The 115094-nt window shown below is 71.7% G+C and carries 101 protein-coding genes, 2 tRNA genes and 1 riboswitch (2 of these 104 only partly in view); of the genes, 44 read left to right on the forward strand and 59 right to left on the reverse strand.

Translation table 11 applies throughout. From position 1 onward, the window contains the following. The 3 genes from K377_RS25710 to K377_RS25720 all read left to right on the forward strand — a co-directional run. Positions 1-95: the 3' portion of a transcriptional regulator gene (locus tag K377_RS25710; protein WP_111665888.1), read on the forward strand. 679 nt of this gene lie to the left of the window's left edge; only the last 95 of its 774 coding nucleotides appear in the window; the start codon falls outside the window, past its left edge; its stop codon occupies positions 93-95. 65 nt (positions 96-160) lie between these two features. Further along, on the forward strand, positions 161-697 hold the full coding sequence (locus K377_RS25715; RefSeq protein ID WP_111665889.1) for a roadblock/LC7 domain-containing protein: 537 nt from the start codon (positions 161-163) through the stop codon (positions 695-697). A gap of 61 nt (positions 698-758) precedes the next feature. Continuing rightward, on the forward strand, positions 759-1133 hold the full coding sequence (locus tag K377_RS25720) for a hypothetical protein (RefSeq protein ID WP_111665890.1): 375 nt from the start codon (positions 759-761) through the stop codon (positions 1131-1133). Positions 1134-1163: 30 nt separating this feature from the next. Here K377_RS25720 and K377_RS25725 read toward each other — a convergent pair whose 3' ends face one another. Both K377_RS25725 and K377_RS25730 read right to left on the reverse strand, forming a co-directional pair. Then, positions 1164-1733: a hypothetical protein gene (locus tag K377_RS25725; RefSeq protein ID WP_111665891.1), complete on the reverse strand. Its 570-nt coding sequence runs from the start codon at positions 1731-1733 to the stop codon at positions 1164-1166. Positions 1734-1813: 80 nt separating this feature from the next. Then, complete coding sequence (locus tag K377_RS25730) at positions 1814-2659, reverse strand: helix-turn-helix domain-containing protein (protein WP_111665892.1); 846 nt, start codon at positions 2657-2659, stop codon at positions 1814-1816. Between the two features lie 102 nt (positions 2660-2761). Between K377_RS25730 and K377_RS25735 the strand changes: the two genes are divergently transcribed. After that, on the forward strand, positions 2762-3556 hold the full coding sequence (locus tag K377_RS25735; RefSeq protein ID WP_111665893.1) for an SDR family oxidoreductase: 795 nt from the start codon (positions 2762-2764) through the stop codon (positions 3554-3556). A gap of 5 nt (positions 3557-3561) precedes the next feature. Here the strand turns inward: K377_RS25735 and K377_RS25740 are convergent, their stop codons facing one another. From K377_RS25740 to K377_RS25765, 6 genes are all read right to left on the reverse strand, one after another. After that, positions 3562-4008, reverse strand: coding sequence for a hypothetical protein (locus K377_RS25740; RefSeq protein ID WP_111665894.1), 447 nt, complete (start codon positions 4006-4008; stop codon positions 3562-3564). A gap of 68 nt (positions 4009-4076) precedes the next feature. Next, positions 4077-5498 carry a cytosine permease gene (locus K377_RS25745; RefSeq protein ID WP_111665895.1) on the reverse strand — a complete coding sequence of 474 codons (1422 nt, stop codon included), beginning with the start codon at positions 5496-5498 and terminating at the stop codon, positions 4077-4079. A gap of 19 nt (positions 5499-5517) precedes the next feature. Further along, complete coding sequence (locus K377_RS25750) at positions 5518-6453, reverse strand: ABC transporter substrate-binding protein (protein WP_111666047.1); 936 nt, start codon at positions 6451-6453, stop codon at positions 5518-5520. A gap of 20 nt (positions 6454-6473) precedes the next feature. Continuing rightward, positions 6474-7154: an ABC transporter permease gene (locus K377_RS25755; protein ID WP_111665896.1), complete on the reverse strand. Its 681-nt coding sequence runs from the start codon at positions 7152-7154 to the stop codon at positions 6474-6476. A 5-nt stretch (positions 7155-7159) separates the two neighbouring features. Next, the gene (locus tag K377_RS25760; RefSeq protein ID WP_111665897.1) at positions 7160-7804 is read right to left on the reverse strand and encodes an ABC transporter permease; all 645 of its coding nucleotides are present in this window, start codon (positions 7802-7804) and stop codon (positions 7160-7162) included. Further along, complete coding sequence (locus K377_RS25765) at positions 7801-8931, reverse strand: ABC transporter ATP-binding protein (RefSeq protein WP_237551689.1); 1131 nt, start codon at positions 8929-8931, stop codon at positions 7801-7803. Before K377_RS25765 ends, K377_RS25760 begins: the two co-directional genes overlap by 4 nt. Positions 8932-9102: 171 nt before the next feature. On the opposite strand from K377_RS25765, the gene K377_RS25770 reads away from it, so the two are divergent. The 3 genes from K377_RS25770 to K377_RS25780 are packed head-to-tail and all read left to right on the forward strand — an operon-like array spanning position 9103 to position 12489. Continuing rightward, positions 9103-10581, forward strand: a complete 1479-nt coding sequence (locus tag K377_RS25770; RefSeq protein WP_111665898.1) for an aromatic amino acid ammonia-lyase — start codon at positions 9103-9105, stop codon at positions 10579-10581. 35 nt (positions 10582-10616) lie between these two features. Beyond that, positions 10617-11561, forward strand: a complete 945-nt coding sequence (locus tag K377_RS25775) for a hypothetical protein (RefSeq protein WP_146614758.1) — start codon at positions 10617-10619, stop codon at positions 11559-11561. Between the two features lie 55 nt (positions 11562-11616). Continuing rightward, positions 11617-12489 (forward strand): MurR/RpiR family transcriptional regulator, encoded by an 873-nt coding sequence (locus K377_RS25780; protein WP_111665900.1) that lies wholly within the window; start codon positions 11617-11619, stop codon positions 12487-12489. Positions 12490-13026: 537 nt separating this feature from the next. Here K377_RS25780 and K377_RS25785 read toward each other — a convergent pair. Next, complete coding sequence (locus K377_RS25785) at positions 13027-14418, reverse strand: cystathionine beta-synthase (RefSeq protein WP_111665901.1); 1392 nt, start codon at positions 14416-14418, stop codon at positions 13027-13029. Positions 14419-14619: 201 nt separating this feature from the next. Between K377_RS25785 and K377_RS25790 the strand changes: the two genes are divergently transcribed. The 3 genes from K377_RS25790 (at position 14620) to K377_RS25800 (ending at position 18078) form a co-directional block, all read left to right on the forward strand. Next, a complete protein-coding gene (locus K377_RS25790) occupies positions 14620-15636 on the forward strand; it encodes an SGNH/GDSL hydrolase family protein (RefSeq protein WP_111665902.1) in 1017 nt (338 codons plus the stop codon). Positions 15637-15773: 137 nt separating this feature from the next. Continuing rightward, positions 15774-16994, forward strand: a complete 1221-nt coding sequence (locus K377_RS25795) for an acetyl-CoA C-acetyltransferase (RefSeq protein ID WP_111665903.1) — start codon at positions 15774-15776, stop codon at positions 16992-16994. A 277-nt stretch (positions 16995-17271) separates the two neighbouring features. Continuing rightward, the gene (locus tag K377_RS25800; protein ID WP_111665904.1) at positions 17272-18078 is read left to right on the forward strand and encodes a hypothetical protein; all 807 of its coding nucleotides are present in this window, start codon (positions 17272-17274) and stop codon (positions 18076-18078) included. A 598-nt stretch (positions 18079-18676) separates the two neighbouring features. Here the strand turns inward: K377_RS25800 and K377_RS25810 are convergent. Then, the gene (locus K377_RS25810; RefSeq protein WP_111665906.1) at positions 18677-18991 is read right to left on the reverse strand and encodes a hypothetical protein; all 315 of its coding nucleotides are present in this window, start codon (positions 18989-18991) and stop codon (positions 18677-18679) included. 87 nt (positions 18992-19078) lie between these two features. Between K377_RS25810 and K377_RS25815 the strand changes: the two genes are divergently transcribed. Continuing rightward, positions 19079-19309 carry a DUF4287 domain-containing protein gene (locus K377_RS25815; protein ID WP_111665907.1) on the forward strand — a complete coding sequence of 77 codons (231 nt, stop codon included), beginning with the start codon at positions 19079-19081 and terminating at the stop codon, positions 19307-19309. An 81-nt stretch (positions 19310-19390) separates the two neighbouring features. Here K377_RS25815 and K377_RS25820 read toward each other — a convergent pair whose 3' ends face one another. The 3 genes from K377_RS25820 to K377_RS25830 form a co-directional block, all read right to left on the reverse strand. After that, a complete protein-coding gene (locus K377_RS25820; RefSeq protein ID WP_111665908.1) occupies positions 19391-20287 on the reverse strand; it encodes a Bax inhibitor-1/YccA family protein in 897 nt (298 codons plus the stop codon). Positions 20288-20423: 136 nt separating this feature from the next. Beyond that, complete coding sequence (locus tag K377_RS25825; RefSeq protein WP_111665909.1) at positions 20424-21599, reverse strand: 4-hydroxybenzoate 3-monooxygenase; 1176 nt, start codon at positions 21597-21599, stop codon at positions 20424-20426. A 241-nt stretch (positions 21600-21840) separates the two neighbouring features. Beyond that, positions 21841-21923: transfer RNA gene (locus K377_RS25830), tRNA-Leu, on the reverse strand. Positions 21924-22341: 418 nt separating this feature from the next. Between K377_RS25830 and K377_RS25835 the strand changes: the two genes are divergently transcribed. Both K377_RS25835 and K377_RS25840 read left to right on the forward strand, forming a co-directional pair. Then, positions 22342-23112, forward strand: coding sequence for an ABC transporter ATP-binding protein (locus K377_RS25835; protein WP_111665910.1), 771 nt, complete (start codon positions 22342-22344; stop codon positions 23110-23112). An 88-nt stretch (positions 23113-23200) separates the two neighbouring features. Further along, positions 23201-25741: an ABC transporter permease gene (locus K377_RS25840; RefSeq protein ID WP_111665911.1), complete on the forward strand. Its 2541-nt coding sequence runs from the start codon at positions 23201-23203 to the stop codon at positions 25739-25741. Between the two features lie 99 nt (positions 25742-25840). Here the strand turns inward: K377_RS25840 and K377_RS25845 are convergent, their stop codons facing one another. Both K377_RS25845 and K377_RS25850 read right to left on the reverse strand, forming a co-directional pair. Next, entirely contained in the window at positions 25841-27145 is a 1305-nt protein-coding gene (locus tag K377_RS25845) for a cyclopropane-fatty-acyl-phospholipid synthase family protein (protein WP_111666048.1), read from the reverse strand. Between the two features lie 243 nt (positions 27146-27388). Further along, on the reverse strand, positions 27389-28789 hold the full coding sequence (locus K377_RS25850; RefSeq protein WP_111665912.1) for an NAD(P)/FAD-dependent oxidoreductase: 1401 nt from the start codon (positions 28787-28789) through the stop codon (positions 27389-27391). Positions 28790-29318: 529 nt separating this feature from the next. Between K377_RS25850 and K377_RS25855 the strand changes: the two genes are divergently transcribed. After that, on the forward strand, positions 29319-29591 hold the full coding sequence (locus K377_RS25855; RefSeq protein WP_111665913.1) for a type II toxin-antitoxin system Phd/YefM family antitoxin: 273 nt from the start codon (positions 29319-29321) through the stop codon (positions 29589-29591). After that, positions 29588-29857, forward strand: a complete 270-nt coding sequence (locus K377_RS25860; RefSeq protein ID WP_111665914.1) for a type II toxin-antitoxin system RelE/ParE family toxin — start codon at positions 29588-29590, stop codon at positions 29855-29857. The genes K377_RS25855 and K377_RS25860 overlap by 4 nt, the downstream gene beginning before the upstream one ends. Before the next feature lie 44 nt (positions 29858-29901). Here the strand turns inward: K377_RS25860 and K377_RS25865 are convergent, their stop codons facing one another. From K377_RS25865 to K377_RS25890, 6 genes are all read right to left on the reverse strand, one after another. Further along, positions 29902-30846: a Ppx/GppA phosphatase family protein gene (locus K377_RS25865; RefSeq protein ID WP_111665915.1), complete on the reverse strand. Its 945-nt coding sequence runs from the start codon at positions 30844-30846 to the stop codon at positions 29902-29904. Continuing rightward, positions 30843-31376 carry a DUF501 domain-containing protein gene (locus tag K377_RS25870; protein WP_111665916.1) on the reverse strand — a complete coding sequence of 178 codons (534 nt, stop codon included), beginning with the start codon at positions 31374-31376 and terminating at the stop codon, positions 30843-30845. Before K377_RS25870 ends, K377_RS25865 begins: the two co-directional genes overlap by 4 nt. A gap of 24 nt (positions 31377-31400) precedes the next feature. Next, positions 31401-31898, reverse strand: a complete 498-nt coding sequence (locus K377_RS25875) for a septum formation initiator family protein (RefSeq protein ID WP_111665917.1) — start codon at positions 31896-31898, stop codon at positions 31401-31403. Positions 31899-32016: 118 nt separating this feature from the next. Then, positions 32017-33297, reverse strand: a complete 1281-nt coding sequence (gene eno / locus K377_RS25880) for a phosphopyruvate hydratase (RefSeq protein ID WP_026245643.1) — start codon at positions 33295-33297, stop codon at positions 32017-32019. A 283-nt stretch (positions 33298-33580) separates the two neighbouring features. After that, positions 33581-34282 (reverse strand): transglycosylase family protein, encoded by a 702-nt coding sequence (locus tag K377_RS25885; RefSeq protein WP_111665918.1) that lies wholly within the window; start codon positions 34280-34282, stop codon positions 33581-33583. A 4-nt stretch (positions 34283-34286) separates the two neighbouring features. Further along, positions 34287-34489, reverse strand: a riboswitch (cyclic di-AMP (ydaO/yuaA leader). Between the two features lie 136 nt (positions 34490-34625). Continuing rightward, on the reverse strand, positions 34626-35645 hold the full coding sequence (locus K377_RS25890) for a transglycosylase family protein (protein WP_111665919.1): 1020 nt from the start codon (positions 35643-35645) through the stop codon (positions 34626-34628). Between the two features lie 330 nt (positions 35646-35975). Here K377_RS25890 and K377_RS25895 point away from each other — a divergent pair, with 330 nt between their 5' ends. Next, on the forward strand, positions 35976-37211 hold the full coding sequence (locus tag K377_RS25895; RefSeq protein ID WP_111665920.1) for a cytochrome P450: 1236 nt from the start codon (positions 35976-35978) through the stop codon (positions 37209-37211). Here K377_RS25895 and K377_RS25900 read toward each other — a convergent pair. The 6 genes from K377_RS25900 to K377_RS25925 all read right to left on the reverse strand — a co-directional run bounded on the left by K377_RS25900 (position 37198) and on the right by K377_RS25925 (position 44432). Then, entirely contained in the window at positions 37198-38187 is a 990-nt protein-coding gene (locus K377_RS25900) for a nucleoside triphosphate pyrophosphohydrolase (RefSeq protein ID WP_111665921.1), read from the reverse strand. The genes K377_RS25895 and K377_RS25900 overlap by 14 nt on opposite strands. Positions 38188-38224: 37 nt before the next feature. Then, the gene (locus tag K377_RS25905) at positions 38225-38899 is read right to left on the reverse strand and encodes a SurA N-terminal domain-containing protein (protein WP_111665922.1); all 675 of its coding nucleotides are present in this window, start codon (positions 38897-38899) and stop codon (positions 38225-38227) included. Positions 38900-39044: 145 nt separating this feature from the next. Continuing rightward, positions 39045-39881, reverse strand: a complete 837-nt coding sequence (locus tag K377_RS25910; protein ID WP_111666049.1) for a glycoside hydrolase domain-containing protein — start codon at positions 39879-39881, stop codon at positions 39045-39047. 107 nt (positions 39882-39988) lie between these two features. Next, positions 39989-41560: a serine/threonine-protein kinase gene (locus K377_RS25915; RefSeq protein WP_181512648.1), complete on the reverse strand. Its 1572-nt coding sequence runs from the start codon at positions 41558-41560 to the stop codon at positions 39989-39991. A 5-nt stretch (positions 41561-41565) separates the two neighbouring features. After that, positions 41566-42207, reverse strand: coding sequence for a hypothetical protein (locus tag K377_RS25920; protein WP_111665923.1), 642 nt, complete (start codon positions 42205-42207; stop codon positions 41566-41568). Positions 42208-42326: 119 nt separating this feature from the next. Beyond that, entirely contained in the window at positions 42327-44432 is a 2106-nt protein-coding gene (locus tag K377_RS25925; RefSeq protein ID WP_111665924.1) for an N-6 DNA methylase, read from the reverse strand. Positions 44433-44635: 203 nt separating this feature from the next. On the opposite strand from K377_RS25925, the gene K377_RS25930 reads away from it, so the two are divergent. Next, positions 44636-45487 carry a DUF4190 domain-containing protein gene (locus tag K377_RS25930; protein WP_111665925.1) on the forward strand — a complete coding sequence of 284 codons (852 nt, stop codon included), beginning with the start codon at positions 44636-44638 and terminating at the stop codon, positions 45485-45487. A gap of 51 nt (positions 45488-45538) precedes the next feature. Here the strand turns inward: K377_RS25930 and K377_RS25935 are convergent, their stop codons facing one another. The 9 genes from K377_RS25935 to K377_RS25975 all read right to left on the reverse strand — a co-directional run bounded on the left by K377_RS25935 (position 45539) and on the right by K377_RS25975 (position 60630). Next, complete coding sequence (locus K377_RS25935) at positions 45539-46309, reverse strand: N-acetyltransferase (RefSeq protein ID WP_111665926.1); 771 nt, start codon at positions 46307-46309, stop codon at positions 45539-45541. 4 nt (positions 46310-46313) lie between these two features. Then, a complete protein-coding gene (locus K377_RS25940) occupies positions 46314-47051 on the reverse strand; it encodes an HNH endonuclease family protein (RefSeq protein WP_111665927.1) in 738 nt (245 codons plus the stop codon). Between the two features lie 136 nt (positions 47052-47187). Then, entirely contained in the window at positions 47188-50721 is a 3534-nt protein-coding gene (gene mfd, locus K377_RS25945) for a transcription-repair coupling factor (RefSeq protein ID WP_111665928.1), read from the reverse strand. Between the two features lie 132 nt (positions 50722-50853). Beyond that, complete coding sequence (locus K377_RS25950) at positions 50854-51738, reverse strand: polysaccharide lyase (RefSeq protein WP_202455411.1); 885 nt, start codon at positions 51736-51738, stop codon at positions 50854-50856. 22 nt (positions 51739-51760) lie between these two features. Then, positions 51761-53545 (reverse strand): right-handed parallel beta-helix repeat-containing protein, encoded by a 1785-nt coding sequence (locus K377_RS25955; protein WP_146614759.1) that lies wholly within the window; start codon positions 53543-53545, stop codon positions 51761-51763. A 956-nt stretch (positions 53546-54501) separates the two neighbouring features. Further along, entirely contained in the window at positions 54502-55770 is a 1269-nt protein-coding gene (locus K377_RS25960; RefSeq protein WP_111665930.1) for a glycosyltransferase, read from the reverse strand. Between the two features lie 41 nt (positions 55771-55811). Further along, positions 55812-56684 carry a 2-dehydropantoate 2-reductase N-terminal domain-containing protein gene (locus K377_RS25965; RefSeq protein ID WP_111665931.1) on the reverse strand — a complete coding sequence of 291 codons (873 nt, stop codon included), beginning with the start codon at positions 56682-56684 and terminating at the stop codon, positions 55812-55814. 578 nt (positions 56685-57262) lie between these two features. Then, on the reverse strand, positions 57263-59845 hold the full coding sequence (locus tag K377_RS25970) for an ABC transporter permease (RefSeq protein ID WP_111665932.1): 2583 nt from the start codon (positions 59843-59845) through the stop codon (positions 57263-57265). After that, on the reverse strand, positions 59842-60630 hold the full coding sequence (locus K377_RS25975) for an ABC transporter ATP-binding protein (RefSeq protein ID WP_111665933.1): 789 nt from the start codon (positions 60628-60630) through the stop codon (positions 59842-59844). Before K377_RS25975 ends, K377_RS25970 begins: the two co-directional genes overlap by 4 nt. 293 nt (positions 60631-60923) lie before the next feature. Between K377_RS25975 and K377_RS25980 the strand changes: the two genes are divergently transcribed. The 9 genes from K377_RS25980 (at position 60924) to K377_RS26025 (ending at position 70065) form a co-directional block, all read left to right on the forward strand. Beyond that, complete coding sequence (locus tag K377_RS25980; RefSeq protein ID WP_111665934.1) at positions 60924-62399, forward strand: MFS transporter; 1476 nt, start codon at positions 60924-60926, stop codon at positions 62397-62399. 357 nt (positions 62400-62756) lie between these two features. Then, positions 62757-63107 (forward strand): DUF485 domain-containing protein, encoded by a 351-nt coding sequence (locus tag K377_RS25990; protein ID WP_111665936.1) that lies wholly within the window; start codon positions 62757-62759, stop codon positions 63105-63107. Between the two features lie 29 nt (positions 63108-63136). Next, positions 63137-64741 (forward strand): cation acetate symporter, encoded by a 1605-nt coding sequence (locus K377_RS25995; protein WP_111666052.1) that lies wholly within the window; start codon positions 63137-63139, stop codon positions 64739-64741. A gap of 176 nt (positions 64742-64917) precedes the next feature. Further along, positions 64918-65577, forward strand: coding sequence for a WXG100 family type VII secretion target (locus K377_RS26000; protein WP_258395122.1), 660 nt, complete (start codon positions 64918-64920; stop codon positions 65575-65577). Beyond that, entirely contained in the window at positions 65574-66404 is an 831-nt protein-coding gene (locus tag K377_RS26005; protein ID WP_111665938.1) for a nucleic acid/nucleotide deaminase domain-containing protein, read from the forward strand. Before K377_RS26000 ends, K377_RS26005 begins: the two co-directional genes overlap by 4 nt. Positions 66405-66443: 39 nt before the next feature. Next, complete coding sequence (locus tag K377_RS26010) at positions 66444-66965, forward strand: SUKH-4 family immunity protein (RefSeq protein ID WP_237551691.1); 522 nt, start codon at positions 66444-66446, stop codon at positions 66963-66965. 14 nt (positions 66966-66979) lie between these two features. Continuing rightward, complete coding sequence (locus tag K377_RS26015) at positions 66980-67762, forward strand: nucleic acid/nucleotide deaminase domain-containing protein (RefSeq protein ID WP_111665939.1); 783 nt, start codon at positions 66980-66982, stop codon at positions 67760-67762. Continuing rightward, entirely contained in the window at positions 67759-69546 is a 1788-nt protein-coding gene (locus K377_RS26020) for a hypothetical protein (protein WP_111665940.1), read from the forward strand. The genes K377_RS26015 and K377_RS26020 overlap by 4 nt, the downstream gene beginning before the upstream one ends. Positions 69547-69624: 78 nt before the next feature. Then, positions 69625-70065 (forward strand): hypothetical protein, encoded by a 441-nt coding sequence (locus K377_RS26025; protein WP_111665941.1) that lies wholly within the window; start codon positions 69625-69627, stop codon positions 70063-70065. Positions 70066-70086: 21 nt separating this feature from the next. Here the strand turns inward: K377_RS26025 and K377_RS26030 are convergent, their stop codons facing one another. From K377_RS26030 to K377_RS26055, 6 genes are all read right to left on the reverse strand, one after another. Beyond that, positions 70087-70617 carry a CAP domain-containing protein gene (locus K377_RS26030; RefSeq protein WP_161195095.1) on the reverse strand — a complete coding sequence of 177 codons (531 nt, stop codon included), beginning with the start codon at positions 70615-70617 and terminating at the stop codon, positions 70087-70089. A gap of 77 nt (positions 70618-70694) precedes the next feature. Further along, complete coding sequence (def, locus tag K377_RS26035; protein WP_237551692.1) at positions 70695-71327, reverse strand: peptide deformylase; 633 nt, start codon at positions 71325-71327, stop codon at positions 70695-70697. Between the two features lie 59 nt (positions 71328-71386). After that, positions 71387-72325 carry a cellulose-binding protein gene (locus K377_RS26040; protein WP_237551693.1) on the reverse strand — a complete coding sequence of 313 codons (939 nt, stop codon included), beginning with the start codon at positions 72323-72325 and terminating at the stop codon, positions 71387-71389. 159 nt (positions 72326-72484) lie between these two features. Continuing rightward, positions 72485-73546, reverse strand: coding sequence for an LCP family protein (locus K377_RS26045; protein WP_237551694.1), 1062 nt, complete (start codon positions 73544-73546; stop codon positions 72485-72487). 80 nt (positions 73547-73626) lie between these two features. Next, positions 73627-76020, reverse strand: coding sequence for an SUKH-4 family immunity protein (locus K377_RS26050; RefSeq protein WP_111665943.1), 2394 nt, complete (start codon positions 76018-76020; stop codon positions 73627-73629). A gap of 7 nt (positions 76021-76027) precedes the next feature. After that, the gene (locus K377_RS26055) at positions 76028-77026 is read right to left on the reverse strand and encodes an HNH endonuclease (protein WP_111665944.1); all 999 of its coding nucleotides are present in this window, start codon (positions 77024-77026) and stop codon (positions 76028-76030) included. Positions 77027-77280: 254 nt separating this feature from the next. On the opposite strand from K377_RS26055, the gene K377_RS26060 reads away from it, so the two are divergent. Together K377_RS26060 and K377_RS26065 are read left to right on the forward strand one after the other, a co-directional pair. After that, complete coding sequence (locus tag K377_RS26060; protein ID WP_111665945.1) at positions 77281-77829, forward strand: YwqJ-related putative deaminase; 549 nt, start codon at positions 77281-77283, stop codon at positions 77827-77829. Continuing rightward, complete coding sequence (locus K377_RS26065; RefSeq protein ID WP_111665946.1) at positions 77829-78335, forward strand: SUKH-3 domain-containing protein; 507 nt, start codon at positions 77829-77831, stop codon at positions 78333-78335. The genes K377_RS26060 and K377_RS26065 overlap by 1 nt, the downstream gene beginning before the upstream one ends. A 653-nt stretch (positions 78336-78988) precedes the next feature. Here the strand turns inward: K377_RS26065 and K377_RS26075 are convergent. Next, entirely contained in the window at positions 78989-80323 is a 1335-nt protein-coding gene (locus K377_RS26075; protein ID WP_111665948.1) for a sensor histidine kinase, read from the reverse strand. A gap of 166 nt (positions 80324-80489) precedes the next feature. Between K377_RS26075 and K377_RS26080 the strand changes: the two genes are divergently transcribed. From K377_RS26080 to K377_RS26110, 7 genes are all read left to right on the forward strand, one after another. Further along, complete coding sequence (locus tag K377_RS26080; RefSeq protein ID WP_111665949.1) at positions 80490-81362, forward strand: hypothetical protein; 873 nt, start codon at positions 80490-80492, stop codon at positions 81360-81362. An 11-nt stretch (positions 81363-81373) separates the two neighbouring features. After that, positions 81374-81444: transfer RNA gene (locus K377_RS26085), tRNA-Gln, on the forward strand. A 117-nt stretch (positions 81445-81561) separates the two neighbouring features. Further along, positions 81562-83019: a bifunctional UDP-N-acetylglucosamine diphosphorylase/glucosamine-1-phosphate N-acetyltransferase GlmU gene (glmU, locus tag K377_RS26090; RefSeq protein WP_111665950.1), complete on the forward strand. Its 1458-nt coding sequence runs from the start codon at positions 81562-81564 to the stop codon at positions 83017-83019. Positions 83020-83139: 120 nt separating this feature from the next. Then, a complete protein-coding gene (locus tag K377_RS26095) occupies positions 83140-84117 on the forward strand; it encodes a ribose-phosphate diphosphokinase (protein ID WP_111665951.1) in 978 nt (325 codons plus the stop codon). Between the two features lie 175 nt (positions 84118-84292). Continuing rightward, on the forward strand, positions 84293-84886 hold the full coding sequence (locus K377_RS26100) for a 50S ribosomal protein L25/general stress protein Ctc (protein ID WP_111665952.1): 594 nt from the start codon (positions 84293-84295) through the stop codon (positions 84884-84886). Positions 84887-84970: 84 nt separating this feature from the next. Then, on the forward strand, positions 84971-85564 hold the full coding sequence (gene pth / locus K377_RS26105) for an aminoacyl-tRNA hydrolase (RefSeq protein ID WP_375605956.1): 594 nt from the start codon (positions 84971-84973) through the stop codon (positions 85562-85564). Between the two features lie 33 nt (positions 85565-85597). After that, positions 85598-86062 (forward strand): hypothetical protein, encoded by a 465-nt coding sequence (locus tag K377_RS26110; protein ID WP_111665954.1) that lies wholly within the window; start codon positions 85598-85600, stop codon positions 86060-86062. 15 nt (positions 86063-86077) lie between these two features. On the opposite strand, the gene ppc is transcribed toward K377_RS26110, so the two are convergent. Then, positions 86078-88816, reverse strand: coding sequence for a phosphoenolpyruvate carboxylase (gene ppc / locus K377_RS26115; RefSeq protein WP_111665955.1), 2739 nt, complete (start codon positions 88814-88816; stop codon positions 86078-86080). A gap of 359 nt (positions 88817-89175) precedes the next feature. Between ppc and K377_RS26120 the strand changes: the two genes are divergently transcribed. From K377_RS26120 to K377_RS26135, 4 genes are all read left to right on the forward strand, one after another. Next, complete coding sequence (locus K377_RS26120; RefSeq protein ID WP_111665956.1) at positions 89176-90174, forward strand: fatty acid desaturase; 999 nt, start codon at positions 89176-89178, stop codon at positions 90172-90174. A 12-nt stretch (positions 90175-90186) separates the two neighbouring features. Beyond that, a complete protein-coding gene (locus tag K377_RS26125) occupies positions 90187-90870 on the forward strand; it encodes a TetR/AcrR family transcriptional regulator (protein ID WP_111665957.1) in 684 nt (227 codons plus the stop codon). A gap of 143 nt (positions 90871-91013) precedes the next feature. Beyond that, entirely contained in the window at positions 91014-92417 is a 1404-nt protein-coding gene (locus K377_RS26130; protein WP_111665958.1) for a sulfatase, read from the forward strand. 32 nt (positions 92418-92449) lie between these two features. Continuing rightward, positions 92450-93385 (forward strand): formylglycine-generating enzyme family protein, encoded by a 936-nt coding sequence (locus K377_RS26135; RefSeq protein WP_111665959.1) that lies wholly within the window; start codon positions 92450-92452, stop codon positions 93383-93385. Here the strand turns inward: K377_RS26135 and K377_RS26140 are convergent. Further along, positions 93316-93693, reverse strand: coding sequence for a VOC family protein (locus K377_RS26140; RefSeq protein ID WP_111665960.1), 378 nt, complete (start codon positions 93691-93693; stop codon positions 93316-93318). The genes K377_RS26135 and K377_RS26140 overlap by 70 nt on opposite strands. After that, positions 93690-94505 carry a trans-aconitate 2-methyltransferase gene (locus tag K377_RS26145; protein ID WP_111665961.1) on the reverse strand — a complete coding sequence of 272 codons (816 nt, stop codon included), beginning with the start codon at positions 94503-94505 and terminating at the stop codon, positions 93690-93692. Before K377_RS26145 ends, K377_RS26140 begins: the two co-directional genes overlap by 4 nt. Positions 94506-94593: 88 nt before the next feature. Here K377_RS26145 and K377_RS26150 point away from each other — a divergent pair, with 88 nt between their 5' ends. Next, positions 94594-95091, forward strand: a complete 498-nt coding sequence (locus K377_RS26150; protein WP_111665962.1) for a MarR family winged helix-turn-helix transcriptional regulator — start codon at positions 94594-94596, stop codon at positions 95089-95091. A 500-nt stretch (positions 95092-95591) separates the two neighbouring features. Here the strand turns inward: K377_RS26150 and K377_RS26155 are convergent, their stop codons facing one another. Further along, positions 95592-96341, reverse strand: a complete 750-nt coding sequence (locus tag K377_RS26155; RefSeq protein ID WP_111665963.1) for a response regulator transcription factor — start codon at positions 96339-96341, stop codon at positions 95592-95594. A 265-nt stretch (positions 96342-96606) separates the two neighbouring features. Between K377_RS26155 and K377_RS26160 the strand changes: the two genes are divergently transcribed. After that, positions 96607-97053, forward strand: a complete 447-nt coding sequence (locus K377_RS26160) for an N-acetyltransferase (RefSeq protein ID WP_202455412.1) — start codon at positions 96607-96609, stop codon at positions 97051-97053. 9 nt (positions 97054-97062) lie between these two features. On the opposite strand, the gene galK is transcribed toward K377_RS26160, so the two are convergent. Genes galK through galT form a run of 3 tightly spaced genes read right to left on the reverse strand, consistent with a single transcriptional unit; the run spans position 97063 to position 100284 of the window. After that, positions 97063-98226 (reverse strand): galactokinase, encoded by a 1164-nt coding sequence (galK, locus tag K377_RS26165; protein WP_111665964.1) that lies wholly within the window; start codon positions 98224-98226, stop codon positions 97063-97065. Positions 98227-98239: 13 nt separating this feature from the next. Then, positions 98240-99220, reverse strand: a complete 981-nt coding sequence (gene galE, locus K377_RS26170) for a UDP-glucose 4-epimerase GalE (RefSeq protein ID WP_111665965.1) — start codon at positions 99218-99220, stop codon at positions 98240-98242. Then, positions 99220-100284 (reverse strand): galactose-1-phosphate uridylyltransferase, encoded by a 1065-nt coding sequence (gene galT / locus K377_RS26175; RefSeq protein ID WP_111665966.1) that lies wholly within the window; start codon positions 100282-100284, stop codon positions 99220-99222. Before galT ends, galE begins: the two co-directional genes overlap by 1 nt. Positions 100285-100504: 220 nt before the next feature. On the opposite strand from galT, the gene K377_RS26180 reads away from it, so the two are divergent. Both K377_RS26180 and K377_RS26185 read left to right on the forward strand, forming a co-directional pair. Continuing rightward, positions 100505-102190, forward strand: a complete 1686-nt coding sequence (locus tag K377_RS26180; protein ID WP_111665967.1) for a sodium:solute symporter family protein — start codon at positions 100505-100507, stop codon at positions 102188-102190. A gap of 18 nt (positions 102191-102208) precedes the next feature. After that, on the forward strand, positions 102209-102502 hold the full coding sequence (locus tag K377_RS26185) for a hypothetical protein (protein WP_111665968.1): 294 nt from the start codon (positions 102209-102211) through the stop codon (positions 102500-102502). A 247-nt stretch (positions 102503-102749) separates the two neighbouring features. On the opposite strand, the gene K377_RS26190 is transcribed toward K377_RS26185, so the two are convergent. The 9 genes from K377_RS26190 to rsmI form a co-directional block, all read right to left on the reverse strand. Further along, a complete protein-coding gene (locus tag K377_RS26190; RefSeq protein WP_111665969.1) occupies positions 102750-103454 on the reverse strand; it encodes a response regulator transcription factor in 705 nt (234 codons plus the stop codon). Between the two features lie 231 nt (positions 103455-103685). Then, positions 103686-105356 carry a PQQ-binding-like beta-propeller repeat protein gene (locus K377_RS26195; protein WP_111665970.1) on the reverse strand — a complete coding sequence of 557 codons (1671 nt, stop codon included), beginning with the start codon at positions 105354-105356 and terminating at the stop codon, positions 103686-103688. An 85-nt stretch (positions 105357-105441) separates the two neighbouring features. Then, positions 105442-107244, reverse strand: coding sequence for an ABC-F family ATP-binding cassette domain-containing protein (locus tag K377_RS26200; protein ID WP_111665971.1), 1803 nt, complete (start codon positions 107242-107244; stop codon positions 105442-105444). A gap of 492 nt (positions 107245-107736) precedes the next feature. Then, on the reverse strand, positions 107737-108636 hold the full coding sequence (locus tag K377_RS26205) for a 4-(cytidine 5'-diphospho)-2-C-methyl-D-erythritol kinase (protein ID WP_111665972.1): 900 nt from the start codon (positions 108634-108636) through the stop codon (positions 107737-107739). After that, on the reverse strand, positions 108633-109499 hold the full coding sequence (rsmA, locus tag K377_RS26210) for a 16S rRNA (adenine(1518)-N(6)/adenine(1519)-N(6))-dimethyltransferase RsmA (RefSeq protein ID WP_111665973.1): 867 nt from the start codon (positions 109497-109499) through the stop codon (positions 108633-108635). Before rsmA ends, K377_RS26205 begins: the two co-directional genes overlap by 4 nt. Before the next feature lie 363 nt (positions 109500-109862). Beyond that, positions 109863-111218 carry a resuscitation-promoting factor gene (locus K377_RS26215; RefSeq protein WP_111665974.1) on the reverse strand — a complete coding sequence of 452 codons (1356 nt, stop codon included), beginning with the start codon at positions 111216-111218 and terminating at the stop codon, positions 109863-109865. Between the two features lie 149 nt (positions 111219-111367). Further along, on the reverse strand, positions 111368-112249 hold the full coding sequence (locus K377_RS26220; RefSeq protein WP_111665975.1) for a TatD family hydrolase: 882 nt from the start codon (positions 112247-112249) through the stop codon (positions 111368-111370). A 24-nt stretch (positions 112250-112273) separates the two neighbouring features. Then, positions 112274-112759 (reverse strand): hypothetical protein, encoded by a 486-nt coding sequence (locus K377_RS26225; protein ID WP_202455414.1) that lies wholly within the window; start codon positions 112757-112759, stop codon positions 112274-112276. A 197-nt stretch (positions 112760-112956) separates the two neighbouring features. Beyond that, the gene (rsmI, locus tag K377_RS26230) at positions 112957-113856 is read right to left on the reverse strand and encodes a 16S rRNA (cytidine(1402)-2'-O)-methyltransferase (protein WP_111665976.1); all 900 of its coding nucleotides are present in this window, start codon (positions 113854-113856) and stop codon (positions 112957-112959) included. An 87-nt stretch (positions 113857-113943) separates the two neighbouring features. Between rsmI and K377_RS26235 the strand changes: the two genes are divergently transcribed. After that, a protein-coding gene (locus tag K377_RS26235; protein WP_111665977.1) for a dolichyl-phosphate-mannose--protein mannosyltransferase crosses the window boundary here: on the forward strand, positions 113944-115094 show its 5' portion. It continues 634 nt past the right edge of the window; only the first 1151 of its 1785 coding nucleotides appear in the window; it begins with the start codon at positions 113944-113946; its stop codon lies beyond the right edge, outside the window.

Raw genomic sequence — 115094 nt, forward strand, 5'->3', positions numbered from 1 at the left:
TCGCCGCCCCGCCCGAGTGGCTGGCGAAGGCCGCCGTCGACGACCCCGACGTGGCCCTGCTGCGCCGCCTTCGCAACGCCCTGGAGGCCCTGTGATCCGCCTCCGCCGCAGCACCCGGGGCCCCGCCGCATCCTCCGAACTCTCCGAAGGGAGACCGCCGATGGCGGACGAGGCCGAAGTCCTCGGCGAACTACAGCGGTTGAGAGTGCGGGTGCCCCAGGTCACCGGGGCGCTCGCGGCCAGCGTCGACGGGCTGGTCCTCGCCCAGGACACCTCCGGCGTCGAGCCGGAGGGGGTCGCCGCGCTGACCGCCGCCGCGCTCGGGGTCGCCCAGCGGCTGGCCGACGCCACCGGGCAGGGCGCCTTCCGCGAACTCCTGGTGCGCGGCACGGACGGCTACGTCGCGACGTACGCCGCCGGGGACACCGCCGTGCTGACCCTGCTCGCCGAGAACCGGGTCAACGTCGGGCGGCTGCACCTGGAGGGCCGCAGAGCCGGCACGCGGGTCGGCGAACTCGTCGCCGAGGCCGCCGAGCTGCCCGAACCGGTGATGCGCACGCGGGGCCGGGCCCGGGCCCGCACCGCGGCGTCCGACCCGGTCCCGACCACCGACAGCGGGCTCCCGGTCCGCACCGCCAAACCGTCCGACCTCGCCAAGCACGCCGAACCCAAGCTGCAACCGCGGACGGCGCGCTGACCCGGCGCCGCCACCCACAAGACGCGACACAGAGAAGCCGTACACGAAAGGAACCACCACCATGACCAACGCCGAGACCGCTCTCAAGGACGCCGTCGCCTCCATCGAGGGCGCCAGCGCCGCCGCCCTGGTCGACTACACCAGCGGCATGGCCCTCGGGACCATCGGCGGCTCCAAGTCGTTCGACCTGGAGGTGGCGGCGGCCGGGAACACCGACGTCGTCCGCGCCAAGCTCCGCACCATGGAACACCTCGGCATCAAGGACGAGATCGAGGACATCCTGATCACGCTCAACACCCAATATCACCTGATCCGCCTGATCAAAGGCCGCGGGGGCAACGGCCTCTTCCTCTACCTGGTGCTCGACTCCGCGCGCGCCAATCTGGCGATGGCCCGGCACCAGCTCAAGAAGATCGAGGCCGAACTGGAGGTCTGACCCCGTGCGGGTCAGACCGCCGGACAGACCCTAACGACGCCGCGCCCCACCGGGCGCGGCGTCTCCCGCTGCCGTGCCCGTCGCCCGGTAGCCCCTGACCTGCTTGCCGACGGGTGCGCCCGCCCGCGCGCCGAGCCAGTCGACGCGCAGCCACACCAGCGCGTCCCCGCCGGTCTCCCGGCGCCCGAGCCAGGCGGCCTTCAGCCACAGCCCGGCTCCCGCACCGGCCAGCGCCATGCCGCCGGCGGCGGGTACGGCGAAGGAGGCGGCGACGGCCGCGAGGAAGCCGAGCAGCAGCCACCAGCGGTGCCCGCGCCGCCAGTTGCGCACGGTCACGGCCCGGTCCTGGAGCACGTCGTGCCGTCCGGCGCGGGTGGCCCCGCGGGTCAGCTCCAGATACCGCTTGCGGCGGCTGTACGCGACCCAGAGCGCGGCCACGACGAAGAGCGCGGCGCCCGCCAGGACGCCGATCCGGCGTCCGGTGATGCCGCCGGGCAGCAGCCCGATCCCGGCCGCGAGCACGCCGAGCCACCACAGCGGGGCGGCTCCCGCCCGCACCACGACGGCTGTTCTGACCAGCCCCTGCGCTCCGCGTGCCACCTCTGCTCCCTCCGCCTGACGCCGTCCGGACGCCGGGAGCGTAATGCCCGTGTCTGAGGACTCCCTGAGAGCCGGGGCGCTCAGCCGACGGGGACGGCGGCCCGCCCGGCCAGCGTCCGCAGCCGGTCCGCCGTGACGGACCCGGGCTCCGGGGTGTACACCACGAGCGATTGGTCCGGTTCGCCGGAGACCGTCAACGTCTCGTAGGGCAGGGTCAGTTCACCGACGACGGGGTGCAGCATCCGCTTGGCGCCGGTCGTCTTGCGCTTCACCTGGTGGTCGGCCCACAGGCGCCGGAAGTCGGCGCTGGCCAGCGACAGTTCGCCCACCAGGCGGGCCAGGTGCGGGTCGCCCGGGTGCAGCCCCGCGTCCAGGCGCAGGTGCGCGACCGTCTCCGCGGCGACGGCGGCCCACTGCGGGTACAGCTCCCGTACGGCCGGTTCGAGGAACACCTGCCGGGGCATGTTGCGGTCCTTCGGCGCCATCGCGGAGAAGCCGAGGAGGGCGTCGCCGAGCGCGTTCCAGGCGAGGACGTCCATGCGCCGGCCGAGCACGAAGGCGGGCGCCCGGTCGATCGTGTCCAGGAGCAGCCGCAGTCCGGGCCGCACCCGCTGCGCGGTCTCCCGGCGGCGGCCGCCCTGCGCGGGCCGCGCCACCGACCGCAGATACGCCTGCTCGGTCGCGTCGAGCCGCAGCACCCGGGCGACGGCGTCCAGGACGGCGTCGGAGACGGACGTGCCGCGCCCCTGTTCGAGCCGGATGTAGTAGTCGACGCTGACCCCCGCGAGCTGCGCCACTTCTTCGCGCCGCAGCCCCGGCACCCGCCGCCGTCCGTACTCCGGCAGCCCGACCTCCTCGGGCCGGATGCGGGCGCGCCGCGACCGCAGGAAGTCCCCTATGCCGCCCAGATCCTCGTCCGCGTCCATGGGGCGATCCTAGGGCGGGCCCGCGCGGCGATCCTGGTACTGGCAGACCCAGGAAAAGCTCTGCCCTGGGTACGGGAACGGCGGCGCGCCAGAGTCGTGGCCATGACGACGACACAGAACATCCAGCTCCTCCGGAGCCCGTACGCCTCCCTCTCCGGCCGCACCGCCCTGATCACGGGCGCCGCCAGCGGTATGGGCGAGGCGACGGCCCGGCTGCTGGCCGCGCACGGGGCCCGGGTCGCGCTCCTCGCCCGCCGCGAGGACCGGCTCACCGAGCTGGCCGCGGGGATCGGGAAGGCGGGCGGCAGCGCCCTGGCCGTGCCCGCGGACCTCACCGACCAGGCGTCCGTGGACGCGGCCGCCGACCGGGTGCGTGCCGCGTACGGCCGGGTGGACCTCGTGGTGAACGCGGCCGGTGTGATGCTGCCCAATCCGATCGCCGACGGCCGCGCCGACGAGTGGCAGCGCATGCTCGACACGAACGTCACCGGCGCGCTGCGGGTGATCCGCGCCTTCGTCCCCGACCTGATCGGGGCGGCCGCCGAGGGCGGCACCGCGGATCTGGTGAACATCTCCTCGATCGGCGCGCACGTCCCGTTCCCGAACTACGCGGTGTACGGGGCGACGAAGGCCGCGCTGACCTACCTCTCGCAGTCGCTGCGCACCGAACTCGGCCCGCACGACGTCCGCGTCACCAACCTCGAACCGGGGCTGACCGACACCGAGCTGGCCTCCCACGTCGACAACGAGGACCTCTCGGCCCAGCTGGACGGCATGTTCGAGGCGCTGGCCGGGCTCACCGCCGACGACATCGCCGACCTGATCGCGTACACGACGAGCCGGCCCCGCCGGGTCAATCTCCGCCAGGTGATCGCGCTGCCCACGCGTCAGGCGTGAGGCCCCTATCCCTCCCACTCACTGTCTGTGTGCTGCCGCTGCCGACGCCCGAGGCGCGGCCGGTCGTGCCGGACCCCGCTGTGCACGGCGTTCACCGCGACGATGCCGATCCAGGCGATCAGCAGTCCGGGCCGGCCGGCGTTGACCACGGCGATCGCGGAGAGCGGGATCGCGAGAACGAGGGAGGCGACGGTGAAGCCGAAGCGCTCGCCCCAGCTGTCGCCGCCGCGGGGCCGGCCGCGGCGGGTGTCACGGGCGGCGGTCAGTTGCTGCTCGGCGAGCTGCCGCCGCACCCGGCGGTCGACCACCGAGTCGAGCCGCTGGTCGACCTTGTCGAGGAACGAGTCGACGAGCGCCGACTCGTACTCGGCACCGAGCTCGCTGCGAGCCTGGAGGGTCGCGTCGAGTTCCTTCTTGAGTTCGGCATCGCGTGCGCGTTCGCGGGCTTCCATACCCTCGTACGGTACGGATCCGGGGGCGCCGGGACAGTGGGGCTAACCCCCCGAAATCCGCCGCCGGATCAGGAACGCCCCGCTCCGACGGGCTCGCTCTCGCGGGGCAGGCCCAGGATCGTCTCGTCCGGCACGTGCGAGGTGTCGCGGCGGGCCAGCAGCCAGTACAGGACGGCCGGGACGGCGAGTCCCACGATCCAGGAGATGTCGGCGCCGCCGAGCGGCTCGACGAACGGGCCGGTGTAGAACGACGTCGCCAGGAACGGGAGCTGGGCGAGGACGCCGACCGCGTACACGGCGAGCGCGTCCCACCGCCAGGCGCCGTACCGGCCGCGCGGGTCGGCGAGGGCCGGGATGTCGTAGCGCTCGTGCGAGATCAGGTAGTAGTCGACGAGGTTGATCGCGGACCAAGGCGTGAAGAACGTCAGCAGGAACAGCAGGAAGTCCTTGAAGGACGACAGGAAGCTGTCCTTGCCGAGCAGGGCGACCGCCGTGCCGGCGACCATGATGACCGCGATGTACGCCGCCCGGCCGCGCGGGCCGAGGGTGCGCTGGCCGCGGAAGCCGCTGATGCCGGTCACCATCGACATGAAGCCGCCGTAGGTGTTGAGCACGTTGATGGTGAGCTTGCCGAGCGCGATCACGAAGTAGAAGAGCGAGGCGACGAGACCGGCGCCGCCGAGCGAGACGACGTAGCCGACCTGGTCGTCGAGGAACGCCTCACCGGCGCTCGCGGCGACCAGCACGCCGAAGGTCATCGACCACTGCGAGCCGATCGCCGAGCCTCCCAGCGTCCACCAGAACGTCGCCTTGCCGCTCGTGGAGCGCGGCAGGTAGCGCGAGTAGTCGGCGACGTACGGGCCGAACGCGAGCTGCCAGGACGCCGAGAGGGAGACGGCGAGCAGGAACATCGGGAAGGAGAAGTGCGCGTCGCCGAGGAGCGCGCCGAGGTCGACGCGGTCCAGGAGCCGGATGCCGAGGTAGACGAAGGCGAGCGCGCAGATGATGCTGGCGACCCGGCCGAGGACGTGGATGACGCGGTAGCCGACGGCCGCCATGACGGCCGTGACCAGCGCGAACAGGATGATGCCGGTGACGTCGTCGGTGTGGGTGAGCTGCGCGGTCGCCTGTCCGGCGAGCACGCTGCCGCTGGCGAAGAAACCGACGTACATCAGGATCACGAGGAGCAGCGGGACGACGGCGCCCTTCACGCCGAACTGCGCCCGGGACTGGATCATCTGGGGCAGTCCGAGCTTGGGGCCCTGCGCCGAGTGCAGGGCCATGACGGCGCCGCCGAGCAGATTGCCCACGACGAGCCCGATCAGCGACCAGACGACGTCGCCGCCGAAGACGACCGCGAGGGCGCCCGTGACGACGGCCGTGATCTGGAGGTTGGCGCCGAGCCAGAGGGTGAACTGGCTGAAGGGGTGCCCGTGCCGTTCGCTGTCGGGGACGACGTCGATGGAGTGCTGCTCCACTACCGCTGCCATTCGATGGCCTCCTTACGTCTTACTTCTTGTGCAGGCCGTGCCGGCGCGCATAGTCGTTCGCCACGTCCTCGGGGTCCTTCTTGTCCTTGTCGACGAGGCGGTTCAGCTCGGTCAGGTCCTCGGTGGTCAGGACGTTGCCGAGGCGGGCCAGCGCCTTGCGGACGGTCGAGTCGGCCTTGCGGTCGGCGATCAGCGGCACGACGTGCTGGCCGGGGACGAGGTTCTTGGGGTCGGTGAGGACGACCCAGTGGTTCTCGGCGATGTCGGTATCGGTGGTGAACAGGTTCGCCACGTCGACATCGCCCTTCTTCAGGGCGCCCTTGACCAGCGGTCCGGAGGAGTCGAGGGACTTGAACTCCTTGAACTCGACGCCGTACACGTCCTTCAGGCCGACGGCGCCGACCTGCCGCTTCTTCACCTCGGGTGCCGCGCCGATGACCAGCTTGCCGTTGTGGTTCGCGAGGTCGGCGAGGGACTTGAGCTTGTACTTCGCGGCGGTCTCCCGCGTGACGACGAAGGCGTCGGAGTCCTCGGCCATGCCGTACGGGAGGATCTGGAGGCCGTTGGGGAGGACCATGGCGAGCGCGTTCTGCATCTCGCCCTCCTCGGCGGCCTTCGACTTGGTGTCGAGGTAGTGCAGGAGGGCGCCCTGGTACTCGGGCAGCAGGTCGATGTCGCCGCCCTTGAGGGCGGGGATGAGGATCTCGCGGGTGCCGAGGTTGGGCCGCACCGAGGTCTTCACCCCGGCGGCGTCGAGCACGGCCGCGTAGAGGTAGCCGAGGACCTGGTTCTCGGTGAAGTTGGCGGTGCCGATGGTGACGCCGCCCTTGCTGGACCCGGATCCCGAGCCCCCGCCGCCGTCGCCGTTCAGCGAGGTGATGCCACTGGAGCAGGCGGCGAGTGCGGGCACGGAGGCCGCGGCGGCGAGCCCGCCGAGCAGCGTGCGTCGGTTCATCTTGCTCATCTGGCGTGCTCCTAGGCGGACTTGGGGGTGGCGGCGGGGCGGTGGCGGAACATCAGGCGCTGGAGTCCGGACAGGGCGAGGTCGAGGACGACGGCGACGACCGCGACGAGCACGGCGCCGCCGAGGACCTGGACGAGGTCGCGCTGGGCGAGCCCGTCGAAGACGTAGCGGCCGAGCCCGCCGAAGGAGACGTACGCGGCGATGGTGGCGGTCGCCACGACCTGGATCAGGGCGAGCCGCAGCCCGGTCATGATCAGCGGCAGCGCGAGCGGCAACTCGACCTGGAACAGCACCTGGTGGGCGCGCATCCCCTGGCCGCGCGCGGCGTCGCGCACCTCCGGGTCGACAGCGGTCATGCCCGCGTACGTGTTCGTCACGATGGACGGCACGGCGAGGGCGACGAGCGCGATGTAGACGGGCCACATGGACAGCCCGCTGGCCAGGAAGACCAGCACGACGAGGCCGACGGTCGGCAGCGCGCGCCCGAAGGACGACAGGTTGATCGCGACGAACGCGCCGCGTCCGGTGTGCCCGATGAGCAGCCCGACGGGCAGCGCGATCGCGGCGGCGACGAGCGTGGCGATCAGCGAGTACTGGAGGTGCTCGGCGAGCCGGTGCGCGATGCCGTCGGGGCCGGTCCACTGCTCGCCGCTGACGAGCCAGGACCCGAGGTTCTTGAACAGTTCGTACATGGCGGTCAGCCCTTCCGGGTCCGGGTCCAGGGCGTGAGCAGCCGCTGTACGGCGACCAGGAGCGCGTCCGCGACGAGCGCGAGCAGCAGCGTGAGCACGACGCCGACGATCACCGGGGTCGGGAAGTTGCGCTGGAACCCGTCGGTGAAGAGCTGGCCGAGGCCGCCGTCGCCGATGTACGTCGCCACGGAGACGAGCGAGATCGACATGACGGTCGCGATGCGGACGCCCGCCATGATCACGGGCAGGGCGAGCGGGAACTCGACCGTGAACAGCGTGCGCATCGGCCGCGTCCCCATGGCCTTCGCCGCTTCCCTCGTCTTCTGCGGCACGGAGTCGAGGCCCTCGACCGTGTTCCGCAGCAGCACGACCAGGGTGTAGATCGTCAGGCCGATGACGGTGGTGGTGCGGGTCAGTCCGGAGACCGGCAGCAGCAGCACGAACACGGCGATCGACGGAATCGTGAACAGCACGTTGGACAGCCCGAGCAGGAAGCCGCGCAGGGGGCGGACCCGGTGGGCGACGACGGCGAGCGGCAGGGAGATCAGCAGGCCGAGCAGGACGGCGGTGAGGGCGGCTTGGAGGTGGGAGAGGGTGAGGCTGGTGAGGTCCGAGCCGTGCTCGGATATCCAGGTCCAGTCGATGGTCATGCGGTCCCGGCCCCCTTGGAGGCGGGCTCCGCCGAATCAAGCCCCTCCGGCGATTGAGGAGCGGGGTCCGGGGCGGCGCCCCGGGACGGCGCGCCCGTCAGGGCCTGCGCGTGCGCGACCCCGGCCCGCCCGTGGATGTCGTCCCGGGACGACACCCCGGTGAGCACCCCATCGGCATCCACCCGGACCACCAGCCCCGCTGGAGCGGCGACGGACTCGTTCAGCGCCGAGAGAAGGGAATCCCCGTCGCGCAGCGGTCGTACCGGCGACTCGGCGCCGGTAGAACGCTCACGCCAGGCCACCGGCTTGCGCCCCGCGTCGAGCACCAGCTCCCAGGAGCCGCCCTCGGGGGCCGGAGCCTGCGGTACGTCACTCAGGTCGCTCAGCGACAACAGCTTCAAACCGCGCTCGGCGCCCAGGAAGTCCGCGACGAACTCGTCGGCGGGCCGGGCCAGAAGCTCCGCAGGAGCAGCGCACTGCACCAGATGCCCGCCCTCGCGGAACACGGCTATCCGGTCCCCGAGCCGCACGGCCTCGTCGATGTCGTGGGTGACGAACACGATGGTCTTGCTCAACTCCTGCTGGAGCCGGAGCAGTTCGTCCTGGAGCTGGGTGCGCACGACGGGGTCGACGGCGCCGAACGGCTCGTCCATGAGCAGCACCGGCGGATCGGCGGCGAGCGCGCGGGCCACGCCGACGCGCTGCTGCTGACCGCCGGAGAGCTGGTGCGGGTACCGCTTGCCCATCTCGGGGGCGAGCCCGACCCGCTCAAGAAGCTCGGCGGCGACCGTCCGGGCCTTCTTGCGGCCCCAGCCGAGCAGCAGCGGCACGGTGGCGACGTTGTCGAGGACGGTGCGGTGCGGGAAGAGGCCGGACTGCTGGATGACGTACCCGATGGAGCGCCGCAGCTCGGCGGCGTCCTGGTCGAGGACGTCGCGCCCGCCGACCCGGATCGTGCCCGAGGTGGGCTCGACCATGCGGTTGATCATCCGGAGGCTGGTCGTCTTGCCGCACCCCGAGGAGCCGACGAAGACGGTGACGCCTCCCTCCGGCATGTCGAGGGAGAGATCGTGCACCGCAGTCGTGCCGTTCGGGAACCTCTTGTGGACCGCTTCGAACTGAATCATGGAGCGCCTCTGGAGTCCTCTTGCCCGTCCTGCATATCGTCATGCAGAGTTCTCGGTGGATGAATAAGTTGTCAATGGCCTGGTGTAAATCGCTGGTAAATCGCCGCCGGATCACCCCGGATCGACCGAACTGTGAGACGCGCACGCCCGCTTGAGAAGGAAAAGCCCGCTATGTCCGCAAAGCCCTCTCCTGCCGCCCGCCCGGTCGTCGTCCTCGACGGCCACGGCCTGCCCGTCGCGGACGTCGTCCGCCTCGCACACTCCGAAGCCCGCCCCGTGCCCGGCACCGACGCGATGAAACGGGTCGAGGAGTCCTGGAACGCGGCCCGCGAGATCGCCGCGTGGGGTCGCGTCTACGGCCGCTCGACCGGCGTCGGCGCCAACCGCAGCGAGGACGTGCCCACCGAGGCCGCTGCCGACCACGGCCTGCGCCTGCTGCGCAGTCACGCGGGCGCCATCGGCGACGAGCTGCCCGAACGCGAGGTGCGGGCGATGCTCGCGGTCCGCGCGAACCAGCTGCTCGCAGGCGGCGCCGGGCTGCGCCCCACCGTCGTCACGGCGCTCTGCGAGGCCCTGACGAACGGCGCGCACCCCTCGGTCAACGAACACGGCTCGGTCGGCACCGGCGACATCGCCCCGCTCGCCCAGATGGGCCTGGCACTCGCGGGCGAACACCCCTGGCGCGGCAAGGGCACCCCGCCCGAGGCGCAGCCCCTCGACAACAACGACGCCCTGGCGCTGATCTCCTCCAACGCCCTCACCCTCGGCCAGGCCGCGCTCGCCCTGCACGAACTGCGCGACCTGCTCACCGCGACGCAGCTGGTGGCGGCGATGAGCCTGATGGCGGTCGACGGCTCCTACGAGGCGTACGCGCTGCCGGTGCACGAGGCCCGCCACCACAGGGGCAGTTACGCGGTCGCGGAGAGCATGCGGGCGATCCTCGGCGCCGACGAGCGCCCCACCCCGCCGCTCGGCCGCATCCAGGACCCGTACGGCTTCCGCTGCGTGCCGCAGATCCACGGCCCGGCGCACGACGCGGCCGACGCCCTCGAAGACGTGCTCATGGTCGAGATCAACGCGGCGGCGGAGAACCCGCTGATCTCCCCCGAGGACATGGCGGCGTACCACCACGGCGGCTTCTACATGGCCCAGCTCGCCCTCGCCCTGGACCATTTCAGGCTGGCGATGACCCAGGTGGCCCGCCTCTCGACGTCCCGCCTCTCCACCTTGAACGAGCCGAACTTCACCCGCCTGCGCCCCTTCCTCGCGGACGGCGAGGCGGCGGCGTCGGGCGTGATGATCCTGGAGTACGCGGCCGGCGGCGCCCTCGCCGACCTCCGCGCCTTCGCCGCCCCCGCCTCGCTGGGCCACGCCGTCCTCTCCCGGGGCGTCGAGGAACAGGCCAGCTTCGCCTCCCTGGCGGCCCGCCAGACCCTGCGCCTGTGCGCGGCCTACCGCCAGGTGGTCGGCTGCGAACTCGTCGCGACGGTAAGGGCGTTGCGCCTCCGCGATCTCCGCCTCGACCCGGACCTCCCGGTGGGCCGCGCCTTCGCCCTGGCGGACGCGGAACTGGACCCGGAGATGGCGGACCGGCCGCTGACGGTGGATGTCGCGCGGGCGGCGGCGATGCTGGAACGGTTGGTGGAGTAGCCAACTATTCTGTCGCCCTGGCGAACGGGGGGACGATGCACACAGAAGCACGGACAGAGGCGGATCCGGCGAGCGTCGGTCCGGCGGCACAGCACGGACCGACGGACGACGCGTTGCGGGCCTACCGGATCCGCTGCGCGAGCCTGGCGGTGCCGGGCGCGTTCATGCTGCTGCTCGCGACCCTCTTGCAGCTCACCCACCCCGTGATGGGCTTCTGGTACGGGGGCGTGACACTGTCCGCGAGCGCGCTGGTCTCCTGGCGCAACTGTCGCAAGATCGCTCGGACCCTGGAGACCCATTCCTGGACCCGGTGCCAGGCGATGGTGCGGCCGCCGCGCCGGGCCCCGATCGTCGTCCTGCGGGATCCGTCGGCGGACACGCTCACTGTCCTGAGGTGCGGGTTCGTCAACCAGACCGCGCCGAAAGCCGACGGCCCCCTGTGGTGGTCCGGCACTCCTCAGGGCGGCGGTGTCCTGTCCACGCCCGGCGGCTCCGCGCTCACCTGGGCCTTCCCGGCAGGACAGCACGCGCGTCGCCGCCGCCCCGTCTTCCGCTGGATCGCGCTCCTCGGCGTCCTCATGTGCGCTCTGGGCTTCGCCGGATACCTGTCCTCGAAGCACGACCCGATGGTGGAACTGACCGTCGTCGACGACTCGACGGCGCCCGGCCCGTGCACGGTGAGCTACGAGGATCCGTTCACCGGCGATCGCCACCGGGGCGCCTTCGTGTGCCGGGGGCACCGCTTCGCCCCCATCGAAGACACGGAGTTCGGCTGGGTCGTCGCGCACGGCCCGTGGCGGGGCGACCTCTACAACGCCGACAGAGAGGGCACTCCGGACTACAAAGCGAGCGGCCTGTGCTTCCTGGGCGGCGCGTTCGTGACGCTCATCGGCGTCATGGGCGGCGCGGTCTCCCGGTACCGCCGCCGCGCCTCCCGCACCTCCGCACACACCCTGGCGCCACCCCCACCCCTTGAATAAGCTCATGCACGACGCAATCCCCGTGAATGGAGCGGCGGGGACCGGACGGGGAGCCATGAGCGAAGACACCGAACAGACCACCGGCACCACGGTCGGCGGCCAGAGCCCCGCCACCCGCCTCCAGCACCTCTTCGAGGGGCACCGGCTCACGCCCACCCAGCGGCGCATCGCGCACTGCATGGTGCGGCGGGCGGCCGATGTGCCGTTTCTGTCGTCCGTCGAGCTCGCCGAGCTGGCGGGGGTCAGCCAGCCGTCGGTGACCCGGTTCGCCGTCGCGCTGGGCTTCGACGGGTATCCGGCGCTGCGCAAGCACCTGCGTGAGGTGGCACCGGCCGCGCCGGCCGGTGCCACCTCCGCCAACGAGTACCAGCAGGCGGTCGAGGCCGAGATCGCCAATCTCCGGCACCTCGCCGACCTGCTCGCCGACCCGGCGCCCGTCGAGCGGGCCGGACGGCTCCTCGCCGCCTCCCGGCCGCTGCTCGTCCTCGGGCTGCGCGCGGCGGCCTCGCAGGCGTACGGGTTCTCGTACTTCGCGGCCAAGGTCCACCCGGACGTCCGGCTGCTCGACGAGGGCGGCACGATGCTCGCCGACCGGATCGACGCGGCGGTCAGGGCGGGTGCCACGGCGCTGCTCTGCTTCGCGCTCCCCCGGCATCCCCGCGAGGTCGTCGACGCGCTCGCCTACGCGCAGTCGGCGGGGCTCACCGTGGTCACCGTCGCCGACTCGGCGTTCGCCCCGGTCGCCCGGCACAGCGACCTGCTGCTGCCGGCCGCGGTCGGCACCGGGCTCGCCTTCGACACGGCGTGCGCGCCGATGCTGCTGGGCCGGGTCCTGCTGGAGGCCATGTGCGACGGCCTCCCCCAGGCCCAGGCCCGCCTGGAGGAGTTCGACGCACGGGCCCAGGACAGGGGTTTGTTCGTGGAGTAGCCACACGCCCCCGGCCGCACGTCTCGCGGTGGCCGGTCGCGCAGTTCCCCGCGCCCCTGAGGCATGCGCTGACGCGCAGCCTCCCCTGAGGCTGCGCTCCGCGCGCCTCCCGATGAGGCAGCGGCGGCGTGCCTCTCTGATGAGATGGCGCACGAAGTGCGCATCTCAGGGGCGCGGGGAACTGCGCGACCAGCCACGACGGCGGCGCACCCGAAAAACCACCCAGGGCGCGGGAGGCGTCGGAAAGAGTTGCGCGGGGACCGCCGCACCCCCGTGTGACGGGGGGCGGGACGACGGCGGTCCCCGCGAGGGACGCGCACAGCCCGGTCAGGGCCTGACTGCCACGTCCAGGGCGTCCATGGAGGTCCGGGAGCCGCTCCGGAGGTCCTGACGCCGCTACGGTGCCGGGTGGGGCGGGGAGCCGCTCCCGCCCCTTCCGACATCCACCAATGTGCCGGACCCGTGTTAAGCGGGTGCTGCGGGCACGTGACACGCTCGTACCGTTTTCGCGAACCCCCGCGGCGGACCCCGACGGACCTACTTGGCGGCGTCCTTGGCCAGGAACGCCAGCAGGTCCTGACGGCTCACGACACCGGTCGGCTTGCCCTCGACCAGCACGATCGCCGCGTCCGCCCTGCCGAGCACACTCATCAGATCCGCCACCGGCTCCCCGGAACCGACCTGCGGCAGCGGCGCCGACATGTGCTTCTCCAGCGCGTCCCCGAGCGAGGCCCGCCCGGTGAACAGCGCGTCGAGCAGTTCCCGCTCCACGACCGACCCGATGACCTCGGCGGCCATCACGTCCGGGTGCCCGGCGCCCGGCTTCACGATCGGCATCTGCGAGACGCCGTACTCGCGCAGTACGTCGATCGCCTGACCGACCGTCTCCTCGGGGTGCATGTGCACGAGTTCGGGCAGGGCGCCGCCGATCTTGTCCCGCATGACGTCGCCGACGCGCGCGCTCGGCCCGGAGTCCTCCAGGAACCCGTAGTCCGCCATCCACTCGTCGTTGAAGATCTTGCTGAGGTAGCCGCGGCCGCTGTCCGGCAGCAGCACCACCACGACGTCGTCGGGCCCGAGCCGCTCCGCGACGCGCAGCGCGGCCACGACCGCCATCCCGCAGGAACCGCCGACCAGCAGCCCCTCCTCCTTGGCGAGCCTGCGCGTCATCTGGAAGGAGTCCTTGTCGGACACCGGCACGATCTCGTCGGCGACGTCACGGTCGTACGCCGTCGGCCAGAAGTCCTCGCCGACGCCCTCGACCAGGTACGGCCGCCCGGAGCCCCCGGAGTAGACCGAACCCTCGGGGTCCGCGCCGATGACCTGGACCCGGCCCTCGCTCGCGTCCTTCAGATAGCGGCCCGTCCCGGAGATGGTGCCGCCGGTGCCGACGCCCGCCACGAAATGGGTGATCCTGCCGTCCGTCTGCTCCCACAGCTCGGGGCCGGTCGAGTGGTAGTGGGAGAGCGGATTGTTCGGGTTCGAGTACTGGTCGGGCTTCCAGGCGCCCGGCGTCTCGCGTACGAGGCGGTCGGAGACGTTGTAGTACGAGTCCGGGTGCTCGGGGTCCACCGCCGTGGGGCAGACCACCACCTCGGCGCCGTACGCGCGCAGCACGTTGATCTTGTCGGTGCTCACCTTGTCGGGGCACACGAAGATGCACTTGTACCCCTTCTGCTGGGCCACGATGGCCAGTCCGACACCGGTGTTTCCGCTGGTCGGTTCGACGATCGTGCCGCCCGGCTTCAGCTCCCCGCTCTGCTCGGCCGCCTCGATCATGCGCAGCGCGATGCGGTCCTTCACGGAACCGCCGGGGTTGAAGTACTCGACCTTGGCCAGAACGGTCGCCTGGAGGCCTTCGGTCACCTTGTTGAGCCTCAGCAGCGGGGTGTTGCCGACGAGGCTGATCATCGAGTCGTGGATCTGCACGTTCTACTCCGGGTCTGCCGGTGGATGTCCTGCTGGATGTCCAGTTGCGGGATGCCGCCAGAGTATGGCGCGCACCGGGCCTTCATCTCCCCTTGCGATTGGCCGACGGTGATTACGGGGCAAGGAGTTCATGGAGCCGCAAAAAAGAGTCCCATCACAGGCGCATCACAGTCGCATCGCAGAGGCAGGTGGCCGCGGAACATGTCGAGCAGGGCGAGGGTGGCACGGCGGATCGCCGCGGGAGCGGCGTACGGGGGCGGCGGGATCGGGCTTCTCGGGGCCGCCGCGGTGGGGGTGGTGGTCGCGGAGGTGCAGATGGCGCGGCGCCAGGTGGGCAACCACGGCCCCGAACCGGTCCATGTGCCGTCCGCCGACGGGCTGTACGGCAGGGTCTACGAGACCGTGGGCAGCGCTCCGCTGCGGTTCGCGGTGCTCGGCGACTCCACGGCCGCCGGGCAGGGCGTGCACCGGGCCCGGCAGACGCCGGGGGCGCTGCTCGCCTCCGGGCTCGCGGCGGTGGCGGAGCGCGCGGTGGAGCTGCGCAACGTGGCGCTGCCCGGCGCCCAGTCCGACGACCTCGACCGGCAGGTCGCCCTGGTCCTCGCCGATCCGGGCTGGCTGCCCGACGTCTGCGTGATCATGATCGGCGCGAACGACGTGACCCACCGGATTCCGGCGACCAAGTCGGTACGCCATCTGTCGGCCGCCGTACGACGGCTGCGCACGGCCGGGGCCGAGGTGGTCGTCGGGACCTGTCCCGACCTGGGCTCGGTGGAGCCGGTGCAGCAGCCGCTGCGCTGGATCGCCCGGCGGGCCTCGCGGCAGCTCGCCGCCGCGCAGACCATCGGGACCGTGGAGCAGGGCGGGCGCACGGTGTCGCTCGGCGATCTGCTGGGTCCTGAGTTCTCGGCGAACCCCCGCGAGCTGTTCGGTCCCGACAATTTCCATCCGTCCGCCGAGGGGTATGCGACGGCGGCGATGGCGATGCTGCCGACGCTGTGCGCCTCGCTCGGGCTGTGGCCGGAGGAGGAGCGGCCCGACGTGGCCCGTGAGGAGGGGTTCCTGCCGGTGGCCCGTGCTGCCGCGCGGGCCGCCGCCGAGGGGGGCACCGAGGTCACGGGCGCCATGCCCACGGGCCCGCGCGGCCCCTGGGCCCTCCTCAAGCGCCGCCGGCGCCGCCGCGTCCCCACCCAGGACCCGGCGCCGGTCACCCCGTAGGGAAGAAAGCCTGGCTGAGCAAGCGCTTAGAAAAATGCGGCCGGAGTCACATGCCCAGGCCAGTGACCCGCGCCATACGTCCGGGTAACTTCCCACACGGTCCCACCTGAAAAGGTCAACGAACTCCTGGAGCCGTGATGCCCGAAGCAGTGATCGTCTCAGCCGCCCGTTCCCCGATCGGCCGTGCCTTCAAGGGCTCGCTCAAGGATCTGCGCGCCGACGACCTGACCGCCACGATCATCCAGGCGGCCCTCGCCAAGGTCCCCGAGCTCGACCCGCACGACATCGACGACCTGATGCTCGGCTGCGGCCTCCCCGGCGGCGAGCAGGGCAACAACCTCGGCCGCATCGTCGCCGTCCAGATGGGCATGGACCACCTGCCGGGCTGCACCGTCACCCGGTACTGCTCCAGCTCCCTGCAGACGACCCGCATGGCGCTGCACGCGATCAAGGCGGGCGAGGGCGACGTCTTCATCTCGGCCGGCGTGGAGATGGTGTCGCGGTTCGCGAAGGGCAACTCCGACTCGCTCCCCGACACCCGTAACCCCTTCTTCGCCGAGGCGGAGGCCCGCACGGCGGCCGTCGCCCAGCAGGAGGGCACGTCCTGGCACGACCCGCGCGAGGACGGCCTGGTCCCGGACGCGTACATCGCCATGGGCCAGACCGCCGAGAACCTGGCGCGCCTGAAGGGCGTCACCCGCGAGGACATGGACCGCTTCGGCGTCCGCTCGCAGAACCGCGCCGAGGAAGCCATCAAGAACGGCTTCTGGGAGCGGGAGATCACCCCGGTGACCACCCCCGACGGCACGGTCGTGTCGAAGGACGACGGCCCGCGCGCCGGCGTCACCCTGGAGGGCGTCTCGGGCCTCAAGCCCGTCTTCCGCCCCGACGGCCTGGTCACGGCGGGCAACTGCTGCCCGCTCAACGACGGCGCCGCCGCCCTCGTGATCATGTCCGACACCAAGGCCCGCGAGCTCGGCCTGACCCCGCTCGCCCGCGTGGTGTCGACCGGCGTCTCCGGCCTGTCCCCCGAGATCATGGGTCTCGGCCCGGTGGAGGCGTCCAAGCGCGCCCTGAAGCTGGCCGGCCTGTCCGTCTCGGACATCGACCTGTTCGAGATCAACGAGGCGTTCGCCGCCCAGGTCATCCCGTCCGCCCGCGACCTGGGCATCGACGAGGACAAGCTGAACGTGAACGGTGGCGCCATCGCCGTCGGCCACCCCTTCGGCATGACCGGCGCCCGCATCACCGGCACGCTGATCAACAGCCTTCAGTTCCACGACAAGCAGTTCGGCCTGGAGACCATGTGCGTCGGCGGTGGCCAGGGCATGGCGATGGTCATCGAGCGCCTGAGCTGACCCCGTACCGGTCGCGTACGGACCGGTTCCGGGCCGAACCTGACCGGAATCCGTCTATCCAATCGTGATCCAAATTCCCCCATGATGTGATCTGCATCATGGGGGAAACGGATTTTCGCAGGTCAGGTCGGTACCCAGGCCATATAGGGGCTAAACGCCCGGCCAAAAGACCTGTCCAATTCGTGACGTAATGCACTGACAGCGGGTTCGTCCAGGCTTCAAGCTGATGTAGGAAGTCGGGGGTCGACTTGAAACCGGGAGTACGTCAGTGAGCGCCATGCCTGCCACCCTCAGTGTCCTGCTGCTCGCCTCGGCCGCTGCCACGGCCGTCGGCGCCGTCTCTCTGCACCATGTGCGGGGTCTGCGCCGGCAGCTGGCGGATCTGAGAGACGAGCTGGCCCGGGGCCGCGCCACCGCCGCGCACACGGCCACCGTTCCGGCGGCCCGCACCACCAGCGACACCGAGGCGATACGCGCCGCGGTCGCCGACGCGCTCGCCGAGGAGCGGGAGCGGGAGCTGGCCGAGGCGCGGGCGTTCTGGGCGGCGCAGGAGGCGCGGGACACCTCCGATCTGCCGCCGTTCCTCGCGGGCGGCACGCTGGGCGAGGAGTTCTTCATGCCCCGGCAGGCGGACTTCGCGGGCCTCGAGCCCGTCGCCGAGCCGGTCCTCGAGCCTCTGCTGGAGACCGAGGACGAGTTCGCCGGGGACTCCCCCGAGCTGGCCGCCGCGCGGCGTCGGCACCCCTCACACCCGGACTTCGTGCCGGTGCAGTCGCCGGTCGTCAGCGATCACGAGCGGACGGTGGCCTGTCTGGAGGAGCTGGCGCAGGCGCGCACGGCTCTCGCCGATGTCCGGCCCGGCCCGCTCGGCACGCTCGATGTGTACGTCTTCGCCGACGGGACGACGCTGTGCATGACCCCGGGGCACCGGGAGACCGCCGAGCGGCTCGCCGACGCCCTCCGCGCCGGGGACACCCCGGTCCTCCTCGGCGGCTCCGGAGTCTCGGGCGCCTACGCCCTGACCTTCGAGTGCGGCCCCGACTCGATCTACATCCTGGCCGACCGAGTCATAGCCTCCGCGTAACCGCATCCGCGGGGGACCCGGCCATACGGTTCCCCGCGCCCCTGGGTCGTCTTCCGGGTGCGCCACCGTCGTGGCCGCTCGCGCAGTTCCCCGCGCCCCTGGGCTGTACGTCGGCTGACGGCCGGTGAGGCTTCTCGCGCAGTTCCCCGCGCCCCTGGGTTGTACGTCGGCTGACGGCCGGTGAGGCTTCTCGCGCAGTTCCCCGCGCCCCTGGGTTGTACGTCGGCTGACGGCCGGTGGCCGCTTCTCGCGCAGTTCCCCGCGCCCCTGAGGCAGGCGCTGCGCGCCGCCTCCCCTTGAGGCTGCGCTCCGCGCGCCTCCCGATGAGGGCAGCGGTGGCGCGCCTCTCCCGATAGGGCAGCGGTGGCGCGCCTCTCCTGGTAGGGCGGCGGGCGGTGGCGCGCCTCTCCGATGAGATGCCGCACGAAGTGCGCATCTCAGGGGCGCGGGGAACTGCGCGACCAGCCACAACGGCGGCGCACCCGAAAAACCACCCAGGGGCGCGGGGAACTGCGCGACCAGCCACGACGGCGGCGCACCCAGAAAACCACCCAGGGGCGCGAGAAGCGCCGCCGGCCGGCGCCCGGCGACGAAACGTCTAGACCCCGGCCCGCTTCATCGCCGACTCCACCATCTCGACAGCCCGTACGAGATCATCGGCATCGCGCAGAGCCACCCCGAGATCCCGCCCCGCAACGGTGAGTTGATCAGCGGCGGCGAACATCCCGGCATCCGGCATCTCCCGCACCGCCTCCACCCCCGGCGACTCCAGCCTCTGAGCCCACCCGGACATCTCCCGGGCCACATCGAGAGCCGCCGCGGCAGCCCCCCGCTGCAACCGGCTCTGCGGCGCGGCCCGCAGCCGGTCCGCGAACTGATCCACCGCGGCAGTCAATGGCGTCGTATCAAGCACTCGGCGACTGTAGCTGTTTACAAGGCCCCGTCGCTCAGGCACGGTGACGTGAAGACCCGGCAACATCGAAGCGTTCCGGAGGCGCCGATGTCCCAAGTCTTCTCCGAGGAGACCCACCGCAATCTGCTCGCCCGCATCCCCCATTGCACCGGTCGTGAAATCGCCGACTGGCTGCGCACCGTAGAAGAAGGCCCGTGCTTCCTCCGTTTCGAGGAGAAGGTCAGCTGGCTGCGCGGGGAGCACGACCTCGCGTACGGCCACGCCAAGGCGATCGTCCACGAGTACGACCTGAGGCGCGCGGCCCGGCGGTTCGGATAGCCGCCACCACTCCCCGTACCGAGATGGCGAAGGGCCCGCGCACCGAGGTGCGCGGGCCCTTCGACTGCGGTCGGGCGACGACTAGTCGTTGCCCTGGAGGATCGCGATGAGCCGCAGGAACTCCATGTAGATCCAGACCAGGGTCATGGTCAGGCCGAACGCGGCCAGCCACGCCTCTTCCTTCGGGGCGCCGTACGCGATGCCGTCCTCGACCTGCTTGAAGTCCAGGGCCAGGAAGCACGCGCCGAGCAGCACGCCGATGATGCCGAACAGGATGCCGAGGCCACCGCTGCGGAAGCCGAGGCCGTCGCCGCCGCCGAAGACCGCGAACAGCAGGTTCACGGCCATGAGCAGGACGAAGCCCATCGCCGCGGCCATCACGAAGCCGTAGAAGCGGCGGTTGACGCGGATCCAGCCCGCCTTGTAGGCCACGAGGACCGCGACGAACACGGCCATCGTGCCGAGCACGGCCTGCATGGCCGCGCCGCTGGCGATGTAGTTGTCGACGATGCTCGACAGGACGCCGAGGAAGACGCCTTCAAGGGCGGCGTACGCCAGGATGATCGGCGGGGACGCCTTGCGCTTGAACGCCTGGACGAAGCCGAGCACCATCGCGATCAGTCCGGAGACGATGGCGATGCCGTACGACTTGCCGATGTTCGCCTCGTCGACCGGCAGCAGCGCCCAGGCGAGCGCGGCGGTGACGACCAGGAGGCCGAGCGTGGTCGCGGTACGCATGACGACGTCGTCCATCGTCATGCGGCCGGTGGTGGCCGGCGCCTGCGGTGCGCCGTACTGGACGTCCTGCTGGGCGTACGGGTTCTGCGCGTACGGGTTGCCCGCGGGGGCCTGCGCGTACGGGTTACCTTCGGCCGTGCCGACAGCGGGGCCCCCGGCCTGCGGCTGCGCGTTGAACTGCGCGTAGCCGTTGTCGCGGCTGAACCCCCGTCGCGAGAAGACCGGGTTGCTGCTCCTCATTTCACTCCTCCGTGGCCACCGAGTATGGCCTTGCCATCAAGAGTAATGGTCTGGCAAAGATACGACCCTAGTGCTCAAGTAGGATCTTTCCCATCCTGTTACGGAGGAACGTCACGGGACCCCAGGGTGTTCCGCCTCACAGCGGGAAGCCCGTGTACGCCTCCGCGAGGTCCGTCTCGGCCGAGCGTGCCCTGGTCAGGCGGTCGAGGGCGGCGAGCTGGATCTTGTCGTCGAAGGCGGTGGCGTCGGGTGCGCGGTGCAGCATCGTCGTCATCGCACCGCTGAACCGCTCGGCCTGCCAGACCCGCCGCAGGCAGGTCCCGGAGTAGCCGTCGAGTGGCCGGGAGTCGCCCTTGTCGCGCCGGGCGAGCAGCGCGCGGGCGAAGGTGACGACGTCGCCGACGGCGAGGTTGAGGCCCTTGGCGCCGGTCGGCGGGACGATGTGCGCGGCGTCCCCGGCGAGGAAGAGCCGGCCGTGCCGCATCGGTTCGTGCACGTACGACCGCATGGGTGTCACGGACTTCGAGGTGACGGGTCCGCGAGCGAGGCGCCAGGCCGGGTCGTCGACCTCCAGGCGGCGGTCGAGCTCGTCCCAGATCTCCTCGTCGGACCAGTCGGCGGCGTCCGTGTCTGCGGGGACCTGGAGGTAGGCGCGGGTCACCGTGGGCGAGCGCATGCTCAGCAGCGCGAAGCCGCGCTCGCCGCGGGCGTAGACCAGTTCGTCGTGGGACGGGGCGACGTCGGCGAGGATGCCGAGCCAGCCGAACGGGTACGTGCGTTCGTACGTGCGCGAGAGCGCGGCCGGGACCGCCTTCCTGGCCACCCCCCAGAAGCCGTCGCAGCCGACCACGTAGTCGCATTCGAGGACGTCCTCGCGGCCCTCGTGCCGGAACCGGACGCGCGGCCGGTCGGTCTCCGCGCCCTCCACCGCCAGCGCCTCCGCCTCGAACAGCAGGGGGCCGCCGTCGGCGAGCTGCGCGGCTATGAGGTCCTTGCAGACCTCGGTCTGGGCGTAGACCATCACCTGCCGTCCGCCGGTCAGGGCCGGGAAGTCGACGCGGTGGCGGCGCCGGTCGAAGCGCAGCTCGATGCCGTCGTGCGGCAGCCCCTCGCGGTCCATGCGGGCGCCGACACCGGCCTCGCGCAGCACGTCGACGGTGCCCTGCTCCAGGATTCCGGCGCGCTGGCGCTGTTCCACGTAACGGCGGTCGCGGCTCTCCAGGACGACGGACTCGATCCCGGCGTTGTGCAGCAGCCTGGCCAGGAGCAGTCCTGCCGGTCCCGCTCCGACGATGCCGACGGTGGTGCGCATACGGATCCCTCTCGCCTCGCCTCTTTGCGTGCGCCCGCGCCCTGCCGATGGTGTTCGCGTGGCGAACTTTCGTTCATAGCGGGTTGCCGTGGATCATGCGCCCGCGCGCGTGTGAGTGTCAATGGTCCGGGCACACGGGGAAGCGGGCCGCGCGGGACGGCGGGGCCGGGAGGAGAGCGACGACGGCATGTGACGGCAGGCCGGGCGACCTGCGGAAGGGCCGCGGCGCATGCGCCGGAGGTGCCCGGAACCGGACTTGAACCGGTACGCCCGCGAGGGGCAGCGAGGTTTAAGCTCGCCGTGTCTGCATTCCACCATCCGGGCAGGCTGAGCGGCTCCGCGTCGACCTTCCGAGCCTATCCGGCGGCATCCCCCGAACAGCGGAACAACAGCCCGATGTTGTCTTATTTTATTGACGTCTGAGGGTGCATCAGCCCATGACAGCGGCTATCCGCACATGCCGGGGGCCCTTCCACGCGCGCGTGCCCCCACTCGGTGATTGACGGAATTTCACCTCCGCCCCACGTGCGGTAGCCCAGGTTCCGCTCAGCGCGGCGCCCGGCCGGCGCTCTCAGGGTCCCGTGTCATACCTGGGGATGACTCCGGCGCTCCCGGTCCACCGGAAGTCGCCCCCGCGAACGGGAACTGCGGCTGACTTCAGCGGCGCGATCGGCACGGACGATGGAATCAGTCCCCGATCGCCTTCCCGATCGTCCTTCCCGACCGACAGGAGCACCCACCCGTGACCACCACCCCGCTCGCAGGCCGGACCACCACGGCGGCCGCCCGCGCCACGGATCTCTCCAAGATCTACGGACAGGGCGAGACCCAGGTGGTCGCGCTCGACCGGGTCTCCGTCGAGTTCCGGCAGGCCGAGTTCACCGCGATCATGGGCCCGTCCGGCTCCGGCAAGTCGACGCTGATGCACTGCGTCGCGGGCCTGGACACCTTCTCCTCCGGCTCGGTCCGCATCGGTGAGACCGAGCTCGGCACGCTCAAGGACAAGCAGCTCACCAAGCTCCGCCGGGACAAGATCGGCTTCATCTTCCAGGCGTTCAACCTGCTGCCGACGCTGACTGCCCTGGAGAACATCACGCTCCCCATGGACATCGCGGGCCGCAAGCCCGACAAGCAGTGGCTGGAGAACGTGATCCAGATGGTGGGCCTCTCCGGCCGCCTCGGCCACCGCCCCTCGGAGCTCTCCGGCGGCCAGCAGCAGCGCGTCGCGGTCGCCCGCGCGCTCGCCTCCCAGCCCGAGATCATCTTCGGCGACGAGCCCACCGGAAACCTGGACTCGCGCTCCGGCGCCGAGGTCCTCGGCTTCCTGCGCAACTCCGTGCGCGAGCTGGGGCAGACGGTCGTCATGGTCACCCACGACCCGGTCGCCGCCGCCTACGCGGACCGCGTGATCTTCCTCGCCGACGGCCGGATCGTCGACGAGATGTACCAGCCGACGGCGGACACGGTCCTGGACCGCATGAAGCGCTTCGACACCAAGGGCCGCACGAGCTAGCCGGCCCCGGCCGCGGCATCGACGCACCCCGCGGCCCCCGACGAACCGGCTTGATGTGTCCCCACCGAACCCTGGACTGAGCTGACCCATGTTCAAAACAGCCCTGCGCAACGTGTTCGCGCACAAGGCCCGCCTGATGATGACGGTCCTCGCCGTCATGCTCGGCGTCGCCTTCGTCAGCGGCACCCTCGTCTTCACCAACACCATCTCCTCCGCCCTGGAGAAGTCCTCCGCCAAGGGCTTCGACCACGTCGACGTCGCCCTCACCCCCGGCTCCACCGAGGCCGAGGGCGACAAGGTCAGCAAGGAGGTGAAGCTGACCGACGCCACCCTGAAGAAGGCGCGGAGCGTGCCGGGCGCCGCCTCGGCGACCGGCGTCGTCAGCGGCTACACGGCCGTCGCCGACCAGGACGGCAAGCTCGTGGGCAACGGCTTCTCCACCAAGGGCGGCAACTACGCCGGCACCGCCGGCAAGCCCGACGACCGCTACCCGCTGGCGCAGGGCTCCGCCCCGCACGGGAAGAACCAGGTCGCCCTCGACTCCGAGACCGCCAAGCGCGCCGGGTACAAGGTCGGCGACCAGGTCCGGATGTCCGTCGACGGCCCCGTGCTCACGCCGACCCTGACCGGCATCTTCACCACCGACGACGGCAACGTGGCGGCCGGCGGCTCGCTCGCCCTGTTCGACACGGCGACGGCGCAGCAGCTCTTCCACAAGCCGGGCGCGTACGACGAGATCGACGTCAAGGCTGCGGCCGGCACCAACCAGGACCAGCTGAAGACCCAGCTCGACCGGGCGATCGGCACCACGGCCGTGGACTCCGAGACCGGTCAGCAGCTCGCCGACGACCAGGCGGAGTCGATCGCCTCGTCGATGAGCTCCATGAAGACGATGCTGCTGGTCTTCGCCGGGATCGCGCTCTTCGTCGGCATCTTCCTCATCGCCAACACCTTCACGATGCTGGTCGCCCAGCGCACCAAGGAACTGGCCCTGATGCGCGCGGTCGGCGCCTCGCGCCGCCAGGTGACCCGGTCCGTGCTCCTGGAGGCGTTCGTCGTGGGCGCCGTCGCCGCCGTCACCGGCCTCGCGGTCGGCATCGGCATCGGCGCCGGGATGCGCGCGCTGATGAACGGCACCGGCGCGGTCATCCCCGACGGCCCGCTGGTGATCTCGCCCAGCACCGTGGTCTCCGCGCTCGTCGTCGGCGTCCTCATCACCATGCTGGCCGCCTGGCTGCCGGGCCGCCGCGCCGCGAAGATCCCGCCGGTCGCCGCGATGAACTCGGTGCACGCCGCCCCGACCACCAAGTCGATGGTGCTGCGCAACACGCTCGGCGCCCTGGTCTCCGCCGCCGGTGTCGCGGCCGTGCTCGCCGCGACGACGATGAGCGGCGACTCCGGCCAGGCCCCCATGGGCCTCGGCGCCGCCCTGCTCGTCATCGGTGTCTTCATCCTGACGCCGCTGCTGTCCCGCCCGCTGATCGCCGCAGCGGCCCCGCTGCTGCGCGTCTTCGGCATCTCCGGCAAGCTGGCCCGCCTCAACTCGGTCCGCAACCCGCGCCGCACCGCCGCCACCGCCTCGGCCCTGATGATCGGCCTGACCCTGATCACCGGCCTGACGGTGATCGCGGGCAGCGTCCAGGGCGCGATCAACAAGATGGCCGCCGACGCCATCAAGGCGGACTACGTCGTCTCGATGGCGAACGGCAACGCGCTCTCCCCCGACGTCCTGAAGACCCTGGACGGCACGGACGGCGTCACCGCCAGCACCGGCCTGACCAACTCGCCCTCCCGTGTCGACGGCAAGACCGAGTTCCTGACCGGGGTCAACGGCAGGACGATCCGGCAGCTCGCCGCGCTCGACATGAACAGCGGCCGGTTCACCGTCGGCGGCTCGGACATCGTGGTCGACGACAAGACCGCGAAGGAGTACGGCTGGAAGACCGGCTCGTCCTTCACCACGACCTACGAGGACGGCAAGAAGCAGCGGCTGACCGTCGCGGGCGTCTACCAGCACAACGAGATGATGCAGGGCGTCCTGATCGACTCGGCGACCCTCACCCCGCACGTCGACGGCACCGCCACCGACATGCAGGTCATGGTGAAGATGTCCGGCGGCGCCACCGAGGCCAACCAGGACAGGCTCACCAAGGCCCTCGGCGAGAACCCGGCGATCCAGGTCCAGGACAAGCAGGACATCTCCAACCAGATCGCTCAGATCTTCACGCTGATGCTGAACATGCTCTACGGCCTGCTCGCCATGGCGGTCATCGTCGCCGTCCTCGGCGTCATCAACACCCTCGCCATGTCGGTCTTCGAGCGTCAGCAGGAGATCGGGATGCTCCGCGCGATCGGCATCGACCGCAAGGGCATCAAGCGCATGGTCCGCCTGGAGTCCCTGGTGATCTCCCTGTTCGGCGGCGTCCTCGGCATCGGGCTCGGCGTGTTCTTCGGCTGGGCGGCCGGTCAGCTGATCGGCAACGCGATGTCGACGTACGAACTGATCCTGCCCTGGGGCCGGATGGGCGTCTTCCTCGCCCTGGCCGCCGTGGTCGGCATCCTGGCGGCCCTGTGGCCGGCCCGCCGCGCGGCCCGGCTGAACATGCTCGCCGCGATCAAGGCCGAGTAGCGGAGGTCCCGCACACGCGGAGGGGGCGCCCGGTGGTTCACCGGGCGCCCCCTCGGCGTACGTACACGTGCAAACGCCGTGCAGGTCGTACGGGCTTTCCTACGGGTTCCAGGTCCGGGCCCGCAGCGGCATCCCCGACGCCCCGGCCGGCGGGGTCCTCACGGCGAGGATCTGGTTGACGCCGATCCGGTTGCGCTCGAAGCTCAGGGCCGACGCGGCCATGTACAGCCGCCAGATCCTGGCCCGGCCGGGGCTGACCAGCTTCAGCGCCTCGGCCCAGCGGGCCTCCAGGTTCCGCACCCACTGGCGCAGGGTGAGGGCGTAGTGCTCCCGGATCGCCTCGACGTCCCGCACCTCGAACCCGGCCCGCTCCAGGAGCCCGGCCGTGGTGCCGACGGGCGCGAGCTCCCCGTCGGGGAAGACGTACGCGTCGATGAACTCGTCGACCTCGTAGGCCGACTCGTCGCGCTGCGGACGGCGCGCGATCTGGTGGTTGAGCAGCCGCCCGCCGGGGGCCAGCAGGGCGTACAGGTCCTGCGCGTACTCCAGGTACCGGTCGGCGCCGACGTGCTCGGCCATGCCGATGGAGGAGATCGCGTCGTACGGGCCGTCGCGCACGTCGCGGTAGTCCTGGACGCGGATCTCGACGCGGTCGGTGAGCCCCTCGTCGGCGACGCGCTTGCGGGCGAACGCGGCCTGTTCCTGCGAGAGGGTGACGCCGACGACGCTCACCCCGTGCTCACGGGCGGCATGGACGGCCATGGAGCCCCAGCCGCAGCCGACGTCGAGCAGCCGCATCCCGGGCCTCAGGCCGAGCTTGCGGGAGATCAGCTCCAGCTTGTCGCGCTGGGCGGATTCGAGCGTGGCGTCCGGCGACTCCCAGTAGGCGCAGGAGTAGACCATGGACGGCCCGAGGACCAGCTCGTAGAAGTCGTTGCCCACGTCGTAGTGGTGGCTGATGGCCTGCTTGTCGCTGCCCTTGGTGTGCAGATGGAGGCGGCCCTTGCGGCGCATCTCCTCGGCGGGCGGCGCGGGCGGCGGGTACGGCCCCGCCAGCTTCACCAGCTCGCGCACCCCGGCCCGGACGGACGGGTCCTTCAGGGCCTCGGCGAGGCTCCTGCGCGGAGCCTCGTCGTCGTGCTCCCAGATGAGGCCCGCCATCGCGTCCAGGGCCTCGTACAGGTCGCCCTCGACGTCCAGTTCACCGGCCACCCAGGCGCGGGCCAGGCCGAGTTCGCCCGGCTTCCAGAGCAGGCGGCGCAGGGCACGCCGGTGGCGGACCACAAGGGCGGGGGCGTCCGGGGGGCCGGCCTCGGAGCCGTCCCAGGCGCGCAGGCGCACGGGAAGTTCAGTGCCGAGCAGCTGCTCGGCGAGGTTCTTCAGCCGCTGTGCGGCGTCCTGCATGGCGCACACCTCCGTGTCGTCGGAGATACCGGAGCGCCCCGAGAACGGGGCCCGGTCCAACAGCAGGTAAACACCAACCGCCCGGCTCCGCAGTCCCGTTACCGGGTTACGGATGGGCAAAATACATGTAGCCACCATGTAATTTGTCCGATTGCGCCACTCACGGGAGAGCACGGCAACGCCGAAGGGACCGCCTGCACCACGGATGGCAGGCGGCCCCTTCGGGCTGTGAACGGTGTACTGCTACGAGGCCTTGGCCTCGGCCTTCTTCTCCTCCGCCTTCGGCGCCTCGGCGGCGGCAGGCTTCGGTGCCGGCTTGGCGGCCTCGTAGAACTCCTCGCGCGGAGTCTCCAGGGCGCCCAGCGCGGTGATGTCGCGCTTCTGGAACATGTTGATCGTCCACTCGGCGATCACACGGACCTTGCGGTTGTACGTCGGCATGGCGAGCCCGTGGTAGCCACGGTGCATGTACCAGGCGAGACGGCCCTTGAGCTTGATCTTCATCTTGCCCATGACGATCATCGCGACGCCCTTGTGCAGGCCCAGACCGGCGACCGCACCCTTGTTGGCGTGCTTGTACTCGCCCTGCGGGAAGCCCCGCATGCCCGAGACCACGTTGTCCGCGAGGACCTTGGCCTGGCGCATGGCGTGCTGCGCGTTCGGCGGGCACCAGGCGTTCTCGTTGCCCGCGGCGCGGCCGACGAGGTCCGGGACCTGGGCGTTGTCGCCCGCGGCCCAGATGTAGTCGGTGCCCTGCACCTGGAGGGTGGCGGCGGTGTCCACGTGGCCGCGCGGGCCGAGCGGGAGACCGAAGCGGGCGAGCGCCGGGTTCGGCTTCACGCCGGCGGTCCACACGATGGTGTTGGCGTCGACCTCCAGGCCGTTGCTCAGCACCACGTGACCGTCGACGCAGGACGGCATCGTCGTCTTCAGGTAGACCTCGATACCGCGCGACTCAAGGTGCTTGCGGCCGTAGGTGCCGAGGTCGGGACCGACCTCCGGGAGCACCTTGTCGGCGGCGTCGACGAGCACGAAGCGCATGTCCTCGCGCTTCACGTTCTTGTAGAACTTGGCCGCGTCGCGCGCCAGGTCCTCGACCTCACCGATCGTCTCGGCGCCCGCGAAGCCACCGCCGACGAAGACGAAGGTGAGCGCCTTGCGGCGGATCTCCTCGTCCGTGGTCGACTCGGCCTTGTCGAGCTGCTCGAGCACGTGGTTGCGCAGGCCGATGGCCTCCTCGACACCCTTCATACCGATGCCGACCTCGGCGAGGCCCGGCGTCGGGAAGGTGCGGGAGACCGCGCCGAGCGCGATCACCAGGTAGTCGAAGGGCACCTCGTACGCCTCGCCGACGAGCGGGGCGACCGTGGCGACCTTGCGGTCCTGGTCGATGGTGGTGACGCGGCCGGTGAGAATCTCGGCTCCCGGCACAGCGCGTCGCAGCGGGACGACGACGTTGCGCGGCGAGATGCTGCCGGCGGCGGTCTCGGGGAGGAAGGGCTGGTACGTCATGTACGAGCGCGGGTCCACGACCGTGACGGTCGCTTCCGCGTAACGCATCTTCTTGAGGATGCGACGCGCTGCGTACAGGCCTACGTACCCACCCCCGACAATGAGGATCCTGGGACGCTCCGTGGTGCTCATGCCATCGAGTATCCACCCGAGTGGAGGGGGGTGCTCGTGCGCCCCTTCACAAGGTTCCCCAACCCCTCTGCTACACTTCGCCGCCCACGTGACCCATGTCATGGTGCGCCGGGGGAACCGCACGGCTCCGCCAGTCGTTGCACACCCCTCTTGAGCAGCGACAGCGGGCATTCGGCGGCACTGGACCACCCCCGGATTTCATCCGCGCGTAACACCGGTGGAACCGCCCGGATCGTCTCCGGAAGCGTCCTTCGTACGCCCCGGACGGACCCAAGGGCCCGTAACGGCGTCCAACAGGGCCGAATTCCTTGTGAAGAACTTCACGAAGTTTCCCGACGGGGTGTCGCCGGAGGGTGTCGCGGGCCCCTTCCGGGGTGCTCAGACGCCGTGCGGGGCGCTCAGAAGTGGGCTTCTCGCGGCCCTTCGCTCCCGCCGATACCGCCACCGGGCGAGGCCGAACCCGAGGCCCGCAGCGCGGGTCGCATGCACGACACTTTCGCGTGTACACACAAACGCGTACACTTCCCGTATGACGGAAAGCAACGTGACAGTGCGGGAGGCCCGCGCGCACCTCGCGGACCACATCAATCGCGCCGAGCAGGGCACGCCCACGGTCATCACTCGCAATGGCGTACCGGTGGCCGCCGTGGTTCCGATCGCGGATTTCGACGCGCTGGAGGAAGCGGCCGATGTACTGCTCGCCCGGGAGGCGGAAGCGGTCCTCGCGGAGGGGGCCCCGACCGTGACCATGGCCGAGCTGCTGGCGGACCTGTTCACCGAGCGAACCGAAGGCGCCGCGTGAAGTACGCGTTCCGGTTCACCACAGCGGCGCAGCGGCAGCTCCGGGCCATCGACCGCCCTGCCGCCATGCGCATCCTCGCCGCCCTGACCGCGCTCGGCGACGATCCGTACCGCGAGGACGCCGACATCAAGAAGCTCACCGGCCCCTCAGGGCTCTATCGGCTCCGCGTCGGCACCTACCGGATCGCCTACCAGGTCGAGGACGGCGAACTCATCGTCCTCGTCGTCAAGGTCGGCGACCGACGCGACGTCCACCGCAACATCTGAGCAGCGGGCCCGGCGCCCGTAAGGCACCGGGCCCCGTCCGGGCGTCAGGCCACGGACCAGGCGATGCCGTCCAGGATGTCGTGCTCGCTGACGACGACCTCGCGGGCGCCGGTCCACTCCATGATCATCCGCAGCACCAGCGCACCGGAGGCGATCACGTCGACGCGGCCGGGGTGGATGACCGGCTTCAGGGCGCGCTGGTCGTGCGTGGAGGCCAGCAGCCAGTCCGTCAGCTCGGCGACCTTGTCGTAGGAGATCCGGGAGTGGTGGATCGCCGTCGAGTCGTAGGCGGTCAGGCCGAGGGCCAGGGCGGCCACCGTCGTCACCGAACCGGCCAGGCCCACCAGGGTGCGGGCCGAGCGGATCGGGACGGTCCGCGTGACCCGGTCGAGGGCCTCGGTGATGTCGGCGCGGATCGCCGCGAGCTGCTCGGCGGTGGGCGGGTCGGTGATCTGCCCGTCCTCGCCGACGAGGTGACGCTCGGTCATCCGGACGCAGCCGATGTCGACGGAGAGGGCCTTGTCCACGGTGTCGTCGCCGACGACGAACTCGGTGGAGCCGCCGCCGATGTCGACGACGAGGTACGGCGTGTCGAGGTCCTCGCGGCCGGTCAGTTCCCGCGTCGCACCCGTGAAGGAGAACGCGGCCTCCTGGTCACCGGTGATCACCTCGGGCTCCACGCCCAGGATGTCCAGAACACCGCGGACGAAGTCGTCGCGGTTCTCGGCGTCGCGGGAGGCCGAGGTCGCCACGAAGCGGATCCGCTCCGCGCCGTGCTCCTTGATGACGGCGGCGTACTCGCGGCAGGCGGCGAAGGTGCGCTGCAGCGCCTCCGGGGCGAGCCGGCCGGTGCGGTCGACGCCCTGGCCGAGCCGGACGATCGTCATCCGGCGGTCCAGGTCGACCAGCTCGCCCGTCTCCGGGTTCGCGTCCGCGACGAGGAGCCGGATCGAGTTCGTACCGCAGTCGATGGCCGCTACCCGGGTCATGCGTTCTCCTCCACGGCGCAGGCGCTCACGCACGGGCCCTTCTTCCACCACTCGGGCAGCATCGCAAGGGCCTCGTCGCCGAGTGGGTTGACACCCGGGCCCGCCGCCAGGGAGTGGCCGACCAGCACGTGCAGGCACTTCACGCGGTCCGGCATGCCGCCCGCGCTGGGGAAGCCCTCCAGGACCTCGATGGCGTCGCGGCGCGCGAGGTAGTCCTCGTGGGCCGCGCGGTACTTCGCCGCCAGGTCCTCGTCCGTCTTGAGGCGCTCCGTCATCTCCTTCATGACGCCGTTGGCCTCCAGCGTGCCGATGGCGGAGGCCGCGCGCGGGCACGTCAGGTAGTACGTCGTCGGGAACGGGGTGCCGTCCTCCAGGCGCGGGGCCGTCTCGACCACGTCCGGGTTGCCGCAGGGGCAGCGGTGCGCGATGGCCCGCAGGCCGCGCGGCGGACGGCCGAGCTGCTCCTTGAACGCGTGGATGTCGGCGTCCGTGGGCTCGGTGCGCTCGGTCTGGGGCGGGGGCGTTTCCATGACTTTTCCGGTGCGTCTTTCGTGTCAGTTGGCTGCCTGGTCGGCCTTGTCGACGCCGTCCCAGACGTTCGAGTACCAGGCGCGCTCGGCCGGGCTCTGGTCCGGGCGCCCGGTGGAGGTGGCGCGCGCGTCGGGCACCACGTAGCCGGTCTCGCCCGGCATCACCATGTGCAGGCGCTCCCGGATCCGCTGCTCGGCGTACGCGTCGTCCTGCCAGCGGGCCTTCTCGTCGCGGAGCCGGTCGACGCGGTCCTTGGCCTGCTGCTGCTGGCGCTGGAGGTCCGCGATCTCGCCGCGCTGGGAGACGTACTGCCTTATCGGGTAGGCGAGCGCGACGACGAGGGTGCAGACGACCAGGGCGAGCAGGGCCGCGCGGCCGGTCAGCCGGGAGCGGCGGGCCTGGCGCTTGGTCTGTGAACGGTAGACCCGCTCGGCGGTCTGTTCGCCGAGCAGGCGCAGACGGGTCGCCGTGGAGAAGCGGGCCGAGTCGTCACGGCCCCTGTCTCGGAGCTTTCCCGGCATGACTTCTCCGCCTCCCCGTCGCCTGGCTTCGTTCCTACGTGCGTACGTCCCCGCACACGGTACGGGACCGAGTGCGGGGACGTACGGAACTACTGCCTCAGCAGAGCTTCGGGGCTGGTCAGCCCTTGAAGCGGGGGAAGGCCGAACGGCCGGCGTAGACCGCCGCGTCGTCCAGGATCTCCTCGATGCGCAGGAGCTGGTTGTACTTGGCGACGCGCTCGGAGCGGGCCGGGGCGCCGGTCTTGATCTGGCCGCAGTTCGTGGCGACGGCGAGGTCCGCGATGGTCACGTCCTCGGTCTCGCCGGAGCGGTGCGACATCATGCACTTGAAGCCGTTGCGCTGGGCGAGCTCGACGGCGTCCAGGGTCTCGGTGAGCGAGCCGATCTGGTTGACCTTCACCAGGAGGGCGTTCGCCGAGTTCTCCTCGATGCCGCGGGCCAGGCGCTCCGGGTTGGTGACGAAGAGGTCGTCGCCGACGAGCTGGACCTTGTCGCCCAGCTTCTCGGTGATGACGTTCCAGCCGGCCCAGTCGTCCTCGTACAGCGGGTCCTCGATGGAGACGAGCGGGTACGCGGAGACGAGCTCCTCGTAGTACTCCGTCATCTCGGCGGCGGAGCGCTCCTTGCCCTCGAACTGGTACTTGCCGTCCTTGTAGAACTCGGAGGCGGCGACGTCCAGCGCGAGCGCGATCTGCTGGCCGGGGATGTAGCCGGCCTCCTTGATCGCTTCGAGGATGAGGTCGAGCGCGGCGCGGTTCGACTCCAGGTTCGGGGCGAAGCCGCCCTCGTCGCCGAGGCCGGTGGACAGGCCCTTGGTCTTCAGCACCTTCTTGAGGGTGTGGTAGACCTCGGCGCCCCAGCGAAGGGCCTCGGAGAAGGACTCCGCGCCGATCGGGGCGATCATGAACTCCTGGATGTCGACGTTGGAGTCGGCGTGCGACCCACCGTTGAGGATGTTCATCATCGGGACGGGCAGCAGGTGCGCGTTCGGGCCACCGAGGTAGCGGAACAGCGGCAGGTCGGACGCCTCGGAGGCGGCGTGCGCGACGGCGAGCGAGACGCCGAGGATGGCGTTGGCGCCCAGCGAGCCCTTGTTGTCCGTGGCGTCCAGGTCGAACATCGCCTGGTCGATCAGACGCTGCTCGGTGGCGTCGTAGCCGACGAGCTCCGGGCCGATCTGCTCGATGACGGCGAGAACGGCCTTCTCGACGCCCTTGCCGAGGTAACGGTTGGGGTCACCGTCACGGAGTTCGATGGCCTCGAAGGCACCGGTGGAGGCACCGGACGGAACAGCAGCACGACCCGTGCTGCCGTCGTCGAGGCCGACCTCGACCTCGACCGTGGGGTTGCCTCGGGAGTCCAGGATTTCCCGGGCTACGACGACGTCGATGGACGGCACGAGCATCTCCTTCTGGGATGTGACGCGGACGGTGCGGGGCCGGATTGTTCGGTCCCGACCCACTGAGCCTAACCGGCTCCGGGACATCGGCCATCCGACCGCCCGGCTCGTGGACAACGCCCAGAGCGAAATGTTTCTTAACGGAACAAAGACAGCAGCCCCCGCCCGCTGCATGGGGCGGGGGCTGCTCAGGTGAGCGGCCCACTGGGGGTGGGGACGGGGGTGCGGCCGGGGGCTCGGCGTCCGCCGATGCCGGGCCCGCGGCACTCCCGCGGGGTGCTGCTTACTTCAGGTGGAGCTGCTGGCCCGGGAAGATCAGGTCGGCGTCCTTGACGATGTCCTTGTTGAGCTTGAACACCTTCTGCCAGTCGGTGCCGTGCGCGTCGGCGATCTTGCTCAGGGTGTCGCCGGTCTTGACCTTGTACTCGCCGTCGCCCTTCTCGACCTTCTGGCCGGTCGGGGTGGTGACGGTGTCACGCGACTGCGAGCGCGAGGCGGCGGAGGAGTCGGTGTGCTGCTCGGTCGACTTCTGCTCCTGCTGCTGCGGCCGGCTCTGCTGCGGCTGCGACTGCTGGGTGTCCTGCTCGGCGGCCGGGGCGGAGTTGCCCGTGGAGGCGCCCGAGAGACCCACGCCGCAGCTCGGCCAGGCACCCTTGCCCTGCGAGGCGAGGACCTTCTCGGCGACGGAGATCTGCTGGGCCTTGGAGGCGCCGGCGGCGGAGGACGCGTACTGCGTGCCGCCGTAGGCCGCCCAGGTGGACGGCGAGAACTGGAGGCCACCGGAGTAGCCGTTGCCCGTGTTGATCGACCAGTTGCCACCGGACTCGCACTGCGCGACCTGGTCCCACTCGGAGGTGGAGGCGGCGGAGGCGGAGGTGGCGCCCATCAGCGGGACGGCGACAGCGGCACCGGCGACACCCGCGAGGGTGGCGACACGGACGGCCTTGGACGGGCGGCGGTGCTTGCCCTTGCTGGAAAGCAGCATGGAGAGATCCCCTCACCGACGCCTACGAGGTGAGCTGTCGGATTCGGGCCAGTGAGTGCCCGGTCGCGCATCCTTGTGCGCGACTTAACCCCAAGCCGTCTCGGTCTCCCTCGACGGCGGCTTACCTGGGTCCCCCGCTCCTGCCTACGGCGCTGACGCGTCGACTGTTCCCGTACGGACGTTGGCAGGATTCGGCGTGACGTCCATCGGGGCCCGCTGTGGCGAGCGGTGACGACCGTAAGCAGTGGATCCGCCCGATTTCAAAGACGATCAGGGTCTTTGAGACTCATGTCTCACTCGAACAAAAGTGGACATACGAGCCTCAAAGACCCCGTAACTCCCGCTACTTTTCGACCGATTCGAGCCCAAGATCCAGACTCTGACCAGGGAGGATGAGGTCGGGGTCGGTGCCGACCGTCTTCTTGTTCGCGTCGTAGAGCGCGGCCCACCCGCCCTGTACGTCATGGGCGTCCGCGATGTCCCAGAGGTTGTCACCCGAGCGGACCACATAGGCCGCGTCGTCGCGCTCCTCGGCGCGGGACGCGTGACGGCCGTCCTGCGTACGCGAGTCGGCGTCGTCGTCCGCCGCGGGGTCACCCCGGTGGCGGCCGTTGGACGAGGCGTCCCCGGAGTCGGCGGAGCCGCTGGAGTCGGTGGCCGCCGGGGAGTTCGGCGAGGCGGTGCCGGACGGGGCCGACGCGTCGTCGCCCGCGCTGTTACCCCCGGTATCGGCGGAGCTGTCGGCTGACGGCTCGTCGGACGCCTCGCCCGACGGGTCGCTCGACGGGTCACTGGCCGCGTCGTCTGACGCGTCGTCCGACGCCGTGCCCGACGCCTTGCCCGAGGACGCGCCCGAGGCCTTGTCCGATGTGCCCGACTCGTCGTGATTCTTGTCTCCCGCGTCCGCGTCGGAGCCGGAGTCCGAGTCGGCCGTGTCCGACGGCTGCGGGGTGGTGGTGGCGCCCGGGTCGACGTCCGCCGAGCCGTCGCCCTTGGTGAGCCCCGCCGTGAGCGAGCAGCTCGGCCAGGCGCTCGGCCCCTTGTCGTCGAGGACCTTCTCGGCGACGGCTATCTGCTGCGAACGGCTGGCCTGGTCGGCGCGCGGGGCGTAGTCGAGGCCGCCGTACTGCTCCCAGACCTCCTGCGAGAACTGCAGGCCGCCGTAGTAGCCGTCGCCCGCGTCCAGGCTCCACTGCCCGCCGCTCTCGCACTCGGCGACCTTGTCCCACGTGGTGGCCGTCGCCGCGCCCGCGCCGGTCGCGCCGAGCAGCGGGATCGCGATGGCGCTGCCGGTGACTCCGGCGGCGACGACGAGAGCAGGGGCCTGGCGGGGGCGACGGTGTCGGCCGTTCCCGGAGAGCATGCGGTTGCCTTTCGCGAGACTGTCACTGCTGCACGCGACAGGATGGATCTGTGGTGCCTGTTGTGCGTGTGTCGCGATGACTGGTGAACGTAGCGGGACTCGAACGCTTGTCACAAGTCGATGCAGCGTAGATCACGTGACCATCACAGATTTGACACAACGTCAGTTTTTAACCACCTGTGAGGGGTCGCGAACTGTGCGGCGAATGCGTCCAGTTCGCGGCATTTCAAGATCACGACAAAACACCCCACGGCGCCGCCCCGCCGGTCCCGAGTGGCACCGGTCACACATGTTCGACCTGCGCCGACCGCTCCCGGGTACGGTCGGGATGTGAACACCGCGCCCGTCCCCGAACTCTTCACCTGGGAGTTCGCCACCGATCCGTACCCCGCCTACGCCTGGCTGCGCGAGCACAGCCCTGTGCACTGGACGACCTTGCCGAGCGGCGTAGAGGCCTGGCTGGTGACGCGTTACGCGGACGCGCGCCAGGCGCTCGCGGACCCGCGGCTGTCCAAGAACCCGGTGCACCACGCGGACGACGCCCACGGCAAGAGCAAGACCGGCATCCCGGGTGAGCGCAGCGCAGGCCTGATGACCCATCTGCTGAACATCGACCCGCCGGACCACACCCGGCTGCGGCGCCTGGTCTCCAAGGCGTTCACCCCGCGCCGGGTCGCCGAATTCGCCCCGCGCGTCCAGGAACTGACGGACGGCCTCATCGACGGCTTCGCCGCCCGCGGCAGCGCCGACCTCATCCACGAGTTCGCCTTCCCGCTCCCCATCTACGCGATCTGCGACCTGCTCGGCGTCCCGCGCGAGGACCAGGACGACCTGCGGGACTGGGCGGGCATGATGATCCGCCACGGCAAGGGGCCGCGCGGCGGGGTCGCCCGGGCCGTGAAGAAGATCCGCCGCTATCTCGCCGACCTCATCCACCGCAAGCGGCTCGGCGACGGCGACGACCTGATCTCCGGCCTCATCCGCGCCTCCGACCACGGCGAGCACCTCACCGAGGAGGAGGTCGTGGCGATGTGCTTCGTGCTGCTCTTCGCGGGGTTCGAGACGACCATCAACCTCATCGGCAACGGCACGCACGCCCTGCTGCGCCACCCCGGGCAGCGGGCCGTCCTCCAGTCCGCCCTCGCCCGGGGCGAGCACGGGCTCCTGGAGACGGGCGTGGAGGAACTGCTGCGCTTCGACGGGCCCGTGGAGATGGCGACCTGGCGGTACGCGACCGAGGATCTGACGATCGGCGGGGTCGCGATCGCCGAGGGCGACCCGGTGCTCGTGGTGCTCGCCGCCGCCGACCGGGACCCCGCCCGGTTCGACAGTCCCGACACCCTCGATCTGGCCCGCCGCGACAACAAGCACCTGGGGTACGGGCACGGCATCCACTACTGCATCGGCGCCCCGCTCGCCCGCCTGGAGGGGCACACCGCGCTGGCGACGCTGCTGACCCGCCTTCCGGACCTGCGCCTCGGCGAGGACCCCGCCGAGCTGCGCTGGCGCGGCGGGCTCATCATGCGGGGGCTGCGGACGCTGCCCGTGGAGTTCACGCCCCGCTGACGCGCTGCAGGCCTTCGGCGGCGCGCACCGCGTCCCGGTAGGCGCGGGCCGCCGCCCGGAGTGCCGCTTCCGGGTCGACGCCGGACGCCTCGGCGCGCAGCGCCAGGGCGAGCAGTTCGGCGCCGACGTCCTCGCCCTCCGGGACCGGGACGTCGAGGCCCGCCGTGCGCACGCGCGAGCCGAGCTTCGCGGCGAGGGCCAGACCGGGCTGGCCGACCGGCACGCCGTCCGTCACCGAGTCGCGCTGCTTCGACTCGGCCTTCTTGCGCAGCCAGATCTCCCGGACCTCCTCCGGGGTGGCGGCACTCTCGTCGCCGAAGACGTGCGGGTGGCGGTGGATGAGCTTGTCGACGATGCCGCCCGCGACGTCGTCGACGGAGAACGGCTCCTCGGTGTCCTCCTCGGCGATCCGGGCGTGGAAGACGACCTGGAGCAGGACGTCGCCCAGCTCCTCGCGCAGCTCTTCCCGGTCCCCGGCCTCAATCGCCTCGACCAGCTCGTACGCCTCCTCGATGACGTACTTCGCCAGGTCCTCGTGGGTGCGCAGCGCCGACCAGGGGCACTCCCGGCGGATGCGGTCCATGACCTGGACGAGGTCGAGGAGGCGGGCGCCCGGCAGGTCGTAGGAGCCGGGGAGGAGTTCGAGGGACGGCATCGCGACGCGGCCGGAGCCGGCCAGCGTCGCCAGGCCGTCGGTGAGACGGCGGTCGCCCTCCGCCGTGGTCAGCACGACGACGGTGCGGCCGCCGTCGGCGCAGCGCTCGACGAGGTCGCGGGCGGCGGGCGTCCCGAGGGTGACCTCGACGCCCGCCTCCTTCAGATACGGCAGCTGCGGGTGCTCGGAGTCGGCGCAGAGCACGTCGTCGGCGGCGTGCAGGACCTGCCACGCCTGCCAGGACAGCAGCCCGGGGGCGACCCGGTGGCTGGTGGTGAGCAGGACGACGCGGCCGGCGTCGGAAGAGGTGTCGTCGTTCACGCCTCGAACGTAACGCAGGCCGCCGACAACGTCTGCGCTAGGCCGTCTGCTGCTGGTCCGCCGGAGCCTCCTGGGTGACTTGGGTCAGCCAGGGGGTCTTGGCGTCGACGCGGCCGACGGTGCCGGCCTTGGTGACGCCCCAGCTGCCGTAGCGCGGGTTCAGGTCGATGTTCAGTTCCTTGGACGCCTGGGAGAGCGCCTTCCAGAAGGCGGCCTGGCCCGCGGGGGTCTGGGTGTCGGCGCCGAGCGACGTCGCCAGCTTCTGCGCCTCGATCTCGGTGCGCAGCGACTCGGTGAGCCGCTTCGGCGCGACGTTGTACTGCTGGAGCCAGGACGCCTCCAACTGCTTGGCGCCGCCCGCCTGTTGCTCCAGGCCCGCGCGCATGTCCTGCATCTCCTTGCGGGAGACGGAGACCCCGGCGTCGGTGGCGGCGCGGTGCAGCACCCGGTCCAGGACCATGGTGTGCAGGGTGTTGCGGGTGAGGCCGCCGGACTTGGCGACGGCCTGTTCGTACTGCGCGCTGTCGGCGGTGACGTCCTGCTGTGCCTGGCGCACCTCGCTCACCCTGCTCTCCAGCTGGGAGACGGTGATGCGCTGGCCGCCGACGACGGCCGCGGCGCCGGGATGCGCCTCGCTCCCGCAGGCGGTGAGGACGGGGAGCGCGGCGACGGCGGCGGTGGACAGGACGAGCGCGGTGCGGCGGCGGTGCAAGGTGGCCTCCCTGCGGCGAGTTTGTGCGTCGGTGCACAAAGTCCGGCGGTGATCGATGTTAGGAGGTGACCGCGGGCTCGGCCACCTATTCGACAACGATTCGTCGGGAGATGAGGTACCGCCCCGGCCGCCGCGGCCTGATGACTCAGCCGGTGATGGCGACCGGCGCGTCCCAGGCGTTGCGGTCGACCGTGATGGTGTAACTGCCACGCTTCTCCTTGCTGTTCACCATGTACTGGTGGGCGCGGCTGTGGTTCGTGTAGAGCGACTTGTCCCACGGCCAGTCGGAGGTGGTGGTGTTCACCTTGTCCCACTTGGCGTACCAGAGGTTGCCCGGCAGGTCGGTGCGGTCGGTGGCGGTGGCGATCGCGGCGGCGCTGGAGCTGGAGAAGCCGTAGTAGCCGGCGCGGTAGATCTTGCCGCGCAGCACCTTGTCGAAGGCGCGGACGTAGTTCAGGACCGCCTTGTTGCAGGAGCTGTTCGTGGTGTCGTACGGCTCCATGTCCAGGTAGATCGCGCTGCCGGCCTTCATGCCGAGCGCGGCGGACTTCGCCACGGCGTCCTTGCCGTCGGCGGTGCCGAGCGTGGCGGCGTTGGACGTGGTCATCTTCTCGTTGCGGGTGCCGGTCTGGCACGGCGGCTGGGCGCCCACGTAGAGCGGGATGAGCTTCCAGCCCTGCGCGGTGACCGTCTTGACCCAGGACGCGGTGAGGTTGGGCTGGGCGCAGCCGCGGTTCTTGCCGCCCACGTAGACGGCGGCCGCGCCGTAGAACCCGGTGTTCCAGGCCTTCATCGCGGCGGCCGACGGCGCGGTGCAGGCGTCGAAGGCGCGGCCGGTGAACGTCTTCTGCGCGGGCCAGGTGGTGGCCGCGGACGCGGTGGTCGCGGCGAAGGCGCCACCGGCGACGACGACCGCTCCGGCCGCGCTCCAGGCGATGTAGCGGTTGCGCTTGGAGAGTCTGTGGCTTCCGGCCCTGGACATGCTGATCCCCACCCCTGTCGGACGTGTGTTCCCCCGGCGCTCCGTGCGCCGAGGAGATCATGACAGGCGGCGCACCAAGGACGCGCAAAAGAAAGGCCCGGAGAGCGTCAGCCCCTGACCTGTCCCAGCCATTGCAGGGTGCGCCGGACCTCGGAGGGGAACGGGTGGGCCGGGCCGTGGATGCGCTCCGCGTCGTGCAGCAGCCGGACCAGGGTCTCCTGGGCGGCGCCCCGGTCGCCGACGGCGAGCAGCAACTGGCCGATGCGGCGCCGGACTTCGAGGGCGAGCCGCAGGTCCGTGGTCGCGTACTGGTTCTCGTAGTACGGCAGCAGGGAGCGGTACTCGGCGAGCGCCGCGGCCGGTTCGCCGAGGGCTTCGAGGCACTGGGCGACCTCGTAGCGGAACTGGAGCGACTGCGGGTCGGCGTGGCCGGCCTCTGCGGCGCGCTCGTCGGCGAGGCGGCGCAGTTCGGGCAGGGCGCGGCGGTACTGGCCGTCGTCCATGAGCGTGGCCGCGTACTGCTTGCGCAGGGTGCGCACGACGGGTGAGTGCTCGCCGTGCTGGGCGGCCGCGGCGGGCAGGATCGCGCCGAGGATGTCGACGGCCTGGGTGATGCGGCCCTCGCCGAGGAGGCGCTTGACCTCGTCGACGGCGCGGGCCACGTCGGGCCGGTCGCCCTGGACGTCGGAGCCCGCGGGCTGCGGCGCGGGGGTCACGGCACGGTCGGGCCACGGGGCGTGCGGGCGCAGGAACGGGCGGGTCGGGTCGAGCGGACGGCCGCTGGGCACGCCCCGCGCGGGCAGCAGCGGCAGCAGTTCCTCGTACGTCTGCTGGGCGGACGCCGGCCGGTGCTGCGGGTCCTTCGCGAGCAGCCGCAGGACCAGCTGCTCGAGCGCCTCGGGGACCTCGGGGCGCAGCTGGCGGACCGGGACCGGGGCCTCGTACAGATGGCGGTGGAGGATGCCGAGGGCGGTGGTGCCCGCGAACGGCACGTCGCCGCTGAGGAGTTCGTGGAGCAGCACGCCGAGCGCGTACAGGTCGGTGTACGGGCCGACGGCGCCGCCCATCGCCTGCTCGGGCGCCATGTAGGCGGGCGTGCCGATGGGCGAGCCGGTGTGGGTGAGGCGGGTGGTGTCGGTCTCGAGGACGGAGGCGACGCCGAGGTCGAGGACGGTGACGGTGCCGTCCTTCTTCACCATCACGTTGCGCGGCTTGAGGTCGCGGTGGACGATCGGCACCGCGTGCACGGCCGAGAGGACGGCGCACAGCTGGGCGGCGATCGAGACGGCCCACGGCCACGGGTAGGGGTCGTGCTCGGCGAGGTGGTCGGCGAGGTCGGAGCCGTCGACGTACTGCATGACGAGGTACAGGAACGGCGGATAGCCGGTGCCGGTCCCGTCGCCCCCCTCGGTGCCCGCGTCGTGCACCGTGACCAGGCCGGGGTGGTCGACCTGGGCGGTGACGCGGCACTCGCGCAGGAAGCGGCGGCGCAGCTCCTCGGCCTCGGCGCCCGCGACCCGGTCGGGGCGGACCAGCTTCACGGCGACACGGCGGTCCAGACGCTGGTCGTACGCCGTCCAGACCTGGCCCATGCCGCCCTGGCCGATGAGCGAGGAGAGTTCGTAGCGGCCCGCGATGAGGTGGCCGCCGGAGGTGGGGAGCCCCGACAGAGCTGACAACGCCGTCACCGACCGCCGTCCTGCTTGCGCAGGTAGTCGCTCAGCTCGTCCAGCTCCGCGCGGACCTGGTCGATGCGCTGCGGGGGCTGGCCCTGGGTGCTGGGCTGCGGCGCGGGGGCGGGGGCGGGGGCGGGCGTCTGATGGGGCAGGGGCGCGGTGCCGCCCGTCTGCGTGGTCATCCCGTGCACCGGCGGCGCGACGGGCGCCTGCGGGTACTGCTGGGGCTGCGGCTGGTGCTGGGGCTGCGGGTAGCCGTACACCGGCGGCGGCTGCACGCCGTACGGCGCCGCGCCCATGGGCTGCGGGTGCCTGCGGACGAAGCGGATGTCGCAGACCAGGTAGTACGAGACCGAGATGATCATGTCCACGAACATGAGCCCCATCGCGGTGTTCCCCCACCACGTGGTGAACTCGTCGGCTCCCGGGTCGCTGAACACGCCGACCCAGCAGATGAACTGGAGCGCGGCGACTCCGGCGAAGACGCCCCAGTCGGCCTTCCTGCGGGTGGTCACGGCGAGCCGGAGCACCGGCACGAACGCCAGGAAGCCGCACGACAGCACGGCGAGGGCCACGAAGAGCACGCGCAGGCCCGCCTGCGCTCCGGACGAGGGGAGCCTGGGCGGAGGCGCGTAGCCGTGGCCGTGCATGGATGCTCCTGTTGTGTGGCTGGTGTTCGAACCGCGTGCTCCGTCGAGCGTATAGGCCGACTGCGACAACCGGCCCAGGGTTGTACCGAACCGTTGTGGACCTGCTCACCCGGTGGCTCTCACTCCGGTGCGAGCGTGCCGTCCGTCAGCCCGTCGTGGAGGCCCTGGACGAGTTGTCCGCCGAGCCGGGAGGCGAGCCGCAGCGCGTCCTCGAACGCGGCCAGCGCCTTGAACCGCTCGCCGTACCCGGCCTGTTCGGGCAGGGGCAGCCGGGGCAGTTGCAGCCGGCGCACGTCGAGCCGGGTCGCCGTGGAGGCATAGCTGCTGGCCTGCCGGTTGTTGGCGGTGGAGCGCAGGAACCCGGCGACGAACCAGGGGTCGAGCGCGGCCGGGTCGGGGCGCAGCAGGGCGAGACCGCGGCCGAGGGCGGCGCCCTCGGTGGCCCCGTCGACGACGCGCGCGGTGGCGCCGCCGCCGACGACGGGCACGACGACGTCCCCGGCCCGCAGCAGGAACGGCTCGTCGTCGCCGGTGAAGGTGCCGGAGGGGGCGGCGCCGGCGAGGACGTCGTGGTCGGTGAGGACGGGGACCGCCGCGCGCGCGGGGCCGCCCGTGCGGGAGTCGGCCCCGGATGCGGCGGGGGTGCGCAGGAACAGGGCGCCCGCGCGCGCGAGTTCACCGATCGTGGTCAGCGGCCAACGGGCCGGTTCGGCGGCGGGGACGGCGGACTTCGGGGTGAGCTTCGTGGTGAGGCGGAGGGTGCCCGCGAGGTCCTCGCGCACGGCGGTCAGCTCGGCGGCGCCGCCCCCGCCCGCGGCCGGCGGCGGCAGCCTGCGGGCGGGCGCGAGGTCCACCTCGTCGTCGAGGAGTTCGATGACCGGCACCGAACGGGCCACGCCGGGGCGCTCCTTCAGCGCTCCGGCGCGGTCGAAGGTGTGCCAGGCGTCGAGCACGGCGTCCTGCACGGCGGCCCACGCCTGCTTCTCCCGTACGTCGCCGGGGGCGGCCAGCGAGGTGGTGTCGACGAGCAGCAGTTCGGGGGCCGGGCCCGGCGCGGCCGGGCCCGCGGGCCTGCGCAGCACCCACAGGTGCAGCGGGATGTTGTTCGGCGGGACAGCGCCCGCGGGCAGCGCGATCACGGCGCGCAGGGCGCCGCGGCGCAGCAGGTCGGCGCGGATGCGGCGGCCCGAGCGGCGGGAGGCGACGGTGGGCGGCATCAGCAGGACGGCGGTGCCGCCGTCCTTGAGGCGGGCCAACGCATGCTGCACCCACGCCAGTTCGGACTCGGTGCGGGCCGGGAAGCCGTACTCCCAGCGCGGGTCGTAAGCCAGCTCGTCGTGGCCCCAGCCGCGCTCGTTGAACGGCGGGTGGGCGAGGACCACGTCGGCGGCGACGTCGCTGAGCGCGTCGGCGAGCAGGGTGTCGGCGGCGGCGGTGCGCACGGTGGGGCCCTCGCCCTCCCCGGCGGGCCCGTCGAGGGCGAGGCGCAGGGCGGTCAGCGCGGCCAGTTCGGGGGCCGTGTCCTGGCCGTAGAGGCGCTGCCGGTCGCGGGCGCCGTGGGTGCGCACGGCGTGCAGCAGGGCGCCGGTGCCGCAGGCCGGGTCGAGCGCGGTGGCGGCGGGTCCGGCGAGGGCGGCCATCAGGGCGGCGGGTCCCGGCGGGGTCAGCGTGTACTGGCGCGGGTTCGCGTCCAGGTGGCGGCCGAGCAGGAATCCGAAGGCGCGGCGGGCGCCGATGTCCGCGGCGAGTTCGGCGGCGCCGCGCAGCAGCGGCACGGACGGTTCGAGGGCGGTGGGCCCCGGGGTCGCGAGGGCGCGCTCGGCGGGCGCCCCGAAGCGGGGGGTGAGGACGCCTTCGAGGGCGGCAGACAGCCGTTCGGCGAGGCCGCGGTCGTCCGTCGTGGCGCTCAGGGCGAGCCATTCGGTGGGCCGGTCGTGCACGAGCAGCAGGACGCTTCCGGCGTGCAGCAGCGCGGTGACCGGGCCCGCCGGGTGTCCGGCGAGCTGCTGCCAGACGCGCTCGCGCAGCGGTACCTCGGCGAGCTTGCCCTGGGCGCGCAGCCACTCCTCGACCTCGGTGAGCGCGAAGGAGGGGCTGGTGTCGGTGCCGCCCACGGGCCTGGGGAAGTCGGCGTGCCGGCGCCGCCAGTTGGAGACCGCGGCCCGGCCGACCCCGGCGAGCCGGGCGATTCCGGCGGCTGTCACCTCTGTCGCGTTGTCCTGCACCGCTCCGGCTCCCCTCGTGGCGTGACGTGTAGACCGGACCTTACCGACCTCCACCTAAGAACCGCATTCACACCTGTTCACAACGCAAATCTTGTGTACACGGTTGACTCGGTTCACAGATGATGGTGTTCTTGACCCAGCCAACCGCCGGATACACGGAAAGCCGGGGGGAGGTTGGCGTCTCTCATCTCGGAGGAACTGTCATGTCTCACACCCAGCCGCAGCAGCACCCGCAGTACCCGCCGTTCCAGCAGCCGCAGCACCAGCCGCAGCAGGTCGCGCGGAACGGGCTGGGGACGGCCGCGCTGATCCTGGGCATCATCGGCGCCCTGTCCGGGATCGTCCCGATCCTGTTCTGGCTGGCCGGTGTCCTCGGCGTGATCGCCCTGATCCTGGGCCTGACGGGCCGGTCCCGCGCCAAGCGGGGCGAGGCCACGAACAAGGGCGTGGCGCTGGCCGGCGCGATCCTCGGCCTGATCGCGATGGGCCTCGCGGTCTTCGGCGCGTACACCACGTTCAAGGCGGTCGGCGACGCGGTCGACGAGATCAACAAGTCGGTGTCGGACACGAAGGCCAAGGACACGAAGGCCGACAGCGAGGCCGACGGCAAGGCGGGCGCGGACAAGGGCGACACGAAGGACAAGGACGAGAAGCCGGCCGCGGGCAAGACGCTCGACGCGGGCGACTCCGTGATCTACGACGACGATCTGACGGTGTCGGTGTCGAACGCGGTGGCGTTCAACCCGAACGAGTACGCCGCGGGCCACACCAAGGGCAACAAGGCCTACAAGGTCACCGTCACGGTCACCAACGACAGCAAGGCGAAGTTCGACGCGACGCTGCTGACCGCCGACGCCCGCGCCGGCAAGGACGGCACGACCGCCGAGGCGATCTTCGACGACAAGGTCGGCGCGGGCTTCAACGGCACGATCCTGCCCGGCAAGAAGGCCACGGTCGTGTACGCCTTCGACGCTCCGGCGGACGCCGGGAACCTCACGGTCGAGGTCACGCCGAGCTTCGAGTACGACGGCACGCAGTGGGACCTGAAGCTGTAACGCTCAGAGCTTTTCGGACCGCCCGAGGGGGGCGACGGATGCGGCACGCGCTCACAGCGCGTGCCGCATCCACACGTTCGGCTCCACGTACACGGCGTGGTCGAGATCGGGCGCGCAGTGCACCGGCACCAGGGCGCCGGGCACCTCCACGGGACCCGCCGTGTCGAAAGGCAGCCCGGTCCACTCCCGCCACTGGGCGAGCGACCCGGACACGGTCATCGAGGCGGGCGCGACCTTCTCGATCGCGGCGCCCGCGCGGACGTGCACCCGCAGCCACGGGTCGTGCGGCAGCCCGTCCGACTCCCGCACCCGGTACGCGTACTCGCTCATCGGCGCGGCCGGCTCGCGGTGCTTGGCGCTGGGCCGCACCGGCGCGACGACCTGGCGGAAGCCGCGCGAGCGCGCGTTCTCCCGCATCGCCGAAAGCATCCGCCCCGACAGGCCCTTGCCCTGCATCTCCGGCAGGATCGTGATCTCGACGGCGCTGACCGTGTCGGGCACGGTCCCGCGCTCCCGGTCGGCGAACGCCCACTGGAGCACCTGGTCCCAGCCCCGGTCGGGGAGTTCCCCGCGCCCTTCGGCGCGCAGCGCGAACGGCACGCTGAACCCCCGTGCCACGACCTGCCCTTCGGCGTCGGTGGCGACGAGCACGTACTCGGGCAGCTCGTCGCGCACGCGGTGCATCAGCAGGGCGCCGACGGGGTCGTGCGGCACGAAGACCGGCCAGTTGTCGGGCATCGCCCACACCGGTCCGGCCAGGTCGGGCCGGTCGGCGAGGGTGGTGATCGTCAGGCCGTCGTGCGGCGGGGGCGGTGCGTCCATGGGGTCATCGTGCATGGAAGCGCGAGGGCGCCGCAGTCGAATTTCCGCCGGTGGGGAGCTTCTGGTCGGGGCAGGTGTTCAGCACCTTCTTCATGGCGTCCCGCTCGGCGCCGGTCACCCACAGCCCGTACTTCTTCTTCACGGCGACCTGCCCGGCGACGTACGTGCACCGGTAGCCCTTGTTGGGCGGCAGCCAGGTCGCGGTGTCGCCGTCGCCCTTGCTGCGGTTGGGGCTCGCGTCGACGGCGAGCAGGTTCAGCGGGTCGTTGGCGAGCGCGATGCGCTTGCTCGGGTCCCACTTGAAGGCGCCCTTCTGCCAGGCGTCGGAGAGCGCGACCAGGTGGTCGATGTCGACCCTGCTGGCGCCGCGCTTGAAGGTGACGTCCTTGCCGCCGTAGGGGTCGGGGGCGAGCGAGCCGCTCGCCACCTTGCACTTGCCGTCGCTGTACCGGACGTCCTTCAGGTCCCGCTTCAGGATGTCGTCGCGGGTGTCGCAGCTGTTGGAGTCGGTGTCGGCCCACGCGGTGCCGAATCGTTCCCGCGAGTAACCGGTCTTGGGCGCCCGCCCCTTGACGGTCAGCTCGTCGACGGCGGCCAGCGCACTGCCCGCCTTGCCCTGCGCCCCGGCCCCGGGGTTCCCGCTGCCGCTGCCGTCCGCGCCCTTGTCCAGCTCGGTCTTGCACCCGGTCACCGCCACGGCGGCCAGCACGACAGCCACCACGCCCCGCCCCGCGCCTCGCATCACGACACCCCTCCCGCATTGTTCACATGTGTTCGTACCGGTTGAGCCGGTTCAACGTATCGAATGCCCCGCGTCGCCCGGGGGATGCGGGGGTGGCCCGGGCGGGCTGTCGTGCGGCGGGTTCGGCGGCGCGGCCTCACGACCCCAGGATCGTCGTCAGAAACTCCCCCACCCAGGCCAGCAGTTGGCGGCCGACCAGCGGCTTGCCGCCGACCTTCGCCGTCTTCGGGCGCGGCACGAGGATCTGGTGGGTGGTCGGCTTGATGACCGTGCCGGGGTAGAGGCGCTTCAGGCGCAGCTCCTGGGACTCCCTCAACTCCACCGGCGCGAAGCGGATGTTGTTGCCCTGGAGGACGATCTCCCCCACCTCGCAGGCGCGGGACAGCATCCGCAGGCCCGCGACGAGCAGCAGGTTCTCGACCGGCTCGGGCAGCTTGCCGTAGCGGTCGGTGAGTTCCTCGCGGACGTGGGTGACGTCCTCCTCGGAGTTGGCGGAGGCGATGGAGCGGTAGGCCTGGAGGCGCAGCCGCTCGCCCGGCGCGTAGTCGTGCGGGACGTGTGCGTCGACCGGCAGCTCGATCTTGACCTCCAGCGGCGGCTCCTCCTCCACGCCGCCTTCGAGGGAGGCCCGGTAGTCGGCCACGGCCTCGCCGACCATGCGCACGTACAGGTCGAAGCCGACGCCCGCGATGTGGCCGGACTGCTCGCCGCCGAGCAGATTGCCCGCGCCGCGGATCTCCAGGTCCTTCATCGCCACGTACATGCCCGCGCCCATCTCCGTGTGCTGCGCGATGGTCGCGAGGCGCTCGTGGGCGGTCTCCGTCAGCGGCTTCTCCGGCGGGTACAGGAAGTACGCGTAGCCGCGGTCGCGGCCACGGCCCACCCGGCCGCGCAGCTGGTGCAGCTGGGAGAGGCCGAAGTTGTCGCCGCGCTCGACGATCAGCGTGTTCGCGTTCGAGATGTCGATGCCGGACTCGACGATCGTCGTGGAGACCAGGACGTCGAACTTCTTCTCCCAGAAGTCCACGACCACCTGCTCCAGGGCCTGTTCGGACATCTGGCCGTGCGCCGTCGCGATGCGCGCCTCGGGCACGATCTCGCGCAGCCGGGCGGCCGCGCGGTCGATGGACTCGACGCGGTTGTGGATGTAGAAGACCTGGCCCTCGCGCAGCAGCTCGCGGCGGACGGCCGCGCCGATCTGCTTCTCCTCGTACGGGCCGACGAAGGTGAGGACCGGGTGGCGCTCCTCGGGCGGCGTGGTGATCGTCGACATCTCGCGGATGCCGGTGACCGCCATTTCGAGCGTACGGGGGATGGGGGTCGCGGACATGGTCAGCACGTCGACGTTGGCCCGGAGCTTCTTCAGCTGCTCCTTGTGCTCGACGCCGAACCGCTGCTCCTCGTCGACGATGACCAGGCCCAGGTCCTTGAACTTGGTCTCGGAGGAGAACAGGCGGTGCGTGCCGATGACGATGTCGACCGACCCGTCGCGCAGCCCCTCCAAGGTCGCCTTGGACTCGGTCTCCGTCTGGAAGCGGCTCAGCGCCTTCACGCTGACCGGGAACTGGGCGTAGCGCTCGGAGAACGTGCCGAAGTGCTGCTGGACGAGGAGGGTCGTCGGGACGAGGACGGCGACCTGCTTGCCGTCCTGGACCGCCTTGAAGGCCGCGCGAACAGCGATCTCGGTCTTGCCGTAGCCGACGTCGCCGCAGATCAGGCGGTCCATCGGGACCGTCTTCTCCATGTCGTCCTTGACCTCGGCGATCGTGGTCAGCTGGTCGGGCGTCTCCGCGTACGGGAACGCGTCCTCCAGCTCCCGCTGCCAGGGCGTGTCCGCGCCGAAGGCGTGCCCGGGCGCCGCCATGCGGGCCGAGTACAGCTTGATGAGGTCGGCGGCGATCTCCTTGACGGCCTTCTTCGCGCGCGCCTTCGTCTTCGTCCAGTCGGCGCCGCCGAGCCGGTGCAGCGTCGGGGCCTCGCCGCCGACGTACTTGGTGATCTGCTCCAGCTGGTCGGTCGGGATGTAGAGCCGGTCGCCGGGCTGGCCGCGCTTGGCGGGCGCGTACTCGACGACCAGGTACTCACGCGTGGCGCCCTGCACGGTGCGCTGCACCATCTCGATGTAGCGGCCCACACCGTGCTGCTCGTGCACGATGTAGTCGCCGGATTCGAGGGTGAGCGGGTCGATGGTCTTGCGGCGCCGCGCGGGCATCCGCTGGCCGTCCTTGCCGGCCGTCTTCTGCCCGGTGAGGTCCGTCTCGGTGAGGACGGCGATCTTCAACTCGGGGTGCACGAAGCCGAATTCGAGGCTGCCGCAGGCCACCTGGACGACGGAGGGCGCCAGCTCGCCGAGGTCCCGCTCCAGACGGGCGGCGATGCCCTCGCCGCCGAGCACCTCGACGGTGCGGGACGCGGGGCCGTGCCCCTCGGTGACGTAGACCGCGCGCCAGCCGTCGGCGAGCCAGCCCTTGGTGTCGGCCAGGGCGCGGGCGGTGTCGCCCCGATAGGTCTCGGGGGCGTGCAGGCCGAGCTGGAGCGTGTCCGCGTCGAGCCCGGAGGCGTCCGCGGCGAACGGCGACACCGACCACCACATCATGCCCAGCTCACGGGCCCGCTCCCGGACGTCGGCGATGGAGCGCAGCGAGGCCGCGCCCACGTCGATGGGGGCCTCGCCGCCGGTCGCGGACGCCGCCCAGGAGGCCTGCAGGAACTCCTGGGACGTCGCGACCAGGTCGGCGGCCCGGGTGCGTACCCGCTCCGGGTCGCAGACGACGGCCATGGCGCCGTCCGGGAGCACGTCGAGCAGCAGCTCCATGTCGTCGACGAGGACGGGGGCCAGGGACTCCATGCCCTCGACCGCGATGCCCTCGGCGATCTTGCCAAGGAGTTCGCCCAGCTCAGGGTGTTGTTCCGCCAGGTCGGCCGCTCTGGCGCGGACGTCGTCGGTGAGCAGCAGCTCGCGGCAGGGCGGCGCCCACAGGCCGTGCTCGGCGATCTCCAGGGAGCGCTGGTCGGCGACCTTGAAGTAGCGGATCTCCTCGACGTCGTCGCCCCAGAACTCCACGCGCAGCGGGTGTTCCTCGGTGGGCGGGAAGACGTCGAGGATGCCGCCGCGGACGGCGAACTCGCCGCGCTTCTCGACGAGTTCGACCCGGGCGTAGGCGGCAGCGGCGAGCGCCTCCACCGTCTCGTTCAGATCGGCGGACTCACCCGAGCGCAGCGCCACGGGCTCCAGGTCGCCGAGGCCCTTGACCTGCGGCTGGAGCACCGAGCGGATCGGGGCGACGACCACCGACACCGGGCCGGTCTCCGGGTCGTCGGCGCGCGGGTGGCGCAGGCGGCGCAGCACGGCGAGGCGGCGGCCGACGGTGTCCGAGCGCGGGGAGAGCCGCTCGTGCGGCAGCGTCTCCCAGGACGGGTACTCCACGACGCCGTCGGCGGGCAGCAGCGAGCGCAGCGCCGCCGCCAGGTCCTCGGCCTCCCGGCCGGTCGCGGTGACGGCGAGCACGGGCCGCTTCGCCTCGCGGGCGAGCGCGGCCACCGTGAAGGGGCGGGACGCGGGCGGGCCCACCAGGTCGATGTGCATGCGGTTGCCGTCACCGGCAGCCTTCACCGCTTCGGTGAGGGCCGCGTCCTTGACGACGGCGTCGAGCAGTCCGTGCAGGCTCATGGGGGCCTTGGCCTTTCCCGTCCGGGGTGGGCAACGCAAAGGGCCCGACACGTCTCACGGGCCGGGGTTCTCCAGAGTACGTCGCCGGACCGACAGCCGCCGGACAGGGCCTGAGCGGCCCGGGGCCGGGGGCTAGCGCAGACCGGGCGGCGGGCCGATGGGGCGGGAGGCGACGGTGAACGCGGTGAAGTCCGCGTACTGGGCGCGCGGGGTGGCCCAGCTGGGGTCGCCGCCGCCGAAGAACGTCGAGAAGAAGACGCCCGCGATGCGCAGCTCGTCACTGGTACGGAACTCCAGGCCGTCCCGGGAGAGCACCCGCCGCCCGTCGAGGTCCACGGTGACCGAGCCGTCGCGGTGCCCGGAGCGGTTGAGGACCACGGACTGCTCGACGCAGGTCCAGCGGCCGACCGGCCAGGACCAGGAGCCGCGGCCGAGCGAGGTGCCGTGCACCTTCGAGGTGGGCAGGTACGCGTACACCTCGCCGAGGCCGCCGGAGCGCCACATGTAGCGGGTGGACAGGCCGTCGTCGCCGTCGGGGATGTGGCCGCCGCTGGTGGTCGTCCCCCCGTAGAGGCCGGGCAGCTTGCCGCCCTTGACGAAGTCGAAGCCCGCCGGGAAGCGCAGGCAGTACCTCAGGTGCAGCCGGTCGACGGGCCCGGAGCGCAGCGGCAGGTAGAGCTGGACGCCGCCCCCGGGCCGGTCGTAGGTGCGCGCCACCGTGGGACTGGCCGAGCGGGCCGGGTAGCGGACCCGCAGGACCGGGCCCGGGACCGGCCCGCCGCCGGCGAGCAGTTCGGCCCGGTCGAGGCCGAACGATCCGGCGTGCCGGGCGCTGACCTGCGCCCCGAAGAGTCCGGCCACGGCCCGCGCGCCCCCGGTGAGCGGCGGGCCCGTCGGGGTGGTGGTCGGGGGCGGGGCCGGTTGCGTCGCGTGGTCGTCCTTCGAGCCGGACGAACACCCGACGAGCACCGCCCCGGCCGCGGCGGCCCCCGCCACCATGAACTGCCGCCTGCGCATGGCTGCCCCTCCCTGTGCCCCGTCACGCGGTGTTCCTGACATGGCCCGCGACCCGCGGCGGCGCGGTCCTGCGGTGCCGGACCTGGTGGACGGTCTGGAGCAGCACCGCGAGCCCGAGCGCGACCAGCGCGGCGAGGCCGAGCCAGGGGAAGGGCGGCAGGCTGATCTCGGTGGCGTCGTCGAGGCGCACCGAGCCGTCCCCGGACAGCGCGACGGCCGCCCGCACCCGGGAGTCGGTCAACTCCAGGCGGGCGCCCGCCTCGGCGTCGACGCCCTTGCGGCGGGCCAGCACGTCCAGGCCGACGGCGGTGACCCGCGCGCCGGGGGCGAGGTGCACCCCGCGGCGGGCCTCGCTGACGACGAGCCGGTCGAGGCGGGCCGAGCCGCGCAGGTCGACGGCCGTCTGCGCGCCGGTGACCGAGCCGCCGTCGACCCGCAGCCCCGGTGCCGCCGAGGACAGGCCCTTCACGCTGGTGCCGCCGATCCGCACCCCGGTCAGGGACACGCCCCGGGTCGTGCCGGACGCGGTGATCCCGAACCGGTGGGCCCGCACGTCCAGGTCGCGCAGCGCGACGGGTCCGGCCCGGCCGCGTACGGCGACGCCGGTGGCACAGTCGTCGAGCGCGGTGCCGTCGACGACGACGTGCGCCCCGGCGACCTCGACGGCCCGCGCGAAACCGGTCGCCCGGCCGCCGCGGACGGTCGCGCCGCCGATGCCCGCGGCCAGCGAGATGCCCGTACCGCTGCCGTCACCGGCCAGGTCGGGCTCGCTCACCGTCACCCGGGAACCCGCCCCGAGCACGGCGATCGCGGCCGGGGTCGAGCCCACCAGCGGGCTGCGGACGGTGCAGGAGGCGCAGGACATCAGCCGGATGCCGCCGCTCCCGTCGCCGTACGCGACCGGGGCGCTCAGGACGAGGCCGCGCTGCGGTGTCGTCCTGATGCCCGTGCCGCCGTTGGCGCGGGTGACGACACCGGTCAGGACGCGGCCGTCGGTGCCGCCCACGACGACTCCGTGCCGCCCGCCGGCCACGGCGGACAGGGCGCGCACGGTGGTGCCGCGGTCGCCGTTCAGGACGACGCCGTCCTCGGCCGACCCGGTCGCGGTGACCCGGTCGAGCCGGACCCCGCGGGAGCCGCCCAGGCGCAGCCCGGTGCGGTTGCCCCGGAACGCCGAGCGGACGGCGCTGCCGGTGCTGCCCCTGGCCCAGGTGACCCCCGACTGCACGGCGGGTCCCGCGCGGCCGAATCCGGTGACGGTCGAGCGCACGATGTCCATCCGGCCGCCCGCGCCCATCGCCAGATAGGGCCGGCCCGGGCCGGGTCCTGTCGAGCGGAGGGTGGCGCCGGTGAGGTCGAGGACGGCGCGCGAGCCCTTGATCCAGGTGCCGGACGCGGCCGTCCGGCCCGTCGTGAACAGGACGGTGCCGTCGGCGGGCCGGATCTGGAGGGCGCTGCCCGGCGCGAGCAGGACCGCCGCGCGCACCCGCATCGTGGGGTGCCGTCCCGGCTGGTACGTGATCCAGCCCGCCCCCGCGTTGGCGGAGAGCCAGCCCGGGGTGACCGCGCCGGGGCCCGGGTAGAGCCGCCGCACGACGACCCCGCGCCGGACCAGGGCGACGGTGCCGGGACGCAGCACGATCAGCCGCTCGGGCCTGCCGTTGCGCGCCCAGGCCGCGACATCGGGATCGCCACCGGCCCGGGCCCCGGCTTCCTCCCGCCCGGGCTTCGTGACCCGGCCCGGATCCGGCACCTCGGGAGCCCGGGTCGGCGCGGCCGGCACCCGGGTCGGCAGGGTCGGCGCCACCGGCACCGAGGGCGCCGGAGCCCGCGTCGGCCGGGACGGCGCCGACGTGGGGTGCGCCGGGGCCGAACTCGGCGCACCCGGATCACGCGTCGGTTGGGGTGGGTCGGAGGTCGGTTGGGGTGGGTCGGATGTTGGATGCGGTGGTTCGGAGGTCGGCTGCGGTGGCGCGGATGTTGGTTGCGGGGGTCCGGAGGTCGGCTCCGCGGGCGCCGAAGTGGGCTCCGCCGGGGCCGAAGTCGGCTCCGCCGGGGCCGAGGTCGGCGCACCGGGCTCTTCCGTCGGCTCCCCCGGTTCACCTGTCGGCCGCCCCGGGCCCGAGGTCGGTGCCCCCGGGTCAGGGGTGGGCTCCGCCGGGGCCGAAGTCGGGGCCCCCGGGTCAGGGATGGGCTCCGCCGGGGCCGAAGTCGGGGCCCCCGGGTCAGGAGCCGGCTCCACCGGCGCCGAGGTCGGAACCCCCGGGTCACCCGTGGGCACCCCCGGGGCGGAGGTGGGCGCCCCCGGATCCCCGGTCGGCTCACCCGGGGCCGAGGTCGGCTCACCCGGATCATGGGTGGGCCCCGCCGGCCCCGAGGTCGGCGCCCCCGGATCCTCCGTAGGCGCCCCCGGACCCGAAGTCGGCCCGCCCGGGTCCGCGGTAGGCGGCACCGGTGCCGGAGCGGGCTCCCCCGGAGCGGAGGTCGGCGCCCCCGGATCTCCCGTCGGGCCCGCCGGAGCCGGGGCCTGATACCCCGAACCTCCCGGCACCCCGGAGAACGCCGTCACCCCCGGTGCCACGGCCCCCGGCACCACCACCGGCGCGGCCAGCAGCGCGGCTCCCACGGCCCCGAGCGCCGCCTTGCGCAGGGCGGCACCCGGGGAAGCGCCCCGTAAGGGGCGCGGGGAACTGCGCGAGAAGCCCCACCGGCGGCCGGCCGAACGACGACCCGCACCCCGGGCCCGCGCCCCGGCCCGCCCCCTCACGCCGCCGCCCCCGCCCCGGAGGACGGCGCGGCCGCCTCGGACGACGGGGCGACCGGCGCCGTACGGACCACGACGCCGTTCTCCACCGACACCTGACGCGTGAGCCAGCGCTGGCGGCGCACGGTGAGCAGGGCGCAGATCTTGATGACGGCCATCAGGAACGACATCACCACGAAGCCCGGCACCAGGAAGAACGACGTCGGCCTGCGTACGAGGTGCGGCAGCATCTTCATCGACCGGCTGACCCACCACCAGGCGCCCAGGCAGGCGACGAAGAACCAGTCGTGGCGGACGATCGCGTACGTCATGAAGAACGGTGACAGCAGCAGGGTGAAGCTGCTGACGCTCTTGTCGATCATGCTGTAGGCGAGAAACGGGTGCCGCCACACCCAGCGCCGCGACAGTGCTCTCAGATCGGAGCGCCAGGTGTTGCGGGCCCACCGCAGCCGCTGCTTGCAGAAGACGCGCAGCGTCCCGGGGAACGTCGACCAGACCCGTGCCGAGCGCTGCATGTACGTACGGTGCCCGCGCTCCAGGACGAGCGTGGTCAGCCGCTTGTCGTCGCCGGACATGCACGGCACGCCCATGAAGGTCTCGGCCATGAAGTCGTCGGAGACCTCCAGGAGCAGGGCGCGCCGGTAGACGGCGGTGCGCCCCGACAGGCAGGAGACGGCCCGGCCGAGGACGGTCTGCGACGCGTTCTCGTCGAAGTACCGGTAGTCGAGGAACATGTCGTTGACCCGCTGGAGGAACCCGCGTGGGTTGTAGACGTTCTGCCGGGTGCCGACCCCGCCGACGCGCGGGTCGGCGAACGGCCTGCGGACCTCGGCCGCGACGTCGTCGGCCCAGACGGTGTCGGAGTCGACCAGCGCGACCAGCTCCGAGCGGCAGGCCTCCCAGCCCCGCCGCAGGGCGTCGCGCTTGCCGGGGACGTCGGTGACGAGGACGGTGACCGGGTAGCCCTCCGCCACCCGGCGGCAGACGTCGTCGGTGACGTCGATGACCAGGACCACCTCGTCGACCTCGTTGGCCAGCCAGGACTCGATGGCGAGGCGGAGGATCTCCGGGTCCTCCTGGTAGACGGGGACGACGACGCCGAGCGTGGCCGGGTGCTCGCCGCGGGCGGGCCGGTACAGCGCCGCCGGCACCCGCCGCACCAGCCAGGAGGCCCAGCGGACCAGGCCGATGATGCCCAGCGGCAGATAGACGAGGTAGTAGCGGAGGTCGACGAACGCGCTGCCGAAGAAGTCGAGGAATCTGCTCATGATCCGTGTCCGTCCTCGTGGTGAGACCGCGCGGGCGGCGGTCAGGTCCGGCCGAGACTGGAGGCGGAGAGCACATCGTTGACCCTGACGACCGCCGTGAGCAGCGGCATGTCGATGCCGAGGCCGTCGGCGAGCGCCAGGAACCCGCGGGTGTCCTTGGGCAGGCAGACACCGCCGTACGGGCTGCCGCCGCGGATGCCGTAGTACGGGTTGTACGAGGCTTCGGCGGAACGGGCGACGGTCTGCGCGATCGGGTCCAGATCGAGGCCGAGCGTGCGGCTGACCAGCCACATCTCGTTCCAGAAGCTGATCTTCGTAGCGTTGTAGATGTTGTGGGCGCACTTCACGAACTCGGCCTCGGCCGGGTCGGTGAAGAACTGGATCTCGCCGCCGAACGGGGCGAGGAGCGCCGCGAGCCGCTCGCGGGTGCGGGTGCTGCGGGCGGCGATCACCGTCATCCAGGGATGGCGGAAGTCCTCGACGGCGGAGGCGGCGCGCAGGAACTCCGGGTTGCTGGCGAGCGTGAAGTCCTCGCCGGGCGTGCGGCCCGAGTACTTCTCCAGGAGCGGCTTGACGACGCCCTCGGCGGTGCCGGGCGGCACGGTCGAGCGGACCACGACGACGTGCGGTGCGGTGGCGTCGGCGAGCGCCCGGCCGACCGAGGCGGTGCCGTCCTGGAAGGCGGTCAGGTCGTAGCCGTGCCCGGTGCTCGGGGTGGGCAGGGTCAGGAAGATGAAGGCGTCGGGCGCTCCCTTCAGGTCGAGCGAGTCGTGGGCGTCGAGTCCCTGGGACCGCAGGTGGTCCAGGCGGTGCGGTGACACGTCGACGAAGGTCACCTCGTGGTCGGCACGAAGCAGGCCCTTGCCGGTGGCGGTACCGACGACGCCGGAACCGACGATGAAGATCCTTGACATGGCGAGTTCGTCTCCCGGTCGAATGCGCGGCCCTCGGGCCCGCGCAGATGGAAACGTCACAGGAATGCGCCCAGGGGCCGGCCTGAAAAGGCCCGGAGAGGGCCTGGAAGGACCGGTGAGGACCGGGAAGATCGGGAGAGACCGGCACGCGGGCGCGGAAAGTGAATTGCTGCTTGCGGACGCCGGAGCGCCGGCTCAATGCCGGCGCGCTCTGGACCCGTCCGCCGCCCGCGCTCTCGGTCCCCCGGATTCCCGCAGCTCATGGCCGATGGCATCGGCGGCGCGGGCGACCGCGGTCGAAGACGAGAGCACTCCCCCTCAACCCCCCTGTATTGCATGAATGTTGAACGCCTCTCGGCGTTCGCCCCTCCGGGTCAGACATTAGGGCCTGAACACCCCGTGGAGCCAGAAGAATTGAGATATGGCTACTAATTGCGCATGTCTGAAAAAGAGGAGGTTTCCTGCCGGTTTCCTGTCAGCAGGGATTTTCCCTCCGCAGGCCATACTTTCCGGGACAGACGAGCGGCTCCCGGCGCACGGTGGGTGCGCCGGGAGCCGTCCCCCGGGTACAGAACGCGTCAGTCTGTCGCGATCGCGTTCAGTACGTTCATCCGGCCCGCCCGGAACGCCGGGATCAGCGCCGCGAACAGTCCGACGAAGGCCGAGCCGACGAAGACCGAGAGGATCGTCGGCCAGGGGATCTCCAGGACGCCGAGACCCTCCAGGGCGAGGAGCTTCTGGGCGGTCGCGCCCCAGCCCATGCCGAGGCCGAGGCCGAGCAGGGCGCCGAAGAGGGCGATGACGACGGACTCCAGGCGGATCATGCGGCGCAGCTGGCGGCGGGAGAGGCCGATGGCCCGCATGAGGCCGATCTCCCTGGTCCGCTCGACGACCGACAGGGCCAGGGTGTTCACGACGCCGAGCACCGCGACGATGATCGCGAGGGCGAGCAGCCCGTAGATCATGTTGAGGAGCTGGCCGATCTGGTCCTTGAGGGTCTCCTTGTAGTCGGTCTGGTCCTTGACCTTCACGGTCGGGTCGGCGGCGACGGACTTCTTGAGCGCCGCGTACGCCTGGTCGGCCTTCCCGTCGGCGGCCTTGGCGAACATCATCCCGTTGAGCGGGACGCGGTCCTCGGGCAGATAGCGCGTCGCGGTCGCGATGTTCGTGTACATCGCGCCCTTGTCGAAGACGGTGTCGTCGGAGGTGATCGCCGCGACCGTCAGCTTCGCCGTCCGGCCGTGGTCGAAGGCGACGGTCATCCGGTCGCCGACCTTCACCCCGTTCTTCTCGGCGAACTCGGAGCCGACCGACATGGCGTTCTCGCCGTAGGCGGCGCCCAGTTCGCCGGAGGTGGTCTCGCGGCGCAGGTCCTGGGCGTAGGACGGGCTGGCCGCGACCAGCTCTTCCTCCTCCTTCGCCCCGCCGGGCACGGTCAGCGTCGTCTTGACGTACTTGACCTCGGTGACGCGGGCGACGTCCCCGGCCGCCCTGGTCCTCTTCAGGGCCGCGGCGGCCTGCGGGGTGATGACGCCGTTGCTGGGTTCGACGATGAAGTCGGCGCCGACCGACTTGTCGAGCTGGTCGGTGGCCGAGGCGACCATCGAGGAGCCGACGACGGAGAGGCAGGCGACGAGCGCGAGACCGATCATGAGGGCCGCGCCGGTGGCGCCGGTGCGGCGCGGGTTGCGCAGCGCGTTGCGCTCGGCCATCCGTCCCACGGGGCCGAAGAACCGGAGCAGTACGGCGCTGATGACGCGGACGACGAGCCCGGCGAGGAGCGGTCCGACGACGACGAACCCGATGAGCGAGGCGACGATGCCGGCGCCGAGCCACAGCGAGCCCTGGCTCGCCTTGTCGGCCTGGGTGGCGAGGTAGAGCGCGTATCCGCCGCCGCCCGTGAGGAGCAGGCCGAGGACGGCGCGGACGGCTCCGGCCCTGGTGTCGGCGGGGGTGCCCGCGTCGCGCAGGGCGGCCATCGGGGAGACCTTGCCGGCCCGGCGCGCGGGCAGGTAGGCGGCGAGGACGGTGACGACGATGCCGAGCAGCAGGCCGATCGCGGGGGTCGTCCACTTCACGGTGAGGTCGTCGGTGGAGAGGTCCATGCCGGCGGCGGACATCAGCTTCATCAGGCCGACGGCGAGGCCCACTCCGGCGCCGACGCCGAGGACCGAGCCGACGACGCCGAGCAGCAGCGCCTCGACGAGGACGGAGCGGTTGACCTGCTTGCGGCTGGAGCCGATGGCCCGCATCAGGCCGATCTCGCGGGTGCGCTGGGCGACCAGCATCGAGAAGGTGTTGATGATCAGGAAGATGCCGACCAGGAACGCGATCCCGGCGAAGCCGAGCAGGGCGTACTTGATGACGTCCATGAAGGAGGAGACGTCGGAGGCGTTGGCGTCCGCGGCCTCCTTCTGGGTCTGGAGCTTGTACGGGGTGGTGAGCGTGTCCTTGATGTTCGCCTTGACCTGGGCGTCGGTGTAGCCGGTCGCGGCGGCGACGTTGATCTGCGTGAACCGGCCGGTGCTGCCGATGAGTTCCCGCTGCGCGGTGGCGGTGTCGAAGTAGACGACGGCCGCGCCGGGGTTGGTGACGGTGAAGGCGGCGACGCCGACGATCCGGGCCTCGATGTCGCCGGTGGCGGCGATGGTGCGCAGTTCGTCGCCGAGCTTCAGGTGGTGCTTCTTGGCGGTGTCGGCGTCGACCATGACCTCGGTCGGGCCGCGCGGGGCGTGCCCGGAGGTGATCTCCATGGAGCGGAGGTCGTTCCTGGTCCAGTTGCCCGCGATGGTGGGGGCGCCGTTCTCGGAGCCCATGTTCTTGTTCTTCGCGTCGACGACGGTCACGTTCATCGAACTGACCGCACCCTCGGCCGACTTGACGCCTTTCGCCTTCGCCACGGCGGCGACGGCGGAGGCGGGCAGCGACTCGGGGCGGCCGGTGGCGCTGCCCTCCGCCTCGGAGTCCTTCGGGCTGACGGTGACGTCGGAGGACGTGGCCGTGAACAGTTTGTCGAAGGTCTTGTCCATCGTGTCCGTGAACACGAGCGTGCCGCAGACGAACGCGACGGACAGCAGCACGGCGATCGCCGAGAGGGCCATCCGGCCCTTGTGCGCGAGGAAGTTGCGCAGCGACGTCTTCATGACGGTGTTGGCACTCATGACGTACGGCCCCGGGAGTCGAAGTCCTTCATGCGGTCCAGGACGGCGTCGGCGGTCGGCCGGAGCATCTCGTCGACGATGCGGCCGTCGGCCAGGTACAGGACGCGGTCGGCGTAGGCGGCGGCGACGGGGTCGTGGGTGACCATCACGATGGTCTGGCCGAGCTCGTCGACGGAGCGGCGCAGGAAGCCGAGCACCTCGGCGCCGGCCCGCGAGTCGAGGTTTCCGGTCGGCTCGTCGCCGAAGATGATCTCGGGGCGGGCGGCCAGCGCCCGTGCCACGGCGACGCGTTGCTGCTGGCCGCCGGAGAGCTGGGCGGGCCGGTGCTTGAGCCGCCCGGCGAGGCCGACGGTCTCCACGACCCGGTCCAGCCACGCGCGGTCCGGCCTGCGGCCCGCGATGTCCATCGGGAGCGTGATGTTCTCCAGCGCGTTCAGCGTCGGGAGCAGGTTGAACGCCTGGAAGATGAAGCCGATTCGGTCCCGGCGCAGCTGCGTCAGCTTCTTGTCCTTGAGGCCGGTGATCTCGGTCTCGTCCAGGTAGATCTGGCCGCCGGTCACGGTGTCGAGCCCGGCGAGGCAGTGCATCAGCGTGGACTTGCCGGAGCCCGACGGGCCCATGATCGCGGTGAACTGGCCCCGCGCGATGTCCACGTCGACGTGGTCGAGCGCGACGACACGGGTCTCCCCGGACCCGTACGCCTTCACGACCTGCCGCGCCCTCGCGGCCACGGCCGTTCGCCCGCCAGTGCCCCCGGTCCTGGGAATGCTCACAGCCGTTGTCACGGTTTCTCTCCTATGCCGGATATCGCTGCTCGCGGCGGTCCGCGAGCACGGTTCAAGTCTGGTGACGCGGAGCCCCGGACGCCCTGGTGGAAGTCACCGTCTTTCCCGGGGGAAAACCCCACCCCTCGACGGTAGGAAGAACCCCCGCCCCGCTCGTCCTCCACCGGGACGAACCGCCCCCCGTCCGCTCTACGGAGGTACCCCTAGGGGGAGTCCACCCCTCGGTGGAGCCCTACTCAGGGTCGGCTCCACCCGCATAAGCTCCTGCCCGGAGATACGTGCAGGGGGAACGCATGCCGGAGAAGAAGACCGCGGTGGTCGCCGCGCTGATGATGTCGATGGCGCTGGCCGCGCTCGACTCCACGATCGTCTCCACGGCGGTGCCGCAGATCGTCGGGGACCTCGGCGGCTTCTCCGTCTTCTCCTGGCTGTTCTCCGGCTATCTGCTCGCGGTGACGGTGACGCTGCCCGTGTACGGCAAGCTGTCGGACACCCTGGGCCGCAAGCCGGTCCTGATCGCGGGCAGCGTGCTGTTCCTGCTCGGGTCGCTGCTGTGCGCGAGCGCCTGGAACATGGCCGCGCTCATCGCGTTCCGGGTCGTCCAGGGTCTGGGCGGCGGCGCGATCCAGGGCACGGTCCAGACGCTGGCCGCCGATCTCTACCCCCTCGAACAACGCCCCAAGATCCAGGCCAAGTTGTCGACGGTGTGGGCGACGTCGTCCGTCCTCGGCCCGGCGCTCGGCGGGCTCCTCGCGTCCACGGCGGGCTGGCGCTGGATCTTCCTGATCAACCTGCCGATCGGCGCGGTCGCGCTGTTCCTCGTGGCACGGCATTTGCACGAGCCGGCCCGGGAGGCCGCGCCGCGCCCGCGCGTCGACTGGGCGGGGGCGCTCGCGGTGTTCGCGGCGGGCGGGGTGCTGCTGACCTGGCTGGTGCAGGGCGGGGTCGCGTGGGCGTGGGGCTCGGGTGCCTCGATCGCCCTGCTCTGTACGGGCGTCGCGCTGATCGGCGCGGTCGTGCTGATCGAGCGCAGGGCCGCGGAGCCGATCCTGCCCGGGTGGGTGTGGCGGCGGCGCACCATCGCCGCGGTCAATCTGGCGCTGTGCGCGATGGGGCTGCTGATGGTGGCGCCGACGACGTTCCTGCCCACGTACGCGCAGTCGGTGCTCGGCCTGTCCCCGACCGCCGCCGGGTTCGTGCTCTCGGTGATGACGCTGAGCTGGCCGGTGTCGGCGGCGCTCAGCCAGCACGTGTACCGCAGGATCGGGTTCCGGGACACGGCGCTGATCGGGATGACGGCGGCGCTCGGGCTGCTGATCGCGTTCCCGCTGCTGCCGTTCCCCGGCGCGGTCTGGCAGCCCACGCTGCTGAGTCTGCTGCTCGGGGCCGCGCTCGGGCTGTTCCAGCTGCCGCTCATCATCGGGGTGCAGTCCACCGTCGGCTGGGCCGAGCGCGGCACCGCCACCGCGTCGATCCTCTTCTACCGGCAGATCGGGCAGACCGTCGGCGCGGCCGTGTTCGGCGCCGTCGCCAACGGGGTGATCTCGCACCGGCTCGGCGCCGGGGCCGATCTCGACTCGGTGGCGCGGGACACCGGTGCGGAGCCGGTGCGGCGGGCCATCGACGCGGCTGTCGACGCCGTGTACATCGGCGCGGCCTGCGCGGCGGCGGTGGCCCTGACCGTCCTTATCACCCTGGCCCCACGCCGCTTCCCGGTCCTGCCCACCCAGCCGTCCCCCCAGCCGAAGCCGGCCCGCGCCCCCAAGTAGTCATCCACCTGCGGCCCGGTGGCCGCTTCTCGCGCAGTTCCCCGCGCCCCTGAAACGAGCTCCGCTCGCTCAGGGGCGCCGATGAGATGCCGCACGAAGTGCGCATCTCAGGGGCGCGGGGAACTGCGCGAGAAGCGGCCACCGGGCCGCACCCGAAGAACAACCCAGGGGCGCGGGGAACTGCGCGACCAGCCACGACGGTGGCGCACCCGAACGACGACCCGGAGGCGCGGCCCGACGCCCGGTTCCGGCAAAGCGGCCCCCAAGTCACCTACCTACGAGTAACGTTCCGGCTCCCCACGAACTCCCTGCGGACCGCCCGTCCCCGGCGGCCCCGAGCCAGGCAAGGAGACCGGGATGCCGTACCGACCGCCCCAGGCACACACCCACCGCCTCCCCCGACACCCCGACCTGCCCCCACCCTCCGGCCCCACCGGCGACCTGAGACTGCTGCGCACCGCCTACCGCTGGCAGCGCCGCGTCGCCACGCTCACCGCGCTCGGCTACTTCACGCTCTTCCTGCTCCTGTCGGCGTTCGCGCCCGGCCTGATGAACCGCTCCGTCACCGGCGGCCTCTCCTCGGGCCTGCTCATAGGGCTGCTCCAACTCCCCGTCACCTGCGTGGCGCTGATCCTCTACGAGCGCACGGCCCGCCGCCGCGTCGACCCGCTGGCCCACCGCCTGCGCCGCATCGGCGGCCGCAGGTGAACCGGCTGGTGGACTCGTCGGCCGAGTCCATGTCACTGGCCGCGTTCACGGCGGTGGCGACGGCCACGCTGCTGCTCTGCATCGTCACCAGCCCCGAGCGCGACGACCTGGAGGAGTTCTACACGGGCTTCGGCCGGCTGACGCCGATGCGCAACGGGCTCGCGATCGCCGGCGACTACATCTCGGCGGCGACCGTCCTGACCACCACCGGCATCATCGCGCTGGTCGGCTACGACGGCGTGGTCCTGGCCCTCAGCACCGCGCTCTCGCTGATGCTGCTGATGTTCCTGCTGGCCGAACCGCTGCGCAACGCGGGCCTGTTCACCATGGGCGACGTCCTCGCGCGCCGGATGCCGGGCCGGGCGGCCCGCATGGCGGCCTGCGCGGTGACCCTGGCCGCGCTCATCCCGCTCATGCTGGTCCAGCTGGCGGGCGCGGGCGACCTGCTGGCGTTCCTGCTCGGCTTCAGCAACCAGACGTTCAAGACCGTCTGCGTGATCGGCGTCGGCGGCCTCATGATCAGCTACGCGGCGATCGGCGGCATGAAGGGCACCGCCGTCATCCAGATCTTCAAGATCGTGATGCTGCTCGGCTCTGGCATCGCCGTCGCGGCGGTGATCCTGCACCGCTTCGACTGGGACCCGGGCGCCCTGCTCGCCCAGGCGGCGGCCCGCAGCGGCGCGGGCCGCGCCTACCTCACCTCGGGCCTGCAGTTCACCGGCGGCAGCTTCCCCCGCCTGGACATGATCAGCTCGGAGCTGACCGTGGTGCTCGGCGGCGCCGCGCTCCCGCACGTCACGATGCGCATGTACACGGCGCGCAACGCCCGCGAGGTGCGCCGCTCGATGTCCTGGGCGGTCTCCGCGGTCGGCGTCTTCGTACTGGTCATCGCGGTGCTCGGGGTCGGCGCGGCGGCCCTGGTGGGACGTACGGGAATCGTGTCGGCCAGCGCGCAGGGCAACACGGCGTTCCTGCTCGGGGCGCGCGCGGCGTTCGGCGCGACGCTGTCGACGGCGGAGGCCCTGCTGTTCACGGCGGTCACCACGGCCATCTTCCTGACGCTGCTGGCCTCGGTGGCGGGCATGATCCTGGCCTGCGCCAACTCGCTGGCCCACGACGTGTTCGCGTACGGCAGGAAGCAGCCGACCCCGCGCAAGGAGCTGAAGACGGCCCGGATCTCGGCGCTCGCCGTCGGCGTCCCCGCCATCCTCCTGGCGACCCTGGTCCAGCACCGCAACCTCCAGCCGCTGTCCACCCTCTCCTTCTGTCTGGGCGCCTCCGCCCTGGCCCCCGCCCTGATCTACAGCCTCTTCTGGCGCCGCTACACGCGTGCGGGCCTGCTGTGGACGCTCCTCGGCGGCACCGCGGCCTGCCTGACCCTGATGACGGGCACCAACCTGGTCTCGGGGAGTGCGGTGTCGGCGTTCCCGGGCCACGACTTCAACTGGTTCCCGTTCACGACCACCGGCATCGTCTCGATCCCCCTGGGCTTCCTGTTCGGCTGGCTGGGCACCGTACTCACCTCCCCGAAGAAGGCGGCACAGCAGCAGCGGCAGTACGAGGCCGTGGAGGGCTGGATCCTGGCGGGGGCGAGCCGGCCGGTGCCGGGCCCGGACCGGCGCTCCGCCAACTGACCAATTCTTCGCACCGGTTGAATGTTTCCGCAGTCAGCGTTTGCCCTACCGTTGCCGTCCCCGAACTAGCGTGCGGAGCTGGTGTTTCGCTGTCGCCGGGCGGGGGCGCTGTGGCTATTGAGCTGCCTGAAGAAGTCGTTTCCTTTCTCCAGTTCATCGGGGTGAACTGGCCGAACGTGAATGAGGACAAGGTCCGTGAGTTCGCGTCCCACGTACGGGACTTCGCGGAGAAGCTGGACGAGACGCACCAGGATTCCTCGGCGACCCTGACGAAGATGGCCGACGTGTACCAGGGCGCCTCCTACGAGGCGCTGCTGGCGAAGTGGGCGCAGCTCTCCTCCGACCACATGTCCGAGCTGCTCAACGCCTGCCACGCGGTGGCGACCGCGCTGGACGTGGCGGCGGACGTCATCGTCGGCATGAAGACCGAGGCGATCGCCGAACTGGTGTTGCTGGCCGCGTCGTTCGTGGCCGATCAGGCGGCGGCGGTGGCGACGCTCGGGCTCGCGGAGGCGGCCGAGGTGCTGATCGTGGAGGCCGCGGAGAAGCTGATGGACTTCCTGGAGCAGCAGCTCGAGCAGTACATCATCGGGCAGGTCATCGAGGCGGCGGTGGAGCCGCTGGTGGAGACGGTCGGCCGGGCGGTCGCCGGTCTTGTCTTCCGGGCGGCGGAGTCGGCGGCGGGCGTCTCCGCGGGAGCGAGCGCGGGGACCGGTTTCTCCATCGACCCGGAACAGGTGCACGCGCGCGCGGAGTTGATGCACGGTCACGCGGAGAAGGTCGCCGCCCACGCCGAGGAGTTCACGGCCCGGCTGTCGGGGGTGACCTTCGAGTGACGAACCAGATCGTCAAGGCCCTGGAGCACGCCGCGCAGCGCACGGGCAAGGCCGTCGGGGAGGACGTCGGCAAGGCCGTCAAGGACCTCTACCACGACACCGGGAAGCGGCTGAAGAGGGTCGCGGACAACCATGCGGAGAACGACGCGAAGCACGCGGCGGAGCTGGAGCGGCTCGCCAAGCGCCCGCGGACCGAGTCGACGCCCGTCTACCACATGGCCGACGACGGAAGCATCCGCCGCCTCAACCCCGACCGCACCCACTCGGAGCTGACCGACGCCGACCGCGCGAAGCTCGGGCTCGACAGTTCCTCGATGGGGCGCCCGAGACCGGGTGAACAGCACGCCAAGCTGAAGAACAGGAGCGAGGGCCGCACCGATCCACGGCCGACGGCCTCGTCGTCGCAGGTCGCGGTGGGCACCACCGATCTCTCCGAGGCCACGCAGCTCGCCCGCCACGCGGACCGCAGTTACGGCACCCGGAACGCGGACGGGGATTTCACCAGCAACAACTACGCGTCCGCGCGGGTGACCGGAGCGGACGGCAGCGGGGACTTCGTCCTCGTGGGCCGCAGCAACGGCTTCAGACACTCGGAACGGATGATCGGAACACCGTTCCTGAGAGAGGGAGAACCCTCCCGCATAAGAGAACTCTATACAGAGAGGGAACCCTGTAGTACGGGAGCGAATTGCAGTTCATGGATGGCGGAGAGATTCCCGGGAACGACCGTGACCCACAGCATCGAATACGGCAGCGACGCCGCATCGAGAGCGCGCGGCAATTCCGCCATGAAAACCTATCTTGACCAGCTGAAACTGAATAGATAAGATGCGACGGATTATCCATTTTTGGCGGGATGAGAGCACATGAGCAGCAACCTCGATCGCGGCATGCTTGAAGCCGTTTTCGCCCCGGAAGAGCTGATCACCGCGCCCGAGAGCATTCTCGGTCCCGTGTCGGACGCGGACGCCCGGGAGGTCCTGGGCACGCTGGGCATTCCGGTCTGGGAGAACCCGTGGTTCGACCTGGACGACGGGATCGGCGAGCGCCTCGAACCGGTCGAGGACGGCTGGATCGCCCTGGGCATGATCCCTTATGACGACATCGCGCTCGACCCGAAATCGGGAGAGGTGCACTGCATTCCGCAGGACGGTGAGACCTATCTGCTGAACAGCGATCTGCGCTCCTTCGTGCATTTCCAGTATCTCCTCAAGCTGGAGAGCCCGAACTACGACTGGGAATCCCACAGGAAAGTGGAGCTGGAGGCGGTTCGGGAGCGCATCCGGGACACGATGAATTCCATCGATCCGGCCGCTCTGGAGAATCCGGAATCCCGCTGGTTCGACGTGCTCACGTACCTTGTGGATCCTGAACACCACTTCGAGTGAGGAGCGCGGACCCGGTGACTGACGACGGACAGGCGCGGACCTTCGAGCATCCCGGGATCTCCGTGCCGGTGCAGGTCGGCCCCTACTTCATGACGGGCCTCGACGACCCGGTGATGCTGGGCGAGTACGCCGAATCCGCCGGACTCCGCGTTCCCCGCCAGGAGTGCGCGCCGTGGACGCGGCTCGGCGGCGACGGCGGCTTCGAGCTGTGCGCCGACCCCGAGGGGGCGGTGTGGGCCGTGCTGCTGGACTTCGACGAGCCGGACCGCTTCGTCAGCTCCTCCGCCGAAGCGTTCGCCGGCGGCCTCGCGGAGACCCGCGAGGCGCTGCGCGTCATCCTGAGCACGGACCGGCCGCAGGAGGCCTCGGCCGCCTTCGACCGGCTCGGGGAGCGGCTGCGCACCCGGGACCCGCGGGCCTTCGCCGAGCGCGAGAGCTGGTGGCCCCTGGTGCTCGACGACATCCACGACACCGCCGCCGCGGCCTCGTACGCGGCGTTCGAGTACGTCGACGGCATGGGCGCCAAGCAGATCGTCACCCAGTCCGGCGGCATCGCCCTGCACCCCGAGGAGCGGCTGTGGAACACGCTGCGCGCGGCCGGTGTCGAGCCGGACCAGGTCCTGCGCATCCACACCGATCTGGCCCCCTGCTTCCTGCCCGGCCACTACTGCTCCCTGTGGATGGCGCAGACGTTCCCGGACGCGCAGCTGACGCACCACTTCCCCTACGGCGAATCGGCCGCCTCCCGCGCCGAGGGCATCCGGCTGCTCGGCGAGACCGCGGAGGCGGGCCGGTGAGCCCGGCGCCCGCGCTCGACGAGCCGCCCGACCTCACCGCCTGGCCGCCGCGCGACGGGGTGAGCGCGGCCCACGGTCCCGCGCTGCTCGACTGGGCGGCCGACGCGTCCGCCGACCGGGCCCGGCTCTGCCTGCTCCGCGGGGCCCGCGGCAGCGGCAAGAGCCATCTGCTGACCTGGTTCCTGCTCGGCCCGACCGACCGGCCCCGCACCACCCCGCACGCCACGGTCCCGGCCGCCGGGCTGTTCACCGACGCCTTCGCCTGGGAGCTGGGCAGGCAGCTCGGCTACGGCCCGCTCGCCCCGGACCGGCTCCTCGACCGCCTCACCGCCGATCAGCGCCCGCTGCTGCTCCTCGTACCGGACCTGCACCTGGCGGGCCGCGGCCCCGCCGACCTGCTGCCCGCACAACCGTCCACGCTGGTCCGGGAGTTGCTTCTGCCGCTCCTGCGCCTGCCGCGGACGCGGGCCGTCGTGGAGGTCGGCGACACGGACCTCCTCGACGCCTGGCCGGGCGCGGAGTCCATCGACGTCGGCGCCGCACCGCACGCCGGATACGTGCCACCGGCCGGAGCCCGCGGCACGCAGGACCTCACCGCGCTGGTCCCGCGCAGCGACGACGGACGCCCGCGCTGGGACCTGGCCCCCGCGTCCGCCCGCGAACACGCCCTGGACCAGGCGCTGTTGTCACCGGACACGCGCCGCACCGTCCGCGAGCTGCTCACCGACCCGGGGTTCCTCGTGCACGGTTCCGCCGTGTCCGTCGCGGCCTGTCTGGCCGACGAGCGGATCCCCACCCCGCCCGGTCTGCGGCAGGTCTGGCGGGCGGCGGCCCCGCAGCTGTCGGACCCCCGGCTCGGCACCGTCGAGCGCGCCGCCCTCCTCCACACGGCCGCCCTGGGAGCGAGCCCCGCCCTCGCGCGCTACCTGCTCCCTCTCGCCGAGCAGCACCCGTTCACCGCCGTCTGGGCCCGCCCGGACGCGCCCCGCACCGCCCTGACGCCGGCGCCCGACGGCATGGGGCGGCTCCTCGCCGCCGATCCGCTGGGCGCGCTCGCCCCCCTCGATCCGGCGACCGGCGCCGACACCGCCGCCGTCGCGGCGCCGAGAGGCGTGCGCCCGGACGGCATCGCCGTACGCCGTGACGGGTCGATGCTCCTCCTCACCGACACCGGCGCCCTCCAGCCCGTGACCTCCTCGCCGGAGGGCACGGCCGCCGTGGTCCTCGGCCACATCGCCGCCCATCACGGTCACCTGACGCTCCGTCACCCGGAGCTGCGCCCCACGGCCCTCGGCCAGTGCCCCGTCAGCGGCACCACGGTCCTCGGCGACGAGCAGGGCGGCGTGCACCTCTGGGCGCTGGACACCTACCACCCCAACCCGCGCTCGCAGCTCCTGCACACGGCCCCGGTCACCGCCGTGGCCTGCCTGACGCCCCCCGACGACCGGGACACCCTCGTGATGAGCGCGGCCCTGGACGGCACGGTCCGCCTCTGGGCGGCCTCCGCCGACCCGCTCCCCGAGCCCGTCGAGGCGCGCCCGGCCTTCGTCACCGCGATGGCGGCCGCGCACAGCACCCACGGCCCGGTGCTCGCCGTCGCCTGGGACGACGCGCGGGTGCACCTGTGGCACCTCCGCACCGGCCGCGTCCACGCCCTCCCCCTCATCGCCCGCTGCCGGGCCCTCGCCCTCTCCCCCGAGCTGCACCTGACGATCGCCGGCCCCGACGGCACGTACGCACTCCGCCTCGACGGATCGCGCCTGTGGCATCAGCCCTCCGACTAGATGCCGCGCTGTCACTCCGCCCTGCTACGTTCCCTCGAACACAGGTACAGACAAACCGAGTTCGGGGAGCAGGGCATCGTGGGTGCGTCAGGGTGGGAGTACTACGTCCCGTACCAGAAGGACATGGCGGCGGCGATGGAGGAGCTGCGGGCGCGGGTCTTCCGGGACGAGGACTACTACTGGTCGGGGGACCACCCGATGGACGGTGACGCCCCGGTGCCCCGCCCCGCCACGGTCGAGGACCTGTGGGAGGACGAGGGGGTCCAGGAGCAGGGCACCCACTCGATACTCGACATGGAGCGGATCCTGCGCCCCGGCGAACGCCCCCGCGTCGGCGCGGTACGCCCGGTCCAGCCCGACGAGGCCTGCCGCCTCACCGGCACGGACATCCTCACCCGCGAGCACGTCGAGGCGATCGAGCCGCTGGTCGGCGAGGGCTGGTCCGGCCGGGTCGCGGTACTCCACGACAGCGCGGGACGGCCCAGCGAGCTGTACTTCTGGGGCATCTCGGGAGACTGACCCCGTGACGACGGGCGCCCGCTACTCCGCCGTCGGGCAGACCGGGGCCCGGGTGGCCAGTTTGCGGTGGGGGCCGAGGAGGTTCACGTCCCAGTACTGGCGGTCGTAGCCGATGCCGACGGCCGTGACCTCGGGGCTCATGAGGGACGTGTAGATGTCGTTGCCCGGGTCCGGATCGGTGATCGTGTCCGCGAAGTAGCCGTCGTGGCTGTAGCCCGAGTACATGAACTCCTCGGCGTGGGCGGAGAAGAGCCCGGCGTCGGTCAGCCGGGTCCGCAGATCGCGCCCGTCGCTGCCCACCTGGGTCAGTTTTCCCTGTCCCGCCATGTCGTGGGCGTGGCCGACGGCCACCTCGGACGCCTTGTCGGACACCCGCAGCGCGGGCAGCCCGTGCGCGGCCCGCTCCTCGTTGACCTGGCAGGTGATCCAGTCGACGTCCGGGTAGTAGGCGGCCGCCGCGGCGGGCAGCGCCGCGCCCATGGTCGCGGCCAGCACGGCCACCGAGGCCGCCGCCATCATCGTCCTGCGCTTCACGCCGTTCCCTCTCGTCACGCTCCGCCCCCTCGGGAGCAGTGTGCCGACGCGGAGGGACGGCGCCGGGCGCAACATGCCGGGGGCGGTCCGCGAACCTACTTCCCCAGCCGCTCCGCCACCGCCGCCCGCCGGGCCAGCACCCCGTCCCGCAGCTCCTCCATCTCCCGCAGCGCGTCCCGGCGTTCGCGCTTGGCGAGCCGGTCGAGATACAGGCGGCCGTACAGATGGTCCGTCTCGTGCTGGAGGCAGCGGGCGAAATAGCCGCGGCCCTCCACCACCAGCGGGGCGCCGTCCTTGTCCTGGCCGCGCACGACCGCGTGGTCGGCGCGGGCGACCGCCTTGTAGGGGCCCGGCACGGACAGGCAGCCCTCCATGCCCTCGACGAGTCTGCGGTCGGCGAGCGGCTCCTCGTCGAGCACCGGGTTGGCGATGGCGCCGGTGTGCCGCACGCCCCAGTCGTCCTCCATGTCGTAGACGAACAACTGGAGGTCCACGTCGACCTGGTTGGCGGCGATGGCCGCGCCGTGCGCGACGTGGTTCGTGGCGAACATGTCGTCGATCAGGCGGTCCAGCGCGGGGGTGCCGAAGTGCTCCTGCGTGACCGGCCTGCAGCGCCGCCGCAGCACGTCCTCACCGACCACGGTGATGCGCCGCACGTCCCCCCGCTCGACCTCCGGCAGCAGCCGCTCTGCATTCATCACCGTCAACCCCTGCTTCCGGTACGTCATTCGGCCGAATCCTCGCTCGGCAACGTAGCAGGGGCGCGGGAAACCTGCCGGGCAGGCGGCTACTCGGACTCGGCCGGCGCCCGCCCGGTCAGCGCGGCCAGCGAACTCCGTACGTGGTCCATGTGGGCCCGCATCTCGTCCCGGACCTCGTCGTGCTCGCGCAGCACCCCGTCGGTCTCGCGCCCGATCCGCTCGGCCCGCGCCCGCGCCTGCGCGACCAGCTCGGCGCCGGATGCCTCGGCGTCCTCCTGCCGGTGCCGCGCCGCCTCCTCGGCCTCGGCGAGGTCCCGCTTGGCCTCGGAGAGCCGCGCCTCGGCCTGGGCGACGGCGGCGGCCTCCCACTCGTCCGCCTCGGACGTGCGCCGGGCGCCCTCCCGCTCCAGCGCGTCGATCCGCTCGGCCTGCTCGGCGGCCTGGTCTTCGAGGACCGCCTCGCAGCGGCGCCGCATCTCGCGCAGCGCCTCCAGCGCCTCGCTCCGCGTCTCCTTCACCTCACGGCGGGCGGCGATCCTGACCTCGTCGGCGGTGGCCCGCGTCGCGGCCTCCCGCGCCCGGGCCCGCTCCTCCGCCTCGCCGCGCACCTCGTCGGCGTATGCCTGCGCGGCGTCCCGCAGCTCGCCGCCCGCCCGCTCGGCGTCCTCGGTGGCGCTCTGCGCGTCGCTCCGCCCGGTGTGCCGGACAGCGGCGGTCTCCTCCTCGACCAGCTCCAGGAGGTACTGGGCACGCTTGCCCAGCGAGGCGTACGTCTGCGGGGCGAGCCGCTCGACGGCCGCGCGCAGCCGCTCGGCCTCCGCCTCCATCTCCTTGTGCAGGACGGTCAGCCGCGCGGCCCGCTCCCAGGCCTCGTCGCGCTCCTGGGACAGTCCGGCGGCGAAAGTCTCCACCTGCTCGGGGCGGTATCCGCGCACGCCGCGGCCCCGCGTGACCACGAAGCCGAACGCCGACGCCCCGGACGCCGACGCACCCGTACCCGCACCGCCAGGACTCACAGGGCTCATTCCGGTCTCCCCTTCTCCACACCGAACCGACACAGCGACACAGCGACCGACCGACGCACGGCGTTCCGCGTGATTGGCGCACATCCTTATGGATCAAGCGGAAGCGCTCATAACGCGACACACGTCACACACCGCATGACCTACTCGCTCAAGGATGCGTCAATTGCTGCCGAAAGTCGGAATCGTCGTGTCGGCCCGGAGCGCCGAGAAGAGCGCGGCGGCCTCGGACTCGTTCCACTCGACGACGTCGCCGACCCCGGGAACGTAGGGCTCGGTCGCGATCGGGACGGTCGTCGTGGACCCGTCGCCGTGTGAGATGTCATCCATTTCGAGGCCCAGCTTGCCGAGGTTCAGCAGGCCCGCGTCCCGGTCGACGGTGAGCGCGTCCAGCGAGGCGTTCAGGAACGGCAGCAGCTTCCACGGGGCCAGCAGCGTGCCGGGGCTCAGCGCCTTGTCCGCGATCGCCGAGATCAGCTGCCGCTGCGCCTGGACGCGGCCCAGGTCACCGTTGGCGTAGCTGTGCCGGTCGCGGGCGTAGGCCAGGGCCTGGGTGCCGTTCATCGTCTGGCAGCCCGCCTTGAAGTCGGCTCCCGAGTACGAGTCGCTGAGATCCTTCGGCACGCAGACCTCGACGCCGCCCAGTGCGTCCACGACGTCCACGAACCCGGCGAAGTTCACCTCGGCGTAGTGGTCGAGGCGCAGCCCCGTCGCCTGCTCGACCGTGCGCGTCAGCAGCTCCGGGCCGCCGAGCGCGAACGCCGCGTTGATCTTGTTCTTGCCGTGGCCCGGGATGCTCACGTAGCTGTCGCGCGGAATGGACACCAGATACGGGCCGCTCGCACCGTAGTGCAGCACGATGACGGTGTCCGTCTCGTCGCCGGAGTCGGAGCCGACGTGCAGCTCCTTCTGCTGCTCCTTGGTGAGGTTCTTACGGGTGTCGGAGCCGACGAGCAGCCAGTTCGTGCCCTTGCCCGCCGACGGCCGCCCGCTGTAGTCGCCCAGGGCGTCCGTCCGCTGGATCTGCCCGACCGCCCAGATCCCCACGCCGACCGCGTACGCGACGACGACCACGAGCACCACGAGCAGCGTCAGCAGGATCCGCCGGAGCGCGCTGCGGCGTCCGCCGCCCTTCCGCCCGCGCCCCCGCCGTCCCGCCCGGTACACCGTGGTGCTGCTCGCGGGCGGCAACGGGTGCTCCGGCGGGTCTGGCGGCGTCGTCATGGAACGAACCTGACACACCACCAGAAAAGCCGCAGGGCGACACACCCTTACGGTGCATCGCCCCACGGCGCACGGGCCCGCTACAGCAGCCCGTCCCACATCTGCTCGAGCAGCACCGACCACCAGGTCTCGGGCGAGCCGAGGGCGGCCGGGTCCAGCGCGCTCAGCTGGGCCTGGAAGTCGACGGTCCAGCGGCCCGCCTGCTCCGGGTTGAGTCCGTAGCGCAGCCGCCACATCCGGCCGAGCAGCGCCAGGGACCGGGCGAACTCCGGCAGCCCGCTGTTCACGAACTGCGGCGGCACGGGCGCCCCACCGGCGCCTGCCTCGACCGGCACGGCCACGATGTTCGCCGTCCCGTACTGCACGCACAGCGCCTTGCCGAAGTCGGAGCCCATGACGAGGTACGAGCCCGCGTCCGGCGCCGGCTGCACCCCGCGCTCCTGCGCCAGCTCGGCCAGCGTCGGCACCGGGCGGCCCGGCTGGGCCTGCGCCCAGAAGAACGGCCCGAAGTCGGCGGGCAGCCCCGCGACGACGAGGGTGTGCGCGACGACGTCGGGGACGCCCTGCCGCGACACCGCCCGCTGGTCGAACCGGAACACTCCGGGACCGAAGGCCGCCGCCAGTTCCTGCGCGATGCCCTCCGGCGGGACCGGGGGCGCGGGCTGCGCGGGCGGCAGCGGCGCCCGGACCGGCGCCGGACGCGCCGGGCCGTCGGCGACCTGGTGCAACTCGCCCTGGTGCGCGATCAGTTGCTGCATGCCCTGCTGGCGCGAGGCGTGATCGGTGCCGTACGGCGCGATCGACGTGATCCGGGCCTGCGGCCACTGCTCCTGGATCATGCGGGAGCAGTAGGCGCCGGGCAGCGCGCACGACTCCAGCTCCGTGTGCAGTTCCAGGACCTGGTCCGGCGGGATGTTCATGCCGCGCAGCTCGTGGAAGATCTGCCACTCCGGGTGCGGCACACCGGGCGCCGAGCGGCGGATGAGCTGCTGCTCGGAGCCGTCGGGCGCGCGGTAGCGCAGCACCGCCTGATAGCCCGGGCCCACGGTCGGCGGACCGGACGGGCGGGCGGCGGCGGGCGGCGTCTGCGGATACCCGTACGCGGGCGGCGGCCCACCGGGGATCTGCTGCGCCGCGACCGGCGGCGGCATCGCACCGGGCGGGGGCGGCTGCATCCCGGCGGGCGGGCCCTGCGGGCCGGGACCCGAGAGCATCGTCGCCGCGTGGTGCACCGCGTCACCGCCGGGCGGCGGACCGGGCGGCGGCGGAGTGCCGGGACCCGCGGACGGGCCGGGAGCACCGGCCGCGCCGGGAGCCCCGGGCGGGCCCGGCGGCAGCGGCGCGCCGGGCGGACCGGGCGGCGGCGGGGTGCCGGGCGCGCCGGGGCCCGCGAGGGGCGGGCCGGAGAGCATGGTCGCGGCGTGGTGCACCCCGGCGCCGGGCGGCGGGGGCTGGTTGGCGGCAGGGGGCTCCGGCGGCCCGACGGGACCACCGGGGCCGGGCGCGGCCACCATCTGCGTCGGCACGTAACCGCCACCGGGCACACCCGGGCTGCCGGGCGGCGGCGGAGTCTGCGCGCCACCGCCGCGCGGCGGCTGCGCCTTGCTGGTCGCGGCGTTCGCGATGTCCTCCGCGTCGGGCGCGAGCGGCCGCCCGGAGGCGTCCCGGCCCGCGGCGGGCGCGGAGTTCTGCGGATACCCGTACGCGGGCACGGCGCCGGGCGGCGGCGTCATCGGCACGGCGGTCCCCGGCACCGGCGGCGGCAACGGCGCACCGGCGGGACCCGCGCCGGGAGGCGGCGGCGGTGAACCCACGGGCGGGGGCGGCGGAGGCGGCAGCGGAGCGCCGCCCGGCACCGGATCGGGCTTCGCGTCCTCGACCGGCGGCGGCGAGAACACCGTGTCGGGCAGCGGGACCAGACGGTCCTCCTCGTCCCCCACCCCGTTGGTGTCCGTACCGGCCCACGGCGTCGCGTCGGCGGGTACCGGCGCGGGCGGCGGGGGCGGCGGAGGGGGCGGGGCGGACACGGAGGCCGGAATCGCGTCCTGCGGCTCGGCGTCCTCGGCCCGCTCCGGTGCGGACGCGTCGCCCCCGGCGATCCCCAGCTTGTCCGCCGCCTCCTGGAGCCACTCCGGCGGCGACAGCAGGAACGACGTCTGATTGAGGTCCACGCGCTCCGGCGGCCGCGGCGCCGCGGGCCCCGCCGACGCCTCCGGCAGCCCGTACTCCTCCTCGTACCGCCGGATCACCTCGCCCACGGGCAGCGCGGGCCACAGCGTCGCCTCGGCGGAGTCCCGCGCGATCACCAGGCGCTGGCTGCCGCCGCCGGAGACGACGCCGCCCTCGCGGTCCTCGGCCCACACCACGAACCCCAGCTCGAACTCCCGTACGCGCACCTCACGGTGCTGGTACGCGGGCACGTCGCCGTTGATCCACTCCTCGGCGCGCTCCTGCGCCTGTGCGAACGTCACCATCGGACCCTCACCCCTCGTCCGGCGCATCGGCCGGGACGGCGTGCGCGAAACCGCCGTCCACCATCAGGTTCGCCACCGTCTCCAGCTCCGGCGGGTTGCCCGCGAGCCGGGACAGGAAGTCGTCGAAATCGTCACCGCACGGCAGCAGCAGCCGCTCCACCCGCTCGGGCACCGACCAGTGCGCCGTCTCCCCGCCGTCCCGCGCGTCGTCGTACGCGCAGAACCACACCGAACCGGCCGCCTGACCCTTCGTCTTCACGGCGAGGATCCCGCCCTGCACGAACGCCACCCCGAGGTAGTCCTTCGTCAGGTGATCGCGCAGACACTTGTTGACGTACACCAGGTCGTTGACGGCCGCCTCGTCGCGCACCGTGAAGAACGGCTGGTCGATCAGCAGCCCCAACTCGGCGTCCAGCGCGGCCCCCACGGGAGCACACCCGCCGCCCGCCTTCAGGAACGAGCGGTACGCGCCCGGCAGCCGGTACCCCAGGTCCTCCTCGGCGCCGAGCACCTGCTGCTCGGTCACCGCCACCGCCGACTTCGGCAGACCGAAGTGCGCGGGCCGGGTGTCCTGCAAGGAGCGCGTGCCCCGCTTGTGCTGGTCGACCGATGCCGTGGCCAGCCCGCCGTGATGCCGCAACAGCGCCTTCACCTCGACGGGCACCAACTCCAGCCGGCGCGAACCGCGCACGTGATGCCACGTCCAGCCGTGCGGAGTCGCCACCGGCGGGATGGTGTCCCACAGTTCGTGCCCGGCCGCCGCCTGCACCGCGTTCGCCGAGACGTAGTCCGTGAGCCGCAGTTCGTCGACGCCGAAGCCCTGCGGCGGCTCGGCGATCTCGGCCGCCGCGCGCGCGTACGCGGAGAAGTCCGGGTAGCCGTCACGGTCCACCCGCACTCCTCTCGGGTGCCGGGCGGCACGGACCGGGTCCGGGAAGTGCACTACCTGCCCGGCATAGGCCGCGTTCGGCGGCGCGGCCTGCTGCCCGAGCCGACCTGTCGTCATGGCGGTTGCCCCCTGCGGCGCTGTGGACGATGTTGATGGTTAGCCGTCATGACAGCCTATGCGGTTGTACGACACCGGTCATCGGGCCTCCAGTTCCATGACCAGCAGTCACCCCTCTGTCACCACCCCGTGACGATCGCGCGTGTCGCGGGGGACCGACTACCGCACCGCCCGCCCCATTTGGCACTCTGTCCAGGCAACCCGGGGGATTGCAGCGGGAGACCGCAGGCGGGGACGCAGAGGGGAAGCACCACATGAACAGCGGCACGGCCCAGTCCGTCACACCCACCGACAGCGGGGTGGGTGCCGACCCACGCGTGGGCTGGAGCGCCACCGACAGCGCCCCCGCACCGGCGCTGCTCGGCCGCCGCGACGGCATCCTGCCGACGGTCGCCGCGGCCCTGTCCGTCCGCGGCACCACCCTCACCTCCACCGCGGCCCGCGGCGAACAGGCGCCCGCGCTGCACCCGTTGGTCCAGGACTTCCTCGACACCCTGACGTCCGCCCAGCGCGACCGCTTCACCGGCCGCTGCGCGGAGGCCATCCTCATCTCCCGGCACCTCGCGTCGAGCGACACCGAGCGCACGGAGAAGTCGAAGCGGGCCCGGCGCAGACCGATGACGATGAGCGAGGCCCGCAAGGCCCTCAAGCACGCCAAGCTCACCACCCGCCGGATCCGCGAGGACGGCGACCCGCTGCACGGCGGCTTCGCCCGCCCCTGCCGCGCCTGCGCCGCGCTGACCGCCCACTTCGGCGTCCGCGTGGTCGATCCGACCGACGACACCGACGAGGCCGCCCGCTGATGCCCGACTCCCCCACCGACAACAGCACTTCGCCGACCCGCTTCACCGCCCCCGCCGACACCGCCCTGCGCGCCGCCGGCTGGCAGCCCGGGCGCTGGGACATCAAGCAGGCCGAGTTCTGGGCCGACGCCCTGCGCACCCACGTCTCCCCCGCCGGGCACCGGCACGCCGTCTTCCCCGCGGCGGTCGAGGCCTGGGCCGAGTTCGGCGGCCTGCACATCACCCCGGCCGGGCCCGGCCGGCACATAGCCCCCTCCCAGCCGCACCTCGACCCGCTGCACGGCCTGCACATGGCCCGCACCCTCGGCGACCTCGGCCGCGCCCTCGACACCGAGGTCTGCCCGCTCGGCGCCGAATCCGGCACCGAGGCGCTCCTCGCCATCGACACCGAGGGCCGGGTCTACGCCCTCGACCACAGCGGCGACTGGTACCTCGGCCCCACCATCGACCAGGCCCTGGAAACCCTGATCGCGGGCTTGCAGCCACCACGCCTGCAAGCGGCCTAGAACCTCCCGCCACCATCTGCCGCCGGGCGGCCGCTCCTCGCGCAGTTCCCCGCGCCCCTGGGCAGTTCTTCGACCGCGGCTCTCGTCGTGGCTGATCGCGCAGTTCCCCGCGCCCCTGGGTCGCACCTCGTCCACCGGCCGGTGGGGCTTCTCGCGCAGTTCCCCGCGCCCCTGGGTAGCACTTCGTCCACCGGCCGGTGGGGCTTCTCGCGCAGTTCCCCGCGCCCCTGGGTAGCACTTCGTCCACCGGCCGGTGGGGCTTCTCGCGCAGTTCCCCGCGCCCCTGAGGCGTGCGCTGCGCGCAGCCTCCCCTTGAGGTTGCGCTCCGCGCGCCTCCCTATGGGGGCCCGGTGGTGTGCCTCCCGATGGCGCGACGGTGGCTTGCCTCTCCCGATGAGCGCGACGGTGGCTTGCCTCTCCCGGCCGGGCGGCGGTGGCGCGTCTCTCCGATGAGATGGCGCACGAAGTGCGCATCTCAGGGGCGCGGGGAACTGCGCGACCAGCCACGACGAGAGGCGCGCGTGACGAACTGGTTTTAGGGGCGCGGGGAACTGCGCGAGAAGCGGCCACCGGGCCGCACCCGAAAGACAACCCAGGGGCGCGGGGAACCGCGCGAGAAGCCCCCACCGGCCCGCGCCCGAGCACGAGACCCTTCAGGCGCCCAGCGCCGCCACCCGAACCGGCAGCACGGCCGACACCCGAAAACCCCCGGCATCGGTCGGCCCCGACACGAACACACCCCCGAGCCCGGACACCCGCTCCTTCATCCCCACCAGCCCGTTCCCCCCGGAGGGCAACCCCGCAGAGGCATCAGCCGGCACCGGCGGCGGTTCGTTCTCCACCTGCATCGCCACCTCGGCCCCCCGATGAGCGAGCCGCACATACGTCTTCGCGCCCGCCGCGTGCTTGTGCACATTGGTCAGCGCCTCCTGCACCACCCGGTACGCCGTCTGCTCCACCACGGCCGCGTACACCCGCACGTCACCCTCGACCGACATCTCGACGACCATCCCGGCGGCCCGCGACTGCCCCACCAGCTCCTCCAGCTCGGCCAGACAGGGCCCGCTCTCCCCCTCGGCCTCCACCTCGGCCCGCGATGCGGCGGCCGCCGCGGCCACCCCGACGGCCTGCAACGGCACCTCCGGCACCCGCTGCGGCACGGCCTCACCCGAACGCAGCACCCCGAGCATCTCCCGCAGCTCGGTGAGCGCCTGGCGGCCCATGTCCCCCACCAGCGCGGCGTTCTTCACCGCCTTCTCAGGGTCCTTGCGGGCCACCGCCTGCAAGGCCGCCGCGTGCACCACCATCAGCGACACCCGGTGCGCGACGACATCGTGCATCTCCCGCGCGATCCGCGTCCGCTCCTCACCCCGCGCCCACTCGGCCCGCTCCTCGGCCCGCTCGGCGAGCAGCGACAGCTCGCGCTCCAGCGACTCGTTGCGCTCCTGGAGGCTCTCCATCAGGCGGCGGCGCGCACCCACGTACATGCCGAGCAGCAACGGCGGAGCCGTGACACCCAGCGCCGTGGTGATCGCGATGAACGGAATCAGCCAGCCGCCCACCTGGAACGCGTCGACCCCGTGCGCCGCGTCCTGCTGCGCCCGCACGACCGTCACGATCAGCGTCCCCGCGAATGACATCGATGCCAGCGCGCCGATGATCCGGCGGGGCATCTCGGACGCGGCCAGCGAATACAGGGCGACGACCGTCATCAGCACGCCCATCTCGGCCGGCGTGATCGCCACCGAGACCAGGACCACCGCGATCGGCCACTGCCGTCGCAGCACCAGCGTCGCCCCGGCGAGCACCCCGAAGACGACCCCCACCGCGGCGGGCAGCCCCGCCTTGTGCGCGAACGAAACTCCCTCGACCGCGCACTCCGCGGCCGACAGCACCCCCAGTCCGACGTCGAACAGCGCACTGCGCCGCCGCTCCCACCACCACGGCCCCCCGGCCGTGGCTCGGTGAACTTCCCCCGTCGTGGTCATGCGTCCAGCCTACGGGCGCCCCCGCTCCCGTTTCAGGAGACTTTTACCTCCTGGCCTACACCACACCCGACAATCGAACGCGGCCGAAACCAACGGGTATCACTCGAACTGCTGCGCCCCCAGCGGTTTCAGCCCGGAATGACATCGTCCGCCGGAGCCTGTGCCTATGACGCATGCCACAGGCACGTACGACGATTTCGAGACCCTTCGCGAACAGGCGCTCGCGCTGCGGCGGGAAGGACTGAGCCGCCGCCAGATCCGCGACCGCATCCACGTCGACAACAACGACCTCCTCAACCGCCTGCTCGAAGGCGAACCCCCGCCCGACTGGACCGGGCGCCCGAACGCCAAGGACGACCTGCGCGACCGCGCACGGGAACTGCGCCTCCAGGGCTGGACCTACGACCGGATCCAGATCGAGCTGGGCTGCTCGAAAAGCTCGATCTCGCTGTGGGTACGGGATCTGCCGAAGCCAGCCCGGCCGGACACGTCGGAGCGGGCGAAGCTGGCGGCGCGCAAGCGATGGGAGCACGAGAGCGCGACGCGGGAGGCCGCGCGACGGCAGACCAAGGACACGGCACGACGAGCCGTCGGCCCGCTGTCCGACCGCGAACTGTTCCTCACGGGCGTCGCCCTCTACTGGGCCGAGGGCACGAAGGACAAGCCGCACGCGCGCCGGGAGACCGTCACCTTCGTCAACAGCGACCCGGGCATGATCCAGGTGTTCCTGGCCTGGCTCGACCTGCTCGGCGTGGACCGCGACCGCCTGCGCTTCGGCGTGCTGATCCACGAGTCCGCGGACGTGCCGGACGCCGAGAAGCACTGGGCCGGCCTCACCGGGGCGCCCCGGAGCGCCTTCTACAAAACGACGCTCAAGAAGCACAACCCGAAGACGGTCCGCAAGAACGTGGGCGAGCGTTACCGGGGCTGTCTCGTGATCAAAGTCCGGCAGAGCGCCGACCTGTACCGTCGCATCGAGGGGGCTTGGTACGGCATAGTAGGGGCGGTGCTCGACACCGATATCTCGAATCGGACATAAAGCGCAGACGATCCCGAGTCGTCTAATGGCAGGACAAATGGTTTTGGTCCATTGAATGAGGGTTCGATTCCTTCCTCGGGAGCACGACGCAAGGGGCCCGACCGGAAACGGTCGGGCCCCGCCCTCATTTCCGGCCCAGAACCCCCCGGTATCCTGCGAATGTCCACCCCACATCGCATCCAGAGCCGAAGGGCACCCCGTGACCAGCGCCACGAACCCGGCCGCCGTAGTCGTTCTCGCCGCGGGTGAGGGCACCCGCATGAAGTCGGCCACCCCCAAAGTCCTGCACGAGCTCTGTGGCCGTTCACTGGTCGGCCACGTCCTGGCCGCCGCACGGGAGTTGAGCCCGCAGCGGCTCGTCGTCGTCGTGGGCCACGAGCGCGAGAAGGTCACCGCGCACGTGAACACGATCGACAGCGGCGCCGTCACCGCGATCCAGCACGAGCAGAACGGCACGGGCCACGCCGTCCGCATGGGCCTGGAGGGCATCGACCCGGCCGGCACCCTCGACGGCACCGTGATCGTGGTCTGCGGCGACACGCCGCTGCTCACCGGCGGCACCCTGACCGACCTGGCCGCCACCCACACCGCGGACGGCAACGCCGTGACGGTCCTGACCGCCGAGGTCCCCGACGCCACCGGCTACGGCCGCATCGTGCGCGAGGCCGGCACCGGCGCCGTGACGGCGATCGTCGAGCACAAGGACGCCACCGAGGCGCAGCGCGCGATCAGCGAGATCAACTCGGGCGTCTTCGCCTTCGACGGCCGCCTCCTCGCGGACGCGCTGAAGAAGGTCCGCACGGACAACAGCCAGGGCGAGGAGTACCTGACCGACGTCCTCGGCATCCTGCGCGAGGCCGGGCACCGCGTCGGCGCGTCCGTGGCGCGTGACCACCGCGAGATCGCCGGGATCAACAACCGCGTCCAGCTGTCCGAGGCGGGCCGCATCCTGAACGACCGGCTGCTGCACGCGGCGATGCTGGACGGCGTGACGGTGATCGACCCGGCGTCGACCTTCGTCGACGTGACGGTGACGTTCGAGCGGGACTCGACGGTCCTGCCCGGCACCCAGCTGCACGGCTCGACGCATCTCGCGGAGGGCGCGGTCGTCGGCCCGAACACGCGGCTGACGAACACGGTGGTGGGCGCGGGCGCCCGGGTGGACAACGCGGTGGCGTACGACTCGGAGATCGGCCCGCAGGCGTCGGTCGGCCCGTTCGCGTATCTGCGTCCGGGCTCCCGGCTCGGCGTGAAGTCCAAGATCGGTACGTACGTCGAGACCAAGAACGCGACGATCGGCGACGGCACGAAGGTCCCGCATCTCTCCTATGTGGGTGACGCGACGATCGGCGACTTCACCAATATCGGTGCCGCGAGCGTCTTCGTGAACTACGACGGTGAGAACAAGCACCACACGACGGTGGGGTCGCACTGCAAGACCGGAGCGGACAACATGATTGTGGCGCCTGTCACGGTCGGGGACGGTGCCTACACCGCCGCGGGCTCCGTGATCACGAAGGACGTACCGCCCGGTTCGCTGGCCGTCGCCCGGGGCCAGCAAAGGAATATCGAGGGTTGGGTGGCCCGCAAGCGACCCGGGAGCGCGGCCGCCAAGGCGGCCGAAGCCGCTGCTCGGGAGCCCGGCAGCGAGGGCTGACCGGAAACAGGTGCGTCCGACACGGCGTACCGTGATAGGTGCACACGATTCGCCTGGCTCGCTGCTATAGGGACGCGCGGGCAGCTGCGGCGGACGAACTCGTCTGAGGAGACTAGTGCTGTGACCGGGATCAAGACGACCGGCGAGAAGAAGCTGATGCTCTTCTCCGGCCGCGCCCACCCCGAGCTTGCCGAGGAGGTCGCGCACCAGCTCGGTGTCGGGATCGTTCCGACGAAGGCCTTCGACTTCGCCAACGGTGAGATCTACGTCCGCTACCAGGAGTCCGCTCGTGGCGCCGACTGCTTCCTGATCCAGAGCCACACGGCTCCGATCAACAAGTGGATCATGGAGCAGCTCATCATGATCGACGCGCTGAAGCGCGCGTCGGCCCGCTCCATCACCGTCATCGTGCCGTTCTACGGTTACGCGCGGCAGGACAAGAAGCACCGCGGACGTGAACCGATCTCGGCGCGTCTGATCGCGGACCTGCTGAAGACGGCCGGTGCGCACCGCATCCTGACGATCGACCTGCACACGGACCAGATCCAGGGCTTCTTCGACGGCCCGGTGGACCACCTGTTCGCGCTGCCGATCCTGGCGGACTACGTGGGTGCGAAGGTCGACCGCGACAAGCTGACGGTGGTCTCGCCGGACGCCGGCCGCGTGCGCGTCGCCGACCGCTGGTGCGACCGTCTCGGCGCGCCGCTGGCGATCGTCCACAAGCGCCGTGACAAGGACGTCGCGAACCAGGTGACCGTGCACGAGGTCGTCGGTGACGTGAAGGGCCGGGTCTGTGTCCTGGTCGACGACATGATCGACACCGGTGGCACGATCTGCGCCGCCGCGGACGCCCTGTTCGCGCACGGTGCCGAGGACGTCATCGTGACGGCGACGCACGGTGTGCTCTCCGGTCCCGCCGCGGACCGTCTGAAGAACTCGAAGGTGAGCGAGTTCGTCTTCACGAACACGCTGCCGACGCCGAACGAGCTGGAGCTCGACAAGATCACGGTCCTGTCGATCGCCCCGACGATCGCCTCCGCGGTGCGCGAGGTCTTCGAGGACGGCTCGGTCACCAGCCTCTTCGAGGGCGAAGCGTAAAGATCCATTTGGGTGCGGCCTCCCCGCCGGGTAACCTGTTCAAGTTGCTCGGCGAGGGAGGCCGCACTTCTGTTCTCAGAGGTCGCGGCGGTCCGTTATCGACGCGCTCTTCGTAGCAGGCCGTTCGTGGCCGGGTGACCTTTCCCCCGAGAGTTCTACGAGGAGTTGAGAGCACATGTCCGAGGTCAAGCTCGCCGCTGAGACCCGTACCGAGTTCGGCAAGGGCGCCGCCCGCCGTATCCGTCGTGAGAACAAGGTTCCCGGTGTGGTCTACGGCCACGGTGGCGACCCGATCCACATCACGCTGCCGGGCCACGAGCTGCTGCTCGCCCTGCGCACCCCGAACGTCCTGCTGTCCCTGGACATCGACGGCAAGAACGAGCTGGCGATCCCGAAGGCCGTGCAGCGCGACCCGCTGAAGGGCTTCCTCGAGCACGTCGACCTGCTCCTCGTGAAGCGCGGCGAGAAGGTCACCGTCGAGCTCCCCATCGTCGTCGAGGGCGAGCTGGCCCCGGGTGCGAACCTGCTGGAGCACGTCCTGAACACGCTGGCCGTCGAGACCGAGGCCACGCACATCCCCGAGTCGGTCACCATCTCCGTGGCCGGCCTGGACGCCGGTGACTCGGTCATCGCCAAGGACGTCGAGCTGCCCAAGGGCACCACGCTGGCCGTCGACGAGGACGCCGTCGTCCTCCAGGTCCTGACCGCGCAGGCCGAGGAGCCCGCCGAGGACGCCGCCGAGGGCGAAGAGGCCGCCGCGGAGGCCTGAGCCTTCTGGCTTCTTCGACGCTCTGTACGGGGTGGTGGGCTCGGCCCACCACCCCGTACCGCTCTCTCTACCCAAGGAATGCGGATGTCCGACGAGAACGCCCCCTGGCTCATCGCCGGGCTGGGCAACCCGGGTCCCGAGTACGCGATGAACCGGCACAACGTCGGTTTCATGGTGGCCGACCTGCTCGCACAGCGCATGGGCGCCAAGTTCAAGCGGGCGACCAAGGGACAGGCGCAGGTCGTGGAGGGGCGGATCGGCCCGCCCGGACCGCTGAGCCGCCGGGTCGTGCTGGCCAAGCCGATGTCGTACATGAACGTCTCCGGCGGCCCGGTGACGGCGCTGCGTGACTTCTACAAGGTGCCGACGGACCGCATCGTGGCGGTCCACGACGAGCTGGACATCGACTACGGGGTGCTGCGGCTGAAGCTGGGCGGCGGCGACAACGGGCACAACGGGCTGAAGTCGATGACCAAGGCGATGGGCCCCGACTACCACCGGGTGCGGTTCGGGATCGGGCGGCCGCCGGGCCGGATGCAGGTCGCCGACTTCGTACTGAAGGACTTCTCCTCGGCGGAGCGCAAGGAGCTGGACTACTTCGTGGACCGGGCGGCGGACGCGGTCGAGGCGCTGGTCACGGAAGGTCTTGAGCGCGCTCAGTCCTCGTACAACAGTTGACGTTCGACCGGGTCATGGCCAAGGATCCCGGCCATGGCTTCAGCGGTGTCGGTCTCGCGGCAGGTCGTGTCGGCGGCTCTTGCCCTGCTTCTGCTGGTCGCGGGGTTCTGGGCGTCCTGGGGGACGGCCCAGCACGTGATCTTCCAGACGGGGCGCGAGCACGGGCACGTGGTGCTCGACCGGTGTGACGGGGGCACGTGCGGCGGGGCGTTCGCGCCGTCCGCCGAGGGGCCGGTGCGCACCCCGAAGGTGACGATGGACCGCTCGGTCGGCGAGAAGAAGGGCGTCCGGCTGCCCGTGGTGATCAAGCCGGACACGGCTCAGGCCGTCCGGATCGGCCCGGCCGGGTTCTTCAAGGCGTGGATCCCGCTGGGCGGGGCGCTGCTGCTGGCCTGCGTGGTGATCGCGGGCGGGATGCGCCACCGGCGCCTCGCGTGGATCACGGGAGGCGCCGGGACGGTACTGCTGTCGGCGGCCTGGGCCACCTTGAGCTTCTAGCCGCGTGCTCTCCGGTCAGCCGGTGTTGCGCAGGCCGGCCGCCACACCGTTGACGGTGAGGAGGAGGGCGCGGGCCAGGGTCGGGTCCGGCTCCTCGCCCGCCGCGGCGGCGTCGCGCTGCCGCTTGAGCAGGGCGACCTGGAGGTAGGAGATCGGGTCCAGGTAGGCGTCGCGGATGGAGAACGTCTGCTTCAGGACCGGCTGGGTGTCGAGGAGTTCGGCGCCGCCGGTGATCCGCAGGACCTCGGCCACGGTCAGCGCGTGCTCGGCCTCGATGACCTCGAAGACGTGCTTGAGGTTGTCCGGGACGAGCGTGTCGACGTAGTGGCGGGCGATGCGCAGGTCCGTCTTCGCGAGCGTCATCTCGACGTTGGAGATGAAGTTGCGGAAGAAGTGCCACTGCTCGTGCATCTCGTCGAGCATGCTGTCCAGGCCCGCCTCGCGCAGCGCCTTCAGGCCGGAGCCGACGCCGAACCAGCCGGGCACGATCTGCCGCGACTGGGTCCAGCCGAACACCCACGGGATGGCGCGCAGGCCGTCGAGCGAGACGCCCGAGCCGGGGCGGCGGGACGGCCGGGAGCCCAGGTGCAGGTCGGCGAGCTGGTCGACCGGCGTGGAGGCGACGAAGTACGTCGGCAGGTCCGGGTCCTCGACGAGCTTGCGGTACGCGGCGTGCGCGGCGTCCGAGACGACGTCCATGGCGGCGTCCCAGCGGGCCAGGGCCTCGTCGGACTGGCGCGGCGCGGTGTGCAGCGCGGAGGCCTGGAGGGTGGCGGCGACGGTCAGTTCGAGGTTCTCGCGGGCCAGCGACGGCACGAGGTACTTGTCGGAGATGACCTCGCCCTGCTCGGTGACCTTGATGGCGCCCTCCAGGGTGCCCCAGGGCTGGGCGAGGATCGCGTCGTGCGAGGGGCCGCCGCCACGGCCGACGGTGCCGCCGCGGCCGTGGAAGAGGCGCAGGCGGACGCCGTAGCGGTGGGCGACGTCGCGCAGCCGGCGCTGGGCGCGGTGGATCTCCCACTGGGAGGTGGTGATGCCGCCGAACTTGGAGGAGTCGGAGTAGCCGAGCATGACCTCCTGCACGTCCCCGTTGAGCGCGACGAGGCGCCGGTAGGACGGGTCGGAGAGCATGTCCTCCAGGATGGTGTCGGCCGACTTGAGCTCGACCGTCGTCTCCAGGAGCGGCACGATGCCGATCTTCGTCCAGCCGGCGTGCAGGTCGATGAGGCCGGCCTCGCGGGCGAGCACGGTGGCGGCGAAGACGTCGTCGGCGCCCTGGCACATCGAGATGATGTACGACTCGATGACCTCGGGGCCGAACACGTCGAGGGCCCGCTTGACCGTGTGGAAGACGCCGAGGGTCTTCTCGCCCGCGGCGTCCAGCGGCGCCGGGGTCGGCGCGAGCGGACGCCGGGACCGCAGCTCCTTGGCGAGCAGCTTGCCGCGGTAGTCGCGGGGCATGTCGGCGTAGCGCCAGGACTCCTCGCCGAGCCGGTCGAAGAGCTGGCCGAGGGCGTGGTGGTGGGCGTCGGCGTGCTCGCGGACGTCCATCGTGGCGAGCTGGAGGCCGAAGGCGGCGAGCGTCCGGATCGTACGGTTCATGCGGCCCTCGGCGAAGAGGCCGCCGCGGTGCTCGCGCAGGGAGGTCTGGATGAGGGTGAGGTCGTGGAGCAGCTCGGCGGTGCCGAGGTAGTCGCGGCCGTCGACGTGCGGGGTGTTCTTCGCCAGCCGGTCCTTGGTGTTCTCCAGCTTCTGCCGGATCGCGGTGGCCTTGAGCCGGTAGGGCTCCTCGGCGTTGAGCCGCTTGTAGCGGGGGCTGATCTCCGGCAGCCGCTCCAGGTCGGCCTGGAGCGAGGTGAGCAGCTCCTCGGTCGCGCCGGTGTAGCGGATGGAGTTGGAGAGGAAGCCGCGCAGCTCGTCGATCATGTCGAGCGCGTCGTTGATGCCGTGCTCGTGCTGGAGGATCAGGACGTCCCAGGTGACCTGCGGGGTCACGTTGGGGTTGCCGTCGCGGTCGCCGCCGATCCAGGTGCCGAAGGTGAGCGGGCGGCTGTCCTCGGGGAGCTTGAAGCCGACGCGCTCCAGCTCGGCGGTGAGGTCCTCCAGGACGTCGCCGACGGCGCCGGCGTGCAGCTCGTCGAGGTAGTAGATCGCGTTGCGCGACTCGTCGGTGACCTCGGGGCGCACGACGCGCAGCTCGTCGGTCTGCCACACCAGGTCGATGTTCTCGGCGAGGCGGGTGTCGTAGCGGCGGCGGTCGGTCTCCAGGACCGGCGTCTCCAGGAGCTCGGCGATGCGGCGGAGCTTGTTGAGGACGCTGCGCCGGGCGGCTTCCGTGGGGTGGGCGGTGAAGACCGGGCGGACGTTCAGGTTCTGCACGGTGGCGCGCAGGTGCTCCGGGTCGGCGTCCTTGAGGCGGTCCGCGGTGCGGGCGAGCAGTCCGCCCTCGGCGGCGCGCATGGCGCGCAGCTCACGGCCACGGTGCACCTGCTCCGTTACGTTGGCCAGGTGGAAGTACGTGGAGAAGGCGCGGACCAGCTTGGCCGCGGTCTCCAGTTCGGTCCCGCGCAGCAGCTCGGCGGCGGCCTCGCCGTCCTCTCGCGTCAGGCGGCGGACCTTTTCGACGAGATCGAGGAGCTCGGGCCCCTCCTGGCGTACGAGCGTCTCGCCCAGCAGGTCTCCGAGGCGGCGGATGTCGGCGCGCAGTTCGGCACTGGTGCTCGTCGCAGTCGTCTGATCGTCGGCACTGCTCACAGGTGCGGCTCCTTGCAGTGGTGAAGCACGTCTGGAGGGAAGGATCCCCTGAACCGGGTACTAGTCCGGGGTGGAGATTCGAAGCGGACCGCGCTGTCCGACCGTTCCCCAGGATATGTGCCCGTGCTCTTGGCGCGGGCCGGGGCCTCTTGCCGCCTGTCAGCGCGCTGCCATACTTACGACGCCGTAGGTTACGGAACCGTAGGAATGCCGGTGACGCGCTGTCGGTGGTCTCGGTGACTCCCGCGGATCCCGTGGGATCCCGGAGGATCTCCTGACCCGTCCAGGACCTTCTCAATCCTTGATTTATCTCACCCCTCGACGATTCATCTCACCCCTCGACCCACAGGGACGCCCCCATGGCCACAAGCCCCGATGTGATCGACGACGCCCCCCGTCAGACGTCCGCCGATGCCGCCGCCGCGATGCCGTCGGCGACGCTGGGCGGTGAGCAGAAGCGCTCGCTGGAGCAGATCACGCTGCTCCTGTTCATCATCGTGCCGTTCCTGGCCCTGGTCGCGGCGGTGCCGCTGACCTGGGGCTGGGGTGTCAGCTGGCTGGACATCGGCCTGCTGGTGCTCTTCTACTACATCGGCTGTCACGGCATCACGATCGGTTTCCACCGGTACTTCACGCACGGTTCCTTCAAGGCGAAGCGTCCGCTGCGGATCGCGCTGGCGGTCATGGGGTCGCTCGCGGTGGAGGGCCCGCTGGTCCGCTGGGTCGCCGACCACCGCAAGCACCACAAGTTCTCCGACGCGGAGGGCGATCCGCACTCGCCGTGGCGCTTCGGGGAGACGGTGCCGGCCCTGATGAAGGGGCTGTGGTGGGCGCACATCGCCTGGATGTTCGACGAGGAGCAGACGCCGCAGGAGAAGTACGCGCCTGACCTGATCAAGGATCCGGCGATCCGGGCGATCTCGCGCCAGTTCATCATGTGGACGCTCGTCTCGCTGTTCCTGCCGCCGCTGATCGGCGGTCTGGTGACGATGTCCTGGTGGGGCGCGTTCACGGCGTTCTTCTGGGGCTCGCTCGTGCGGGTGGCGCTGCTGCACCACGTGACCTGGTCGATCAACTCGATCTGCCACGCGGTCGGCAAGCGCCCCTTCAAGTCCCGCGACCGCTCGGGGAACGTGTGGTGGCTGGCCGTGCTGTCCTGCGGCGAGTCCTGGCACAACCTGCACCACGCGGACCCCACCTCGGCGCGGCACGGTGTGATGCGCGGCCAGGTCGACTCCTCGGCCCGGCTGATCCGCTGGTTCGAGCGGGCGGGCTGGGCGTACGACGTGCGCTGGCCGTCGAAGGACCGGATCGCGGCGCGGCGCGTCCCGGAAGCCACGGCCGCCGACGCCGCGTGAGCGCGGCACGGCATGATGGGTGACGTGGCGACCGACTCAAGCACCCCGAGCACTGACAGGCCCGAGAAGCCACGGCGTGCGCGCCGTACGCGGATGACGGGGGCGGAGCGACGGCAGCAGTTGCTGGAGATCGGCCGCACCGTCTTCGCCGCGAAGGGGTTCGAGGGCACCTCGGTGGAGGAGATCGCGGCGAAGGCCGGCGTCTCCAAGCCGGTGGTGTACGAGCACTTCGGCGGCAAGGAGGGCCTGTACGCGGTCGTCGTGGACCGTGAGATGCGCCAGCTCCTGGACATGGTGACCAGTTCCCTGACGGCCGGGCATCCGCGGGAGCTGTGCGAGCAGGCGGCGTTCGCGCTCCTCGACTACATCGAGGAGTACACGGACGGTTTCCGCATCCTGGTCCGCGACTCCCCCATCCCGCAGTCCACGGGCTCCTTCGCCTCGCTCATCTCCGACATCGCCACGCAGGTGGAGGACATCCTGGGCCGCGAGTTCAAGGCCCGGGGCTTCGACCCGAAGCTGGCGCCGATGTACGCGCAGGCGCTGGTCGGCATGGTGGCGCTGACCGGCCAGTGGTGGCTGGACGCCCGCAAGCCGAAGAAGGCCGAGGTCGCCGCCCACCTGGTCAATCTGGCCTGGCACGGCCTGGACGGCCTGGAGCCGAGGCCCCGCCTGATAGGGCACCGGAAGAGCTGAGCGCCCCGACAGGGGCCGCAATGAACCGGCAACAAACCCTTCGCGCTCCGTGCATGGATCGGGCCCGGGCGGCGCCCTAGCGTTCGTGTCACCGGCACCGCTCACCGCCCCGTCCCGCACGCAGACGAGAGGGTCACTTTGTCATGAGCACCTCCAGCACGTACGACGGCGCATCCGGCCCCACCCGCCGCGGCATCCTCGGCACCGCGGCGGCCGTCGCCGCCGGGGCCTCCCTGCCCGCGCTCGCCGCCTCCCCCGCCCGGGCCGCCGCGGCCCGGCCCAACGTGCTGCTGATCGTCACCGACGACCAGCCCAAGCAGACCGAGTGGGCCACCCCGAACACCGTCGCCTGGCTGGCCGGCCAGGGCGTGCGCTTCACCAACGGCCACGTCACCACCCCGCTGTGCGCCCCGTCGCGGTCCTCGGTCTTCTCCGGCCGCTTCGCCCACAACCACGGCGTCCGCAACAACGGCGCCTCGCACGCCCTCGACCAGCACACGACCCTCCAGCGGTACCTGAAGCAGGCGGGCTACCGCACCGGCCTGTTCGGCAAGTACCTCAACTCCTGGGACGTGGCCGACAACCCGCCGCACTTCGAGGATTTCGCGCTGCTCAGACCCTCGTACGTGGACGGCACCTTCAACGTGAACGGCACCGTGCAGACCGTCCCCGGCTACACCACCACCGTGGTCAGGAACCGCACCCTCGCCTTCCTGGAGAAGTCCCGCACCGACGACCGCCCCTGGTTCGCGTACGTCACCCCCTACGCCTCGCACGGCCCGCGCACCCCGGAGGCCAAGTACGCCGGCACCGACGTGCCCGCCTGGGACGGCCGCCCCTCCGTGCCCGAGGACGACCGCAGCGACAAGCCTCCCTACGTCCGCAACGCCACCCAGACCCTGGAGGACGGCCGCCGGGTGCGCGCTCAGCAACTGCGCACGCTGCGCTCGGTGGACGACGCGGTGCAGTCCTTCCACGACAAGCTGGCGGCGCTCGGGCAGCTGGACAACACCCTGGTCATCTACATCGGCGACAACGGCTTCAACTGGTCCGACCACGGCCTGACCGGCAAGGGCGTCCCCTACCGCCCCGCCCACGAGGTGCCCTTCTACCTCTCCTGGCCCGGCGGCGGGCTCGGCGCCGGCACCACGGACCACCGGATCGTGGCGAACATCGACATCGCCCCGACCGTCCTGGACGCGGCCGGGATCACCCCGGACACCCCGCACGACGGCCGCTCGCTGCTCAGCGGCCACTCCCGCGACCACCTGCTCATCGAGTGGTGGAAGCAGGGCACGGGGGCGGGCCAGAAGACCTGGTCGTCGTACGTCTCCAAGGACCGCCAGTACACCGAGTACTACGACCTGCACACCGACGCCTCCGGCACGGTCAGCGGCACCGGGCAGGTGGGCTTCCGCGAGTACTACGACCTCCAGGCGGACCCGTACCAGCTGAAGAACAGCCTCCACCAGGCCACACCCGCACAGGAGACGGAGCTCGGGATCCCGGGGCTCGCGGCCGCCCTGGCCGCGGACCGCACCGCCTGACGCCCACCGCCCCGCCTGCGAGAGGAACCCCGATGGGCCGCCGCTGCTGCGCTCCCGACCGCTCCGCCACCGCACCGGCCGGGGCCACCACCCTGCCGCTGCCGGTCCGGGACACGGAACAGCGGCCGCCCGCCGGTCACTTCGCACCGCTCCTCGCCCTGCCCGGGGGCGCGTTCCGGATGGGGACGGCGGACGCCGACGCGTTCCCCGGTGACGGCGAGGGGCCGGTGCGCGAGGTGGCGGTGGCGCCGTTCCTGATCTCCGCCACGGCCGTCAGCCACGCCGAGTTCCGCGCCTTCGCCGACGCCACCGGCCACCGGACGGAGGCCGAACGCTTCGGCTACTCCTTCGTCTTCCGCGGCAGCGTCACCGCCGAGGCGCGGGAGCGGGCCGAGTCCGTGCCCGGCGCCGACTGGTGGCTCGCGGTGCCCGGCGCCTGGCACCGCGAGCCCGAAGGCCCCGGCTCCCGCTCGGACGACCGCCTCGACCACCCCGTCACACACGTCTCCTGGAACGACGCGCGGGCGTACTGCGCCTGGTCGGGCACCCGGCTGCCCACCGAGGCCGAGTGGGAGTACGCGGCGCGCGGCGGCCTCGACCAGGCCCGCCACCCCTGGGGTGACGAACCGCCGGACCCGGACCGCGCGGTGATCTTCCGCGGTACGTTCCCGGACGGCCCGACGGCCGAGGTCGGCACCGCCCCCGTGCGCTCCCTCTCCCCCAACGGCTTCGGCCTGCACCACGCCGTCGGCAACGTCTGGGAGTGGACGGCCGACCGCTTCGAGCCCGGCTCCCCCGCGCGGGCCCTGCGCGGCGGCTCGCACCTGTGCCACGCCTCCTACTGCAACCGCTACCGCTGCTCGGCGCGGACCTCCAACACGCCGGACGCGACCACGGGTCACACGGGCTTCCGCGTGGCGGCGGGCTCCAGGAACTCCAACCGGTTGCCGACGGGATCGGTGCTGTAGAAACGCCGGTGACCGGGAAGGCTGTCGTCCCAGACCACCTCGGCGCCCCGCGCGACGAGCCGCTCCGCGAACGCCTCGATGTCCCGCACCCGCAGCCCCGGGTGCGCCTTGCGGGCCGGGCGGAAGTCCCGCTCGACGCCCAGATGGAGCTGCACGCCGTCGGCACCGAACCAGCAGCCGCCGCGCGCCGCCAGCACCGGCGGCTTGGGGATCTCGGTCATCCCGAGGACATCGACGTAGAAGGACCGCAACAGCGCCTCGCTGCCCTCGGGCGCGGCGAGCTGCACATGGTCCAGGGCCGTGATCACGCGGGCTTCACCGCCACGACGAAGATCCGGCGGAACGGCAGCACGGTGCCGTACGCGGTCGCCGGGTACGCCTCCCGCAGCAGGTCCCGGTACGCGGCCACGAACGCGTCCCGCGCGGCGGGGTCGTCGGCGAGCGCGGTGAGCACGGGCCGCAGGCCGGTCCCCTTCACCCAGTCCAGGACCGGGTCCTCGCCGTGGAGCAGATGCTGGTACGTGGTCTCCCAGGCGTCCACCGCACAGCCGAGCCCGGCGAGCCGCTCCAGGTAGGCGGCGGGGTCGAGCACCGCGTCCCCGTGCCGCAGCACCCCGTCGAGCCGGTCCTTCCACGGCGCGGACCCGGCGAGTTCGCGCATCAGGGCGTGGCTGGGGGCGTCGAAGTTGCCGGGCACCTGGAAGGCGAGGGTGCCGCCGGGGGCGAGCGCGTCCAGCCAGCGCGGGAAGGCGTCGACGTGGCCGGGGACCCATTGCAGGGTCGCGTTCGAGGCGATCAGGTCGTACGTGTCCGTGGGCGCCCAGTGCGCGGCGTCGGCGTGCGCGAAGTCGATGCGGCCGCCGCCCGCCGTGGGTCCGGCGTGCTCCTCGGCGCGGGCGAGCATGTCCGGGGAGTTGTCGTAGCCGGTGATGTGCGCGTCGGGCCAGCGGGCGGCGAGCAGGGTGGTGACGTTGCCGGGGCCGCAGCCGAGGTCGGCGATGCGGGGTGGGGTGCGGGGCGGCTCCGGGACGCGGGCGAGGAGGTCCGCGAAGGGGCGGCCGCGGTGGTCCGCGTGGCGGAGATATTGCTGCGGGTCCCAGATGGGCGAGCTCGTTGTCATCCCTTCACCCTCCCTTCCGTAATATCTCGATGTCAAGACACTCGACATCAAGAGACTTCATGTCGACACACCCCCTACACTGATCGTCATGGAGGACGAGGTCGACCGTCTGGTCGCAGCGTGGCGCCGGGAGCGCCCCGACCTCGACGTGGAGCCCCTGGAGGTGCTCAGTCGGGTCAGCAGGCTTGCGCGCCATCTCGACCGGGCTCGCCGGCTGGCGTTCGCCGAGCATCAGCTGGAGCCGTGGGAGTTCGACGTGCTGACCTCGCTGCGGCGGGCCGGGGCTCCGTATCAGCTCTCCCCCGGGCAGTTGCTGACGCAGACGCTGGTGACGTCGGGCACGATGACCAATCGCATCGACCGGCTCACCAAGAAGGGCCTCGTCGAGCGGCTGCCCGATCCCAGTGACCGCCGCGGTGTCCTGGTCCGGCTGACGTCCGAGGGCCGGGACCGCGCCGACCAGGCCCTGGCCGGCCTCCTCGCCCAGGAGCGCGCCATCCTGGCCGAGCTCTCCCGAGGAGACCGAGCCGAACTGGCCTCACTCCTCCGCCAGCTGACGGCCCCGTTCGACAACATCCCCGGCTAGCCGTCCGCCTGCGGGCGAGTGGGGGCTGGTCGCGCAGTTCCCCGCGCCCCTGGGCAGTTCTTCGACCGCGGCTCTCGTCGTGGCCGATCGCGCAGTTCCCCGCGCCCCTGGGCCGTACCTCGTGCGCGCCACCGTCGTGGCTGATCGCGCAGTTCCCCGCGCCCCTGGGTCGCACTTCGTCCACCGGCCGGTGGGGCTTCTCGCGCAGTTCCCCGCGCCCCTGAGGCAGGCGCTTCGCGCCGCCTCCCCATGAGGCCCGGTGGCGCGCCTCCCGACGAGACAGCGGTGGCGCGCCTCTGTTGATGAGATGGCGCATGAAGTGCGCATCTCAGGGGCGCGGGGAACTGCGCGACCAGCCACGACGAGAGGCGCGCGTGACGAACTGGTTTTAGGGGCGCGGGGAACTGCGCGAGAAGCGGCCACCGGGCCGCACCCGAAAGACAACCCAGGGGCGCGGGGAACTGCGCGACCAGCCACGACGTGCCCGCGCCCGGCGTGAGTCAGCTGGCGGCCTCAAGGTCGACAGGACCGACACCCGCGCGGCGCGCGAGCGCCACCGCCGCGAGGGTCGAGTGCACCCCCAGCTTCCCGAGCACATTCTGCATATGGGTCCGGACGGTGTGCGGCGACAGGAACAGCCGCTCGGCGACGGCCTTGCGGCCCAGCCCGGCGACCATGCACCGCAGAACCTCCCGCTCCCGGGGAGTGAGCGACTCCACGAGCCGCTCCGACTCGGTGCGGTGCTTACGGGCCGCGGTCAGCTCCCGCAGCACCCCGGTCAGCAGCGCCGGAGGCAGATGCGTCTCGTCGCGCAGCACTCCTCGTATGACATTGAGCAGCCGCGACAAGGAGCAGTCCTTGGCGACCCACCCCGAGGCACCGGCCTGCAACGCGAGCGCGGCCCTGCGCGGATCGTCCCGCTCGGCGAGCACCACCGTCCGCACGGCCGGCTGCCCCGAACGGACCCCTGCGACAAGGGAGATGCCATCCACGAGCCCGTCCTGCGCACCGCCCTCGGGCACCACGGTCGGCGGGCGCATGCCCTGCAAGGACGCCGCGCCCAGGTCGGCGTCGACGAGCAGCACATCGAATCTGCGCCCCTCGGCGGCCGCCCGCTCCAAGGAGCGCAGTGCGGCCGGACCGCTGCCCGCAGCCGACACGTCGACGTCCGGCTCGGCGGCGAGCGCCGCGGCGAGGGACTCGGCGAAGATGCGATGGTCGTCGACGACCAGAACCCGAATACGTACCACTGAAACCCCCACTGGTCGGGAGGATGACCAACGCAGGTACGGCGCCCGGAGCTTCAGGTCACCGCAGCCGCACGGCCGCCGCCGTGCATGAACCGCTACCCCCACTCCGGGCGTCGTACCCGGCTGTCTCGCCCCCTGATCAACACCGGCCCCCACCGGTGCTGTCCATCAGACTAGGGCTGCACGCCCCAAGGGGAAGGCAATTCGCAGAACTGGTTCCCAGTTGACCGACCAGCGACTGTCCAGCGCGTTTATCGTGGGGCGCATGTTTCGCTTTGAGACAGAAGTCGACAAAGAGCGCGGTCTTCTGCTCCGCTCGCTGCTGAGGGACACGAACACCGCGGCATCACCCGCGATCCGCGCCCTGCGCGGCACCCCTGACGAGCGCGAACTCCCTTTGCAGGTGTGGGCGTTCGATCCGGCGGACGGCTCGCTGGCGGGCGGGCTCGACGCGCATGTCTGGGCCACCTGGCTCCACGTCGACCTGCTGTGGGTCGCGGACCGTCACCGCGGCGCGGGCCTCGGCTCCCGCCTGCTGGCCGAGGCCGAAAACTTCGCAGTCGAACACCACGGATGCGCCAACTCGCGCCTGGAGACCTGGGACTTCCAGGCCCCCGGCTTCTACCGCCAGCACGGCTACGAGGTGGTGTCGGTGATCCCGGACTATCCCCCGGGGGTCAAGGAGTTCACCTTGACGAAGCGACTGGGCTAGCCACAGACCTCAGCCCAGCCGCCGAGCCCCGGCAGAAGGCACCGCGGCAAAGACCCGGGGAGCCGTGAACCCGGCCCCCTCGAAGGCGGCCAGCACCGACTTGGTCACCGCGTCCACGTCCCCGGCCTCGACGAGCACCACGGCCGACCCCCCGAACCCGCCCCCGGTCATCCGCGCCCCCACCGCGCCGGAGGCGACGGCGGTGGACACGACCAGGTCGAGCTCCGGGCAGGAGATCCGCAGGTCGTCGCGGAGCGAGACATGGCCCTCGTTCAGGACGGGCCCGATCCCGCGGACGTCACCGGTGTCGAGCAGCTCGATGACCCGCTCCACCCGGTGGTCGTCGGAGACGATGTGCCGGACGTAGCGGACGACCTTCTCGTCGACCTCGGCCCGCTCCAGCGTGGCGAGGGCGTCGTCGAGTCCGGCGTACGGCACGTCGCGCAGGTGCGAGACGCCGAGCACCCGGGCGCCCTCCTCGCAGCCGGCCCGCCGCTCCGCGTACGCCCCGTCGCCCAGCTCGTGCTTGACGCGGGTGTCGACGACGAGGAGCTGGAGCCCCTCGTCGGCCAGGTCGAACGGGACCTGCCGGATCGACAGGTCACGGCAGTCGAGGTGCAGCGCGTGCCCCTCCTCGCCGCACGCCGACGCCATCTGGTCCATGACCCCGCAGGGCACGCCGACGAAGACGTTCTCGGCGCGCTGGGCGAGGACGGCCAGTTCGGGCGTGGTGAGCCCGAGTCCGAAGAGGTCGTTGAGCGCGTACGCCGTCACGACCTCCAGGGCGGCGGAGGACGACAGGCCGGCGCCGGTCGGCACCGTCGAGGCGAGGTGGATGTCCGCGCCCGTGACGGTGTGGCCCGCGTCGCGCAGCGCCCAGACCACTCCGGCCGGGTACGCGGCCCAGCCGCCCTGCCCGTACTTGCTGAGCGGGGTCAGCTCGTCGACGCGCAGTTCGGCGACGGGGGCGTCGATGTCGGCCGAGTGCAGCCGCAGCACGCCGTCGTCCCGCTTCGCCACGGCCGCCACCGCGGTGTGCGGCAGCGCGAGGGGCAGGACGAAGCCCTCGTTGAAGTCGGTGTACTCACCGATGAGGTTCACGCGGCCCGGGGCCGCCCACACCCCGGCGGGCTCGTACCCGTACAGATCACTGAACTGCGCGGCGATGGACATGGCTCGCGGCCCCCTACTTCTGCTGCTGGCGCGCCTGGGCGAACGCCCAGGCGTCGGCGACGATTCCCGCGAGATCCGCGCGGGACGGGTTCCAGCCGAGGCGCTCGCGCGCGGTGGCGGCGGAGGCGACCAGGACCGCCGGGTCGCCGCCGCGGCGCGGGGCGCTCACCTCGGGGATCGGGTGGCCGGTGACCTGGCGGACGGTCTCGATGACCTCGCGGACCGAGAAGCCGTTGCCGTTGCCGAGGTTGCAGATCAGGTGCTCGGCGGGGCGGGCGGCCTCGACGGCGAGGAGGTGGGCCTCGGCGAGGTCGGCGACGTGGATGTAGTCGCGCACGCAGGTGCCGTCGGGGGTGGGGTAGTCGTCGCCGTAGACCGAGATGGCCTCGCGGCGGCCCTGGGCGACCTGGAGGACGAGCGGGATGAGGTGCGACTCGGGGTCGTGCCGCTCGCCGCAGTCGCCGTACGCGCCCGCCACGTTGAAGTAGCGCAGGGAGACGGCCGCGAGCCCGTGGGCCGCCGCCTCGCCGGTGATCATGTGGTCGACGGCGAGCTTCGAGGCGCCGTAGGGGGAAGTGGGCGCCGTCGGGTCGGTCTCGGTGATCGGGGTGCTGACCGGCTCGCCGTAGGTGGCGGCGGTGGAGGAGAAGACGAGCTTCTTCACCCCGGCCGTGCGCATCGCGGCGAGCAGGGCCATGGTGCCGCCGACGTTGTTGTCCCAGTACTTCTCGGGCTTCACGACGGACTCGCCGACCTGCGAGAAGGCGGCGAAGTGCAGCACGGCGTCGAAGGAGTCGTCGAGCCACTTGGCGGCGTCGCGGATGTCGCCCTCGACGAAGGCGGCCCCGGCGGGGACGCCCTCGCGGAAGCCGGTGGAGAGGTTGTCGAGGACGGTGACCTCGTGGCCCGCCTCCAGCAGGTGCTGCGCGACGACGCTGCCGACGTATCCGGCGCCGCCCGTGACCATGTACTTCCGAGATTCGGCCTTGCCCATTACTTGCTCGCTACCTCTCGCAGTCGCTCGGCCGCGGCCTCCGGCGGCACGTCGTTGATGAACACGCTCATGCCGGACTCGGAGCCCGCGAGGAACTTCAGCTTGCCGGAAGTGCGGCGGATGGTGAAAAGCTCCAGGTGCAGCGCGAAGTCGTCACGGGTGACTCCCTCGAACTCGTCCAGCGGGCCGAACGGCGCCTGGTGCCAGGCGGCGATGTACGGCGTCACCGGCTGGTCCTCACCGAAGATCCGGTCGAAGCGCCTCAACAGTTCCAGATAAATCTTGGGGAACTCTGTGCGGGCGTCGTCGTCCAGCGCGAGCAGGTCCGGGACCTGGCGCCTGGGGTAGAGGTGGACCTCGTACGGCCAGTGGGCGGCGTAGGGCACGAAGGCCACCCAGTGCTCGCCCTCCAGGACGATCCGGCTGCCGTCCTCGATCTCCTTCTCGACGACGTCGGCGAACAGGTTCCGCCCGCCGGTCTGCTCCTTGTGCTGGGCCGCCGAGCGGAGCATCAGCGCGGTGCGCGGAGTGGTGAAGGGGTAGCCGTAGATCTGCCCGTGCGGGTGGCCGAGGGTGACGCCGATCTCGGCGCCGCGGTTCTCGAAACAGAAGACCTGTTCGACGGAGTCAAGGTGGGACAGCTCGGCCGTGCGGTCGGTCCAGGCCTCCAGGACGAGCCCGGCCTGCTCCTCGGTGAGGTCGGCGAAGGACTTGTCGTGGTCGGAGGTGAAGCAGACCACCTCGCAGCGGCCCGCGTCCCCGGCGAGCGAGGGGAACCGGTTCTCGAAGACGACGACGTCGTAGGAGGAATCCGGGATCTCGGAGAGTCGGCCGTTTTCCGAGGGGCACAGGGGGCACTCGTCGGCCGGAGGGTGGTAGGTGCGGCCCTGGCGGTGCGAGGCGACGGCGATGGCGTCGCCGAGCAGCGGGTCCCGGCGGATCTCGGAGGTGGTGACCGTGGGATCGAGGGGGCGCCGGTCCACGGCGTCGCGCACGACGTCGTCCCGCGAGTCGTAATAGATCAGTTCACGACCGTCGGCGAGCCGGGTCGACGTCTTCTTCACGTCCGATGCTCCTCATCGCACCAACAAACAAACAGAACCAAACACAACAAAGCATAAGGCAACACGGTCGTCAAGGGATGCACCGTGATGCATCGCGTTCCTGCGCAAACGCGAGGCTTCGATCACAATCAAACAAAGAACATCAAGATAAGTGTTCACTTATTGAAGCCGGAGGCGTAGGTTCCGGACTGTTTCAGTTCGCGCAACGAAGCGAGTACTCATGCAGTCCCCCACATCCACGCTCGCGGCAGAGCTACGGCTCCCCACCAACGGCCTCGACTACGCGATCCTGGCGATCTACTTCGTCGTCGTCCTCGGTATCGGCTTCGCGGCCCGCCGCTCGGTGAAGACCAGCCTCGACTTCTTCCTGTCCGGGCGCTCCCTGCCCGCCTGGGTCACGGGTCTCGCCTTCGTCTCCGCCAACCTGGGCGCCACCGAGATCCTCGGCATGGCCGCCAACGGCGCGCAGTACGGCGTCTACACCGTGCACTGGTACTGGATCGGCGCCATCCCGGCCATGGTCTTCCTGGGCCTGGTCATGATGCCGTTCTATTACATGTCGAAGGTGCGCTCGGTCCCCGAGTTCCTGCTGCACCGTTTCGGGCCGTCCTCGCACCTGCTCTCCTCGATCATCTTCGCCGTCTCGTCGGTGCTGATCGCGGGCGTCAACCTGTACGCGATGGCCCTGGTCCTCCAGGCCCTGCTCGGCTGGCCGCAGTGGCTCGCCATCGTCATCGCGGGTCTGTTCGTCCTCGCGTACATCACGATCGGCGGACTGTCCTCGGCGATCTACAACGAGGTCCTGCAGTTCTTCGTCATCCTCGCCGCGCTCATCCCGCTGACCATCGTGGGCCTCAAGCGCGTCGGCGGCTGGGACGGCATCTCCGACTCGCTGTCGCACTCGCAGGGCGACTCGTTCATGACGGCGTGGCAGGGCACCGGCATCGGTTCCTCGAACCCGCTCGGCGCGAACTGGCTGACCATCGTGCTCGGCCTCGGCTTCGTGATGAGCTTCGGCTACTGGACGACCAACTTCGCCGAGGTGCAGCGCGCCCTGTCCGCGAAGAACCTCTCCGCCGCCAAGCGCACGCCGCTGATCGCCGCGTTCCCGAAGATCCTCATCCCGATGGTCGTCGTGGTCCCGGGCCTGATCGCCCTGGTGATGGAGCCCTCGCTCGGCAAGGCCGGCAAGGACGGCCTCCAGTACAACGACGCCATCCCCGTCCTCATGCGCGACCTGCTCCCCAACGGTGTCCTCGGCATCGCGGTGACCGGTCTGCTCGCCGCGTTCATGGCCGGTATGGCCGCCAACGTCTCGTCGTTCAACACGGTGTTCACCAACGACATCTGGGGCGCGTACATCAAGAAGGGCCGCAGCGACGGCTACTACCTGAAGACCGGCCGGGTCGTGACCGCCGTCGGCGTCTTCATCGGCATGGGCACGGCGTTCATCGCGGGCAGCTTCAGCAACATCATGAACTACCTGCAGACGCTGTTCTCCTTCTTCAACGTGCCGCTGTTCGTGGTCTTCATCATCGGCATGTTCTGGAAGCGCACCACGGCCGCGGCCGGCTTCTGGGGTCTGCTGTCCGGCACGGTGGCCGCGATGGTGAACTACTTCTGGTTCTACAAGCAGGGCGTCATCTCGATCCCCTCGGACCAGGGCGCCAACTTCGTCTCCTCGATCGTCGCGTTCGTGGTCGGCGGCATCGTGATGTTCGTGGTCACGATGTTCACCAAGTCCAAGCCCGCCGAGGAACTGGCCGGTCTCGTCTACGGGACCAAGTCCCCGGGCATGGAGGAACCGCCCGCCGAGGGTGACGACGCCTGGTACCGCAAGCCGGCCCTGCTGGGCTGGGGCGCGATCGTCCTCGCCGCCATCTGCTACATCCCGTTCTCCTTCTGAGGTCCGAGGTAACACGACATGAGCGACCACACGAACAGCCACGTGGACGAGGTGAAGGAGCTGGAGGCCAAGTCGGCCACGGCCGCCCGCCTCTTCGACGTGCGCCGCATCATCGGCGGACTCTTCGTGGTGTACGGGATCATCGTCACGATCGCGGGCATCACGGCATCCGACGCGGACCTCAAGAAGGCCCAGGACATCAACATCAACCTGTGGGCGGGCATCGGCATGCTGGCCCTCGGACTCTTCTTCCTGGTCTGGCTGAAGCTGCGCCCCACGGCGCCGCCGACCCCGGACCAGGACGACGCGTGACCGGGTAACCGGAACGGGCCGGGCGCACCGCAACACCGCGGTGCGCCCGGCCCGTTCGCGTGTCCCGTGCTCGTACAACGCAGAAGGCCCGCCCCGTCGGAACGGGGCGGGCCTTCTGCTTCTGGAGCGCCGGGCAGGCCTTGCACCTGCATTTCCCCGCAGGAAGCGGGGCGTCTTTCCTTGGACCACCAACGCACTGTTCCGCTCTGCCAGTTGCAGCGCCGAACGCAAGATCGACTATAGCCCACTACTCCTGCTCCTGTGAAGCGGAAGGCGGTTCGCCGCCCACCGGGCCCGCCCGGTCGAGCAGGCCGGTGCGGGCCGCGAGGGCGGCGGCCTCCAGACGGGAGCCGACGCCGAGCTTCATCAGGACCCGCTGGACGTGGGTGCGGGCCGTGGACGGGGCGATGCCCATGCCGGCCGCGATCAGCCGGGTGTCCTCGCCGTCCGCGACCCGGACCAGGACCTCCACCTCGCGCGGGGTCAGCATCTGGAGAAGCCGCTGCCCCTCGTCGTCCGGCTGGGCCGCGGGGTTGAGCAGTTCGCTGAACGCGCCCTGGAGCAGCGCCGGGGCCACGGCGGCCTCACCCGCGCGCGCCTTCATCAGGGCCCGCTCCACTCCCTCTATGCGCTCGTCGTGCCGTACGTAGCCGGAGGCGCCGGCGGCGAACGCCGCGGCGATGCCGCGCGGGGACGGGACCGGGCCCAGGACCACCACCGCCACCTGGGGGCGCTCCTTCTTGATCCGGACGACCGGGTCGAAGGTGCCGGGCTCCGCCGGGGCCGACGTGCCGAGCAGGCAGACCTCCGGGGCGCGGGAGATGACCAGTTCGGCGGCGCCCGCGGCGGGCGCTGCCGCGGCGAGGACACGGTGTCCGCGCAGTTTCAGTGCCGAGGCGAGCGCCTCGGCCAGCAGTCGGTGGTCGTCGACCACCATGAGCCGCACTCCCATCGGGCCAACCCCCCAGTTCGACCCAGAAGCAGCACATGTCCCCTGGGCCCCCCACGGACAGGCGAGCCCCCCGACTCCCCGTCCTCCTTCATCCACCGGAAGCTACACGCTTGTTCGACGTCGCGCGCCCCCTACCGGTCAGAAGCGGCCCGCAATGCTGAAATCGCAGCTTTTCGGGGGTGATTGGGGGTGCGGGAGCGTAAAAGCAGGTCACCTGGCGCCCGGTTGTGATCAGTGCGCGTGATCGCCCACGGTGAAGGCGACGGCCGTGTACTCCTTGCGGTCCTTCGAGGCGGGCGCACCGATGAGGGCCTTGCCGAGGAACAACCGGCCGCCGGAGTAGCGGACTTCGGAGCCGCTGAGCCCGACGACCATGCCGCTCACGGCGTACGTGGCCGTGTCGCCGGTCGGGGTGTGCAGCAGCGTCGTCTGTTTCATCGACCGGGGATCGACGGAGACGACGCGCACGCCCTTGTCGAACGAGCCGTCCGCGTAGGCGAGGACGTTCCCGCCGTCCATCCGGAGCGGGAAGAGCCGGTAGGCGCCGCCGTCGGCCCGGTCGCCGGTGAGCCGCCCGGTGGTGAGGCTGTAGGAGACGATCTCGTTGGTCGTGCCGGTGGGGCCGCCGTCGTGCGGGCGGGTGGCCAGATAGACCCGCCCGTTGCCGACGACGATCTTCCGGCAGCCGTCGGTCCTGCCGACGTCGCAGCCGAGGTCGTAGGTGTCGTCGTCGAGCGAGAGGGTGGTGAGGGGCTTGCCGGTGGCGCTCATCGGGATGATGCCGGTGACGGTGCGAGCGGCGTCCTCGCCGGTGCCGACGCCGACGACGACCGGGTCGGTGGACAGGACCCGGGCGCTGCCGACACCGTCGGCGAGCTGGTACGTCCACCTGGGGCGCCCGGTGCCCGGGTCCAGGAGCTGGACCTCGTACTGCTCCGTGCCGTCGACGGCGCACTTGCGGACGGTGGCGAGCTGGGCGCCGCCCGCGTAGCCGACGTCCTGGCAGGTGCCGCTCTGCGGCTGCCACAGGATTCTGCCGGTCTTGATGTCGAGGGCGGCGCCGCCGCGCAGGCCGCCGCCGAGCGCGAGGGTGTCGCCGGAGAGGACGGGCTCGTCGAACGGGACGGCCGCGGCGCCCGTGCCGACGCTCCTCGTCCACATCTTCTTGCCGGTGTTCACGTCGAACAGGGTGATCTGCGTGCAGGGCCGGCGCCGGCCGTCCGCGGTCCGCGGGCCGTTCTCGCTGACGACGGCGGCCAGCGCGTCCTTGGTGACGTCGTCGGTGGCGCCGCAGGTCTGGCCGGGCAGCCGCAGCGTCCAGGTCTCTTTGCCGGTCGCGGGATCGTGGCCGGTGATCTCGCCGACGCCCGCCTTGGCGTACGTACGGTCGGTCAGCCAGGAACCCACGACGCTGTCCACGCGGTCCTCGGCGACCCGCGGCGCGGGCAGCGCGAAGGCGAGCCGGGCCGCGGGGTCGGCGGGCACCTTCTCCTCGCCCGGGGCTCCGAAGCCGGATCCGGGACTTCCGTCGCCACTCCGCCTGCCGCCGGCGCTACCGCTGACCGGGCTGCCGCCGCCGCCGTCGTCGGAGGTGGCGTACAGGACGCCCAGGCCGATGATCAGGGCGATGGCCGCGACGGCGGCGACGACGATCCACACGACCGAGGCGCCCCGCCGCACGGCGGGGGTGCCCGGCGGTGCGGTGGGCGGCGGTGCGGTGGGCGGCTGCGGATATCCGTACGGGTACGGGTACGGGTGCGCGGAGCCGTGGCCCTGCGGGGGTGTCCGCGGCGGGGGCGGCGGGCCGAAGGCGGCGGGTGCCTGCGGCTGCTTCCGGAACGGGTCGTCCTGTGGGGCGGAGGTGCTGCTGCCGGAGGGCCGCGGGTCGGGCGGCTGAGTCATCGGCCCTCCCCTTTCTTCACTGGCGGCCCCCCGGTGGGGCGGGAGTCCGGAGGCCTCTTTCTACCACCCGGCCGACGGCCCCCGGTCAGGCGTCCTCGGCCAGCTCCAGCCAGCGCATCTCCAGCTCCTCACGCTCGGCGACGAGTTCGCGCAGGTCCGCGTCGAGCTTGGCGACCTTGCCGAAGTCCGTCGCGTTGTCCGCGATCTGGGTGTGCAGCTTGGCCTCCTTCTCGGAGATCTTGTCCATCTGCCGCTCGATCTTCTGGAGCTCCTTCTTCGCGGCGCGGGTGTCGGCCGCGGAGGGGCCGGACTTGGCGGCGGGTGCGGCGGCCGGGGCCGGGGTGGCGGCCTCGATCATCCGCTGCCTGCGCTCCAGGTACTCCTCGATGCCGCGCGGCAGCATCCGCAGCGTGCCGTCGCCGAGCAGCGCGAAGGTGTTGTCGGTGGTGCGCTCGATGAAGAACCGGTCGTGGGAGATCACGACCATGGAGCCCGGCCAGCCGTCGAGCAGGTCCTCCAGCTGGGTCAGGGTCTCGATGTCCAGGTCGTTCGTCGGCTCGTCGAGGAAGAGGACGTTCGGCTCGTCCATGAGCAGCCGCAGCAGTTGCAGGCGGCGCCGCTCGCCACCGGACAGGTCGCCGACGGGCGTCCACTGCTTCTCCTTGGAGAACCCGAACTGCTCACACAGCTGGCCCGCGGTCATCTCGCGGCCCTTGCCCAGGTCGACGCGGTCACGGATCTGCTGCACGGCCTCCAGCACCCGCAGCGTGCCCGGGAGTTCGGTGACGTCCTGCGAGAGGTAGGCGAGGCGGACCGTCTTGCCGACGACGACCTTCCCGGCGGCGGGCTGGACGTCGCCGTGGCTGGTGGCCGCGTCGGCGAGGGCGCGCAGCAGGGAGGTCTTGCCCGCGCCGTTCACCCCGACCAGGCCGATGCGGTCGCCGGGGCCGAGCTGCCAGGTCAGGTGCTTGAGCAGCACCTTCGGGCCGGCCTGGACGGTCACGTCCTCCAGGTCGAAGACGGTCTTGCCGAGCCGGGCGTTGGCGAACTTCATCAGCTCGCTCTTGTCGCGGGGCTCCGGCACGTCGGCGATCAGCTCGTTGGCCGCCTCGATGCGGTAGCGGGGCTTGGAGGTGCGGGCCGGGGCGCCGCGGCGCAGCCAGGCCAGCTCCTTGCGCATCAGGTTCTGCCGCTTGGCCTCCTCGGTCGCGGCGATCCGCTCGCGCTCGGCGCGGGCGAACACGTAGTCCGAGTAGCCGCCCTCGTACTCGTAGACGTCGCCCTTCTGCACGTCCCACATACGGGTGCAGACCTGGTCCAGGAACCAGCGGTCGTGGGTGACGCAGACGAGCGCGGAGCGGCGGGCCTGGAGGTGGCGGGCGAGCCAGGAGATGCCCTCGACGTCCAGGTGGTTCGTGGGCTCGTCGAGCACGATCAGGTCCTGCTCGGCGATGAGCAGCTTGGCCAGCGCGATGCGGCGGCGCTCGCCGCCGGAGAGCGGGCCGATGACGGTGTCGAGCCCCTGCGGGAAGCCGGGCAGGTCCAGCCCGCCGAACAGGCCCGTCAGCACGTCCCGGATCTTGGCGTTGCCCGCCCACTCGTGGTCGGCGAGGTCGCCGATCACTTCGTGGCGGACGGTCGCCTCGGGGTCGAGGGAGTCGTGCTGGGTGAGTACGCCGAGGGTCAGGCCGCCGCTGTGCGTGACCCTGCCGGTGTCGGCCTCCTCCAGCTTGGCCAGCATGCGGATGAGGGTGGTCTTGCCGTCGCCGTTGCGGCCCACGACGCCGATCCGGTCGCCCTCCTGCACGCCGAGGGAGACGCCGTCGAGGAGGGCACGGGTGCCGTACACCTTGGTGACTGCCTCGACATTGACCAGATTGACTGCCATTTCGCTCCTGCCGCGCGGGTTTCGCCGGGCCCTGGCGGGGTGGGCCCGGCTGTCCAGCGTAGTCGGGGCCACGTCGCCCCCGTCCCGCCACCGGCCGCGCGCGGCTCCGGCGGGGGCTGAGCGCGCAGTTCCCCGCGCCCCTGAGATGCGCACTTCGTGCGCCATCTCATCAGGGGAAGGCGCGCGAAGCGCAGCCTTCAGGGGCGCGGGGAACTGCGCGAGAAGCGGCCACCGGGCCGCGGACGAACGACACGACGGTGGCGGAGGAGGGGGGTCACCTCTCGGGGGCGGGTCAGGCGGCCGGGGCCGCCGGACAGGCCGGGCGGCGGCAGCGGGTGACCGCGGGCGGCCAGCGCCGCGTTCAGTCCGAACAGGGCGACGGCCCCGAGCGGCACGGCGGCCCGGCGCAACCGGCGACGGCGACGACCTCTTGGTCTCTGCATGAGACACAGCGTCCCGCGCCGGGCCCGGACCCCGACAGCGTGCGCGTACTCAGTTACCGCTGAGTACCGTCGCCCCGGCCGCGGGCGAGCCGGCCACCCGCACAGCCCGGCACGTCCCGGACGCGGCGAGCCGTTCGGCGACGGCGCGGGCCGCCGCCTCGTCGGCCGCGAGGAAAGCCGTCGTCGGGCCCGACCCGGACACCAGCGCGGCCACGGCCCCGGCGGCCGTCCCCGCGTCGAGGGTCTCCTTCAGCGAGGGGAAGAGGGAGAGCGCGGCGGGCTGAAGGTCATTCGTGACGGTGGCGGCGAGCCGCTCCACGTCACCGGTGCGCAACGCGTCGAGCAGCGCGGACGAGGCGACCGGCTCCGGCGCCTCGGGGCTGAGCCGGTCGAACTCCCGGTACACGGCCGGGGTGGAGAGCCCCCCGTCGGCGACGGCGAACACCCACCAGAACTCCCCGCCCACCTCCAGCGGCTGCAACTTCTCGCCGCGCCCGGTGCCGAGCGCGGCCCCGCCGACCAGGCTGAACGGCACGTCGCTGCCCAGCTCGGCGCAGATGTCGAGGAGTTCGGCGCGGGACGCCCCGGTCCCCCACAGCGCGTCGCACGCCACGAGCGCCCCCGCCGCGTCGGCGGAACCGCCCGCCATGCCGCCCGCGACCGGGATGTCCTTGGCGATGTGGATACGGACCTTCGGATCGCCGAGCCCGTGCCGCCCGGCCAGCGCGATCGCGGCGCGGGCGGCGAGGTTCGTCCGGTCCAGGGGCACCTGATCGCTGCCCGGACCCGTACAGGTCAGGGACAGCTCGTCGGCCGGCTCGACGGTCACCTCGTCGTGGAGGCCGACGGCGAGAAAGACGTTGGCCAGGTCGTGGAAGCCGTCCGGGCGGGCGCCGCCGACGGCGAGCTGGACGTTGACCTTGGCGGGGACGCGTACGGTCACACTCACTGCTGCTTGGCCTCCGCGATCCGGGCGAACTCCTCCACCGTCAGTGCCTCGCCGCGCGCCTGCGGGGAGACCCCGGCCGCGACCAGCGCCTCCTCGGCGGCCTGCGCCGATCCCGCCCAGGTCGCGAGCGCGGCGCGCAGTGTCTTGCGGCGCTGGGCGAACGCGGCGTCGACGACGGCGAACACCTCCGCCTTCGTGGCCGTGGTGGCGACCGGCTCGGCGCGGCGCACGAGCGAGACGAGGCCGGAGTCGACGTTCGGCGCGGGCCAGAAGACGTTGCGGCCGATGCTGCCGGCGCGCTTGACGTCGGCGTACCAGTTGGCCTTGACCGAGGGGACGCCGTAGACCTTGTTGCCGGGGCGGGCCGCGAGGCGGTCGGCGACCTCGGCCTGCACCATGACGAGGGTGCGCTCGATGCTCGGGAACGTGTCGAGCATGTGCAGCAGCACCGGCACCGCGACGTTGTACGGCAGGTTCGCGACCAGGGCCGTCGGGGGCGGGCCGGGGAGTTCGGTGACCTGCATGGCGTCCATGTTGACCAGGTCGAAGGCGTCCTTCTTGGCCGGGAGGCGGGCCGCGATGGTCGCCGGGAGCGCCGCCGCCAGGGTGTCGTCGATCTCGACCGCCGTGACGTGGCGGGCCTCGTCGAGCAGGGCGAGGGTGAGCGAGCCGAGGCCCGGTCCGACCTCTACGACGTTGTCGTCCCCGGTGACCTCCGCGGTGCGGACGATGCGGCGGACCGTGTTCGCGTCGATCACGAAGTTCTGGCCGCGCTGTTTGGTGGGCCGGACGTTGAGTGCCGCCGCCAGTTCGCGAATGTCGGCTGCGCCGAGCAGGGGGCCTTGGGGGTCTGTGGTGCTCACCTTCTAAGGGTAGCCGGGGCCCTGTCCCCGAAGATCTGTCACCCGTCTGCAGCCCGGTGGGGGCTGGTCGCGCAGTTCCCCGCGCCCCTGGGTCGTTCTCCGTCCGCGCGCCGGTGGCCGCTTCTCGCGCAGTTCCCCGCGCCCCTGAGGCAGGCGCTTCGCGCCGCCTCCCCCTCGGAGGCTGCGCTTCGCGCGCCTCCCGACGGGGCGGCGGCGGTGCGCCTCTCTGATGAGATGGCGCACGAAGTGCGCATCTCAGGGGCGCGGGGAACTGCGCGACCAGCCACGACGGTGGCGCGCGTGGAAACTGGTTTCAGGGGCGCGGGGAACTGCGCGAGAAGCGGCCACCGGGCGGTCGAAGGTCTACCCGTGCAATCTGGGCCCACAGTGCGGCCAGGGACTGGCCCCGCGGCGGACGTACAGCTTCTTCGCGCGGTAGGTCTGTTCGGCGGCCGGGGCGTCCTGCGGGCGGCCGGAGCCGCCGAGGCTCTGCCAGGTCTGGGTGTCGAACTGGTACAGGCCGCCGTAGGTACCGGTCGAATCGAGCGCGCCGGGCCGCCCGCCCGACTCGCAGGCGGCGAGCCCGGACCAGTTCAGGGAATCGGCCCCGGCCACGGACGACGGCAACGGCTTGGTGCCCACCTTGACCACCCGGGACCGCGGCTCCCGCACCACCTCGGACCTGGTGCGCCGAGGCTTCTGCCTGACCCCGTTGACGGTGCGCAGCTCGTACGTCACCCGCTTCACCCCGGCCTCCCCCGCGTCCTCGACGACCTCGGTGCCGAGGAACAGCGACGGATCCCGGGTCCGCTCGACGGCGAACGGGATCGACTCCTCGCGGGTCTCCTTGGTGCCGGTCACCCGCATCACGGTGACCGTCATCCCGTCGCGCGGGAAGCTGGACGCCGGTACGGAGGTGGTGTCCTGGCCGCGCAGCGTGATCCCGGCCTCGCTGACGGCCTCGCCCACGGTGGCCGCGTTGGTGCGGATGGTGCGCCGCTTGCCGTCGGCCATGACGGTGACGCCGCGCTCGGTGCGTACGGCGAGATCGAGCCCGTGCCGCCCGATGCTCTGGGAGCGGGAGGTCGAGACGTACGCGCCCTCGGCCCGCACCCCGAGCTGCCGCAGCGCCCCGTCGACGGTGTGGGCGGTCGTCCACACCTTGCGGCGCTGCCCGTCGAGGGTCAGCTGCACGGGGCGGCCGTAGTGCACGGTGACCTGGTCGCCGCTGGCCAGGGCGGTGCCCTCGGCGGGGGCGACGAGGTCGTGGGCGCCGACCGCGACGCCCTCGTCGGCGAGGAGTTCGGTGACGTCGTCGGCGAAGGTGTGCAGGGTGCGTTCCTTGCCGTCGACGGTCAGCTCGATGGCCTTGTCGTTGGCGACGAACGCCGAGGTGCCGCCCGCGAGGAACGCGACGACGAGGGCCTGCGGCAGCAGCCTGCGCAGCCCGTCGGGCCGCGGGTCGCTCTTCTTGCGGCGGGCGGCGCGGCGCGCGGCGGCCCGCCCGCCGTCCCGTCCGCCGTCCCGCGCGGACTGGCGCGGCACCAGCGGCTCGTCGGTGGCGGCGCCGACCGGAGCGGCCGGCGGCGCCGCGTCCTCGTAAGCGGGCCGGTACGTGTCGGCGTACCCCGGCTCGTAGGACTCGTAGGGCTCGTAGGACGGATACGACTCGGGCTCGTACGACGGCTGATACGTCGTCTCGTACGGCGATGTGCTCACGACGAGGCTCCAGGCGCTCCAAGGGTCCGGCCCCGGTGAGGGCGGATCGGGCCAGCAGAACCTAGCGGAGCAACCGTCACTCTCCAAAGCAGCGCGACTACGCAGTGTCGCGATTCTGCCCGAAGGTGAGCGGGTCCGATCGTTATGGGTCAGTAACCGAAGGCGCGGGCCGTATTGGCGGAGACCGACGTCGCGAGGGCTTCCTCGGTGAGGCCCTTGACCTCGGCCATGGCCCGCAGCGTGACCGGAATGAGATAAGGGGCGTTAGGCCGACCGCGGTACGGCGCCGGGGTCAGGAACGGCGCGTCGGTCTCCACGAGGACCAGTTCGGCCGGGACGACGGCGAGCGCGTCGCGCAGCGGCTGCGCGTTCTTGAACGTCATGTTGCCCGCGAACGACATGAAGTAGCCGTTCTCCGCGCAGACTTGGGCCATGTCGGCGTCGCCGGAGTAGCAGTGGAAGACGGTGCGCTCGGGGGCGCCCTCCTCCTTCAGGACGCGCAGCACATCCTCGTGGGCCTCGCGATCGTGGATGACCAGGGCCTTGCCGTGGCGCTTGGCGATCTCGATGTGGGCGCGGAAGGACCTCTCCTGGGCGGCCTTGCCCTCCGGTCCCGTACGGAAGTAGTCGAGGCCGGTCTCGCCGACGCCCTTGACCTGCGGGAGCGCGGCGAGCCTGTCGATCTCGGCGAGCGCCTCGTCGAGTCCAGCGTCGCCGAGCGGGGTGCGGGCGCCCTGGCGGGACCAGCCGTCGGGGTCGCCGTGGACGATGCGGGGCGCCTCGTTGGGGTGCAGGGCGACGGTGGCGTGCACGGCCGCGTGCTCCTCGGCCACGGAGGCGGCCCAGCGGGATCCGGCGAGGTCGCAGCCGACCTGCACCACGGTCGTCACCCCCACCGAGGCCGCCTTGGCGAGGGCCTCCTCCACGGTGCCCGCCTGCATGTCCAGGTGGGTGTGGGAGTCGGCGACCTCGACCGTGAGCGGTGCGGGCAGCGGTGGCGGGGTGACGTCCTTGGCACGATCGGGGCTCATGACCCCGATCCTACGAAGCCCCGGCTAGGAAGCCTTCGGGCCGTCCTTGCGGTGGTGGCTGAAGGGGTGCAGGAGGTCGGACAGATGCCAGTGGTGGTGGGCGCCGGGCTCGGGCTCGGCGGCCGGCTCGGGGACTTCGACGGGCCCGGCGGGCGGTGCGCCGTGCCGGCGCTGCATCACGTCGTGCACGGAACTGACGCGGCCGGACCGCATGATCCGTACGACGTGACCGCCGCAGTTCAGGCAGGTGGGGCTGCTCAGGGGCGACGGCACCCGCTCGCCGTTCGCCACGTACATCACGAACTCCGCACCCTCGCCGTCGATGTGGTGCTCGATCTCGTACGACTGCTCCCAGCCGTGTCCGCACCGCATGCAGGCGAACGCGTACGCCTCGTGAACGACGGATATCGCCGCGCCACGGTTCGTCACCGGGTGCGCGGGTGTACTGGTGGCCGTTGAACCGGTGGCCGTGGTACCGGTGGCCGTCTTGGAGGCCGCGAACTCGCTCATGCCAGCTCCTCTTGTCCGCTGGACAAGCGCTGCCCGGAGGCAGCGTGGGGACGGGTGCGTCCCTTCAACCAGTGGACGCCTCCGCCGGGCCGAGCGCAAAAGACCTGTCGACTGTTGGAGCCGATTTGGCATTTCCCTGCCGTACGGGGCCTGCAACCCGGTCTTCGCTTTGCTTTCCAGGCTAGTCCTTTACGCCCCTATGGGGTGGTTCGATCGGCATTCTTTGCCGCGACGACGGCATCGAAAACGACCCTCTTGGGTAGCCCGGCGTCGGCCGCGACCGCCGCGATGGCCTCCTTGCGCCGCTCCCCCGCCTCCTCGCGCACCCGCACCCTGCGTACCAGCTCATCGGGGGTGAGGTCGGCGGCGGACTTCTCCGGGGCGCCCTCGACGACGACGGTGATCTCGCCGCGCACGCCGTCGGCGGCCCACTCCGCGAGGTCCTTCAGGGAGCCGCGCTTGATCTCCTCGTAGGTCTTGGTCAGCTCCCGGCAGACGGCCGCCCTGCGGTCGCCGCCGAACGCCTCGGCCATCGCGGCGAGGGTGTCGTCCAGGCGGTGCGGGGCCTCGAAGTACACGAGGGTGCGTCGTTCTTCGGCCACTTCTTTGAGGCGCGACAGGCGCTCTCCGGCCTTGCGCGGCAGGAAGCCCTCGAAGCAGAACCGGTCGACGGGCAGCCCGGACAGGGCGAGGGCGGTGAGCACCGCGGAGGGGCCGGGGACGGCGGTGACCCGGATGTCGCGCTCCACGGCCGCCGCGACCAGGCGGTAGCCCGGGTCGGACACCGACGGCATCCCCGCGTCGGTCACGAGCAGCACCCGCGCGCCGCCGGCCAGCGCCTCGACCAGCTCGGGCGTGCGCGCGCTCTCGTTGCCCTCGAAGTACGACACGACGCGCCCGCCGACCTGCGCCCCGAGCGCCTGGGCGAGCCGCTTCAGGCGGCGGGTGTCCTCGGCGGCGACGACATCGGCGACGGCCAGCTCCTGGGCGAGCCGCGGCGGGGCGTCCGAGACGGCCCCGATGGGCGTACCGGCGAGCACGAGCGTCCCGGCGCCGGGCTCGGCGGGCGTTCCGGCTGAATCTGCTGTTCCTGTCACGGCTCCATCCTCGCAGGGACACGGCTTGGCCGACTCGGCCATGCCCTCTCACGGGACTCGCACAGCGCCGTTCCCTACGATGGCGCGGTGACCAGTACCTCGTCGTCGGCCAAGGCGAACGCGACCAGTCCCCCGCCGGACCAGGCCCCACCGGCAGCCCGGCAGCCCTCGGCGTGGCTGCGTGGTCTGCGCAGGTTCGGCTACCGCGGCCCGGAGGCGGAAGGGGGCGCCGAGGTCAGAGACGGTGACGTCCGCGAGCGCCTCGTGCCGTCGTACCCCGCGCCGTCGTCGCGGCTGTGGGCGTCGTTCGGGTTCAGCCGGTTCACCGCGGGCCAGTTGTCCCGGATCGTGGGCTGGGGCGGGCCGCTGCTCGTCACGCTCGTCGCGGGGCTGCTGCGGTTCTGGAATCTCGGCAGCCCGAAGGCCGTGATATTCGACGAGACGTATTACGCGAAGGACGCGTGGGCGCTCATCCACCGCGGGTTCGAGGTGAATTGGCCGAAGGACGCCAATGACCTGATCCTGAAGAACAACGGCGACATCCCGATTCCGACCGACGCCTCGTACGTCGTGCATCCGCCGGTGGGCAAGTACGTCATCGGGATCGGTGAGTGGCTGTTCGGCTTCAATCCGTTCGGCTGGCGGTTCATGACGGCGCTGCTCGGCACGCTGTGCGTGCTGATGGTGTGCCGGATCGGCCGCCGCCTGTTCCGCTCGACGTTCCTGGGCTGCCTCGCCGGGGTGCTGCTCATGGTGGACGGGCTCGCGTTCGTGATGAGCCGCACCGCGCTGCTCGACTCGGTCCTCGTGTTCTTCGTGCTCGCCGCGTTCGGCTGCCTGATCGTCGACCGGGACCGGACCCGGGAACGGATGGCGGCCGCGCTGCCGGTGGACGAGTACGGGCTGGTCCGCCCCGACGCGCGCATCGCCGCCACGCTCCGCCTCGGGTGGCGTCCGTGGCGGCTGCTCGCCGGGCTCTGCCTGGGCCTGGCCTGCGGCACGAAGTGGAACGGCTTCATCTACGTGGCCTTCTTCGCCGTCATGACGGTGCTGTGGGACGTCGGCACGCGCCGGGTCGCCGGTGCCGAACGCCCCTACCTCGCCGTGCTGAAGCACGACGTGTTCCCGGCGTTCCTGGTCACGGTCCCGGTCGCGGTCGCCACGTATCTGCTGTCCTGGCTCGGCTGGATCCTCTCCCCCGACGACGGCACCGGCGGCTACTTCCGCAACTGGGCGGT

The organism is Streptomyces sp. PsTaAH-137 (assembly GCF_003259365.1).
Classification (GTDB): Bacteria; Actinomycetota; Actinomycetes; order Streptomycetales; family Streptomycetaceae; genus Streptomyces.

Bases quoted from the DNA above. Each gene is read 5' to 3' on its own strand.
- K377_RS25715 (WP_111665889.1), top strand. From the start codon at position 161: ATGGCGGACGAGGCCGAAGTCCTCGGCGAACTACAGCGGTTGAGAGTG.
- K377_RS25720 (WP_111665890.1), top strand. From the start codon at position 759: ATGACCAACGCCGAGACCGCTCTCAAGGACGCCGTCGCCTCCATCGAG.
- K377_RS25730 (WP_111665892.1), bottom strand. From the start codon at position 2,659: ATGGACGCGGACGAGGATCTGGGCGGCATAGGGGACTTCCTGCGGTCG.
- K377_RS25735 (WP_111665893.1), top strand. From the start codon at position 2,762: ATGACGACGACACAGAACATCCAGCTCCTCCGGAGCCCGTACGCCTCC.
- K377_RS25740 (WP_111665894.1), bottom strand. From the start codon at position 4,008: ATGGAAGCCCGCGAACGCGCACGCGATGCCGAACTCAAGAAGGAACTC.
- K377_RS25745 (WP_111665895.1), bottom strand. From the start codon at position 5,498: ATGGCAGCGGTAGTGGAGCAGCACTCCATCGACGTCGTCCCCGACAGC.
- K377_RS25750 (WP_111666047.1), bottom strand. From the start codon at position 6,453: ATGAACCGACGCACGCTGCTCGGCGGGCTCGCCGCCGCGGCCTCCGTG.
- K377_RS25755 (WP_111665896.1), bottom strand. From the start codon at position 7,154: ATGTACGAACTGTTCAAGAACCTCGGGTCCTGGCTCGTCAGCGGCGAG.
- K377_RS25760 (WP_111665897.1), bottom strand. From the start codon at position 7,804: ATGACCATCGACTGGACCTGGATATCCGAGCACGGCTCGGACCTCACC.
- K377_RS25765 (WP_237551689.1), bottom strand. From the start codon at position 8,931: ATGATTCAGTTCGAAGCGGTCCACAAGAGGTTCCCGAACGGCACGACT.
- K377_RS25770 (WP_111665898.1), top strand. From the start codon at position 9,103: ATGTCCGCAAAGCCCTCTCCTGCCGCCCGCCCGGTCGTCGTCCTCGAC.
- K377_RS25775 (WP_146614758.1), top strand. From the start codon at position 10,617: ATGCACACAGAAGCACGGACAGAGGCGGATCCGGCGAGCGTCGGTCCG.
- K377_RS25780 (WP_111665900.1), top strand. From the start codon at position 11,617: ATGAGCGAAGACACCGAACAGACCACCGGCACCACGGTCGGCGGCCAG.
- K377_RS25790 (WP_111665902.1), top strand. From the start codon at position 14,620: ATGTCGAGCAGGGCGAGGGTGGCACGGCGGATCGCCGCGGGAGCGGCG.
- K377_RS25795 (WP_111665903.1), top strand. From the start codon at position 15,774: ATGCCCGAAGCAGTGATCGTCTCAGCCGCCCGTTCCCCGATCGGCCGT.
- K377_RS25800 (WP_111665904.1), top strand. From the start codon at position 17,272: ATGCCTGCCACCCTCAGTGTCCTGCTGCTCGCCTCGGCCGCTGCCACG.
- K377_RS25815 (WP_111665907.1), top strand. From the start codon at position 19,079: ATGTCCCAAGTCTTCTCCGAGGAGACCCACCGCAATCTGCTCGCCCGC.
- K377_RS25820 (WP_111665908.1), bottom strand. From the start codon at position 20,287: ATGAGGAGCAGCAACCCGGTCTTCTCGCGACGGGGGTTCAGCCGCGAC.
- K377_RS25825 (WP_111665909.1), bottom strand. From the start codon at position 21,599: ATGCGCACCACCGTCGGCATCGTCGGAGCGGGACCGGCAGGACTGCTC.
- K377_RS25840 (WP_111665911.1), top strand. From the start codon at position 23,201: ATGTTCAAAACAGCCCTGCGCAACGTGTTCGCGCACAAGGCCCGCCTG.
- K377_RS25845 (WP_111666048.1), bottom strand. From the start codon at position 27,145: ATGCAGGACGCCGCACAGCGGCTGAAGAACCTCGCCGAGCAGCTGCTC.
- K377_RS25850 (WP_111665912.1), bottom strand. From the start codon at position 28,789: ATGAGCACCACGGAGCGTCCCAGGATCCTCATTGTCGGGGGTGGGTAC.
- K377_RS25855 (WP_111665913.1), top strand. From the start codon at position 29,319: ATGACGGAAAGCAACGTGACAGTGCGGGAGGCCCGCGCGCACCTCGCG.
- K377_RS25865 (WP_111665915.1), bottom strand. From the start codon at position 30,846: ATGACCCGGGTAGCGGCCATCGACTGCGGTACGAACTCGATCCGGCTC.
- K377_RS25870 (WP_111665916.1), bottom strand. From the start codon at position 31,376: ATGGAAACGCCCCCGCCCCAGACCGAGCGCACCGAGCCCACGGACGCC.
- K377_RS25875 (WP_111665917.1), bottom strand. From the start codon at position 31,898: ATGCCGGGAAAGCTCCGAGACAGGGGCCGTGACGACTCGGCCCGCTTC.
- K377_RS25885 (WP_111665918.1), bottom strand. From the start codon at position 34,282: ATGCTGCTTTCCAGCAAGGGCAAGCACCGCCGCCCGTCCAAGGCCGTC.
- K377_RS25890 (WP_111665919.1), bottom strand. From the start codon at position 35,645: ATGCTCTCCGGGAACGGCCGACACCGTCGCCCCCGCCAGGCCCCTGCT.
- K377_RS25910 (WP_111666049.1), bottom strand. From the start codon at position 39,881: ATGTCCAGGGCCGGAAGCCACAGACTCTCCAAGCGCAACCGCTACATC.
- K377_RS25920 (WP_111665923.1), bottom strand. From the start codon at position 42,207: ATGCACGGCCACGGCTACGCGCCTCCGCCCAGGCTCCCCTCGTCCGGA.
- K377_RS25930 (WP_111665925.1), top strand. From the start codon at position 44,636: ATGTCTCACACCCAGCCGCAGCAGCACCCGCAGTACCCGCCGTTCCAG.
- K377_RS25935 (WP_111665926.1), bottom strand. From the start codon at position 46,309: ATGGACGCACCGCCCCCGCCGCACGACGGCCTGACGATCACCACCCTC.
- K377_RS25940 (WP_111665927.1), bottom strand. From the start codon at position 47,051: ATGCGAGGCGCGGGGCGGGGCGTGGTGGCTGTCGTGCTGGCCGCCGTG.
- mfd (WP_111665928.1), bottom strand. From the start codon at position 50,721: ATGAGCCTGCACGGACTGCTCGACGCCGTCGTCAAGGACGCGGCCCTC.
- K377_RS25950 (WP_202455411.1), bottom strand. From the start codon at position 51,738: ATGCGCAGGCGGCAGTTCATGGTGGCGGGGGCCGCCGCGGCCGGGGCG.
- K377_RS25960 (WP_111665930.1), bottom strand. From the start codon at position 55,770: ATGAGCAGATTCCTCGACTTCTTCGGCAGCGCGTTCGTCGACCTCCGC.
- K377_RS25965 (WP_111665931.1), bottom strand. From the start codon at position 56,684: ATGTCAAGGATCTTCATCGTCGGTTCCGGCGTCGTCGGTACCGCCACC.
- K377_RS25970 (WP_111665932.1), bottom strand. From the start codon at position 59,845: ATGAGTGCCAACACCGTCATGAAGACGTCGCTGCGCAACTTCCTCGCG.
- K377_RS25980 (WP_111665934.1), top strand. From the start codon at position 60,924: ATGCCGGAGAAGAAGACCGCGGTGGTCGCCGCGCTGATGATGTCGATG.
- K377_RS25990 (WP_111665936.1), top strand. From the start codon at position 62,757: ATGCCGTACCGACCGCCCCAGGCACACACCCACCGCCTCCCCCGACAC.
- K377_RS25995 (WP_111666052.1), top strand. From the start codon at position 63,137: ATGTCACTGGCCGCGTTCACGGCGGTGGCGACGGCCACGCTGCTGCTC.
- K377_RS26010 (WP_237551691.1), top strand. From the start codon at position 66,444: ATGAGCAGCAACCTCGATCGCGGCATGCTTGAAGCCGTTTTCGCCCCG.
- def (WP_237551692.1), bottom strand. From the start codon at position 71,327: ATGACGTACCGGAAGCAGGGGTTGACGGTGATGAATGCAGAGCGGCTG.
- K377_RS26040 (WP_237551693.1), bottom strand. From the start codon at position 72,325: ATGAGCCCTGTGAGTCCTGGCGGTGCGGGTACGGGTGCGTCGGCGTCC.
- K377_RS26045 (WP_237551694.1), bottom strand. From the start codon at position 73,546: ATGACGACGCCGCCAGACCCGCCGGAGCACCCGTTGCCGCCCGCGAGC.
- K377_RS26050 (WP_111665943.1), bottom strand. From the start codon at position 76,020: ATGGTGACGTTCGCACAGGCGCAGGAGCGCGCCGAGGAGTGGATCAAC.
- K377_RS26055 (WP_111665944.1), bottom strand. From the start codon at position 77,026: ATGACGACAGGTCGGCTCGGGCAGCAGGCCGCGCCGCCGAACGCGGCC.
- K377_RS26060 (WP_111665945.1), top strand. From the start codon at position 77,281: ATGAACAGCGGCACGGCCCAGTCCGTCACACCCACCGACAGCGGGGTG.
- K377_RS26065 (WP_111665946.1), top strand. From the start codon at position 77,829: ATGCCCGACTCCCCCACCGACAACAGCACTTCGCCGACCCGCTTCACC.
- K377_RS26075 (WP_111665948.1), bottom strand. From the start codon at position 80,323: ATGACCACGACGGGGGAAGTTCACCGAGCCACGGCCGGGGGGCCGTGG.
- K377_RS26080 (WP_111665949.1), top strand. From the start codon at position 80,490: ATGACGCATGCCACAGGCACGTACGACGATTTCGAGACCCTTCGCGAA.
- K377_RS26100 (WP_111665952.1), top strand. From the start codon at position 84,293: ATGTCCGAGGTCAAGCTCGCCGCTGAGACCCGTACCGAGTTCGGCAAG.
- pth (WP_375605956.1), top strand. From the start codon at position 84,971: ATGTCCGACGAGAACGCCCCCTGGCTCATCGCCGGGCTGGGCAACCCG.
- K377_RS26110 (WP_111665954.1), top strand. From the start codon at position 85,598: ATGGCTTCAGCGGTGTCGGTCTCGCGGCAGGTCGTGTCGGCGGCTCTT.
- K377_RS26120 (WP_111665956.1), top strand. From the start codon at position 89,176: ATGGCCACAAGCCCCGATGTGATCGACGACGCCCCCCGTCAGACGTCC.
- K377_RS26125 (WP_111665957.1), top strand. From the start codon at position 90,187: ATGATGGGTGACGTGGCGACCGACTCAAGCACCCCGAGCACTGACAGG.
- K377_RS26130 (WP_111665958.1), top strand. From the start codon at position 91,014: ATGAGCACCTCCAGCACGTACGACGGCGCATCCGGCCCCACCCGCCGC.
- K377_RS26135 (WP_111665959.1), top strand. From the start codon at position 92,450: ATGGGCCGCCGCTGCTGCGCTCCCGACCGCTCCGCCACCGCACCGGCC.
- K377_RS26145 (WP_111665961.1), bottom strand. From the start codon at position 94,505: ATGACAACGAGCTCGCCCATCTGGGACCCGCAGCAATATCTCCGCCAC.
- K377_RS26150 (WP_111665962.1), top strand. From the start codon at position 94,594: ATGGAGGACGAGGTCGACCGTCTGGTCGCAGCGTGGCGCCGGGAGCGC.
- K377_RS26160 (WP_202455412.1), top strand. From the start codon at position 96,607: ATGTTTCGCTTTGAGACAGAAGTCGACAAAGAGCGCGGTCTTCTGCTC.
- galK (WP_111665964.1), bottom strand. From the start codon at position 98,226: ATGTCCATCGCCGCGCAGTTCAGTGATCTGTACGGGTACGAGCCCGCC.
- galE (WP_111665965.1), bottom strand. From the start codon at position 99,220: ATGGGCAAGGCCGAATCTCGGAAGTACATGGTCACGGGCGGCGCCGGA.
- K377_RS26180 (WP_111665967.1), top strand. From the start codon at position 100,505: ATGCAGTCCCCCACATCCACGCTCGCGGCAGAGCTACGGCTCCCCACC.
- K377_RS26185 (WP_111665968.1), top strand. From the start codon at position 102,209: ATGAGCGACCACACGAACAGCCACGTGGACGAGGTGAAGGAGCTGGAG.
- K377_RS26190 (WP_111665969.1), bottom strand. From the start codon at position 103,454: ATGGGAGTGCGGCTCATGGTGGTCGACGACCACCGACTGCTGGCCGAG.
- K377_RS26195 (WP_111665970.1), bottom strand. From the start codon at position 105,356: ATGACTCAGCCGCCCGACCCGCGGCCCTCCGGCAGCAGCACCTCCGCC.
- K377_RS26200 (WP_111665971.1), bottom strand. From the start codon at position 107,244: ATGGCAGTCAATCTGGTCAATGTCGAGGCAGTCACCAAGGTGTACGGC.
- K377_RS26220 (WP_111665975.1), bottom strand. From the start codon at position 112,249: ATGAGCCCCGATCGTGCCAAGGACGTCACCCCGCCACCGCTGCCCGCA.
- K377_RS26225 (WP_202455414.1), bottom strand. From the start codon at position 112,759: ATGAGCGAGTTCGCGGCCTCCAAGACGGCCACCGGTACCACGGCCACC.